Here is a 115,343-nt window from a genome sequence, read left to right on the forward strand (position 1 = left end):
GCCGCCTGATCTCGAATAACCCCAATTCCAATCAGAAAAAATTGAACCGTGATGGCAAAAGGCACCAGTGCAGCCAGCCATCGGGAGGATGGCTCATCAGCAAACAACAACCAGCATAAAACAAAGATTGGACCTGTCCCGGCGTGAATGATTTTACGGCTCAATTGGGAACTTACCCAACCCCGATGGGCAAGGTAATCATTAAACCGTAACCATAGCAAGGCTAAGGCGAAAGTTACAGCCAGGGCTAGCCAGTTATTTCCAAGCATTTTGAACCCCCAGAATGAACGGGGTCAACATTGCCTTATAAATCACGTCCTCGTTCTCTTTCGATTTCTCTGGTCTGATCACGCTTGGCAATCTCATGGCGCTTATCATACAATTTTTTCCCCTTTGCAATGGCAATTTCCACTTTGGCTTTGCCCTCCTTCAAATATACCTGAACCGGAACAATGGTCACGCCCTTCTGACGTACTGCATTCCAGAGCTCTCTTATTTCCCTTTTATGAAGGAGTAACTTGCGTGGCCGGCGGGGGTCATGGTTGAAGCGGTTGGCTTGTTCGTAGGGAGCGATGTGAGCATTAATCAGCCAGGCTTCCTTGCCATCAGTCTGCACATAGGCTTCTGCCAGGCTGATCTGACCTGCTCGAATGGATTTGATTTCACTCCCCTGAAGCGCGATTCCCGCCTCAAAAGTGTCCAGTAAAAAATATTCAAAACGAGCTTTGCGGTTCGTGGCAACAACTTTCACAGACATATCAGCGATTTTAACACATCTACTTCCAGCGGACTATGTTCAACCCCGACCAAAACCGGAAGATCGCAAAAAAGAATAATGCCCAACGAATGCCAATCAGTGAACTCACCCATGGACCAATCAGAGAACCCAAAAGAATACCTGCGTTGGCGAACAAATTAAACCATGCAAGATGCGCAGAGCGTGTCTCGCTGGGAGCTTTTTCCAGAACAAAATTAAACATCGCGCTACTCGCCAAGCCCCAACCCGTCCCACCCAGCAAGTGGGCAGCCAGATAAGGCAAAGCGCCATGCGAAAGGCTCAGAATAAATGGATACCCGGACAAAAAGATTAATCCCAGCCCGGTAATCTTCTGGTTACCCAACCGCCCCACCAGTCTTGACACCTGACTTGAAATCATCAACATGGCAAGGAAAAAGATGGCGTTGGCAACGCTGATCACCTGGTCCGACACCCCCAATACCTTAACCGCAAAAACGGGGAATAAAGGTAGTGGAAGAAATTGAGCAAAATGAAAAGAAAACATCATCCATAAGACCGAACGAAAGGGACTCTTAATAATTTCGATATGCAGGTCTTTTGTTAAGAGAATTTCAAATGGCTTCTTAGGTTGATTTTCCGTGATTTCCGATTCATCTCTTTGCTTTTCAGGTATAAATTTCACTCCATCCTCTTGTTGGATGGGAGGGCGAATCAACCCTAAATGCAAGGTGGAAAGTGCTGCGCTGAAAAATCCAATAGCAAAAACAATCTGATAACCCAGTGGAAAAACAAAATGATTCAAAATATACCCACAGGTTAACGAGGTTACAATCGAAACTATGGCAAAAAAGACATTGCGGACACCTGCAATTTGCGCGCGGTCTTGAATAGGAATTGCTTCGGCAAACAAGGCATTGAACGCCACACCCAAACCGGTTGCAGGAATGTGCATCAGGAAAACCATTGCAAGAATTACAGGAACTTGAATTTCAATCGGTAAACGGGAAGGGATCAGGAAAAGGGGAAAATAAAAAAGCCGCATCAGGAGCGCGGTAATCAAGGTCGCTCTGCGTTTGGATTGCGGCTCAATCCATGCCCCAAAAGGCAGCGAAAACAACAAAGCCATGATGGCAGGCGCAGCATTGATAAGACCAATTTGTTGGGCGTTTGCCCCGATCCGGGTGGCATACACTGCCAGAAATGAAAGCACACTGCCATTCATCACCCCAAACCAGATCACATCAGCATAAAAATGATAAAAATTGCGTTTTGCCTGTGAAGAGGCTTGAGGTGGTAAGATTGAAATTAAACGGAATGCCATAGCGGAGACCAATGGTATGAATGCCCAAACAGATTACTCAAAATCACCTTATCGCTCTTTGTTTTTACTGAGACCGGATATCGTCTTTCTTAATCACGGTTCTTTTGGAGCCACCCCGATTCCCGTTTTTGAACGTTATCAGTACTGGCAGAGAGAACTCGAACGCCAGCCGGTTGAATTTTTGGGGCGCAGGGCCAAAGAGCTTTTATTTCAATCCCGGTCAGCCTTAGCCGAATATCTTCACACCCAACCCGCCAATCTGGTCTATGTGACCAATGCGACAACCGGCTTGAACATCATTGCCCGCAGTTTGAATCTTTCCAGCGAAGACGAGGTACTGAGCACCGATCATGAATACGGCGCACTGGATCGCACATGGCGTTTCCTCTCTCAAAAGCGCGGTTTCAAGTATATCAATCAGCCGATAAACTTGCCAGTACAAAAACGGGAGCAAATTATTGCAGACCTCTGGAAAGGAGTGACCCCTCGCACTAAGGTAATATTCATCAGCCACATCACTTCTCCTACCGCCTTAATTTTTCCGATTCAGGCGATTTGTGAACGGGCACGCCAAAAAGGGATTTTGACGATTGTGGACGGCGCACATGCCCCCGGACAAATTGACCTACATCTGGAAAAAATTGGAGCAGATTTTTACGTCGGCAATCTCCATAAATGGCTATGCGCACCAAAGGGGTCTGCATTTCTCTATGCGCGTTCAGAAGTGCAAGGGCTGATTGAACCCCTGATCGTTTCCTGGGGCTGGCAAAGTGAACCACCGGGCGAGTCTCCGTTTATAGATTATCTGGAATGGAGCGGCACGCGCGATATTTCAGCCTTTTTAGCAGTATCGGATGCCATTAAGTTTCAACACCAACTTGGATGGGATGAATTGCGCATCCGGTGCCATAAACTTGCCTCCGTGGCGCGTCATAGTATCGAAGAGGTCACAGGTCTTCCGGGGTTGTATCCCGATGATTCTCAGTGGTATGTGCAGATGGGCACTGTACCTTTACCTGAGGGGATTAATGCTCTTGAAGTTCAAGAGCGGTTGTATCGGGAATTTCATGTTGAAATACCCATCACCCGCTGGCGTAATTGTCCTTTGCTTCGCTTTTCAGTACAAATTTACAATGACGAATCAGACATCCTTGCACTAAAAAAGGCTCTCTCTGTTATACTTTGCAAGGTTTGATACGGATTTTTCTCAGAGGAGGACATGGATGACCGAGATCGCATTGGCTTTAGGTGGCGGTGGGGTTAAAGGCATCGCCCACATTGGTGTAATTAAGCGATTGGAAAAAGAAGGTTTTAAAATTCGCGCAATAGCCGGCACCAGTGCTGGCGGTATTGTTGGCGCAGTTTATGCTGCCGGTGTGAACCTTGATCACATTATTTCCGAATTGGGAATGGTCAATCATAAGGACTTTTTTGCCCGAAAACCTGAAGATCCACCTTCACTGCTTGGCTTAGCGGGGTTGGTCAACTTTCTAAATTCCTATCTGGAAGATAAAAATTTTACGGATTTATCAATACCGCTGGCATTGACTGCTGTGGATATCCGCTCCAAACAAGAAATCATCCTCAATAAAGGCAATGTCATTCAGGCAGTGCTGGCAACCGTTGCCATTCCGGGTGTCTTTCCCCCGGTCTACATCAATGATTTTGAATTGGTGGATGGAGGTGTGCTTGATCCCGTCCCTGTTGCGGTTGCCCGCTGGTTGGCACCTCATTTACCTGTTGTGGCAGTATGCCTTTCTCCTACGCCGGAGGAGTGGCGTGAAATGCCAGAATTGAGTGTCCCAATTGAACCGCCACTGCCGCGACCCATTCTTCATCAAATTACCCAATCCAGATTTGCCCAATCCTTACGCATCTTTGTCAATTCAATGGATATTACAGCCCGAATGGTTACCGAACTTCGCTTACAGGTTGAAAAACCGGATGTGATCATTCGACCTGAAGTCCATAATGTTGCTCCTTTGGATCGCGTAGATCCAAAGGAATTGTTAGAGGCTGGCGAACAGAGCGTCATCGAGATTCTTCCCCGTTTGCACGAATCGCTGGCCTGGTATTACCAAATTGTCCGCCGTTTTCGCGGGGCTCAACCTCCCGGAAAAGTGCTGGAAGAGGATATTACCGAGTAGGGGGTGCCAAATTTGACCGATGACCTGCGCCGTTACGCCCGGCAAACCACTGTGCGATTAATCGTCGGAGGTATATTATTGATCCTGCTGGTCGGTGGTGGTTTAATTTTGTACTTCTACGGCAGCGGTGCATTGGCTTTAGGAATTCTCTGCTTCATTACCGGTCTAACACCGGTGGTCTTAATTGTATTCATTCTTTCCGTGCTGGAGTGGATCGTCAAACGTGAACGAGGCAACTAACACTGAAATCATTCTTTACCAAAATTGGATTCTTCGCCTTCGGCCGGCTGTCCCAGAATCATCAACCAAAATTCTCTTGATGCTTCATGGCTGGACCGGTGATGAAAACTCAATGCAGATTTTCCAGCGGGATTTACCCCAAGAGTACTGGATTTTCTCTCCACGCGGCCCAATTCAAACCCCAGAAGGCGGTTATGGTTGGATAGGACACCGTCCTGGCAGAGAAGCCACCTTGCAGGCTTTTCTTGAACCAGCCAGCGCATTACACCAACTGATGAACCAGATTCGCCGCGATTACTCCCTCCCCAATCAACCCATTGAATTAATGGGTTTCAGTCAGGGAGCTGCGCTTGCTCTTGCTTATTGCCTTGCCTATCCTGACCAGGTGATAAAAGCGGCAATTCTTTCGGGCTTCTTGCCGTTTTTACCAGCTGACTATCAGCCTCCAGCTGCGCTGGCCAACATCAGCTTTTTTGTTGCCCACGGCAGCGAGGATGAGATTGTTCCGATTGAGCGCGCCTACGAGACGGTTGAGTTTTTGAAAAATGCCAACGCCAAGGTTCACTTTTGTCACTCGCCTGTCAGCCACCGCATCAGTTCGGCCTGTTTCCGGGAACTCACCCGCTTCTTTGCCCGCTAACGGCGCTGGACGAAAGAGAAAATGCCCAAAAGCACCCCAATGGTCAACAATACCACAATGATCAACCCCATCGGTACAGCCGGTACTCCTGCCGCAGAGGGGTTTTGAAATGTGGGAATAGCCAAAGGGGGAGGCGGGGTAAAGGTTGGCAATCGGGTTGGTGCAACAGTAACAATAAACTGTGCTGCCAGCGTTGGATCAATTGTGGCCGTCATATCGCGTGTCGGTGTTGGCGGCGGTTCAACAATGGGCAATTCTCCGGGTGTAATGTTAACAAAAGGGCTATACACCCAGCCAACATTCCCAGGGGCGCCAGGATATTCAATTAAGATCCAATCCCCGCCCGGTGATCTGCCTTTTGCAACAGCAGTCTGACCGATCAACAAAACCCCCACCCGCGGGTACAGAGCGTTCGGGCCGCTGCGCACATTGATGGAAGGTTCATTCGTGCCGGGTCGAACAGAGACGATTGGTCCGCTGGGGGTGCTGGTGACCGTGGCAATATCCACCGTTGGAATTTGGGCCAGAACACGAGTTCCTCCACCCTCAGGCAACCCAAACGGGATAATAATCGTTATAATAAACAGCAATAAAAACCATTTTCGCTTGGTTGAACGCATTCTCTCACCATCACTTTGAAAGTCTGAGCCATGAGTCTACCTGCAGATTATAACCGATCTGATCAACTGCAAAAAATTTATCACGGCGTTATCACGCCATCGGATGTTTCCCACAGTTTGTTTGCTGCCTTTAACCGAGGTAATTACCGCGCCCAGCAAATTGGCACAGGCGAGAGAATTGTCGTCCAAATTGGCACGCGCCCCAACGCCGCTTCCGGAGGACAAACGGCAATCACCGTTTCGATTCAATCCCACGAAGATGGAATTCTCGTTCAGATGGGCAGGCAAAACTGGTTAGGGCTGGCTGCCAGCCTTGGGAAAACGGCTTTGTTTGCCTTGCGCAACCCCCTGAACTTGCTTCACCGTATTGATGATCTGGCTCAGGATATTGAGTCGATTCAATTGATTGACCAGATCTGGCGGGTAATTGATCAAACTGCCCAGTCACTGAACAGTACGCAGGAATTATCCGAGCGATTTCGGCGTTTAGTATGCGAATACTGCAACACGGCAAATCCTGTTGGAGAACCTCGCTGTATTGCCTGCGGTGCGCCATTGGGTAATTTACAGCCCAAAACCTGCCGTTATTGTGGCTTTATTCTCAAGTCAAACGAGCGAAAATGCCCCAATTGCGGCAAATCCAATTGAACTAATCACCAGCAGGATTGCGCCACTGACGGCCATCTTGCTGAATAAAATCATCTATGCCTGGCGGGCCCCATGTACCCGCTTCGTAAACTGGCAAATTGCGCACAGGAAATTGCTGCCATGCTTCCAAAATATTGGAAGTAAACGCCCACTGGCTTAAAACTTCATCTGAACGTGTGAAAAGCGTCGCATCTCCCTGGATGCAATCCAACAACAAACGTTCGTATGCTTCTGGCGGTTCGATGCCAAAAGTTTCCTGGTAATTGAATTCCATGTTGACCGGTGCAATTTGATTAATCGGGCCGGGGGCTTTTGCGCCAAACTCCAAACGAATTCCTTCGTCCGGCTGAAGGCTGAGCACTAGGGTATTGGGAGCATCTCCTGCCAGATTATGCCAGTCGAAAAGCGATAATGGCGCCTGGCGAAAACGAATCACAATTTCCGTCAAGCGGCTGGGCAACCGTTTTCCGGAACGCACATAAAATGGTACCCCCGCCCAACGCCAGTTATCAATATACAGGCGCGCTGCCAGCAGGGTCTCGGTAACTGAGTCCGGCGGTACACCAGCTTCATCTTTATATCCGGGTACACGTTTCCCTTCGATAGTACCAGAAACATACTGTGCCCGATAAGTGTTCTGAATGGCATCTTTCCCCTTGAGTGGACGAAGTGCCTTAAGAACCTTGACCTTCTCATCCCTGACCGCATCAGCGTTGAAACCAACCGGCGCTTCCATCGCAGTCAGTGTCACCAGCTGCAAAAGGTGATTTTGAAACATGTCGCGAATTACGCCTGCATTATCATAATAGCCCGCACGCGTTCCAACACCGACTGTTTCAGAAACAGTAATTTGTACGTGGTCAACATAGCGGCGATCCCACAAAGGCTCAAAGATTGCATTGGCAAAGCGAAAAACCAGGATATTCTGTACGGTTTCCTTGCCAAGATAATGATCAATCCGGTAAACCTGTTTTTCGGAAAACACGCGATGAACTGCCTGCTCCAGCACCGTTGCCGACTCAATGTCACGTCCATAAGGCTTTTCGATCACGATTCTTGTCCAGCCGTTTTCTCTTTTATTGAGACCACTTTTTCCCAATAATTCTACAATGACCAGATATTCCTCCGGTGGTGTTGCCAGATACAGCAAGACATTCTGAATCCGATTACTTTTGATCAATTCCCCTAGCTTTTGATAACCCTGCAACTCCTCAAAAGTTGATTGGACATAATGGGTTCTGGATAAAAGGCGTTCCACTATCTCATCTTCAATTGGTTTGCTTCTGGCATACTCATCAATTCCGCTTTTTAATTTCTCCCGAAGAAATTCGTCGTTCCAGTCTCTGCGGGCAAAACCAATAAGATAAAGCTTTTCCGGCAGTTTTTCTGCTTTCATTAACTCATACAATGCCGGCAACAATTTTCGGCGGGTTAAGTCGCCGGTTACACCAAAAATTACGATGGCAAGTGAAGCGTTTTTGGTTTCAGAAATGAGCGTATTCATATCAATAATTCCTTGTGAAAAGTCCTGCGCAGCGTCATACAATTGCTATCAATTTTACAACCTGCCGGTTAAAATAAATAGAGAAAATCCGTATAAGCATGGAACAAAAAATGAATGTCAAAAGTGAACAAACCACATCTCCAATAACCGCTCGCGATGAATTTCCCAATCCTGAAATTCACTCGCTCATTCAGTCCCGCCGCTCTTCCAGAATTTACGATCCTGAACGGCTGTTAACCTGGGAGCAAATCCTGTTGCTGCTGGAAGCCGCCCGTTCAGCACCCTCCAGCGGCAACCGCCAGCCGTGGGTTTATCTTGTATTTGAACCATCCAAACCGGAACAGTTGGAAAAAGCCCGTTCCTGTCTCAACCCCGACAATCAGGTGTGGGCTAACCGTGCCCCGTTGCTTTTGCTGGCAGTCAGCGAGGATATTCGCCCCGACGGCAGAGAAAATACCAAAGCTCTGCACGATTTAGGCATGGCGAATCAAAATTTACTGCTTCAGGCAACCGCAATGGGGTTGAATTGTCGTCCGATGGCCGGATTTGACGCCGAAAAAGCCCGCAAACTATTCAACATTCCAGAAGGATATACCCCGCGGGTAATGATTGCTGTCGGCTACCCGGGAGATATCGAAGATTTACCCGTAGAAGTTCAGGAAAAAGAGCGCAAAGTCCGCACCCGTAACCCGGTTGATCATTTCGCCTTTCGGGGAAACTGGCAACAATCCCTGTTTGAGGATTAATTCCTGAGGTTTATCATTGTATAATAGCATCACAACCTTGTGGTGCTATTTTTTTCGTTAATTTTGGTAATACCCAAGAGAGGACTCATCATGGTTACAATTGTTGCTGATACAACATCCAGTATCCCCGTCCCCCAGGCGCAGGAACTGGGAATACCGTATATTCCCCAAATCATCGTTTTTGGCAACGAAACCTATCGCGATGACACTGAAATGGATAGTAAAACCTTCCTGAAAAGACTGCGCGAAGCAAACACCCTGCCAAAAACCGCCGCTCCGCCCCCGGCACTGTATCACCCAATTTATGATAAATACACTCAGGACGGCAACACAGTCGTTGTTTTAACTCCTTCAGCAGACGTTTCCGGCACATTCCGCAGCGCCGAAGTAGCAGCAGCAGATTTTCCAGGAAGGGATATCCGCGTTGTGGATACACGCACCATTGGCTCGGGCCTGGCTTCAATTGTTTTAGAAGCGCATCGTTGGGCAAAAGAAGGATTGGACGCCGATACCATCATCGAACGGGTCAAAGATATGAGCCAGCGGGAACGGGTCTACTTTGTTGTAGATACGCTCGAATACCTGTACAAAGGCGGACGAATTGGCGGCGCAAAAATGCTCGTCGGCAGCCTTTTGCAGGTCAAACCAATTCTTCAATTTAAGAATGGCCGCACTGAACCGGTGGAAAGCCAGCGCACCAAACGACGGGCAATGGCACGATTAAAAGAACTGGTCTATTCTGACTGCCCGCACCACGATGGGGCACTGCTCACCATCATGCATGGCGATGCAGAAGAGGAAGCCCAAGCTCTTGCTGAGGAATTTAAGACGCAATTGGGAATCTCAAGCGTTCGTATCTATGATCTGCCGCCAGCAATTCTCGTTCATGCCGGGCCGGGCGTCATTGCGGTGAGTTATTTCACGGAAGCAAAATAGACGCTCATTTTTCAAAACGCTTCTTCCAAAATTTGAAATAGTTCTTCATCCTCCAACTCGATTGGGTTGGCCTTCATACTGCTGGCTTTTCTGGCATTTTCCACCACTCTGGCAAAGTCTTTTTGCCGAATTCCATACTCTCGCAAACGTGGTATATGGAGTTCTTCACATGTTTCTTCCATCCAGCGGATGCCGTCCAGCACATCGGCAGTCAAATCTTCCACCAGCCAGCCGGCCAGCCGATGATAGCGTTCGAGAGCAGGATGGTTTGGTTGGCGCATTTTAAGGGCCTCAATATTGACGCGACACACCACCGGAAGCAAGCGGGCACAAATCGCCCCATGCGGCGCTTCAAACAATCCACCCAGCGGTGCAGCAAATCCATGCACAGCTCCCAATCCCGCATTGGCAAGCGCTAAACCACCCATTAAACTCCCAAAAGCCATCTCCTCCCTCGCCGGGAGATCATTCCCGTGATGATATGCTTTTCGCAACGAACGAGCAATTTTTCGAATCCCCGTCTCACAAAACAAGTCGGTAAAAGCATTTGCCCTGTTCGATACATACGGTTCAATCACCTGAGTGAGAGCATCCATACCGGTGGTGGCAGTGACTGCAGGGGATAGTCCCATCGTGAGGATCGGATCAACCAATGCCAGGGCAGGCAGCATCTTGGGGCTGCGCAGGCTGACTTTGATTCCATGCTGAGGAAGGGAAATCACTGCATTACGGGTAACTTCACTGCCGGTACCGGCGGTTGTTGGAACAGCGACAACCGGCAACGGATTCACCTGCAAAGCTTTCCCCCGGCCCACAACTTCAAGATAATCCAATGGATCACCCGGGTTAACAGCCAGTGCAGCAACCGCTTTGGCGCAATCCATCACACTCCCGCCGCCGGTGGCAATCACCAGATCAGGCTGATACTTTTTAACCCGGTTAACCAATTCAAGAATTTGATCCAGTTTCGGTTCGCCATGAATAACCGTTGTCTGATACTGGATGCCGGCACTGATTAATCCCTTTTCCAACCCTTCATGAAACGCTCGCCGATGGATGGTAATCCAAAACGCCCGCTTGCCCATCCCAGCCGCTAATTGACCAAGTTGATTGGCCGAACCGCTTCCAAAAATAATGCGCTGAGCGGTTTGGAAATCAAAGGATAAATTCTCGGCTACCACGCTTCCTCCTCAGGAAATAAATTGATGTACCGAACCCCCTGGCGAGGTTCTGCCATCATTTCCGCCACCGATTCCCGCCACTTTAAGTAATGTGCCGTCTTGCGGTGTTTTTCTTGATCGGCCTCACCTCGATAGACTTCAATCAGCGTAAAGCGATTGGGGTCTTCTTTGTTCTGCAAGAAATCAAAACGAGCGATACCCTCTTCATGAATGCTGTTTCTGGCATTTTCCAAAGTGGCTTCAATGAAAACCTCTCGAAATTCCGGCTTTACATGAATATGAACAAGCACAATGTGCATGGCAACCCTCCATAAAAATGGTAAGATAATTCTAAGCAAATTATACTCATGCCTGCATGGAGTCTGTCCTTTTCCGGTTCTAAACTTCCATTGGAATAATATGCCTTTGAATAATGATGAGATTTTCCCTCTCCATATGGATAATCACCTGTTGGTAGTCAACAAACCAGCCGGATTGCGAACCATCCCTGATGGTTATCAAAAGGATTTACCGGATTTGCATCATGTTTTGATGGAGCGTTATGGAAGATTATGGGTAGTTCACCGCCTGGATCGTCAAACCAGCGGCGCAGTACTTTTTGCCCGAGACGCCAATACTCACCGTCTTTTAAGCCTGCAATTTCAAAATCGCCAAATTAAGAAGGTTTATCATTTACTGGCAATCGGGTCTCCAGCAACTGCCCCCTTCGAAATCAATTACCCTTTACGAGTAGATGGAGATCGTTCTCACAGAACAGTGATTGATTTCCGCCACGGTAAACCGGCCATTACTCATATCCATTGGATTCAATCATTGATGAATGGCATTTTACTCATTGAAGCGCAGCCCCTCACCGGCTATACCCACCAGATTCGCGCCCATCTCTCTGCCGTCGGTTGCTGGCTGCTGCACGATAACCTTTACTTTCCCTGGAATCGTCCCCCTGACTCTTCGGATGCGCATCCATCCTTACCCGAAGAATATCAGCGCAAGTCTGTTGTTCTGCCAATCCGTCGCCTTGCCTTGCATTGCTGGAGGATGGAATTTCTCCATCCAATTTCTCTGCGTCCTTTTGCAATTACCGCACCCTATCCCGATGATTTCAATGAAACCGTCAACCTCTTAAAAGAAAAGAACGGGGATTAATCCCCGTCCTCTTCTTCGCCTTATCAGACCTAAATGGGTTTATCTACATCGGGAACTGGCCGCTTACTCTGGAAAATCGCCCAAACAAAGCCGGCAAACAGGATCAGCACCACGACAATTCCAACAAAGGAATTCAGCTGGAAGTTTACGATGATCGGTGCAGCCAGCAGAGAAACCAGATTGACCACTTTAATCATTGGGTTGAGGGCCGGGCCGGCAGTGTCTTTCAGGGGGTCGCCAACTGTATCACCAACCACCCCGGCTTTATGACGTTCTGATCCTTTGCCGGTATTCATCTCCAAATTACGTGGTTCATCTTCAATGGCCTTTTTGGCGTTATCCCATGCACCGCCGGAATTGGCCATAAACACGGCCAGCAGTTGACCACTTAAAATAACCCCAGCCAGATAACCACCCAAGGCTTCAACCTGCAATACCAGCCCAACCAGCAGCGGCATGGTGATTGAGATAACCGCCAGCGGAATCAATTCCTTTTGAGCCGACCGAGTTGAAATGGACACCACCCTGGCATAATCCGGTTTGACAGTCCCTTCCATGATCCCCGGTACGCGGAATTGTTTACGCACCTCTTCTACAATCTCGCTGGCAGCCCGTGACACGGCACGGATGGAAAGAGAACTGAATAGCCATGGCAAAGCCCCCCCCAACAGAAAACCAATGAATACGGTGGTATCAGAGATGCGGATGGCTTCCATCACACCGCTTTTTGCACGGTTCACATCGGTAATGTAAGAAGCAAACAGACTCACTGCCGCAATTACAGCCGAGGCAATTGCTATACCTTTGGTAATTGCTTTGGTAGTGTTACCAACCGCATCCAGATCGGCCATAATCTGCCGGGCTTTAAGTGTTTCGGGATCATCCAAATCATGCCAGGCCATTTCAGCAATACCGTTGGCATTATCGGAGATCGGGCCGTAGGAATCCATTGCCACATTATTGCCGGTATGGCTGAGCATCCCAATACCAATCATCGCAACAGCATAAAGCACAAAATTGGCTCCATCAGCCTGATAGATTAACTTAGCCAGTGTAAATGAAATGGCAATCACTACCAGCGCCCACACACTCGATTCCATTCCAACCGAAAGACCGGAAAGAATGGTTGTTGCTGGACCGGTACGGGTAGATTTAACGATTTCTTGCACTGGTGCTTTGCGGGTTGCGGTAAAGTAGGACGTAAGCGGATTGAATGCAACCGCCAACCCAACCCCAATCGTTGTTAACAAACCAAGACGCCAGTCTCCGGCATATAAAATCGCCAGCAAAAAGGAAAATATCACCGTATTGACGCTGGAAACTTCATAAGAGCGGAACATTGCCTCTTCAGCGTCGTGTGCCCGCAGGAATTTGATCGGGAATCGCTCCCAAATCGGAACGGTGAAAGTGCCGATAATTGAGCTGATCACGCCAATTGCCCGGATGACCAGTGGATACACAATATAGTGAATTTGTCCGGTTGCCTGATAGAGCACCAACCCCAAAATCAAAGCAGAGACAATTGTGACTTCATAACTCTCAAAAATATCTGCCGCCATACCGGCGCAGTCACCCACGTTATCTCCAACCAGATCGGCCACGACAGCAGCATTGCGGGGATCATCTTCAGGAATATCTTTTTCGACTTTACCCACCAGGTCCGCTCCGACATCTGCCGCTTTGGTGTAAATACCACCGCCAACCCGCATGAAGAGAGCCAGCAGGGTACCGCCAAAACCAAAGCCGAGTAAAGCGTCTGGTGCTGCCCGCCCAAAGATGATAAAGATCAAAGTGCCCCCCATCAACCCTAAACCATCGGTTAACATGCCGGTGATTGTGCCTGCATAATAGGCAATGGACAATGACTCATTGAAGGACCGTCGTGCAGCAGAGGCAGCCCGTACACTGGCCTGAATCGCCATACGCATTCCCAGTTGCCCAACGATGAGAGAAAAGGAAGCCCCCATAATGAACGCAATCGTTCTTCCAAAAGCCACAATTAGTGTGACATTGGTGGCTCCCAGATGGCCAAACTCTTCTTGGGCTTCAAGGCTTGGTTCAACAACCGCCACACTCAGGAACAAGGCAATGGTTAATAAAGCAATTGCAGGCAGAATGGTCTTCAGCTGTCTTTGAAGGTAACCATCCGCGCCTTGTCGAATGGCCTCCCAAACTTCTTGCATCTTTTCAGTGCCTTTATCCTTTTGTAAAACGTTGTTACGCAGCAACCAGGCATATAACAGGCTAAGCAGCGCAACAACCAGAACGCTGAGCACGGCTATCTGCTCGAATGGTGTCTGCAGACCGTGCCTGGAAAGACCTAAAATATCCATATTGCCTCCAGGTTAGTAAGGGGATTTGGGGTGATTAACCCATGAATGCGTCTGAATTCCATCGAGACGCACTAAATCATTGTATAACAACCAAAATAAATGTCAATCAAAATTAATCATCCGTTTTCAGGACAAACATTAGGTTTTTTTGAAAAATTTTGTATTTTCCTCGGGCTTTTTTGGATTAATGTTTCATTAGAATTTCAAAAACCTATTGAATTTCTTTTCAGTTTGTTATATAGTGTTATGCGGCTGTTTATTGCCACATTCATGGAAACCACCAACTGCGGCGGGCGGGGTAAATTTAACCGCTCGTTTGTTTGTCAGGGTGACAAAGAGTAAAGAATCCAGCAGTTTGATCTGCTGCCCACAGCACCAGGCAATACAAGGTATTGATTTTCCTTAAAAAAGAGTGTATTCTGAATAAATAGAATACACGAGCAGGCAAAATGCTGGATAAAAAGACAAAATTAGAACGAATACTGAGATACTTTTCTCAAAAAAGGAAGTTTGTGAAACGTATGGACAATCCGCTGATTAATGTTGTTGACGAAGAAGAAGACGAATATCCAGCCATTGCTCGCTTAATTGAGTTAGGCCGGCAAAAGTCCTACGTCACGATTGACGACATTCTTCACTTCTTCCCGGAAGCCGAGCAAGATGTCGAGCAACTGGAGGAGGCTTTTGCTGCCTTAATGAGCGCGGGCATTCCTTACATCGAAGATGAATCGCTAATCCCCGAACCTGCGGAAGATGAACTGGCATTGGATGAGGAGATCGAAGAACCGGAAGAAGCCGCGAGCGAAATCATCTTTGATGATCTTCAAAACATTGATACCGACGATACAATTGGTCTGTATCTGAAAGAGGTCAGCCGTGTCCCATTGCTGACCGCAGAAGAAGAAGTCGAACTGGCTCAGCGCATCGAACGAGGCCGACTGGCCCGTGAGGAACTGGCGCGGGGCAATGTCGGCAACCGCCGCCGCCACGAATTGCGCAAGTTAATCGAAGACGGCTGGGCAGCCCGCGAACATCTGATCACCGCCAATTCCCGCCTCGTCATCAGCGTCGCCAAAAAATACATGGGACGTGGTGTACCTTTTCTTGACCTGATTCAGGAAGGTAACATCGGCTTAATCCGCGCAACCAAAAAATTTGACTATCGCCGGGGTCACAAATTCAGCACTTATGCTACCTGGTGGATTCGTCAGGCGGTTACGCGTGCCATTGCCGATCAGGGACGCACCATTCGTGTGCCGGTTCACATGGGTGACCAAATCAACAAATTGTTGCGTATCCAACATCAACTCACTCAGCGTCTTGGCAGAGAACCCTCCGTGGACGAACTGGCCATCGCCCTGGATGTACCGCCAAAGAAAGTAGAAAACATGATTCAGGTGGCGCGCCGCCCCCTTTCTTTGGAAACCCCGACCGACGATGAGGAAGATTCTGTCCTGGGAGATTTCATTGAAGATGATGAAGCACCGCCGCCGGATGATACCGCCACCTACAACTTGTTACGCGAACATCTGGAGGAGGTGCTCAACACTCTCCCACCCCGCGAAGTGCGTATTCTGCAACTCCGCTATGGCTTACTGGATGGACAGGCTTACACCCTGGAAGAGGTTGGCAGAAAAATGGGTGTCACCCGTGAACGGGTCAGACAAATCGAAGCTCAGGCACTCAGCCGCTTGCGCCATCCCACCATTCGACGCAAGTTGCGCGATTATCTGGGCGAATAAAGAATTACCGGCAAGTACAACTGGAAACCGCTGCGGAAATGCCGAGCGGTTTCTTTTATTCCACCTCGTCTTTCAAATGACTTGCATAATCCTAAAACTTGGGGCATACTAACCATTGGGAGGTGGTTTATGGCTAAAATACCTTTACGAGCTTATAACCGTGAAATTGAGGCAATGATCGACCGCGGTGAATCAAACACTGCCATTGCTCATTGTCGTCACATTCTCAAATATTATCCTAAACACATAGACACCTACCGCCTTCTAGGAAAAGCCTATCTTGAGTCGCAGCGCTATGCCGAAGCAGCCGATGTGCTTCAACGAATTCTCTCTGCGGTGCCGGATGACTTCATTTCACAAATCGGGATGAGCATCATCCGCGAGGATGAAGGCAATCTGGATGCTGCGATCTGGCACATGGAAAAAGCCTTTGAAGCCCAACCCTCCAACACAGCCGTTCAGGACGAACTCCGCCGTTTGTACGGACGGCGAGATGGGGTTGAACCTCCCAAAATCCGATTGACCCGCGGCGCCTTGGTGCGCATGTATGCCCGCGGCGAATTGTACCAGCAGGCCATTGCCGAAATCCGTGCTGCGTTAGCGGAAGACCCGTTGCGGGTAGATCTGGAAGTCATTCTTGCGCGCATGTATTTTCTTTCCGGCCAAACCGTTGCAGCCATCGAGGTTTGCAGCCGTCTGATCTCCAAACTTCCCTATTGTTTTGAAGCCAATCGCATTCTGGCAGAAACACTTCTCCAAACCTCACGGGCGGAAGATGCAAAAATCTATCAGCAACGTGTATTTGCAATGGATCCTTATCTGGCGTACCTTCCTCCCAATGCGATCAGCAGCATTGAAGTACCCGACAATGCGGTTACTCTGGATCGATTAGAGATTGAAAACATCGAGGAAGAAACCACCTCGCCAGAGTGGGCTCTAACAGCCGGCGTAGAATTTAAAACCGAATCCGAAGAGCCATTACCGGATTGGTTTTCCGAAATCAAACCGGCTGAAGCAGCACAAGACTCGATTACCTCTTCCCCCCTTACCTCTGAAGCAACAACCTGGGTTGAAGAACAATCGCCTGAATCATCTGCTCCGATCATTACTGATCAGCCCGAAGAAGAAACCATCCCCGAGTGGATGCGAGAAGCCGGCTGGACACCCGCCGATAAGGTAGATGAAACCGTTGAAGCTGGTTTTAATCTGCCCGAAGAAGGTCTGGAGATGGGAGAGATTCCAGAATGGCTGCAAGAGATTGCCCCAGAAGAATCCCTTTCGGAGGAGCAGCCAGCGGATGAAGAAGAAAATGATTGGCTGGAGAAAATTCTTCCCTCTGAAGAAACAAAATTGAGCGAAGGAACTCCTTTAACACCCTTCACCGACGAAATCCAACTTTCCGAAGAACAATCTACTGCCGAGGAAATTGAACAAACCGCAATTGATGAATCGGCCATTTCTTTCTCAACCTCCACCACGGATAAAGAAGAAGTTGGAATTGCTGCAACCTTTGAAGATGAACCTGAGTGGCTCAAAGATTTAACCACCCTTGAAGAAGAACAACTTCCTGCTGAATCCGAACCTTTCCCGGCAGAAATTCCATCCTTCAGTGAAACCGAGTTGGAAACAGCAGCCGAAGAAAAGTTAACTTCGCCAATTGCTCCTGAGCCTGGCACATCACAAACTTTGCCAGACCTTGGAGATTTGGATGCCACCATGGCGTGGCTGGAGAGTTTAGCAGCCCGGCAGGGAGCCGATGAATCTACACTGCTGACTTCACCCGAGGAACGGCAGGATACCCCGCCCGAATGGATTCAATCGCTGGTTGAAGAAACACCTGCCGAAATCGCTCCGGAATTCGAAGAGAAGGGTATACCAACCCCCCAACCAGAAATTCCCCCCTCAGATATGCCTCAAAATGAAGAGGTAGAACAGAGCGGTCAAGCAGCAATCCCTGATTTCATGCAAATTGAACAGGCTGAAAGCCCGGAAACAGCGGAACTTCAGCAGCCTCAAACACCTGAAACGGAAGAACCATTACCCGATTGGCTCATGGAATCATTACAGGAAGGCGAGGCAACCGCCGAAACACCTGAAGAAACAGAAGAATTTACTCTTTCTACAAAAACTGGGGAGGAAGGCGCTGTCATGCCTCCTTTCCTAACCAGCCCTCCGAAGGAATTGGAGGATGAAGATTCAACTTTTGCATGGCTGGAAAGTCTGGCTGCCAAACAAGGTGCCGCTGAAGAAACCCTGTTGACAAAACCTGAAGACCGTCAGGAAGAGCTGCCAGAATGGGTGAAAGAAGAATTGCAATCCGAAGAAAATATTAACACGATTGCAGATAATGAGACGGTTGCGGAAGTGGAAATCACTCAGCCAGGTGTGGAATTTTTTGAGCAACAACCAGAAACCATTGAAGATACCCAACCCGTTTACCACAAAGCAGCTGCTCCTCCGGCAGTTGAAGAGGAAGTTGAATCTTTAGGTATCTCAGGGGAAGAAACGCCCTCTATCGAAGCAGAAACACCGACCTGGCTGAAAGGATTAGAGGAACAGGAACCTGAAACAGAACAGGAAGAGATGCCTTCAGATTGGGTACCGGAGTTTGAATTACCCACCGCTGAGGTACCCTCTCTCGAAATTGAGGAGCCCCAGCCACCGGCTGCAACCATTGAAGCCGGAAGCCATGCTGAACTTTTGACGATTGCCCAATCAGCGCTTCAATCTCACAATCTGGAAAAAGCGTTGCAGGCTTACAATCAATTGATAAAAGATGGGCAATATCTGGAAGAAACAATTCATGATTTGCGGGATGCACTTTACCGTTACCCCATTGACATCACTATCTGGCAAACTTTGGGCGATGCTTACTTACGCAGCAACCGCTTGCAGGAAGCGTTAGAAGCTTATACCAAAGCAGAAGAACTGCTGCGATAAGAATTTATCCCATTTTGGAGGACATTGTGGAACGCACTTTCGTACTTGCCAAACCCGATGCTGTACAGAGAGGTCTAATTGGAGAAATTATCAAGCGCCTTGAACAGCGTGGGTTAAAACTGGTCGCTGCCAAATTCTTACAGGTTTCCACCGAACTGGCTGAACAGCATTATGCCGTACACAAAGGTAAATCTTTTTACGAAGGTCTGATACGGTACATTTGCTCCGCACCGGTTATGGCAATGGTATGGGAAGGCCCGCAGGCGGTAGCCGCAGTACGTCAAACCATGGGAGCCACCCGCCCAACAGAAGCAGCCCCCGGCACCATCCGCCATGATTTTGGTCTGGAAGTCGGGCGCAACCTGACCCATGCTTCAGACAGTGTCGAAAACGCCATTGCAGAGATCAACTTATGGTTCAAACCAGAAGAAATTGTGCAATGGAATCAAAGCAATGGAGACTGGATCTTCGGCAATAACTGAGAGGGAAAAACGGCTTCGAGTAATGGTATAATTCAAATAATCAAGCGATGAGGCTCGCTGGGTTCTGACCAAACCGCCGGAAGGCTGATAGCCTCTGATGATAAACCGCTTATCATCAGAGGTTTTTATTTTGAGGATAAAATGAATACGATTGAAGAAACGCTTGACAATTTGAATTTGAATGAATCGCAAAAAAGGTACCTGACCTCCTCTTTTGTTACCATTGAGAAACTGCTTCGCCATATATTAAATTTATTGCAAAACGAACCACAACCTGGTATCTTTTATCAACCTGTCAACGACGTTCCAGAAGAGACTACTGTTTATATTCAAAAACAGGTGTTGGAACTTTTGAATCGCCTTCATATGTTAAAGGTGCAGTTTAACCTTCAGGCAGTGGAGGAAAAAAACAGTCGAATTTTGGCTTCAGAACTGAGTTTATGTTGGGCCAGTCTGCTGGATACTCGCCCTAAAATATTATCCGGTTATGGCCCATTGACCGAAAATACAGCAAGCAAATTAGAAATGGAGATTAATGCGCTTACCCTATTAACTACCGCGCTCATCCATTCTATCAACAAGCCGAACTCATCCGCCTGAAAATCAACTATAAAAATGCTAACCTTCTACTGTCCCAACTGCTGGCAAATCATTAATGAGAATGAAAAAACCTGCCCTCATTGCGGTTATGAACTGGAGTCATTTTCTCGCCAGGATTATAAAGATAAGTTGCTTGCTGCCCTACACCATACCATCCCAGAACGACGGATGATAGCGGCGCAAATTTTGGGTAATCTTAAAATTCAACAGGCTGTGCCGGAATTCAAAAAGATTCTTGAAGAGGAAAGAGAAAATTATTATTTACTGCGGGCAATCTTAATTGCACTGGCAAAAATTGATCATCCCGAACGAATAGAAATTATAAAAAAAGCGGCCCATCATCCATCTGGACTGGTGAGCTCTTTTGCAAAAATGATGCTTGAAAAAATAAATCACAATGATGGTATTGATGATTGGGATCATTTTACCGGCTAACAACCCGATCGGATTACCTGAAACCGGCCTGCAAAAATTGTCATTTTGCTTGACGCTTTGGGAACTCTATGATAATATTGGCGCGTTCGTGGGGGCGTGGTGTAGTGGTTAACATGCGGCCCTGTCAAGGCCGAGACCGCGGGTTCGAATCCCGTCGCTCCCGCCACGAATACTTTGAAAAGGCCGCCCAGCGGCTTTTTTTTATTACTCCTTCCTGATTCTTATGATCAGGAAGTTAAATTTCCGAAAGGAGAAATGACTTTATGGCCAGCAATTTATCATTGAAATATCAACCAGCACGCACTCGTGCCATGCAATTTATTCTCTTGTTCGGTTTAGTGAGTGCTTTGGGGGATATTACATACGAAACCGGCCGCGGAGTCAGCGGGGCGTATCTGGCTTTTTTAGGTGCCAGCGCAACGGCAATTGGTTTGGTTTCCGGTTTGGGAGAATTTTTAGGATACGCATTGCGGTTGGTTTCCGGCTATCTTGCCTCCCGTACACGGGCATATTGGGTTGCCACCTTTTTAGGCTATGGATTGTTGCTCAGCATTCCTTTACTGGCCTACACCAATCGTTGGGAAATTGCTGCGGTTTTTCTGATATTAGAACGGATTGGTAAAGCTGTCCGATCGCCGGCAAAGGACACTATGCTTTCTCATGCCAGTTATCAAGTGGGACGCGGGTGGGGTTTTGGAATTCATGAGGCACTCGATCAGGTTGGCGCTTTCATCGGTCCTTTGATTTTTGCGGTGGTATTCGCCCAACGCCAGAGCTATCGGGATGGATTCAGCATTCTGTGGATTCCCGCCTTACTCACATTACTGGCATTGTTGCTGGCCAGGTTACGTGTTCCCAATCCAGAAGAATTGGAAAAAAGTTCTTCCTCTGAGGTTACTACCAATTCGAATAAATCCGCCCCTTTGCCTCGCGTTTTCTGGTTTTATTCCGCATTCACCTTCCTGAGTGTGGCAGGTTTTGCAAATTTTCAAATTATCTCTTACCACTGGGTAACCCAAAAAATTGTTCCTGCCGCTCAAATTGCGGTATTTTATGCTGTTGCCATGGGTGTTGATGCCCTGGCAGCGTTGATCATTGGTAAAACCTACGATAAGATTGGGTTGACTTCGCTGATGATTGTGCCGTTGATCTCGCTGCCGCTGCCATTTCTCGCTTTTTCTAACCAGTATAGCATTGCTATCATCGCCGCTGTTTTATGGGGCATCATCATGGCTGTTCATGAAACAATCATGCGCGCTGCCATCGCCGATATTGTGCCGGGCGAAAAACGAGCCTTCGCCTATGGCATCTTCAATACCCTTTATGGTGCTGCCTGGTTTGTCAGCGGAGCTTTATTGGGACTTTTATATGACCAAAGCAGAACTGGTCTCTTTATTGCGGTTGTGATCCTTGAAATCCTTGCTCTGCTTACCTTCCCTTTCATTACAAAACAACGAAATCAGCCGATTCAATCGGCATAGTATGTAAAAACATTAAAACAGGAACGCTCTCGATTTTCCATATTCGAGAGCGTTCTTGGGTTTTAAGATAGGCTTATTTTAGAAGAAAACTTTTGCAACTTTGAGCGCTTTTTGCTTCCAGGGCACCCGGTGAGTAACCCCTGCTTCTCCCTCTTTGAAAGTGTCTTTATTTGCTAAATACCAGCGGTAATTCCGCAACAAAGCTTCCTTATTGGAATATTTTGGATTGAAACCCAATATTTTTTGAGCCTTATCAATCGAAACAAAAGAATCTTTTGAGGCGGTCTCATATATCCAGGGATACAAAGGGGATAGCTTCAAAACTTCCAATACCTTCAATGCCAGCACCACTGGCCCAGCCGGGAAGGGAATGATCCGTTTGCCATATCCGGCTTCATCCAGAACCGCCTGATAATCTTCTTTCATGGTTGTAAATTCGGCTGCACCGATGTTAAAAGTGTCGTTTACCCGTTCTTCTTCCAGAGTCATACAAGCATAAATTGCGTCACACAGGTCTTCAACGTCCAGCAACTGGTAACGGTTATTCCCCGAACCAATCATGGGAAAATTTTTACCCTCACTTGCCCATTCATAGAATATGGCAAACACTCCCAGGCGTTCCGGGCCGATGAAGGACTTGGGACGTAAAATCGGTACACACATCCCTTTTTGACGAAATTCCAGACAGATTTCCTCAGCCTGAATTTTTGCCTTGCCATAAGGTCCTACCCCCACTAAAGGATCGGTTTCATATAAAGGATGATGATCCGGCACCCCATAAACCGCGGTGCTGGATATGTGAATAAAGCGTTTTACCCCAAATTTCTGCGCTTGTTGCAATACAATCCGGGTACCTTCCACATCTGTTGAATAGATTTCTTCTGGGGTATAAAGCGGTAAGGCTGCTGCGGTATGGATGACAACATCCGCACCTTCCATGCTTTTACGCACATCCTCCGGACGGCGAATATCCCCTTGCAGGAATTTGATCTGATCTCTTTCGGGATAGGTAAAATCCACTAAATCAATTCCGGAAATATCCGTGTATCCCCTGTTCAAAAGATAACGCACCAGATTAATACTCAAAAACCCGCTGATTCCGGTGATGTAGATTTTCATCCATTGCTCCTTATTCGCATCCAAATATTATAGCCTGCATTTTACCAGAAATTCCCAACTCGCTCTTCCGCCGATAATGCAGAAATTTCACCATTTGAGTTACAAATGTAATTTTTTTGAGTTGACGAATCTCACTTGAAGAAATCAGATTGTGGGATAAAATAACATTCAAATTATCGAATATATTTTAATACTTTCTATAAGAGCTCGATTTTTCTGAATTGCGTTCCGATCTCACCACATCCTCGGTCAGTAATAAATCGGCTCAAATTTTTTTCAAGACTTCGTCTCGGAGGTTTGAATGGACACAGCATTCTGGATTGTAGGCGGACTGGCAGTTCTTTCTTTGATCAGTGGAATGCTTGGATTGGGTGTTGCATTTGCAGCCCTACCGTATTTTTCCTTTTTTATGAGCGACATTGTCCATCAGGTTCAACCATTAACACTCCTGTTAAATGGGTTGACCGCGCTCTTCTCTGCCTTTGGTTTTGCTCGCAGTGGTCTGATTGACTGGCGCAAAGCCATCATTTTAGGCGCAGTTACCACCGTATCTGCGCCATTGGGTTCTCTCCTTGCCCAGTATATTCAGCAAACCGCAATATTGATATTGTATTTTGCAGCCGTTATTTTCCTGGCTTTCAACCTGTTCCGGCCCATTCAAAAACGCACAGAAGGTGACCAGAACTTCAAACTGGCAGTGATACTTGCCATCCCGATTTCTGTACTTGCTGGCTTTCTTGGTGTAGGGCCTGGGTTTCTGCTTCTTCCAACTTTGATCCTTGTCGGATTTGAACCGAAGAAAGCCGCCGGAATCAATGCTTTTGCTGTCACACCGCCTTCTTTTTCAGCACTCATTCCTCATCTTAAAACCGCCATCTGGGACCCAACCCTCACGGTTGTTCTCCTGGTTGTTGGTGCAGGAATGTCGTTTGTTGGTGCGCGAATCACCAGCACATTTGTGCCGAATGCCCGCCTCAAACGGATGTTCGGGAGTCTGATTGTCGTGATGACTGCGTATAAATTATTTACTCTCTTTGTCCATTAAGTGAAGCAGTACGAATCCGGTTTAGGGAAAATCATCCGGCAAGGAAACGCTAAACCCATTTTCGCTTCCGCACGAATTTCAATATTAAAAGAGGCTGTTTTCTTGCAGAGAATCAGCCTCTTCAGGTATTCTTTCCAATGAACTTACTTTCCTCTCAAGACACAGGAGGAAATACCTGGCAATCATCCAAAAGCATCTTTCACTGGTTGGCTGTGTGTTGATTGGTGCGATAGGTAATCAATGCCGAGATCAACACAATAAACAAGTAAATACTGAGCAGGAGAGTGGCAATCGCTGCCCCATTCACATGGCTTTTCATCAAAATCCAGGAAATTAAAGCCCCGGCAGCCGGCACCGCAACGCACGTTACGGTCAGAACCTTCTTCTGCACTCGTCTCAGCAACCAGCATGCGACACAACCCAATGCCCACAAAGCCACAATCACATAGAACATGGCGCTCTCCCTTCGGTACTGATCTCAAAGACTAACCTGATTTGAGAATTATTGTCAAGTTTATTTGATGAAAAGTACCATATATATTATACAAAAATTACGAATGCCTGAATAGTACCCAATTTCTCAAAGTGGGTATCGGGTTTTGCCTGAAATGAGATAAAAAAACAGGGTGCTTCAGAAAAACTTGAAGCACCCCGCTCTACCCGAAGATCTAAACTACACTGGTTTCGCGTATATCAATGACCCGTTCAACAATTGGAGTTACCGCTTTTTTCAGGTCCTCCAGAGTTACCCCCTTCACCTTGATGGTCACAGTCTGTGTTTCAGCCCGTTCACCAAGCATTGTGCCCAAACCAACGATATTTCCACCCAATTTATAAATCACTCCAGATAGTTCGTGAAGTTTTCCGGGTTGATCCAACAGTTCCACCGTCAAACGAACACCCGCCTTTCGCGCCCCCAGCATCTCCAGCAAAATATTAAACAAATCCGTTTCGGTAATAATCCCTACCAGACTCTCGCCGCGCACAACCGGAAGACCGCCAATCTTATGATCCGCCATGATCCGCGCTGCCTCTTCGATGGGACAATCCTCCTGCGTTGTGATCACATTCTTTGTCATCACTCGCTCAACAGTAATCTTGCTGAGAAGGTAATTGATTTCCCAAACACTCAAAGTGGTAGCTTCCGAAGGGGAAGCGTTCATAAGGTCACTATTGGTAACAATCCCAATCAATTTTCCACGCCTATCTACCACCGGATAGCGCCGCACTTTATCTTTGCGCATGCGCGCCAGTGCATCCTGAACCGGCACATCCGGTTCAATAGTCAATACAGGGGTTGACATTCGCTCGCCGACTAACATTGGGCATCATCTCCTTCGTGATTAGAATTCTATAATCCTATTCTATCAAATGCTGAGACAAGATGAGAGTTTTACAGGTAAATCATTTCTTCGGGATGATCTTCTACGCTACAGCCCCCGTAATACATCACAGTTCTGCACCGCAGTATTTACAAAAGCGGGCATCTCGGTCGTGCCCATAATGGTCACAGTTCGGGCAAACCCGGTTCAATCTCAAGCGGCGAGATTTTTCCTTCCCCAATTCAATCGTCACAATTCCCGAAGGCACCGCTATCAAACCATAACCGAGGATCATCAAAAACGCTGCCAGTGTTTGTCCCGGCGGTGTTAAGGGGGTAATATCTCCATAACCTACGGTAGTCACCGTTACAATGGCCCAGTAAACACTTCGGGGGATGCTGGTATACCCTGCCTCAGGCCCTTCAATCAGATACATCAACGATCCAACAATCAGCACAATCGTCAATACCGTTGTGAGGAATACCAAAATCCTCCGCCAGCTGGATTGAAATGCGTTTCGCAGCACCTCTAATTCTTCTACGTATTCCATCAATTTCAAAATTCTAAAGATACGAATCACTCGTAAAATCCGAATTACGATCAGAAAACGACTTTCTGGGAACATCAGGCTGGCATAAGTAGGTAAGATAGCCATTAAATCAATCAAACCGTAAAAACTACGTGCGTAATAGGCAGGGTTTGGCGAACTGTAAAGCCGCAATAAGTACTCAATCGTGAATAAAATGGTAAACATCCATTCCAGTACAAACAGGTAACGGCCATAGCGCAAAGAGATATCCACCATACTATCAGCCATAACAGCTGCCACGCTGGCCAGAATCAGGACGATTAGAAGAACATCAAACGCCCGCCCTTCCCAGGTATCATGCTCAAAAATAATCTGGTACAGTTTTTTCTGAATGGTATTTCTGGTGGTCATTTTCTCTGCCCTGATTCAAAAGTTCATAATATTGGCTTATAATACCACTTCGTTCATTTCAGGATAAGTCCGTTTCAAAAAGCCAATGGTTCTTGCTCCTCGCAGAAAAATTTTAACCTTTTTTTCTATTATCCTCTTCGTTGGGATCCTTTTTCAGTTAACTTCCGCCTGCAATCAAGCGGTATCCCTTGAAAATTCCCAACAAATTGATTTGTCCTCCCAATTTAATTGCCTGCCTTCACCGCAAGATTCCCAAACAGCCAGGGTTTTGTCTGTGATTGATGGTGATACGATTAAAATTCAACAGGATGATAAAAAAATCAGCGTTCGATATATTGGTATCAATGCCCCCGAATTAGATTCGGAGGAAAGCGAAATCGCCGAGGAAGCCTTGAAATTGAATCAGCAAATGGTTGAAAACCAAACCGTAACACTATACCGCGACACTTCAGAAACCGACCGTTTTGGAAGATTGCTGCGCTATGTGTTCGTTGGAGATATCTTCATCAACTACGAAATGGTGCGTTTGGGTTATGCCCGTCAAAGAGATTATCCCCCGGATAGTGCCTGTAAGCAGCTTTTTATCCAAGCGCAAGAAGAAGCAATCTCCCTGCGCCGCGGAATCTGGAAATCTAAGTAGGTTTCGTCCGATATGACCGAAATTCTCAAAATCAACCCTCAAAAACCAGAATTGTCCCTGATTCAAGAAGCTGCCGAAGTGATCAGGAGCGGGGGACTGGTGGCATTCCCAACCGAAACGGTTTACGGACTGGGCGGAAACGCCCTGGACGCTCAAGCCGTTCAGCGGATTTTCCTGGCCAAGGGACGACCCGCCAACGATCCATTGATTGTTCACATCCTGAATAAATCCTGGCTTGACAGGGTAACTACCACACTCCCTCCAAACACTGAACTGCTCGTCCATCATTTTTGGCCTGGTCCCCTGACCTTAATTTTTCCGCGAAACCCCGCCATTCCTCCCAATGTTACCGCTGGGGGTAATAGTGTTGCTGTGAGAGCGCCTTCTCACCCAATTGCACAGGCATTACTGGCAGTCGCCGAATTACCAATCGCAGCACCTTCCGCAAATCGCTTTGGACATACCAGCCCAACTCAAGCTTCTCATGTTTTTGCCGATCTGGCTGGCAGAATTGATCTGATTCTGGATGGCGGTGAATGCCCCATCGGTTTAGAATCCACGGTGCTGGACTTGACAAAAGACCCTCCCGTAATCCTCAGGCCGGGAGGTATCCCTCGCGAAGAAATCGAACAGTTAATTGGTAAAGTCAATCTGGCAGCCAAAAATAAAAGCGGCGAACCAGAAGGTTACCTGATCTCTCCAGGTATGCTGGATCGTCACTATTCACCGCATTCAACCCTGATTCTCATCGAAAATGTCAGCGGCAATCGAGAAAATGCCATAAAAAAAATCATCGAGTATCTTGGTCAGGTTCAAAAAGAGGATCAAAAGAGAATTGGTATCCTTACTGTTGATGAAGAAGCCTTTTTTTTCAACGCTTACCCCCAAATAGAAATAATCTCACTGGGTTCACGGGAGAATCTGGATCAAATTGGAAGAAATTTATTTGCTGGAATGCGCACCCTTGAACAAGCGGGAGTAGACATCATCCTGACCACCGATTTTGGAGAAAAAGGTCTGGGACTTGCCATTCGTGACCGCCTGCGGCGGGCTGCCAGCCAAATCATTCCTGCCTGATTACCCTCTCCTTAAAACAAAACAAGTCCGGTTGTCCAGGCCAGCCTTGTTTTGCTGAAGGAGGAAAAATTTTCTCTGGAGGATTTTTTCAAACAATATCTTACCCATTCCATGCATTTTCGACCTCAGTCAAAATAACAAAAATATGCCTGCCCGAAAGAATAGTTTTTAAAAAACAGCAGCCAGCAAAAAGCAATTGCTGGCTGCACTTCCGGAATCAATCCGGGTCAGGGACGATCAATTTCAAACCGTGGTGAAGTCCAGGTTTCCCAATGGGCAGGGTTGCTTGGATCTCCCAGGGCTTTTAGGACATAAATTTTCACATAGTAAACCCCATCCGGCACTTCAAACACGCTGGAGCCAGCATAGGTAAATCCATCAAATGGGAAGGCGAAGAAACCAGTAGCAGAGCTGTTCCGCGGCAGGTACGACTCGTCATAAGCGTTGTACCACAAGCGGTCCGGCCCCTTTTCCAGGTCCTGATAAACTTCCATCTTGAACCTGCGGTTTTGATGATCAAAATGGACAAGGAAATAAGGGATATCATCTCCTTCCATCGAGAACCACCACCCCAGGTCTCCCAACTTATAAAAGCTTCCCTTGTATAATACCGACAACCAGGGGAAGTTAAACTGGGTAGGTGCCAAAACCTGGATGGACTGGTAATCACCGATGAATCCGGCATATGGGACTCGGTAAACCTTCCCGTCTTCAGAAGTCAACACGATGTATCCGCCGTATTGACCTTTAAGAGGAGCTGCGGGAGGAGTAATGGTGACGTTCACCCGCACCTTGCTCTTGGGAGCAACTTTTACCTCATTGGCATTGAAAGTTACCGAGGCAAAACTCGCGTTGAAGGCAGGGTTAAACGTGCTCTCGTGTGTGCCCAACGCGGGTTGATGAGAAAGGCTAAAAGCAACAGTGCTGTTTCCTTCATTAGCCACTGTGATGGTCCGGGTGACCGCACCCCCTTCACTTTCACCTAAAGCCAATTTAGAAGGTTCAACTTTGACGGTAGAAAGGATCGCCTGTGGAATATCGAGCATTCCAGCCCCTTGCCGATGGACATTATCCAAAAACCCCAAAGCCGGATTGCCCCACCAGACAGCCGGATCAGCCGTATTCTGGAAGATCGTCCTGACCACACCCGGCGGAAGATTCGGCCGTGCTTGCAGAAGCAACGCTGCCGCTCCGGCCACATGCGGAGAAGACATGGAAGTACCACTCAAGGTTGCGTAACCACCCTGTTCAAGCGGGAAGGTCGAATAAATCAATCCTCCTGGTGCACCGATATCTGGTTTCAAATTCAGATCCGGAGAAAGTCCGTAGGAACTGAACGAGGAAATCAGACCACCAGTTGGGTTGGGGAAACTATCCGATTGAGCGGTCCAGGTCAGATTGACTTCGCCACTCGCCAAACGCGAATCAATCAATGCGCCTTCGGTATTCGAAATGGTCACTACTGGTATGGTAATTTCCGGTGTTCCCTGCACAGTAGCGCTGAATCGCCCGGCCACGTTGTTGTATAGTACCACCGCAACCGCACCAGCATTCATCGCGTTCAATGATTTTGTATGAAAAGTACAACCGCCCCGCCGAATCAGTGCCACTTTACCCGACAGGCTATTCGCCGGCAATGTGCTGCAGGCATCAGCTGTCGAGGTTACTGTTCCGGTGCGAGCTATCGGGTAGGTTCCTGAGGTGGGCGGTTCAGGCGCTGAAGAAGCCACCCCATAACCAACCGGTGTATCATCCGGGCTAACCAGGAAGATCTTCAAAAAGATGTCGGTGTTATCGAAAGATGCTACCCCGATCACCTGGTTACCCAAACCGGGAGCACCCGCAGAATAAACCCCGCTGGCACCGCTGTTACCAATGGATGCCACGACAACCATTCCGTTCTTTACCAGCCTGTCGGCTGCCTGGGCAGTTGGATACTGCGGCCATTGAAAAGCAGACCCAATGCTCATATTGAGAACTTGCATGCCGTCATCTAAGGCGCGTTCCATTGCCATCAGCATGATGTCGGAGGTGGTTGAACCTTCGCAGCCAAACACCCGATAGGCACCAAACATCACGTCCGGTGCAACCCCTTTAATGGCGCCATTGGCACCGATGATGCCAGCCACATGGGTACCATGTCCATTGCAGTCATCCGGGATGGGATCCGGCTGAGGTACTGGATTGTAACTGCTGCTCGTTGGATCGGCATTGAAAGCGTCCCCTACAAAGTCATAACCGGTGAAAATACGGCAGCCCGGGCCAAAACAACCACCCAGATCCGGATGATCAATGTCCACACCGGTATCCATAACGGCCACTTTAATACCTTTGCCCGTGAAACCCAGTTCGCTTTGGGCAATATCCGCTCCCGTCATTGCCAGGGCGCTGACCAGTTCAGGGCTGGGGTTTTCAACCGGTTCTGGTAAGGTATAAGTTTCAACCGGGTACACAGCCTTTACACCGGGAATTCTGAACAATTTGGGCAGCTCGGACGGACTGATCTCAATCGAGATCCCATTCCACAACTTATCATACGCAAACCGCTCAGTGAATTCCAAACCAGCCCTTTCTGCTCTTACCCGAAAGGTTTGTTTCTCGGCACGTACAGTGGTTAACCGCCCGCCATCCGCTGTTGGTGAACCGTTGAATTCCACAAACCAAAGGCGGGGGGTTTCATCAACCATTTGACCGGTGTCATTTGAATAAACGGGATAAAGTGGTTCAATTGGACCACCATCATCTGCCGCAGCAGGTGAAATCATCATTGCAATTAAAACCAGTATCAAAAGACTTGAAAAGAAATATTTTTTGAACATAATCCTCCTCCAGCGAATTTCAAAGTGGAATGAATTGATTGGGTTTACGATTTAGTTCATGGGTTCCTGTTCACCTCCCTGTCTCCTTTCGTAAAAAAAGACTGCGAAAGGAAGTGTTGGTTACCTTCAGCAGTCTGGCAATCTGATTCTCCTCAGACCCATAACTTTGCGACCTCACCTCGCGGTGAGTTTGCCTTTTCAGGTATTTAATTTATCCGATATTGACATCCTTTATTTATTTTACAACATATACCAACAACTTCAAGTATTAATATTGAATGAAATTGTCAACTTTTTTATCAAGAAGAAACTCTGATACTTTTAATGGTTTGGGGTATCAGGCAAAAAACTCTTCGTGGGAAATCTCGATTACCTTTTTTTGCAGCCTCGCTTCTTCGGCCGCGAAGGCCAAAAGATGACTGAATAGCGCTTCGCGGGCTGCTCGTTGGATATTTTCCGGATACCCGCCTTCCCGCACTGCATTTACAAATTCAGCCATCAACTGGATGTCACCGCCGCCATGTCCCTCACCCACTGGTGGGCTGGTATCTATAAATTTTTTCTTTCGGCTGCGATGCTCTTCAACCGTGATCCAGCCTCCGCCATTACCTAAAACACCCATCAATCTGCCCCTGGTACCCTCAATTCTGGTCGAGCGGTGTTCAATGTGGGAATGCCCGTGCATGGTCAAAGTCACGGTAGTCCCCTGCTCAAATTGCATACTCACCACCTGATGATCAACCACATCATTATCACAGTGGTACACGCACCGGCCGTATGGGCCGCTCTGAATGGCTTGAAACACTTTTTCTGGGGTCGGGTCTTGGGTCAACACGGTTAACGGCCAGCCTTTGTATTCGGTCACCTGTTTAAGCGAAGGGAAGAATCGAGCGAGGAAACGAATCAACACCGGTCTTCTCATATACTCCGCAATGATTGCTTTATTCACCGGGTTGGTGCATGTCTGGCTATACGAATGCCAGAATGGCAGCATTTCAACATAAACATGAATTGCGGAATACGGACACTCTTTTTCAATTGGACACCCTTCTACACACCGCTCCGGTGTTTTGACAGGTGCTTTATCCGCTCGAAAGTGAGTCAATTCACCGCTGCTGCTCAATCGAATCGGCCATTGACCCAAAATCCACGGCAGGATATCCAGATCATGGCAGCACTTCGCCAGGATCATTGGACTGGACTGCTCGCTGTTCCGCCAGTTCCCGCGCACATACGAATGTGCCATATGCCAGAAAGAAACATTTTCGCGGTGATCAACATCTATGATTTCCCCCAAAATTCCGGATTGCACAATTTCACGCATTTTTCGCGCGTGGCGTGTATAGCGTAAAACATGACAGATGTGCAATTGCCGTTCATTTTTTTCACTTTCTTCAACCAGTTGCCTGCATTCTTCTGGACGGGTTGCCATCGGTTTTTCCAGTAAAACGTGGTAACCTTTCTTCAATGCGGCAATTGCCGGCCGGGTGTGCAGCCAATCTTGAGTGGCGATGATAGCCGCTTCACCCAGTTGCGGATGTTCCATTAATTCTTCCCAGCTCTCAAAGCAATATTCCCGCGGGATCGCATGAGTAAGCGCAAATCTGCTTCGGCGTTGCTCGTCTGGTTCTGCAACCGCGACAAATTGTAGCTGGTCAGGATATTTCAAAGCATACGGCGCATAAGCTTCTGACCCGCGCTGTCCTGCCCCAATCAACACTGCTCGCACTGGTTTCATGGACGTTTCTCCCTCATGAAACTTTTGAAATGTGGCATACTTGATAGCAACAAAATTCTACCAATTCCAAATTGTATGATCCTAACGATTCTAGAACGAAAATAGAAACCATACATAGTAAAAGGAGTAACTATTATGACCGAACAGTTTGAAACCCCTGTTGCTGAAACAGAAGATTTATACCATCGTCCGCAGCGTATGATTCGCGTGGCAACCTGGGCTAATATTCTTTCCTGGATTATTTTGGTGGTCGTTGGTCTATTTCTGGTGTTTTTTGTCAGCGCAATCGTAATTACCATAACCCAATCCTCCAACAATCTTTTCATTGAACTGGTGCCAACCATCAGCCAGGCATTATTGATCTTGCTGCCGGGATTATTTTTATTTATCTGCCTGCAGGCTATTGCAGAAGGAATTTATCTTCTGATGGATATTGAGGAAAATACCCGCAAAAAATGAAATCCTCCATGAGTAGATTAATTTTTCTTTCTCTTCTGAGTATCTTAATCTACTGGATTAAGGGTGATGTCTATGCTCAAAACGATGCCGAAAACAACACTTTATTTTTGCCATTAATCAGTAAAGGCATCGGTCAACCCACCTTAAAGTTTGCATACGGAGGATGTTATAACAGCTGGTGTGAAACAGGATGGTATTCCTCTCCTGCGGTAATCAACATTGATGACGATCCGCAGGCTGAAATAATTGCCTCCGCTTATTCTTTATGGGCATTGGATGGTGCCAGTGGTCAATTGCAATGGCGTATAGATCCCCGGCATGGCCGAACATGGCCAGGTATTGTCATTGCAGACCTTCAAAACGATGGCATCAAGGAAATAATTATTGGCCAGGGGGATGGATGGCTTAGTTCATTCTCTTTACAGGGTAGTTTACAATGGGAAAAAAGAATCACAACCTCTGAATTACGTGGACTAAGTGTAGTTGATGTTGACGGTAATGGCTCCGCTCTTGAAATCCTTGTAACTGCCGCTATTGGAAGTAAAACCAGCGTTTGGTTATTATCTTCCAATGGTGAGGTGACAAACGGTTGGCCTCAAGTTGTCAATTCCGATACTACAGGATATGCGTATGGCGTTTTTAATGATAATGCTGCCGTTGCCAATCTGGTTGGTGATGCTAAATTGGAAATTATCCTGCCAACAGATGTTCACTATATTCAGGGCTTTTTCCCTAATGGTTCTCCCCTTCCAGCAAACACTGCCGAATATCCCAATCGAAATGTGTGGGGAAAAGTTGGAGTCTGGGAAGATTTAGCGGTTGAGAAAAGAGGTTGGGGTCAATGTAAAAGTGGCTATTCGCGGTCAGAAAATTATCGCCCAAATTTTGCTCACTCTCCAGCAGCCATAGCAGATTTGGATAACAATGGCACAAAAGAAATTGTGGTCGTTGGCAATGTTTATGACTGCTCCCAAAACCCATACCTTTCTCGTTATTACGGGCCATTCATTTTTCATCCTGACAGAACCCGTTTTCACAATGGGCAATATGACTGGCAATCTACCCCCGTTGACACGGGTGCGCCTCTCTCAGAAAATTACAACGTGATCGAAAGCGCAATGCCTAATCCAGTTTTGGCAGATTTAAATGGAGACAATCTTAAAGAAATCCTCTTTGCGTCATACAATGGAAAAATCCATGCTTTTTGGCTGGATAAAAATGAAAAAGGCAACTGGCCTTATTCAGTCAATTATCCATCCGAAGGAATCCTGCGCTTCGCTTCTGAACCAGTTGTTGCCGATCTGGATAACAATGGCTATGCTGAGGTAATTTTCACCTCCTGGACATCAAAAAACTCAAATAAAAGCGGAAAATTACATATCCTCTCGTATTCAGGAAGCCCGATATATGAGATTGAGCTACCTCCTCCAAAAAATGGGAACTGGAATGGAGGGCTACCCGCACCAACCCTGGCAAATATTGACAACGATCCCGATATTGAAATTGTCATCAATACCGCTCACTCCGGAATAGTGGTGTATGACCTGCCCGGCAGTGCTAATGCTCGAATTTTATGGGCAACCGGCCGGGGAAATTACCAGCGAACGGGTGTTCCTCCTATTGAGTAAAAACCCATTTCAAGTGACGGAGAGTAAATCCTTCAACCCTAGATCCTCTAATTTCTCCTGAAGTGGGAATCCGCTCGTCCTATCCCAGCCGCTGAAGCGGTAATATTCCGCCAGCATCGTTTCCATATCGGGGAGATTACCTTCCTGTCCGCCATCTGTAAGAGGCTGGAGGATCAGCTTCGGTAATTTTTCATTTACGGTTTTCCATCCCAATTTCAAATTATAGAGCCGCTTCATATTCCATGCCCGCTCGCCGGCTTTGAGCATGGTCTGCAAATCCCAGTTCCAATCCATTGCTGCGTTCAAGAGATTAAGAATCTCGGTTGGAGAAACCACCGCAAAAAAACAGGTGGTTAGGCTGTTGCACACCGTCCGCCAGTGCTGATGACGGGCAACCTGTTCGCCTTTTCCCATCGGACTGAATCGATCGGTGAACTCAACTCCGATCTCCTCTATGGTTCCTCCCAACCCCACATTGAAGTAATCGCTCTGGTTATGACACGCCCCTCTGGGCGAGGTAACATAAACCAGTGCCTGTCCGGAAAACGCGCGCGGATCGTGCATGGCAACATCCAGCCCGTTCACCTGAACGGCCAAATCTTCGTCACCATACGCGGCTGCCAATGCTTTACTTCCCCTGGCAAGCAGATTTCCAAAACCCTCTCTGGCAGCCATCTGCCGTAACAGGGAAAAACAGGGTTCGGGATCACCCCATCGAAGAGGTAAGCCCCCACTATCCTTGAGAGTAAGCTTGCCTTGTTCGAACAGCAAATACGCCAGAGCAATTGTATTCCCAGCCGTTATGGTATCCATTCCCAACCGGTCGCAAAGATCCCCCAGCGCAGTGATCGCGGCCAGATCATCCACCATCAATTGTGAACCGAAAGAGCAAATCGTTTCATACTCTGGTCCTTTGGCAACTCCATGGGTGGGGTAGTTTCCATCGGTAATCTCGACCTCACGCCCACAAGAGATAACACAACCCTGACAGGCCGTAGTACCTTTCAGGATTGTTTCAGCCATTGTCGCCCCGCTGATCTTTTCGGCGCCTTCAAATTTCGCCGCGGTCCAGTACTTTTGGGGCATATCCCCCAGGTATTGCAAATACTCCGCTCCGCCAGAGGTACCGGTAGCCCGAAGCACGGCGGTCATATTCTGTTCCAGCAGTTTTTTGTTGACCGCCACCCTTAATTTGCGATATTCCTCATCCCGCCCCATTACCAGGCGCTGCGTACCCCGCACGGCTACTGCCTTCAATTTCTTGGAACCCATTAATGCCCCCATGCCGGTGCGTGCTGCAAGCCGACCGTGATCGGAAAGAATGCCGGCAAAGGGGACTAAATTTTCTCCGGCCAAACCAATGCAGGCCACTTTGGCTTGGGGTACTCCAACCTCTCGACGGATGATTTCCTGAGTTTCATAGGTATCCGCTTTTCCCCACAGATGTTGAGCAGAACGAATTTCTATCGCGTCGTTGTAAATCCAGATATACACCGGTTCTTCCGCAGCACCTTCAATCCATAAAACATCAATTCCGGCAAACCGCAATTCCGGTCCGACAAATCCACCAATATTCGATTCACCCCACCAGCCAGTTTGTGGCGAGCGTCCGCACACCGTAAAACGCCCGGTGGTTGGTCCAGCCGTACCCGTGAGAGGGCCGGTAGCAAATAATAATGGACTTGCCGGGTCGAGCGGATGACGATTGGCATCCAATCCATCCCATAATAACCTGGCTGCCAGACCCGACGCGCCGATAAACCCTTCAATGTGTTCCTGGGGTATTTGATCACGGCTGATTTGATGATTGCTAAGGTTGATTCTGACCAATTTTCCAAACATGACTGTCCCTTCTAAAAATCAATCATCTTGCCTTCGTAGGCATAAAGAAATAATCGGCGCAAATCCTCTTCATCTGGTATGCGCGTTGACATGATCGTCTGGGTGTCGTTCATCGCATTTTCAATCAACTGATCTAATTCAGATTCCAGTGCGGAACGCTCAATCCCCGCTTCGGCGATGCAAACCGGCTGTTCGAGGGCTTCTTCCAGCTCACGTATTTTTGCTGCAAGAGCTGCTCCTGCCTGTTTTTCATTTTTCTCCGACAATCCCAAAAACCCCGCCAATTCTGCATAGCGAGTCCCCCCTTCAGGTGAGTTGGCACAATATTCAATCGTGTAGGGAAGGAACAATGCCACTGCTCTGCCGTGCGGAATCTGAAATAGCGCTCCAAAGGCATGTCCCAAACCGTGTGCCAGCGCTGCCATTGAGTTGCCAAAACCCAACCCGGCAATTGTGGCAGCGTAATGCATTTTTTCTTTTGCCAGCAAATCTCCCTGATAGGCTCTGGGTAAGTTTTCGAAGACCAGTCTGGCAGCCAGCAGACAAAGCCCATCTGTAAACTCGTTATGGTAAGTAGAAGTGAAACCCTCGATGGCATGGGTAAGTGCGTCCAGCCCCGTGTCACTTGTAATGCGGGGCGGTAATCCCTTAATCATGATCGGATCAATAATAGCAATATCCGGAACAACCTCGCGGCTTCCCAACCCCAGTTTCCTCTTTGCCTGATGATCGGAAAGAACCACCGCCCACGTCACTTCTGAACCGGTGCCGGAGGTCGTCGGAATCGCGACCATGTGAGCTTTTTGCCTTAAACCATAGCTCTCTAAAGGATTGATGGCATCCGGCTGGACATCCGGTCTGGCGTAGAGCACCCACATCCCTTTGGCAGCGTCAATAACCGAGCCCCCACCTACGGCGACAATCCAGTCGGGTTCAAATGCCATCATCCTTTGCGCGCCGAATTTGACCGTCTCGAGATCCGGCTCAGGCAAGACCTGATCAAAAATCTCCGCTTGCATGCCGGTCAACTTCAATTGCTCAACTACGGAATCAACCACACCCAACCGAATCAGGGTGGCGTCGGTGACGATCATGGCTTTTTTGCCATGCAGCGAAGCAAGGTGGGAGAGTGCATCCTCACCAAAGACGATTAAGGGGGAAGAGAAGTACCACATATTTACAAACCTTTTTGGGAATAGGGGGAATGCCCTTAATGATACTTTTTTTCCTAAAACTTTACCAGAAATTTTTATAAGGAAGTTATAAAACAAAATTTATTGACTATTTAGATATATTTATTCATAATAAATAGAGCGGTGGAATTTTAAAATTAATCAACCAAAAGGAGTATGGTAAATGAAAAATATCTGGAAATCGGTATTGGGCGTTTTCATGACTGCGCTGATCGCAGTCACTTTGTTGCAATTCTCGAACCACTCGGCCACAGCGAGTGGTGGCGATACTTCTGAGGGTGTTGTTTTGGTAAAAAAGACCGCGTCAACCACCTTTGACCGGCAATGGCAATGGAATATCACAAAAACCGGTGATCAATCAACACTGACATTGGCTGCCGGCCAGCTCTTTCCGGTTAACTATACCGTGACCGTTCAGGCCGTGGCAGTGGACAGTAATTGGAAAGTCAGTGGTCAGATTGCCTTTCAAAACCAATCATCCCTACCTGCCACCATTGAAGCCGTTACGGATGTGATCAGCGGCGGCATTGTTGCAAATGTAAATTGTGACACATCCTTTCCATTCACTTTGCCAGCCGGTTTTACCAAAGTATGCTCTTATCAAGCAAATCTGCCGGATGGTAGCAGCCGCACCAACACCGCCACAGTGGTGACCAGCGGCGATGTCCCCGGCAGTTCAATAACCATCCCATTTTCATTCGGCAGTCCCACTGTTGAATTGGACGAGTGCATTACCGTTGAGGATGACCAGTTTGGCTCTTTGGGCACCGTTTGCGCTAATGAAGCTCCGAAAACCTTCACCTATACCCTGAATGTGGGCGGTCAAGAAGTGTGCGGTTTATACCAGTTTGCCAATATTGCTTCGTTCATTACCAATGACACTGGCACAAAAGGCAGCGCAAAATTTGTCGTCAATTATGATGTTCCTTGCGCTGGCGCCTGCACCCTTACCCCCGGCTACTGGAAAACCCATTCCAAATACGGCCCGGCCCCCTACGATTCAGCCTGGGCTTTGCTCGGAGAGGACAATCTTTTCTTCCTGAGCGGTCAAACCAATTATCAGGTCTTCTGGACTTCACCCTCCGGTGGTAATGCTTACTACATTCTCGCGCATGCTTATCTTGCTGCGAAATTGAATATTCTCAATGGCGCTTCCACCACTTCCAGTGTGGATGCAGCTTTGAGCTTTGCTGAATCCTTCTTCAACACCTATACCCCAGCTGCTACTCTTAGCAGGTCTGTGCGGAGTGCGGCTATCGAGCAGGCTGAAGTGCTCGATAACTATAACAATGGCTTAATTGGCCCGGGTCATTGCAGTAAGTAAAAATCCCGCTCTTACCAGACAAAACGAGGTTCCTGCACACAAAGGAACCTCGTTTTAGTTTTTTTACACAGGAAACTTCGTTGGAATCCGGGTACAGGATTCAACCAGCTCCTTAGCGGCGCGTACATTTTTCATCACCATGGCCATGTTGCCGGTAAGTTTCAGCTGGCCGGTCATCATCGCCTGCATTGGATCTAATTGTTTGGTCATGACCTTTTTCCAAACCGTCACTGGCCCTTTCAATTGAAATGCCGGTTTCATTCCATCCACTTTTCCAACCTGAAACGCATCCCGGCACTCTCCATGCCATAAGTCCATGTAAAGAACGACCGTTTCGGTGAGGGTTCCGCCCGGCTCAATGATAAAATAAAAATCTCCCTCCCAGTTTTTAGCCGCTTCTTTGTAAGATTGGCTGCGATTGAGGTCCTGCATCATCGCCTTAATCCACTCGTCAGATGGAAAGGGATACATCTATTCACCTCCAAGAGAAATAATTTACTCTAAAAATTATAATGAATTTTTTACTTCTCTTCCAAAAAATAGGGAGTAAAGGACCAATGACCACTTACCAAACCCTCCATTGGGAAACAAACACAAATACCCTCATCCTGTTAGATCAACGTACTTTGCCCCACGAGATACGTTATGTGACCTGCAAAGATGAACATCAAACTGCCGAAGCAATTCGTAATATGACCATCCGCGGCGCACCGGCAATCGGCGCGGCTGCCGCGTTTGGTCTGGCGTTAGCCGCTTATCGTTGCGCTGCAACCAACCCAAACGAATTTCGTCAAAGGATGGAACAGGCTGCTCAACTCCTAGCCCAATCCAGACCCACTGCTGTCAATCTGCAGTGGGCATTGAAGCGGGTTTTAAAGGTACTCTCCACAACCGCCGAAAACGTGGAAGAATTACGCCATTTGATTCTTCAAGAAGCCATACGCATTTCGGAGGAAGATGTAGAAATCAATAAGAAAATCGGCCTGAACGCCTTGCAAATCCTGCCGCAAGAAATTAACTTCATCCATCATTGCAACACCGGCGCTCTGGCTACCGTTGATTATGGTACGGCGCTGGGGATTATTCGCACCGCCCATGAACATGGGCGCAAGGTGTTTGTCTTTGTGGATGAAACCCGTCCCCGTCTTCAGGGGGCCAGGTTAACCGCATGGGAACTTCAACAGTTGGGCATTCCTTTCAAAGTTATTGTGGACGGCGCAAGCGGATTTGTGATGAAGCGGTTTCGGATTGATGCAGTCGTGGTGGGTTGTGACCGCGTTGCCGCCAATGGAGATACCGCCAATAAAGTGGGCACATACAATCTGGCACTGGCTGCCAGGGCTCATAAGATACCCTTTTATGTTGCCTGCCCGACCTCCACCATTGACCTGAACATTTCTCACGGCGACCTGATTCCCATTGAAGAGCGCACCGCTGAGGAAATTACCCATATTGAAGGAATTCCCATTTGCCCGCCGGAGACATCGGTATTCAATCCGGCCTTTGATGTGACACCAGCGGAGTACATCACCGCAATCATTACCGAAAACGGCATTTGTTACCCGCCTTTCATCCAATCATTGAGCAATGTGGTTCAGGCCAGCGGCTATCCATTCCGGTGATTGGTGCCGTATATTTCAGTCAATAGCGCTCTGAGGTGCATCTCCAAAACCGAATAGGAGTAATGTTTTCGCGCAACCCGGTAATTGATTCTTGCCATTTCCTCAACAAACTCGGGTTCAAGCAAAGCGCGTCGCGCCATCTGAATGGATTGTTCGGTAATAAAACCATCAAATTCAATCACCCGAAAACCCTTGGGTTTTATATCAATTTCGTAAATCGAATATCGGTTGACCACAATCGGACGGCCAAAATAAACCGCTTCAAGGAAGGCATTTCCGAAGCCTTCAATTTCTGACGGATAGGTCACCAGATCAGCATGAGGATAGACATCAAAGAGCGTGTAAATTTTCCTACCATCCGACGTAGTCCCGCGTTTTTCCTGAATGATGTCCGAAACGAACAGAGTCTTCACTCCCATCCGGCGGGCATAATCTCTGACCCTGTGTTCGTATTCTTTGCCTTCATCACCCGCAGCATGAGAAATCACCAGGCAGGCAGGAAGTTCCAAACGAGAGACCAGCTCAATGGCATGTTCAATGCCCTTGCGCTGGACAACCCGGGTTGGTTGTAATATTAATTTTTCGCGCTCCTCAAGCCCTAAATCCTGCCTTAAAGTTCGGGTATATTCATCCATAGGTGGTGGGGGAGTCTCAAAATCCATCACATTCGGCACAACACGGCTGGAAACGCCTGTTCTTAAGCTCAACTGTTGGCCAGCGACGGAGTTAATCATCACATGTTTCACACTGGGGAATGCCGGCGGAAATGCCATCGTCAGGTAATCCCACACACAATTGACCAGAAAACGCTTGCGCTCCCAGTACATATCATGGTGATGAGCAATGACTGGAAAACCCGTTTCGGCAATGAATTCTGAAATGGCCATGCCCAGCGGGATATTCACAGGAATTGACAAAGCATTTTCTGCAACCAGTAAATCAATCTCAAATTGCTTAACAAAACTCTGCAGATGTTCTTTGAAGTAAACTTTGTACTCTTGAATTTGCTGAGTTAATTGAGGGCTGCGTATGGTTTGATTGAAGGCTTCTTCATGAATCGCTTCCATCTCTGGATGATGAAAAAACATGTTGGGCACCACATAACTGACTTCTGCCGGACGGTCGCACAAACCAGCAAAATAAAAACAGGTATGTCCCATTCGCATAAAAACGGCAGCCCATTTTTCGGCTTCCAGACTTACGCCGTCAGTTCCCGCAAATCGTGTTGAAACAAAACCAATTCTTAAAGAAGAATTTTTCGAGTTCATTGTCATAGCGGTTCGTCTCCTCTCAATTTGGTAATTCGACATATCCATCTGTGTTGATAGGGTAAAAGCCGAACTTCTTGTTCCGCAACCTTTTGATCCGGCGAGAGTAAATCCTCCCAGCGACCGCTGGAGTCGGGTAAACGAACGGTAACTTCCTGGTCTGTGAAGTTATGTACACAAAACACATCTCGTTCCGATTGTGGATCGTATCGCATCAGCGCAAAAATCCGTTCATCCTCGACGATGACTTGTTGCAATGCCGAAGGATCAAAAGCGCGGTACTTTCGGCGAACAGCCAGCATTTTCCTTAATTCATTCCAGATTTTTGATCGCCGGTGTTTCGGATTTTTGATCTCGGATAACACTTCATCTGCCGACAATTTCTGGCGATTGATGGTGCGGTTGGCCCCAGTGAGAGATACTCCCTCCTTCCACCCGCGAGAACCAATCATGGAATGCACATAAATGGCCGGCAGACCTCTCAATGTAAGCAACACGGAGTGAGCTGTCAGGAAACGGACAATCATCAAATCTTCATTATCCAATGCATCAGGGCTGCTCATCGCATCCAGATAATTCACATTCAATTCATAGGGGGAGCGACTTCCATCCGGATTGGCTTTATAACTGACCAATCCGCCCAGTTGCTGGACAGTTGCAACCAATTGATCAATCTCCAAGTCAGATAAAATTCCCCGCACGGGATTGACCCCAACGCCATCATGTGAGGCAAGAAAGTTAAAGAAAGCTGTCCCATCTGCAGGAGTTTGCAGATCACTTGCCCAACGGCTCAGGTAGCGTGTATTTTGAGAATGCACCGTGTGGAGGATCAGCGGAGGTAACGCAAAGTTATACACCAGATGGGCTTCATTCGTTCCATCGCCGAAATAGGAGATGTTCTCCTGATGAGGAACATTGGTTTCGGTTATGATTTTCACATAGGGGGCAATTTCACCCAAAAGCAATCGCCAAAATTGAACCACGGCATGAGTCTGGGGTAAATGTATACAGGTGGTTCCAATTTCTTTCCACAGGTAAGCAATGGCATCCAGCCGGATAAATTGAGCACCAAGGCGGACATAGTCCAGCATCGTCTCGGTCATTTTCTGCAAGACTTTTGGGTTGGCATAATTTAAATCCACCTGATCGGCGCTAAATGTCGTCCAGATATGAATTTTTCCCTCTTTCGATTGAAATTCAGTTAACAGGGGCAAAGCCCGGGGACGAACCACCCATTGCAATCGCTCATCATCAGGATTGGCAGTGATGTAAAAATCTTTATAGTCAGGATCACCCGCCAGAAAACGTTGAAACCACTCATGGCTGACCGAAGTGTGATTCACCACCGCATCAAACATCAACCGAAAGTCTTTGGAAAGAGCCTGAATATCCTGCCAATCCCCAAAATCCGGGTGTACCGATAAATAATCGGCAACCGAAAAACCGTCGTCGGAGGTATACGGAAAAAACGGGAGTAAGTGAAGGGAGGAAATATGCGAATTAAACAAACGCAGCGCAACATCCCGTAAAGTTTGAAGTGGTCTTTCGCCATTTCGGCGAAACTGATCCGCGTAGGTAATCAAGACCACATCGGATTGGTCCAGCGGCAAAGGGAATGAGCGCCTCTCCAAAAATCGGTAGGTCTTTTCGGCTTTTTCGAGGATTTGTTCAAAACAAGTCCAATCGGCATTCCGCTCATAAATAAATTCATAAAGAGATTTCAATCTTTGGCGGGCTTCCTCGGTCAGTACGTTCATCGTTGTTCCCTGCCATTCAAATCCGGCGGCCAGAAGATAATTTGCGGGTCGGCATTGTCCGGAATCAGTTCAAACGCCTTTTCAAGAGGATAACCTTTCACAGCAGCAAGCACGGTTGCTATGGCTAACCCGTGAGATACGATTAAGACCCGTTCTCCTGCGAATTGATGAACAATCTCATCTACGCACTCTTTGACTCTTTCGGCAACTTCCTGCAGACTTTCTCCGCCGGGTGGACGGCTTTGAAGAGGGTTTTCTTTACGCTGCGTAAAATAATCAGCATAACGCTGACGAATTACAGAAAACAACTGCCCTTCCCACTCCCCCTGATGGATCTCCCTCAAGCGTGGATCAATCTTTACTTCTTTATCCCCCGCCAAAATTCTGGCAGTTGAACTGGCTCGCTGGAGATCACTGGAAAAAATTGCGGCAAAATTTACATCTCTCAATCGTTCTGCTAAATCGCGGGCTTGTTTAACTCCAATTTCGTTCAGTGGCATATCTGCTTGCCCCTGATAGCGTCCCTCAACATTCCAGTCGGTTTGACCGTGTCGTACCAACCATAATTCCGTTCTCGTTTTTGGCATTAAACCTTTAAACCTTTCCTCTCTCTTATAAATTTATTCATTCGGGTAAAATTTGGCTCGATATTCAGGTAATGTGATCATTGGAGGGCGCTCCTGTTCGATTATTTCTTTGACTTCCAGATAATAATTGCCGCTTTCGTACTGCACTATTTTCATGGAACGATTGATGTCCTCAAACAAGGGTTGTTTGAAACGTCCTTCCAGCTTTTTTAACACCGCCTGAATGATGACAAACGACATTTTACTGAGCGCAGTCAAACTTTGATTATGATGGATACGCTCCAGCAAATCCACCTGAGCAATTGCCGACAACCCATATTTTTCAAACACATCAATCAATAAACCCGTCTCCACCCCATAACCGGTGAAAAAGGTCAGGTTTTCCAGTACTTTGCGTCTGCCCCCATACTCACCGGAAAGCGGTTGAATTACCCCCGAGAGTTCGGGGTAAAACAAGTTAATCAGTGGTCTGGCAGTCAGCTCGGTGACTCTTCCGCCACCGGTGGATTGAACCCGCCTGCCGGTTTTAAGAGGCCTTTGATAAAATCCCTTTACAAAGTGGATGTTCCTGTTCAAAAGCAAAGGTCCAACCACTCCATATACAAACCGCGGGTGAATATTGACGATATCCGAATCGATCCAGATAATGATGTCACCCTTGGTTACATACAGGCTCTTCCACAGAGCTTCCCCCTTACCCTCTCTGGCTCCGTACTGAGGCAATGTCTGTTGATGAATATAAACCGGTATTCCGAAGGACTCGGCAATTTCTCGGGTTCTGTCAGTGGAATTTGAATCCATTAATACAATTTCATCCAGTAAGCGATGTTTCTCGATAAGTGTTTTTTGAATTGTGCCGATTACATTTCCAACCGTTTCTTCTTCATTCAAAGCAGGCAAAGCAAGACTAATGGCTAAACCCTGTTCTTCCTTCAGGCGAACGAGATTGTCAATATTGTCGAATTCACTGGCGTGAAAGGTGTTTTCAGCAAACCATTTATCCACCAGAATGGAAATGGCTTTTGAACCGATGGTTTCTTTCTTCCAATCCTCCTCTCGGCGGGGTATTTCCTGTTGGGTTTTGACCACCACAACTTCCTGTTCTGTCTCTTCTAACAATTGATCAGCCACTTTTCCAAGGCTGGCTTGCCGTTCTGCACTGGCCTCGGCAATTCCCAAAATGGTAACATCTGATTTTCGAGAAAGTTCAAGGATTTCCGCCAACGGATTGCTGGAAGCCTTGCGTTGATAGTTCACCTCAGGCAGACTGGGTAAAATTCTGGAAATACCTAACAGCGGCGCTTCGACAACCTCGGCACTGGTTTCAGGAAGGAAGAGATGAATGGCGTTTAACTCCGAACGCCGCATTGCCAGAGCCAATCTTAATGATAACTGCGCATGCGGACCTCCACGTAGTGGAATACCAATTTTCGGATGGCGTTTTGAAAAATTACCGCGAATGATCGCAACATTAGCGTTGATTCGTTTGATTCCTTCTATGAAATTGGGCTGATTTTTGGGTAAAGACGACCAATCCAAAATCACCAAATCGGTTCGATGATCTTGCAGATAGGAATTGATGCCATCCCATGGATCGTATGCCACGCTGACGGCAATTTGAGCGTCAAGATGGCGGGAGCGGATGAAATCGTAAAGAGATTTCCGCAATTTTCTGGCGCTTGCATTTCCTGCCGAAAGCGAAGAGGAAGAATCAACTTCGACCACACCCAAAAAAGTCAGGGAGGTTTCTTCAAGCAAATTGCAGAAATTAATCAAATTTTTTTGGACAGTTTCGTTGAAAACTGGCACAACCAGACGCCTGAAAGGTCGAAAAATCCGTTGAGAGTACATCACCACACCTCACCCTGTTTGAAGAACATCCCTGATTAAAGGGGCAATTTTATTCTTGTATATAGCCTCCCACGTGAATTCTCTTTTCACTCTGGCTCTGAAAGAATAAATCGGGTCATGGGTCAATTTTTCAATCATCTTTTCAGCCACAATTTCAGGGGAATCCTTTAATGAAAACAGTGTTGCAGAACCATCAGCCAATGCCCGCAGCGGTGGGATATCACTGCAAAAAATTATTAAGCGGCCCAAACCAGCTTCCAATATGGGAATGCCAAAACCTTCTTCTTTACTGGTCAATAAAAGCACATCCGCCATTCTATAAAAAGAGCCTATCCAATCCTCCGAAATGCCGTTCGGAAAATATTCGGCAAGAAAAATTACCTGATTTTCCAGATCAAGCTTTCTTCTGAGTTCCACCAATTCTTTCAAATATTGTTCATTGGTGGGATTATGCGCGCCAATCGGACCGGTCACCACCAGTTTTAATGCCGAAAGCCTGTGTTTGAGATGAGCGGTAATATGTAACGCCATCTCAAGGTTTTTTCTACGGGTAACGCGGATAGGCATCAATATCAATGGATCAGCAGACAAAAAATGATGCTGGGTTGCCAACCGGTATAGTTCATCGGTTAAACCGATCAAACTTTTTTGATTGATTCCGGCTGGAATTACCCGAACTTTGCCATCATCAATGCCTGTCAATTGCACCATTTCCTTCTTCCGGGCTTCCGAAACAACAACGTGCGTTACACCCTCCCACGCGATTTTACCCAAAATCCATGGATAGGATGGATATAACTCCGCCGAATACTGGTTCGCTGTCCATGCAAAATCATGGTGCCATAAAATGACGGAAAGCTTCTCCTGTCTTGAAGAAACCAGCCGTTTAAGTGCAGCCGTCAAAGCCAGATTTTTATGCTGAGAGGCTACATTATGGGCAATCAATAACCTGGTATCGGTAAGTGCATCTTTCAGCCAGTTGAAAATTTGGTCAACGGTTTGGTCGAAATCCTCCCTGACTTCACCTCGGTCAAGGCTTTTCTTCAATTCAAGGATTTGTGGATTCCGGGAATCTAACAGGGGATAATTTATTACCTCAATGCGCGGATGCCACTGGCTTCCCCTGCCGCAGATAATTTCAACATCATACCCAAAGTTATTTAAACATTCGGCCTGACTGGCCATCACATTCTCTACTCCCCCTACCACCGGCGGAGCAGAGTAATGTAAAAAAGCAACCTTCATTCCTTTCTCCTATCATTTTTTACTTCTTCGTCAAAATATTCCTCAAAGGATTGTAACACATCCAATTTTGGTTTTTTCCGCAAATTATTAGACAAATCAAAGGATTTCTACGGAAGGTTAATGTACAATCAATTGTGGATATTTTTGATAAAAGAGGCGAAAAATGAACTTCGAATGGACACAGGAACAGGAAGACCTGTATCATCAGGCAATAGAATTTGCTCAGAAAAAAATGAATCACAACCTGATTGAGGAAGACCGCAATCAGCACTTCTCCAAAGAAAAGTGGCAAGCCTGCGCAGACCTTGGATTGTTGGGAATGATCATCCCCGAAAAATACGGTGGGTTAGGGTTGGATGCTCTCACCGTCACGCGCGTTCTGGAAGGTTTTGGTTATGGGAGTAAAGACACCAGCATCTTCCTCTCGATTGGTGCTCACATCTGGGCGGTTGAAATGCCTTTACTTCTCTTTGGCAATGAAGAAATCAAGCAAAAATACCTGCCAAAACTGATCTCCGGTGAATGGGTTGGTGCACATGCCATTTCTGAGCCGGCCGCCGGGTCGGATGCCATGTCTATGTCCACAACGGCAGTAAAAGACGGAGACAATTTCATCCTTAACGGAAGTAAAACCTTCGTCACCAATGCACCGGTAGCGGATTTCTTTATCACTTTTGCTACTATCAATAAAAAATACGGTTTCGCCGGCATTACCTGTTTCGCAGTCGAAGGTTCCACCCCGGGGGTCTCGGTAGAATCACACATGGAGAAGATGGGATCAAGGACTTCACCGATGGCAGATGTCATTTTTCGCGATGCCCGCATCCCCGCCTCCAACGTTATTGGAAGCCCAAGCAGCGGTTCCAGGGTATTCTCAAGAATCATGTTTTGGGAACGCGCGCTCATCCTTGCGCCTTTTTTGGGGGCAATGCAGCGTCAAATTGAAGAATGTGTGCGTTATGCTAACGAAAGAGTACAGTTTGGAAAACCCATCTCTGCTTATCAAGCCATTTCAGGAAAAATTGTGGACATGCAGGTGCGTCTTGAATCGGCACGCCTGCTGATTTACAAAGCCGCATGGGAACTAGAACATGGAGATCCAACCATGCCGGCATCCATTGCCAAACTGGTTACCAGCGAAGCCGCCATTCAAACTTTCCTGGACGCCATTCAAGTATTTGGCGGTTATGGCTACACGACAGATTTTGAAATCGAGCGTTACTTAAGGGATGCAATTGGCACCAAGATTTATTCCGGCACCTCCGAAATGCAAAAAATGATCATCGCTACCACCCTTGGCCTGAAAACACAGGGGTAAAATTCATTCAACCGATCACTGCTGTAAAGATTCAAAACAACTGGCGAGGAGCAATGTCAAAAATTGAACTTCTCTACTTTCATGACTGCCCCAATTGGGAGAATGCGCTCGAACTCTTCGAACGGGTTTTGAAGGATTTGAACATCAACGAGGAAATTCATCTCTACAAAGTTGAGTCTGACGAAGAAGCGACCAAGCGAAAATTTACCGGTTCACCCTCGTTTTATATTGATGGACAAGACTTGTTCCCAAGCGAGCAGGAAAACTATTTTCTGGGCTGCCGGGTTTACCCAACCTCTAAAGGTTTCCGCGGAATGCCAGAGTACGAAGTGCTCCGCACGGCTGTACAAAAAGCACTCAAATTATGAAGAGGTTACCACCTCTCTAATCACCTTGAGAGCTTTGTCCACCAACTCCATGCTTGCCTGACTGCCCATGTGACCGAGCCGGAAGATTTTACCCGCCAGAGGACCATAGGAACCGCCTGTAGCCAGCCCTTTTTCGCGAAACCGGCGATCCAGTTCAGACCAGCTAAATTTTTCCGGCACATAAACCGCTGTCACGGTCGGTGAAGGTTGCGCATCTCTTGCCGGGAACAATTTTAATCCCATCGACTCTAATTCACTGCGGCAGTGGCTGGCAACCGTTTCATGCCGCTGGAAAACTACATCCAAACCCTCATCGAAGATCATTTTTACAGCCTGATGAATCGCTGCAACGCCATGCCAGTTCGGAGTGTATGGAAAGTAAAACTTCTCCTGGGCATCATAAAAAGGCAAAAGAGCATCATAACCGACATATCCAACTTGTTTGATAACGTCCCAGGCGCCAGGGCTAACGGCAACAAATGCGGCTAGCGGCGGAGCAGAAAGCACTTTTTGCGAACCGCCCAAACACAGGTCAATCGCCCATTCATCTGTCTTAACCGGTGTACCGCCCAAACTGGCAACTGCATCCACATAAAATAACGGGACTTCGTATTTTTGTTTTAATAAACCCACCATTTCCAGCGGATTCAGGGTTCCTGAAGGCGTTTCGCAGTGCACGGCGGTGATCATCTTCGGCCGAAAGGCTTGAATCGCCTTCTCAACCTCATCCCAATCTTTCAGAGTTTGGTCATATTCGACCCCATAAATTTTGACTTCTGCGCCGATGGAAGCGGCCATTTCGGCTATGCCGTAACCGAACACACCACTGGCCAATGCCAGAACCCGATCACCCGGCCTGATCGCGCTTTTTAAAGCCCCCCACAATGCCATCATCCCTTCACCGGTATGAATGACAACCCGGTTATTTGTTTCATACAGACGCTTCAACATTTCTTCGGTTTGATTGTATAAATCCAGAAATTCCATCTCCAGGTCTGGTGATGGGTAATCTTTGCTCATCGCCTCCAGGATGATTTGTGGAACGGTGGTTGGTCCGGGCACCATAGGAATGGCATATTCTTTCATTTCGTAAAACCTTTCTTGCACAAAAATTCTTAAGTTGTAAACGATACACTTTACCCTTATTGCATCCACTTCACTCTGACCGAATTTTCACTTTTATTATCTCACAAACCAAAACGAACCAAATCCATCTGTAGTGTTTTGTTGGGGTATAATCAACCCGATTAACCTGCTCAGGAGTTGACCCTTGAAAACCTCTGTTGTTGATCGTTTTATCCGCTATGCAAAAATTTTCACCGAATCCGATCCGGCTTCGGACACTTTTCCCAGCACCAGCCGGCAATTAGACCTGGCAAGACTGCTGGTTGAAGAACTGAAACAAATTGGCCTGGTGGACATTTCGCTGGATGAAAACGGTTATGTGATGGCAACCTTGCCCGCTAATGTAGAGAATGCGCCTACCATCGGTTTTATCGCCCATCTGGATACCAACCCGGATATGACCGGTGAAAACGTCAACCCGCAAATCGTTTCCTATAAAGGTGGCGATATTCTACTCAATACCGAGAAAAATATTGTTCTCTCTCCGCAGGACTTCCCCATCCTGAATAAATATGTGGGCCAAACCCTGATTACAACGGATGGCAATACCCTGCTCGGTGCAGATGATAAAGCTGGAATCGCGGAAATAATGGCAGCCGTCGAATATCTCGCTCAGCACCCGGAAATACCCCATGCAGCCATTCGGGTCGGCTTTACCCCGGATGAAGAAATTGGGCGGGGAGCTGACCGATTTGATGTTAAAAAGTTCAACGCTGATTTTGCCTACACCATGGATGGCGGTGAAATTGGTGAATTGCAGTATGAAAACTTTAACGCCGCCAATGCAAAAATTTTCATTCAGGGGCGCAACGTACACCCCGGCACTGCCAAAAACCAGATGATTAACGCTCTACAAATCGCCATCAATCTTCATCAGATGTTACCGCCTCACCTCCGCCCCGAACATACCGATCACTATGAAGGATTTTTCCACCTGACTAATATTTATGGTAATGTGGACGCTGCTGAGATGCGCTACATCATCCGCGAACATGACCGCCAGAAATTTGAAGAAATGAAGGCAATTCTTATTCGCGCCATCCAGTATCAAAATGAATACTATGGGTCAGAACGAATCAAAGTGGATCTGCGTGACAGCTATTACAACATGAAAGAAAAAATCCTGCCGGTCATGCACATCATTGACCTGGCGAAACAGGCCATGCTGGATGTGGGGGTTAGCCCCATTATTCGGCCGGTGCGTGGTGGCACAGACGGAGCAAGGTTGTCTTACATGGGATTACCCTGCCCCAATATCTTCAATGGCGGGCACAATTACCATGGACGGTATGAATTTATCCCCGTTGAATCGATGGAAAAGGCCGTTCAGGTCATTGTGCGCATTGCAGAACTTGCTGTCCAATCCTGATCAGGAATCGACCTTTAACCAAACAAACTGGTAGGGTTCCAGCATTAAATCATTGATTGTTGAATACGGTTGACCGCTGACCAGATCAACAAAGTGATATCCCAACCCATGCAGACGGATTTCATTTCCGTCAATGATTTGCGGCTGCTCACTGAAATTGCAAATTGCCAGTACTCGCTCGTTTTGAAGTTGACGCACATACGAGAAAAGGTGTTTGGATCGAAGGGTAAGGATTTCCGTTTGGGCGCCACCAAACGCCATAATTTCCTTTCTCAATTGAATTAATCTTCTCAACCGGCTGTATAGTTTACCCTCCATTGTAGTTTCATCATGACGCCGCTTGTATTTCTCCCAATCTGCGAAAGGGCGGTGTACCCAGCGAGAATCCCTTACTTTTGCCGGATCCTCACGGTAGCGGTAATCATTCAAAGTTGCAATTTCATCCCCCAAATAAATTAAGGGGATTCCTCCAATGGAAAGGATGACGCTGTGAATCAGCAAAATCCTCCGCAGCGCCAGTTCCACTTCGCGTTCGGTTTCCTGGTAAATTGCCTTTTCCAAACCTGCTAACGAAGCGCAGGTACCCGAAATCCTGGCATCGCCCGTGCGCGGATTTTCCTGAAATGGCAATCCCCTTGCAAAACTGCCCGGGAACTTACCCGTATAAAACTCGTTCAAAAAACGACGATGATCAAACCCATTTATCCCCAATTGAGCTGCATCTTCGTCTGAAAAAGTCCATCCGATATCATCGTGACAACGCACATAATTGACCCATGCACATCGTGGGTGAATTTTAAAACGCTCCTGCATCGAAAAGGTGAGCAAATCGGTCTGGCGGGTTGCCAGTGTATTCCACAATAAAGCCATTAACAGCGGATTATAGGAAATTTGACATTCTTTTGGGTGAATATAGCGCACCACCTCATCCGGGTGAACTATTGCTTCCGACTTAAAAATCAACGCCGGGGCAGATATTCGCGCAATTGAATTGAAGGCTTGAATGAGCATGTGGGCTTCTGGCAGGTTTTCACAATTGGTGCCCATTTGCTTCCAAAGGAACGCAACCGCATCCAGACGCAATACTTCCACACCGGCATTGGCGAGAAAAAGCATTTCCTCTGCCATACGATTGAAGACCACCGGATTCGAATAATTCAAATCCCATTGATTGGAGTGGAATGTTGTCCACACCCACTTGCCAATCTCAGGGAAATAAGTAAAAGCACCGGGGTGTTCTTCCGGGAAAATTTCACGTAACGTACGTTCATACGCATCTGGCATTAAGCGATCGTCAAACATGTAATAAAAGGATTGATAATCCGGGTCTCCCGCCCGTGCTTTGAGCGCCCATTCATGTTCATTTGAGGTGTGATTGAACACAAAATCCAACACCAGACTGATTCCTTGCCCACGTAACAAACGGGCCAGATTGGATAACTCCTGCATGCTTCCCAGGGCAGGGTTCACCTCCCGGTAACTGGAAATGGCATAACCGCCGTCATTTTCCCCTTCCGGGCAGCGGAATAGCGGCATCAGGTGCAAATAGGTCAATCCCAACTCTTTGAAATAAGGGATTTTTTCCTGAACTCCCTTCAAATTACCGGCAAACAAATCTACATAACAGACACCCCCCAACATTTGATTGGATTGGAACCAGTCCGGATTGTTTTCTCGCTCTGCATCCAATGTTTTTAATTCAACGCTTCGTTGAGCCCAGTAACTAGCGAGCACACCCAGTAATTCTTCGATGTGATAAAAGAAATCGTAATGTTCACCGTAAAGATGATGAAGAATTCGAAAAAGATCTTCAAAATGCCGGTTTAGACGAGCTTCAAAAACTTGCCATTCTTCCGGATGTTTGGAGATGTAATCGGCAAACCGCGTCTCAAGACGCGGTTCTAGCCGATCCAGGGTCCTTTTCGACTCTCTGGAAAGATCCATAAACCTGATTCCTTTCTGCTTTATCCTTTGACAGAACCTGCCATCAAACCGCGCACGAAGTAACGTTGTAAGGCAAAGAATACCGTCAAGGGTAAAATCATGCTGACAAATGCGCCCGAAGTGAGCAAATGCCAGTCCTGTCCTTTTTCACCCACCATCGCCGCCAGCGCACTGGTAACAACCCGGTTTTGATCGCCCAGGAACACCAGCGCAACCAGATAATCATTCCACACCCATAAAAACTGGAAAATGGCAAAAGACGCCAGTGCCGGAATGGATAGCGGTAAAATCAGCCGGGTGAAAATGGTAAAGTGCGAAGCCCCATCAATGAAAGCTGACTCTAAAATATCGCGCGGTAGAGAGCCAATGTAATTAAACAACAGGTAGACTGCCAGTGGCAATCCAAAACCGGTATGAGCCAGCCACATGGCAAGGTATGTACCGTTCAAATTCAATTGGGTGTAATCCCTCAGGATCGGCACGAGCGCAATTTGCAGCGGAACCACCAGTAAGGCTACCACCAGCGTAAACAACAATTTTCTACCCGGAAAATTGAGCCAAGCAAAGCCATACGCCGCAAAAGCTGCAATCAAGATTGGAATGATGGTGGAAGGAACCGCCACGGCTATGGAGTTAAGGAAAGCACCTCCAAGGTTGTTTCCCTTGCGGGTAATTTCATTTCCCGAAGCATCACGAAAACGAATTTCTTTTCCACTCAAAGTATCCCGATAATTATCCAGGGTTAACCGCGCTGAAAACCCAACCCACTTCCTTTCTTCCACAATCACCAGCCGCGACCTTTTATTACCGATCCAGGTGATTTTGCGACCATCCGGTGTTACAACTCCTTGACGCAACGTGGCAAAATCGGCAGTTATTCCGGCTACTTCAAACGGTTGATCCACATCAATGGTCTCAGGTACACGGACTTCTTCGACCTTTACCCAGCCACGATGCGGAAACACTGTCCACCAGCCGCTGCTGTAAATATCTTCACTGTTCCGGAAAGAGGTGATGAATACTCCAATGGTTGGAATTAACCAGATCAGGCAGATCAAGATCAGCACGCCATTGACGAAAAGGCTGCCCAACCGTTTTTGACCCTTTTGACTGGCTTGTTTTGTAGCCATTAGAAAGCCCTCCTTTCGCGGAACTGGCGGAGATTGTAGATCATTACCGGAATGACCGCTATCAATAGCACAATCGCAATCGCTGATGCCCTTCCGGAGTGATTATAGGTAAATTGCTGAAGATAAAATTCGTTGGCAATGACATTTGTTCCGTAATTCCCCCCTGTCATGACCCGTACAATATCAAATAGTTTCAAACTAAATATGACAATGGTTGTAGTGACTGTCAAAAGCGTGCTTTGAATGGTCGGCACCATGATTTGAAAGAATACCTGAAATTCGTTGGCACCATCCACCCTCGCCGCTTCTAACAATTCCGAAGGTATACCTTTGATTGCAGATGATAAGATGACCATCGCATAACCGGTTTGCAGCCATACCATGATCACAATGAGAAAAAGGTTATTGATGGGTGGATTCAACAACCACGGCTGAGCTTTACCTCCCAAGCCGATCACAATGGCATTCAATAAACCTATCTCCTGTATACCAACACCTTCACCCCGGTATGCGTATACAAATTTCCAGATCACACCTGCGCCGACAAAGGATATCGCCATTGGCATGAAAATGATGGCTTTATAGACTTTTTCCAAAGGGGTGCGATCGGCAAGCACGGCGATCAGCAAACCCAAACCGACACTGAAGCCGGTGCCCAGAATCATCCACAACAAATTATTGCGGAATGCCTCCAGCATGACCCGGTCAGTAAAGGCAAAAATATAATTTTCAATCCCAACAAAATTTCTAGCCAACCCATCCTGAAAACTCAAAATTAGGGTTCGAATGGTTGGCAGAAAAAGGTACCAGAATAAAATCGCGACGGCTGGGCCAATAAAGATAAACGGTTGAAGCCGCCGTACCCACTCGCCGGAGAGCTTCTCCACCAGCCAGTTGGACACACCATACAGGAGCGCTACCCCTCCCACTCCCCACACGACAGCGACCAATACGATGATGAATTGAGGGGCATTACTGTCTCGTAGAAAGATAAAACCACGCCACAGTACCAGAAAAGTGACCAGAGGGACAAAAATCGAAACAAGTATTCTCCCCACCCCGGTGGTCAACCAATGGATAATTTGGTTACCCGCATTTACTCTTGGCTGGTTCTGCATCATGCGCTCCTTTCTTTACAAAAGGACCTTTGAAAAAGATTATATATTCATCCGGGGATGAGAGGGGCAGGTTATCCCCTATCAGCATCACCTGCCCCTCCAATTTACTCGAGCCTCAAACTCCTCTCAGACAGATAGACTGATTGAGTTATTTCGGCCAGGAGGCATCAATGTCCCTCAACGCGGTATCCAGATCAATCGCACCAGATACATATGAGGTCATGCTCTTCCAGAAGGAGCCTGCACCTACTGCGCCGGGCATCAAGTCTGAGCCATCAAAGCGCACCGAGGTAGCGTTGAGGATGATTTCGGCAACGCCGCGATCCACTTCGTTTGAATACCAGTCAAGGCTGGAATCGAGATGCGGTGAAATTGCGCCGCCAGCGCGCACCCAGCCTTCAACCGAAGCACCCGTGGTGAAGTATTCCATTACGGCGCGAACTTCCGGACGATCATTGAACATGGCGTAAATATCGCCAGCCACCAGCACGGGCTTTCCGTAGGCGGGGTCAATCGGCGGAAAGTAGAAGAAGTCATAATCCACACCGGCGGTCAGACCTTCGGGGAAGAAGGTGGTGATGAAGTTGCCCTGTTTGTGCAGCCAGCACTTGGGTGGATTATCAAACATCGGTTTCGGGGCGTCACCAAAGAAGGTTGTAGCAATTGCCTGCCGGCCACCGTAAACATAACCATCGGTGAACCAGATTTCGGCAACTTTTTCAATGGCGTTGCGCACTTCAGGTGAATCGAACTTCAATTCACCTTTCACCCACTTGTCGTAATTTTCAAGCGAAGTGGTGCGCAGCATGGTTTCCTCAATCCAGTCGGTCATCGGCCAGCCGGTAGCAGCACCGGATTCGATACCAACACACCACGGGGCATCACCGTCATTTTTGATTTCTTCGCTCAACGCCAGCAATTCATCCCATGTGGTCGGGATCTTATAACCCGCTTCCTCAAAAGCTTTCTTGGGATACCACACCAGCGACTTGCCATTGACGCGGCCCCACACCCCGGCCATGATCTTGCCACTGGGGCTGTCCATCATAGCCATATCCAGCCAGGATTGGTTGTAATTCTTCTTCAACTTCTCCATGTCCAGGAAGGTGCTGACATCAATTGCCTTACCTTTGGCAGCAAAGGTCGCAAGCAGCCCCGGCTGTGGAAAGTCTACGATATCGGGGGGATTGCCGCCATCAATACGAATGGATATGGAAGCTTCAAATTCCTTTGAGCCTTCGTATTGAATGTCAATTCCGGTTTTATCCTCAAAATCCTTTACCGATTGTTCAAACTTGACCGCATCGTTGTCGGTGAAGGGGCCGGCCATTGTGACCACCGTACCCTTGAACTCACCCGCAAAAGCCCGGTCGAGGAAGGAACCACCTGCGCTGGCAGGCGGCTGGGTAGGTGCAGCAGTCGGTTGTGCGCAGGCAGCCAGCACCAGCGCAGCAACCATCAGAATTGTTATTATTTGCCAGAAACGGTTTTTCATTTTCTCCTCCAAGAATCAATTTTTGGACAGAACGACATGCCAAATTGGCCATATCTACAAAATTTTTCGGCGGTTTTCTGGATTAATCACCTCCTTTCAATTTCGGTAGCATCCAGTATCACGTCGTCCCACGCTCAATCAAAGACAACGGTAAACGAATATGTTGAATCGGTCGGGTGGAGTCGAGCATTCTCGAAAACAGCAGTTCCGCGGCTACCCGACCGGATTCATCAAGAGGTTGGCGGACGGTTGAAAGCTCCATGTAGTCTGCAATATCCAAATCATCAAAACCCAAAATGGCAACATCCTCCGGAATGCGGTATCCAAGTTGTCTGGCGGCTTTGATTACCCCTATGGCTTGAAGATCAGTTGCCGAAAATATGGCAAGCGGTAATTTTGCCGTTTTCAACCTTTCTAACGCAACAAAACGGGTTGCATCCACATGATAAGGGGTTTCCCATACCTGAGCCTCAGAAAATTGTATGTCCGACTCCTTTAATACCTCTTGAAAACCCTTCAACCGTGAACTGATGGGATTGATCCCATACTTGGGAAAATTGGTTTCACCTACAAAAGCAAATTCAGTATATCCCTTGCCTAACAGATATCGGGCAGCTATTTTTCCACCTTCCTCATCATCAATCTCCACACTGCTGAAAACCTTCAGAGGATACTCAATCAAAACCGTTTCCAATTTGTGTTGAACGATTCGATCGGCCGTTTTCTCATCTATCCTGACCGAGATGAGAATTAACCCATCTAAATTATGGGTCAGTGGAATAGTATCCAGATAATGCTGCAGGCGTTCCAGTGTATCTACCGTGAAAATCACCAGCTCGTAATTCGATTCTGTCAGAACAGAAGCCACACCTCTTAGTCGTTGAACAAAAGAAGGTGCGGTAAAAAAAGGGGTGATGACACCCACTCTACCGGAGGAACGCAAAGCCCTCGCCCGTGCCTCGGCTTTGGGCACAAAACCCAATTCGTCAATAGTTGCCAGTACATGCAAGCGGGTAGATTCGTTAACTCTCTCCGGATTATTCAAGACGCGCGAAACTGTAGAAATGCTCACACCCGCGGAGCGGGCAACATCGTAAATAGTGGGGGAATTTTTACGAGAGAGCATTTTTTCAGGGGAAATCTCGCTATACTGAAAGTACTTTTATGAAAGCACTTTCAGTATAGCAAAAATTAAATCCCCTTGTCAATACAAGGGGATAATTTTTAAGGTTTCTTAAGTTTTACGATCCATTCACCGGTTCAACCAGGATGCCCTCGGCGACACTTTTTTCAAAGGCAAGTTCCATCTGCTCAACTTGAATGATGGTCACTGGATTTTGTGATATGACCCGAATACATCGCCCGGGAAGCAATCCGTAAGCCTGTAAATGACCCCGATAGGGGGATTGCAACCCTTTCATCTCGCGGATTTTAACCTCGCGCCCCGGGGCAACCTGACACAACATCATGCAATGCTCGTTCGCTTCAAAGCCTCGCGCACATCGTTGCCTTCTTCTATGATGAAACACGTTTGCCTCCCGAAAATAGTCTTTTTGTGAAGTTAACCAACCTGGATTGGTGAACATTGATGTTCGAACTTCCGCATTGCGGGCAACAGGTCATTGAACAGCCGCGGTGCAATGGACAAGTTCCACAGGATGGATTTTCAACCGGATCATACTCCATTCCGCAAACCGCACATTTGATCAAAAGCGGCTCATTGGAATTATTTTTGACTGAATGAATTTTCACAGATGCTCCTGCCATTTTACATTCCCCAACCCAAGCCGCTTAGCAGACGCATTAACAACCCACCAACCAAAATCGAAAATGGGAAGATAAAAGCAACCATTCCTAACGCCACCCTCAAACCGCGTTCTTTTACCATCATAAAGACCGATGCAATGCACGGAATGAAGAGCGTAATGGTTGTAATCGAGACAAGTGCCTGCAAATCACTCAAATGACCCTGCGATTGCATCACAAAAAATCCGGTTGCCGCAAAATCTCGCCGTAAGAAGCCCATGATGAGCGCAGTAGCCGCTTCAGAAGGGAGGCCCAACCATCCAGTCACAACTGGCCTCAGGAATTCAATCAAAGCCGGCAATACATGAATTGTATCCAGCACGAACAAAAGCACTGTTCCCAGTAAAAAGAGGGGTACAGCTTCTTTGATGTACCATTCCACCCGGGCCAGTGTCTTAAAGATAACATTGGTGAACACCGGCATCCTTAAGGGCGGCAGCTCGACAATCAGGGGAGATCTTTCACCGGGAATCACTCTTGCAGCCAGCCACCCTACCAGCAACAACACCAGCAAAATGACTCCTACCCAAATCAAAGCCGCACTGAACGATATGGCTGCTAGCATTCCCATGACGACACCCAATTGCGCCGAACAGGGAATCGCCAATGCCAGCAAAAGGGTTACGAGAATTCTGTCGCGCGGACGGTTTAAAATCCGCGTTGTCATGGTTGCCATGGTTACACACCCCAACCCCAACACCATCGGTAAAACCGCCTGACCATTTAGACCGATTGAGGAGAATAAGCGGTTGCTCAAGACCGCCACTCGCGGTAAATAACCAGAATCCTCCAAAATACCAAAAGCAATAAAAAAGGTCACAATTATCGGCAGGAGAAGCGCCAGGGCATAGGTCACCCCCATTGTCCACAACCCATACTCCCCCACCAGAAAGCTGCGTACTATCTCCCACGGAATGATCTTTTCACTCATCCCAATCAGCCATGGATTGATGATTTCCCCAAACAGATTCTCTTCCAGCAGACCAACCAGCGTACCTGCACCAAAAACCCCTACAAACCAGTACATGGCGTATAAAACACTCAACAGAATTGGGACGCCCCACAATGGGTGAGTGGTCAGATAACCCAATCGTATTCCGCTGGTTTTTGCACTGTTCGTTTCCTCAAATGATTGACGAACCAGTTTTTCAATGAAACTTTCCCGAGATTTTTGGATGACATATTCCACCCCTTCGGAAAATATTTCAGACAGTTCGCTGCGAATTTTTACCATTTGATCCTGTACTGCAGCGGTTGTGTTTTCTTGGATCCATTTTTCACAAACACTATCTTTCGCCAACCACAACAGTGAAAGCGCTCGTTTGGAGATAGGCGCTTGAAATTCCAATTCTTCCATCCGGGAAAGAGCTTGCTCAATTTCCTGCGGGTATTCAATCTTCAGATTGACAGGTCGGGCGGCGTGAATCGCAGCCTCGACCTCTGCAATTCCTCTACCGCGTGTTGCTACGGTCTGGATGATGGGAATACCAAACGCCTGCTCCATGACTTCCGTGCGAATCTCCAAACCGCGCATGCGGGCTTCATCCATCATATTCAACGCCAGCACCAACGGTAAACCCATTTCTGCCAGCTGGATGGTCAAATGCAATGTTCGACGCAGATTTTTGGCATCTCCCACCTGAATAACCGTGCGTAAATTATCATTGAACAACACTCTCTCGGTAACTTGCTCATCCTCGCTCCGCGAAGGGAATCCTATTACGCCTGGAGTGTCAATTAGAGTAACCCCCTCCATCCTGCGTAGTTTTCCTTGCGAAACTTCAACTGTAGTACCAGGATAATTCGAAACGATGACATACTGGCCGGTCAGCCGATGAAATAAAACGGACTTACCCACATTGGGGTTACCGACCAGGGCAACACAGCTTCCATTACCAAACTCTTTGATTGGGTGCGCTACGTGACAGGCTGCCATCAATACAATACCTCAAAAAGGTTAAGATTTTTTAAAACATTCCGAACACAAACCATATAAAACCAGTGTGGCATTTTCAATCTCGCCACCAAAACAATCCACGAACTGCGCCTTGACCACATTGATCAGCGGTGTATCAAATTCGGTGATTTGGTTGCAGTTCCTGCACCGAAAGTGAAAGTGATCCTCCCCATGTTCAATAACCGGATCAAATCGTTCCAGGCGCGGTTCATCGTCAAAACGACGGATGTTGACCAACCCATGTTGCTCAAGCCATCGTAAAGTCCGGTAAACCGTTGAAAGATTTAAAGCCGGATTCTTTTCTCTGACTTTTTGATATATTTCTTCTGCGGTGGGATGATCGGCACATTCAATGAGAGCCTGTAAAATCATCCGCCGCTGATTGGTCATCCTGCCGCCCAACGCATGAATTTGAGATTCCGCCGCATTGACTAAATCAAATTCCATTGTTCTTTCCTCGGTGTTCTTATTGCAAATTATTTGCAATAACCACTTGAATTGTATCGAATCCCAAAAGATCCGTTTAGTGCTATTAATCACTAACCCGATGGTTGTTTGTCATCAAAGATTAAAAAACTCAACTGAAAAGAATACTTCGTTCTAATTTCAATAGAAATAACTTCCTTTCGATTCCACCCCCATAACCAATTAATTTTCCGTTTGACCCAATCACCCGATGGCAAGGCACAATAATTGGAATTGGGTTTTGCCCATTGGCTCTGCCCACTGCCCGAATGGACTTTACATCCCCTACCCGCTCGGCCAATTGTCTGTAAGAGATCGTCGTTCCATAGGGAATCTTAAGCAATTCCTGCCACACCCTTAACTGAAACGGGCTTCCTTCAAGGCGAATCGGGAGGTCGAAAGTTGTTAATTTCCCGGCGAAATAAGCGTTTAGTTGCTTTGCAGTTTCCTCGAAGAGAGGCAACTTCAACCTGTTTAGGACAGGATATTCAAATGGCGAGAAAAACAGTCCCCGCAAATTTTCCCCATCCGAAGACAACAGAATTTTTCCCAATTGACTTTCAATTTCCCAATAAACCATTGGGACAACTCCACACCATCAATTTTAACACCCATATTAGTATATCTTCATTTTACTGGAACGGCCGTAATGAACAGTCGTCCCCACACAGGGTCACCATCCTTAGCAATGCAAGTCTGAAGGGTTAAATGTTTTTCGCCCATATAAAATTTTGCAAATAACTGGGCAGTATCTAATACTTGATATTCGTTGATATCCAAATACTTTACAACACCATCAATTTTTGTAACCTGATACGAATCAATCTCAACAACCTGGTACTCAGCAACCCCGCCGTAACCATCAATGATAAAAATACTGTCTCCAATTTTAATATCGAAAAACGACTTACCGGCTAAATAGTTATGGGCCAGCAAACCAATTACTTCCGGCGTTGTCAGCATGAATTGGGTAATGGTATTCGGATCGTTGGAGATATACTCGTAATTACCTTGTGGCTGCTGAGTCACCGGATTGGCCATCAATTTTTCAACATACACCCCAGTGATTTGACCATTTCCGTTCTTTACGGTGGACACGAACTGGGTCAGACTGGGAAAGGTGGTTTCCGGCTCAGAATTTGAATTGTTTGCATTTCCACTTAGCAAAACCGGTAGAAACACATGGTAATCATCCGCATCAGCAGAAACAGGTTGAGTCTGCGATAGACATGTTTGCCCCACAAACCAGATAATAGTTATCAACAGAGCAAAAATAAGTGAGCGCCTCATGTCCAACCCTTTCTGACAAAGGCGCCCGGTGCAAACCGACCACAGCCAATTTAAATAAATACGGCAGGATTCCCCTGCCTGTAATTGGATGCATGGAATCGCGTTTTCGGCGGCCTGGCAGTCATAGGCATTTAGCCCTTAGACCCATAGCTTTGCGTCGCCGGCTTTCACCGGGTTTGCCTTTGTCGTTACGGATTTAAATACGGTTTTTCTTTTCTGCCTGAATTAGAATGACCCTGACCGCTTGATAATTAATCCAGGAACTCTTATATTATTTATAGGCAGAATTTATTAAAACTTTATAGACAAAAACTTACAAACGCCTTACAGGTAAAAATTATATAAAAACACTACTCCGCTGCGCGCAGGGTGAACCAGAAGCGGCTTCCTTCTCCAGGTCTTCCCCGGCTGTCAACTCCCACTCTCCCGCCTAATTTTTCAACAATTCGGGCAACGATCGAAAGCCCCAACCCATGTCCTTCAGCACGACCTCGATCAACCCGGCTGAAATCCTGAAACAACTTTGCCTGATCCTCGGGGTTGATTCCATCTCCGTTGTCCTGAATCCAGAAACGGACAAATCCATCCCCTTCGGCAATTGCGCCTAATTGTACATGCGGTGGTAAACCGCCGTATTTGATGGCATTCGTGATGTAATTAGCCCAAATTTCCTCAACCCAGGGAGCATATCCCATTGCAACTGGCCATTGAGCAGGGAGGCTGATCTGCGCCCCATGATCCTCAATCACAAAATTCAACCGATTCAAGACTTCTTGAATCACTTTTTCCATATCCAGTGGCACCAACACAATTTCCTGGCTGCGTAGACTGGCCAGCGTCAATAATTCCTGAATAATTTCGGCTTGTTTTTGAACAATTCGCTGTAACTGGCTATTTAATTCTAGAATTTCTTTAGGTGCATTGATTGCTTTCAGTTTTAATTCCAATATGTGGGTCAAGATGGCCTGATTCTGAAGCGGTGCTTTCAAGTCATGAGCCACCATCCGCGCAAAGGCATTCAAATCGCCTATCAACTGCTCCCGGATGGCAATCTCTTTTTGCAATTGTTCATTTGCGGATTGCAAAGCGCGCTGAGCCTGAATACGTTCCTGTATTTCTTGCTCGAGTGCGATGTTTTTTAACTGTTCCCTTTCCGCTTCCCTCCTGGCTTCTTCAACCTGATAGACAACTTCTAAATTTTTGAGCTTGGTCTCGGATTCATCGTTGAAAACCTGTTCTTTTATTTCATGAAAACGCTCATAATGAGCCAGTGCCCGCTGGAATTGAACGGCCTGACGATAAACCGAGGAAAGTAACTGATGGCACTGCACCTGCTGACCGCGTGATTGAATCTTCTCGCTGACCTGCAACGCTTCATGGAGCGGCTCCAAAGCCTGTCCGGGAAGTTCTTGTTCTGCATAGACCTGCCCAATCCGAATGAGTGACACCACACTTTCATAAGGCGAGGATATTTGTCGGGTAATTCGGAGGGCGTCCTCAAAACATTCCAACGCCTTCGGGTAATCCTTCATGCTGTAATAGGCCCGTCCTAAGGAATTGAGCGTTTTCGCCTCTCCCCATTTTTCTTTTAAGTCCACAAATAAATTCAGGCTCTTTATGCCGGCACTCAGCGCCATTCCCGCATTTCCAAGGCCGCTATAAACCACACAGGATTTTTCTAAAGCCTCAGCCTGAAATTGCAAATCTTGACTGATCTCGGCATCCTTTGTTGCCCGAAGAACATATGGAAGCGCACGGGCATATTCCTCTCGTTCAATATAAACGCTCGCCAGGTTTATTAATAGCCGACCCTCAACTGTCCGATCATCAATTTCCTGAGCCAGTTCCAGTCCGCTGAGCGTGTATTGCAGGGCATTTACAAAACTGGATAGATGCAGGTAGGCCTGCCCCAGCAGGGTGTAAACGGCGGCTAATTGTTTTTTATGATCAACTTTTTCATAGATGGATTGGGCCTGCTGCAGAACCGCAATTGCCTGATCAAACTTTCCAATCTGTAAGTAAAGTTTACCCTGCCCTTGTTGACAGTCCCCAATTCTTTTCAGTTCATCATCTGATACTGGTGTGTACTTTTCCAGCTGTTTGCAGGTTAATTCTAAAATTTCCACGGCTTGAGCCGGATCCTGATAACGCAACGCAAAAGCACGCTGTAAGGCAGAGGAGATCAATTCCTCTACTTTACCTGCTCCATCTAGCAGAATTTCCTGATCCACAGGGTCGGACATGATCAGATTCACAACAAAAAATCTCTTTCTTACAATGTTAGCATAGAATACCCAACCATGGTTCTGGTGGTTTGTGGAGAATCTTATAAACCTGAATCACTGGTGCAGGTTCTACGCCATATTTTCACTAACTTGGGGGCTATTTTTCGGCCAATACAATAATTCTATCCTGTTCGGTAAAAACCACTTCTTCGCGCTTTTCGGGATTAATCACCACCCCAAATGACCGTTTGGCATCTTCTGAAAGCGAAGAAAGACGGTAGCCGATTGCCGTTTCGTTCTTTCGGGCAGCCGCTTCCAAAATAGTGTAAAAATTAACCGCAACACCGGTCTTGATATACTCGCAAGCGGGCTTTAAGTAAATTTCCGAGCCTTGCGGGTTGAATAAGTCCTCATAAACGGCATTCCTGCGACGGTCTGAAACAATTTGAGCCATCATCAAACTGATGAGTCGATCGCTGACAATGAAATCATCCGCCTTGGCAACTTCGGCGAGACGGCTGTTTCTACCGTCCAAAATTTCAGTCGCAATCGAAAGTTTTGCTTTTCCTTGTTCCACAATGTTGCGTATATGTAACAGGGTAAACAATGTATTTGAATCGATCTGCTGGATGCTTAAAGTTCGATCATCGTTGCTGAGCAAAATGACATGATCATATTTTTGCAGCTTGAGCGATTCTAATTCATTCCGATCGAGAATTGATTTTTTCTCAAAACTGACTTTTAGATTCTTAAGACTGGATGATACGTCTTCTAATTCCTGACGTAAATCAAATTTATCCGTGACAATACAAACCTTTGATTTCGGTGGAAAATAATTGTTCAATTCCACCAACAATTCATTTCCGCGTTCGCTCCAGCCCAGAATAATTACACTCTCACTTGCTTTCGAAACAGCATGATTGGATGCAATCCATTCATCCCGAACCGCTCCCCGCTCCCCCTGAATTAAACCTTGCTCATCACTGGCAATAACAACCAGTTGATCACCCGGGCGAAGGATGGTTTCCATCCCCGGATTGAGGGTGACTTTTTCGGCTTTTTGTAGCCCAATCACTACACCCTTTTGAAAACTACTTAAAGCCTCACGGTAGGTTCGACCTATCAATTTTGAGTCCTCAATGAAGTAAATTTCGTCACCGGTAAAATCCAGCAGTTCGGAATAGACAACGGAAAGCCCGGGTTGATTACAACTTTGTGCCAGCAATCGGGCAATTACCTGCCCTGAAAAAATCCATTCAACTTCTCCATTACCAACAATTTTGCCTAATTCACGGTTTTGGTTTTCTTTCAATGCGGCGATAATTTTGTAAGGATCACTCTTTCGCTGATGGTTTTTGGTAATGGCAAGTACAGTTTTGACCACTTCTGCATCCGGATTATCCCCTTCCGGTGTAAGCACCAGGATTCCACTTGCCTCATTGAGGTTGGTCAGTTCCAGATCGCTCATTTCAATCGGACTGCCGCTCCTGCAAACCACTCTGCGTAATGCGTCAGATCCAATTCGATTGCGAATTTGATCTTCCATTTCAACCTTATCGCGATCTCCTAATAGAACAATTTTCTTGTTTTTCAAGCCATTTTCAGCAATAAACAATTGAGGGATGATTGTAAAAACTTGTTCGGACCACCCTAAAACGACAATATGACCATTTTCAATGACCGCCGATTTTCCGCGCCGCAAGTTTTCAATCTTCTGAGTGATCGCATTGGAAATAATACCGATCAGGTTTGATACAATAAAGATACTCGCCAGTGTCAATCCCAATGTCAAAAAGCGGAAGGTCCATACCGATTCCCTTCCAGCCACAGAACCTTCTCCCAAATTGGCAAGAAAACTGAACCACAACCCTTCAATGAAATCAAACGGTGGTTCCCCGCCGGGCGATAAACGACTTACCACCAGAATTAGTGCAGTTATTAGGGACAGAAGCATCGTAAACAAGGCCAATGCGGCAATTAACACCCCCGGACCAAGCGAAAACAAATAATCAAAATAATACTGGAGTCTTTTACCCCAACTTTTCTTCATCTTACGTCTCCAAATCAGAATTATTTTTATATATATTACTATATTACCAAGATTTATCAACAAGTAAGATTCGATAGGTTATAATTTTCTTATACAATAGTTTGACAAGAGAAATTTTCAACATAAAATAAAAAATATTGGAAATTCCATTATGAACCTAAATGACCATTCTCCTTTAAAAGCGGAATCGGTATGGGACTACCCCCGACCTCCGTCAGTTGAATTAACCACCCTGCACCTGTTGGTTTATTTTGATGGGATCAAACTGGCTGAAACCAGACAGGCCTACCGCGTACTGGAAACAAGTCACCCGCCGGTATACTACTTCCCACCGGAAGATGTGTTGATGGAATTTCTTATTCCCTCCTCGCGCCGTTCTTATTGTGAATGGAAAGGCCAGGCCTCCTATTACACAATCAAAACGCCTGGAAAAGTAGCCAGCAATGCAGCCTGGTACTATCCCAATCCGACACCTCCTTACGCCGCCATAATGAACCACATTGCTTTTTACCCGCAATGGATGGATCAATGTTTTGTTGAAGGGGAACTGGTAAAACCACAGCCCGGTAATTTTTATGGTGGTTGGATTACTTCGAACCTGATTGGTCCCTTCAAAGGCGAGGCAGGTAGCGAACTTTGGTAGAAACGCTCATTCAAACTTTATTGCAAAGTTATATTTATTTTTTCAACCGCCAGTCAGAATTTTGGGCGGCGGTCAAAGATCATCTCCTTCTCGCTGGTATCGCGATTGGAATTGCCGTGGTGATTTGTGTTCCCCTCGGCATCTGGACAGCCAGATCACGCTTTGCGTCGCTCACCCTCTTGAATCTGGTTAATGGCTTACGCGTCATCCCCAGCCTGGCAGTGTTGTTTCTGATTATTCCCTATCTCGGATTGACCTCAACCTCCGCAATCGTAGCCCTGACAATACTGGCCATGCCGCCGGTCTTGATTAACACTGACGCCGCTTTCCGCACCCTTGAGCCAGCCATTATTGAAGCGGCCAGAGGTATGGGTATGTCGTCTTTTCAAAGGTTATTCAAGGTTGAATTTCCGCTTGCCGTTCCGGTAATTTTGACGGGCATTCGCATTTCGGCAGTGGATGTGATTGCCAGCGCAACCCTTGCTGCTTTTGTGGGCAGCGGTGGTTTGGGTATCTACATTACACGCGGCTTTGCCCTCTATGATTACAGCATCCTCTTCGTTGGTGCAATTCCTGTCGCCCTGATCACTTTACTGGTAGAGGGCATGCTTGCCCTGCTTCAAAAAACACTCCAACCTATCAAAACTTGAAAGAATAACAAAAAGAGGTGTCCAATGAAAATGAAAAAAGTTTTACAAATCCTGCTTGGTATGTTCTTCATACTTGTCATTCTGGTATCCTGCTCCCCTGCCGGCAACACTTCCACCCAGCCTGTCATTCGCGTAGCATCAAAAGATTTCACCGAACAATTCATTCTGGGCGAGATGTACGCCCAACTTTTAGAAGCAAACGGCTTCAAAGTTGAACGGAAGTTGAACCTCGGCGGCACCCCAATCGCTCAAAAAGCGTTGGAGTCCAACGAAATTGATCTTTATCCGGAATATACCGGAACCGGCTTACTGACCGTGCTCAAACTGCCCGTCAATACCGATCCTGCCGCCGTGTACAATACCGTCAAAAGCGAATACGCCAATCGCTTCAATTTGGTCTGGTTGGATCCGGCACCAATGAACAATACTCAGGCGGTAGCTATGAAACGCAGCAAAGCCCAGGAATTGGGCATCGAAACCATATCGGATTTAGTTGCCCAGGCATCCAATCTGGTTATGGTAGGACCACCCGAATTCCAAGAACGCGAAGACGGCTTACCCGGAATGCGTCAGGTATATGGCGATTTCAGTTTCAAGGAGTATAAATCCGTTGATCCCGGTCTTCGCTATCAGGCTATTAACGAAGGTCAAGCAGATGTAACCGTTGCCTTTGGAACTGACGGGGAAATAGCCGCCTTTGATTTGGTTATTCTGCGGGATGACAAGGGTCTCTGGCCGCCTTATCAGGTAGCACCCGTAATTCGCAAAGAGGTGTTGGACGCCAATCCAAAAATTGCTGAAATTTTGAACGGATTAGCGCCGCTTTTGACCGATGAAGTCATGCAGAAGTTGAATTATGAAGTGTCTGGCAAACAGCGCGAACCAGCCGACGTTGCAAAGGAATTCTTACAGCAGCAAGGTCTATTGAAGTAAACAGAAATGTCAGCCATAAAATTTGTCAATGTCAGCAAACAATATCCCGGCACACCTGCACCTGCTGTTGACAACATTACGTTGGAAATCCCGGAAGGATCCATTGTAGTTCTATTGGGTCCTTCCGGCTGCGGTAAGACCACCCTGCTTAAGATGGTTAACCGCCTGCACGAGCCCACCGCTGGAAAGATTTTACTGGATGGAGTTGATATTCAGTCCATACCGGTTAACCAGTTACGCCGCAACATCGGTTATGTAATCCAACAGGTTGGCCTTTTCCCCCACCTGACCATTGCCAAAAATATCGCTGTTGTGCCGGAGTTATTGGGCTGGGAGCGGCAGCGAATTAACCAGCGGGTTGATGAGTTGCTTGATCTGATTCACCTGCCGCTTGACTATCGCAATCGTTATCCGGCGCAACTATCTGGTGGCCAGCAGCAGCGGGTTGGGCTGGCGCGCGCTCTCGCCGCTGACCCTCAGGTCATGCTCATGGACGAACCGTTTGGGGCGATTGATGCGATTACGCGGGCCAGTTTACAGGATCAACTGCTTGAATTACAGCGCCGACTGAAAAAAACCATTCTATTTGTAACCCATGATGTGGAAGAAGCCCTGAAAATTGCTGATGAAATCATTGTGCTGGACAAAGGCAGACTGGTGCAGAAAGATACCCCCTGTAACTTGTTGGCAAATCCAGCCAGTGATTTTGTCCGTCAGTTGCTCAATTCTGATGACCGCATTCGTCAGCTTTCTCTGGTACGGGTCGAAACGGTTATGCAGCCCCTTGATCCCACTATCCAGCCCAATCAACTACCCCGTGTGCCGATTGGAACAGACCTGAAGCAAGTGCTTTCCATTATGCTCGCCCCAAAAGCAGATGTAGTTGTGGTCACACACGATGAAAAACCGGTTGGGTTGATTACATTTGAGGAATTGAGAAAAGTGGGCTGCCTCTCGAATTAGGACTATGACATATCTGCTCAATAACTTCGATTACATCCTGCAGCTGACTTTCCGACATTTTCAGCTGGCAATCATTCCGGTGGGTATTGCCTTTTTAATAGCATTGCCATTGGGGTGGTTAAGCTTTCGTTTTCCACGCCTTTCCAGCTTCTTAATTCCGCTCAACAACATCCTTTACACCGTTCCCAGCATTGCCATGATGATTTTCCTCATCCCATTTTTAGGATTGAATGCCCGCTCGGTCATGGCTGCGCTGGTAATTTACAGCCAGATTATTTTGCTGAGAAATATCATTGCCGGCTTCAAGAGTATAGACCCCTCAATTCTGGAGGCTGCCCGCGGGATGGGCATGAGCCGATTACAAATCGCCACCAGAATCCAGCTTCCTATTGCCCTGCCGATAATTCTAGCGGGAGTGCGGTTGGCATCCGTCATATCGGTAGCTATTGCCACAATCGGAGCTAAATTCGGAGCTGGAGGTTTGGGCGTTTTACTTTTCGAGGGAATTGCTCAGGCAGGAAGAATGGACAAAATCTGGATTGGGGCAATTTTTGTCGGCTTGTTGGCTCTTTTCTTCAACCGGGGGATTTTATGGATTGAAAAAACGATCAGCGGGCGGTGGATGCAGGCCCGCCAGGCATAAATATGCCGTTATCTTCTACCCAGGCTCACTTACAACAGGTAAATAACCCGATCTTGTGCGCTGAGGTGAGCATAAATTGCGTCCAGCTGCTCGCGCGACTCGGCAACGAAAGAAACTTTGACCGCCAGGTACTTCCCACCGTTGCTTGGTCTGGCCTCAATTCCATCCTCGGTCAGATCAGGGACATGCTTGCGCACCTCAACCATCACAAATGTGGCAAAATCATCTTGATTGGCTCCAATGACTCTCAGCCGAAAAACAGTTGGAAAATCCATATGAGGGCGTTCGTATTCCATGCTGTGATTATAATGCAGAAGAAACCTCATACAAGCACTGGTAACAATTCTTAATTGGCTTTAAAGTTACATAAGAAAGCCATCATCCATTATGCGTGAACTTTGTTTATTTCCTCTCCACACCGTTTTATTTCCAGGTATGCCGCTGCCGTTACACATCTTTGAAGCTCGGTATCGGTTGATGATTCAGCGTTGTATCTCAGAAAATCAGCCCTTCGGCGTGGTACTGATCCGGCAGGGGTTGGAAGCATTAGGCCCCTTAGCCAAGCCTTACACCATTGGCTGCACGGCAAATATTGTTCAGGCGGAGAGACTGGAAGACGGCCGCATGAATATCCTGACCATCGGTGAGGAACGATTTAAGATTCATTCTCTAAATTATGATCTGCCCTATCTGACCGCTACCGTAGAAATATATCCGATGGAAGAACCCCATACCATAGCTGTAGCGCGGGGTGTGCGCCATTTTCAACCTTGGATCTTCCGCTATTTGCAGATGCTCAACTCGCTCTCAGATGAAGAATTGCATGTTGAAATCCATCATCTCGACCTTCCAGAAGATCCTCTCGTCAAACTGTACATGGCCGCATCCTTGCTTCAAATTCCTCTGCACGAAAAACAAGATTTGCTCGAATCTGAGACAACCGCTCATTTACTCTATAAACTAACCCGCCTATACCGGCGGGAAATTTCCGTAATAAATCACCTCAAGAACACAACCTCCAATCAGGCCAATATCTCGGCATGGTTGAATTGAGAAATCACTCGGATATCATCTGAAAATCACCACCAGCATCAGCAAGGCAACTTTCTGCGGTGGGGTATAATGATTTTACAATATCTATCTTCATTACCCAAAATTCCTTCTTCTGTGAGGCACAGGCATGAATGACAGGACTTTTGACATTGCAATCATTGGCGGGGGAATCGTTGGCATGGCAACCGCACTGGCTCTCTCAAATCAAACCTCAGCCAGAATCGTTGTGCTGGAAGCCGAGAAAAAACTGGCCGCGCATCAAACCGGTAACAACAGCGGCGTCATCCATTCCGGTATTTACTACAAACCAGGCTCACTTAAAGCCCGTAATTGTGTCGAAGGCCGAGAAGCGTTGTATCAGTTCTGTCAGGAGCATCACATTCGCCACGAAAATTGCGGTAAGGTCATTGTGGCAACCACCGAAGATGAATTACCACGTTTGGAGGCACTGCTTGAACGCGGTCAGGCCAATGGATTAACCGGTTTACGCCGCCTGACCCGCGAAGAAATTAAAGAGTACGAACCCCACGCCACCGGTTTAGCAGGGATATTCGTTCCTCAAACCGGAATTGTGGACTATGTGCAGGTTGTAGAAAAGTACGCGGAACTTTTCCGCAGCCAGGGCGGGGAAATATTCACCAACAGCGCTTTTCAATCCGTTACCCGCAAAAAGGATGAACTCATCCTGCATACCAGCAGTGGTGAAGTAAAATCTCGCTTTCTCATCAACTGCGGCGGTTTGTATTCGGATCGCATTGCCAAAAAGTGCGGTGTCAACCCCGGTTTGCAGATCATCCCATTCCGCGGGGAATACTATGACATCATCCCGCAAAAACATTATCTTGTAAAGAACCTGATTTACCCCGTACCCGATCCCCGTTTTCCGTTTTTAGGGGTGCATTTCACCCGTCGGGTAACCGGTGGCATAGAGGCCGGGCCGAATGCCGTGCTGGCATTCAAGAGAGAAGGCTACAAAATGACCGACATTTCTATTACGGACATGTTGAATTATGCAACCTTTATCGGCTTCTGGCGCATGGGGCTGAAATACTGGCGCATGGGTTTTGACGAATTTTATCGCTCCCTTTCCAAGCGGGCGTTTGTTTCCGCCCTGCAGCGATTAATCCCGGACCTGGGAATGGATGACGTCCACCGCAGCGGAGCTGGTGTCCGCGCCCAGGCTCTTGAACCCAACGGCGCACTGGTAGATGATTTCCGCATTGTTGAAGCCCCTGGCATGATCCATGTCCTGAACGCTCCCTCACCAGCAGCCACGGCCTCGCTGAGCATCGGTAAAACCATAGCCTCTATGGCTATCCGCAATTTCAACCTGGAAACAAAGCCATCCGCCGTTCAAACCAAAGGGTGAAGCGAGTCGTTTCCGCGCATTGTGATCACCTGACCGTTTTCGGAATACTCATAAATCGGTGTAAAAACGAAATACGCATCTTCCCCAGAATCCAAAGCCATGCTTTTCAGCCTGGTCAGTGCATTCTTAATGATCAGCCCTTGATCCACACCAAAGCGATAGGTGAAGAAACCCGGGTTATCCTTTTCGAGATAATTCAGCATTGCCAGAACGGCCAATTCAACATCGCGCACAGGTACTGGTTGCCCAAAATTTTGAAGGCAGCCCACCGGCAGCCCCAAATTGCGTTTCAACGTGTTCAATAACACCGGATAATGAAACAGTATTCCCAGGCCGTTTCTGGTTATCAGGTCAAGCTCTAACAGCGCGTGCGAAGCGTACCCATTTTTTTGAACAAAAACCTCTACATCAAAATTTTCCTGGCTTTTCCGAAGCCCGTTTTTTTCTTCCGCCGGCAGTAATTCAGTGATTCGCTCCATGACCAGCGAGGAGAATCGCTCAAGTTCCTCTTTATCCAGAGCGCTTTCTTTTCCCTTGCTGGAAATTTGCACGGGTTTGCCTACCTGCATGGTCAACCGCGGACGCTGAAAGCACGTTATTTTGGCCAACGCTCCTCTCAACCCTCCGAAACCAATCGGGTACACCGGCGCACCAGAAAAATGACTGAGCAACCCAACCCCGCTCCGTCCGCTCTTCACATCCGCCCCCCAAATTCCTCCCTGCGGGAAGATACCAATTACCCCGCCAGCCTTAAGGACATCCAGCGCTGTATAAATTGCCGTCCGATCCACATTTCCCCGCTTTATGGGAATAAATTGATATAACTTTGCCAGCCATGCAAACCTTGCATCTATGGGAACATCTCCGGTACCGATAAATTCCACCAAAGCAGGAGAATATACAGCCATCAGCACGACTTCAATAATATTCTCATGGTTTCCCGCCAGTATGGCAGGCCCTTGTTTGGGCAGGAGATGCAACCCTCTGGTTTCAATTCTGGCCAATAATGGCAGTATCAGCCTGCCAAGGCTAACCAATAGTTTCCGTACAATGACGTTTCTTGGATAGCGAATCTGGGTATTCATACAAAAACAGGCAGAGCCAGACAAACTGGCTCTGCCTTTCTTTTTGATTGAACTTAAACCAGCACTTCGTCCGGTACCCGCATGACCTCATTGGCTTTGATCACTTCTTCGGGCACATCAAACACCAGCTCAGTGCCGGTCATCTGGCGGACGTAGTCTTTGACTACTTTATCCCAGTACTTCTTGGTTACGTAATAGACGCGCGCACCGCCAAGTTCATGCTGATATTCCGGCCACGGGTAGCTGGGCTGTGCCATACCAATCCCCCATCGCATCCAGCCATTGTAACTTTCGTATGTAGCCCACCATTCTTTATTACCCAAAATCTCAAAACCGTAATAGGCTTTTGCGTAATACATGACGGCGCCAATCCGGCCGCCGCGCACCAACGCCATGGTGTGCAGGCTGATATTGATATCTTCGTTCAACAAACGACCGTTCGCAAAACCTGCCCACAAGCCGTCAATCAAGCCAACCAGGGTGTAGGGGTCTTTCAGGCGTTTGCGATACCAGCCTAAAATTTCTGCGTAAACCCGCGCGCCCACAATATCGTAGAAGTCATGATCCACTTCCATGACCTTTTTCATGTATTCCAGCATCATAGGGGCTTCTTCGAGTCTGGCTTCACGGATGTACATGACCCGCCCGTCCTTCAGGGTCACCATCGCACCCGGCCATGGTTTCAAATCCATCGCTGGGGCCTGTAAAATGGGTTCGATCTCCTCAACATCGAAGGTGATCTTTTGCTCGCTGACTTTTTCGGGGGTTGGTAATCTCATCGTTTTCCTCCAGAAATTAGAAATGAAATGAAATTAAGATAGATTGGCTTTAGAAATCGCGTTGATGCTCTCAATATGGGCGGGATTGTAAGCATCACCGAATTTCGTCTTGGGAAGTTCCGCTTTCTTCTTCATCAATTCTTCGTATTCGTCATCACTGACCATTGCAACACAGCGGCCAATGCTGGCTTCCCCATCCACAAACCGCCACGGGAAGAAACCAACGGTTACGCGCCGGTTGAGTAACAGGTCAATATCGCCGCCAATACATTCAGCATGGATGATCCCATACGGGAACATTTCAAGGTGCATCAACTGGTACTTGCTGTCATCAAAGAACTCAGCCAGTCCCATGCCGTATTTCTTGCGAAAGACCTTTTCAGCCTGACGGGTCTGACGCGGCATCCAATCGCGGATTATGGTGTTCATCGGGTGATCGGCGCTGCCGCAATCAACGCCAATCCAGCGCAATTTTTTGGCTTTTGCCCAGTCGGCAAATTCGCGGTCAGGGCCAGGGTGCATCACCATATAACGCACTTCGTTGGCATACGGTTGATCCCAGCCAAAATGATGATAGCCGGTGTGGATAATCAAAATGTCGCCTTCCTTGACCTCCACCCTCTCTTCCACCATCTTGCTGGTGTAAACGTCGTAATCCCCGCACACATCCGAAAGATCAACAATCGCCGCTTCATGCACCAGAAAGTCCATATCCAGGGAAGCCATGTCTTTGCCGGGAGTGTGGAAATGGATTTCGCCATCCAGGTGGGTGCCGAGGTGATTGGAATGAGTCAGCACCTGACCATTGGCGCCGTTTGGGGCAAGCCTCTTGAAATACTTGACCTGTAAAGGTTCATAGGTCGGCCAGGGAGGTGTGCCAATGCCGAGAGGAATGGTTAAATCAATTAATTTCATGTTCTTTTCTCCTTTACAAGTGATTTTGAACTAGCAGGCTGAGTGAAACCGGGGAATAAAAATCTCCCTGAACGGGACATTCAGAGAGATTGGTTTGGTGTTGATTACGGGCATAGAAATCCCTTGGTGATTCATCTGCCAGCTTTTTTGCATGAACATTCCGCAACACCGGAACCTGATCATCGCCATATCGGTTTTCTTTATACCCTGTAATTGAGATTCGAGGTTAAAATTTGCTGGTAAAAGAAGGAACAACTATCAAAATTATCATATAAAAACATTCCTGTGTCAACTGACATTCCTCATAAAAATGTCTGACATCCTTGCAAAGGTGGATTTGTGAACTATTTTTCAGCCATTCAAATCGGAATTTGCGCTTATGAAAGTCTTGAAAAAAACCGCTCCGGTGAGGTGGTTGGAATTACCTCCAAAGGAGTTTTTCTGAAATTAGCCGACCAATCAATCCTCTTCCTGTCACAGGAAAAATTCGGCAATCCGCTCACCATCAACCTTCAGCCAGTTCTCCAAACTCCATCTCTTAATGTGGGTGAATCGTTCAAGATTGCCAAAGGATTAATTCAGTTTGAGCATTCTCCGGTTGTCATCCAAACCCAGTCAGCAGCCATCTGGTCATCAAAAAGGCTGGCAAATCCGCTAATCTTCCATCCTGATCCCAAGGATGCCATCGCACTTTTACTCAGCATGCGTTCTTTGCTGGCTCAGCCGGTTTTGATGCTGGATGAAGTCCTTACCCTTTCGGGATTGTTCCCCGAATTCCATCCTTCCGATACCGAAATCCAATCCATGCTTCACGGTCTGAAGAATAATGGGCTCTCATCACCTGCTGAATGTTTTGCACCCATCCAGTTTTTCGCCGGTCGCGGACGGGGTCTGACTCCTTCTGGCGATGATTTACTGCTCGGCTGGATTTACACCCTGGGCTGCTGGAAGGAAAAACCGGAACTTGATTTTCCTCAACTTCAGCAAGTCCTGAGGCAGGCTGTGGAGAACCGGACCACAGCCATCAGCCGAAATCTGATTGAAGCGGCTATGCAAGGTGAAATTGACCAACGGCTCTTGCAGGCTTTTGAAATGATGGTCGGCGTTCGACCCATGGATTTTTCTAAAATTCAAAATGTACTGGAATGGGGAAGCTCGTCAGGAATCGAAGTATGCGCCGGGATGGGATTGGGACTACTCACCCTCAGCAATCTCCCCGGATAGGGATTATGGCATCGCAGCAAAAAACGATTGGGTTACTTTTTCAATTTCCGCTTTTGACATTTCAAAAGCATTGAAAAAATCAATCGGTGTGGCAATCTTGCCGCTATTCTCACCATAATAGCGTTTCAAGCCATCAAAAAACTGCTCATCCCCAAGCGCTTTTCTAAGTTCTTCCAGAAATAATGCGCCGCGCAAATAGACCGCATCTCGATAAGCCAGATAACCGCCATAATCATAAACCGGTAAATCAATCACCCCTTGCGGCTGGTAGAAATTGACCCGGTAAAACCACCACCAATCCATCAGTTCAGGGAAAAACCGTTCGTAGTACAACCGCTCAGCATAGGTACAAAGAGCCTCATCCAGCCATGGGTGGCGGGCCTGATCATTGGCAACCACTCCATACCACCATTGATGAGCAGTTTCATGCACCGTGATGAGGGTTAAGTATCCTTTATCTGTTCCATCGTAAAGGTCATAAAATCCTTTACTCAGAAAAAATAAACCGTCAAATTCCATCCCGTCCAAAAAATCGGCCTGTACCGCGCTGATAGATTGACGAGGGAGTTCACCAAACAATTGTGAATACAACTGATATGCTCGAACAGTGTGCTGTAATACCACTTCACCCTGCCGGCGGTAAAGCGGAAAGTAATAATGGCTGATTTTCACCCCATCCACTTGCGCTTCTTCGATCAGAAAATCCGGGCTAATCGAAATCGCAAAGTTTCTGGCGCTATCAAAACGGTACTCCCAGCGGTTTTGACTTTGCTGAACCGGACTGGTACTTGCTGCAACCACAACCTCTCGCGGGGAGTTGATCACCTCAAAGCGCACTTCAAAATCCGCCAGAGGGTAAACCGTGTATTCGCCAAAAAAAGATGGCGGATGGACAATCCAGCCTGTTTCGTCATCATAGGGTGGCAACCACAAATACCAATCCACAAGGTTGGTCTGCCGCTGGGTATATCCGTAAATTTGAGGTTTGCTGGTGTCGGATGGCGGTGGTATTGGCGGTAATTGCAGGACATATTCAGCCAAAATCGCGATGGGTTCCTGAAAGGATAAGGGTTCCTTCAAGGTAACTTGCAGCAGATTGCGCTGCAATTCCCAATCCAATGCCTCCCCAGTTATTTGATTTTCCAGACGATTCAGATTAAACCCGTTTGCAAAACGATTGGGTTCGGTGACGAGCATAATTTCGCTGAGCGGTTGGGTAGAGGGATTGGTAAATTGGATAAGTTGAGTGACCTCAACCTTTTTCTGGCCAGCATCATAAACGGCATCAATGGTATAAGCCAGCAATTGAATAGGCAAAGACGGACTCTCGGTTACTTCTGGCGTTGGGGTGAAAAGGGTTAGGGTTGGGGTTGACTCGGCTGCCGTGTGGGTAACAGCAATCAATGGCGCAGGCGTAACATCGGATGGAAGGACCGTTGGGCTGGCACAACTGACAAGCCCAACCGCAAAAAACAGCGCTAACAGCCACCCCACCCCGAATTTATCCAGCCTCATATAATTCTTTAGCCCGCTTTGTCTGCTTGCCGCGTTCCTCAGTATCCAAAATCTTCTTGCGAATCCGAAAACTTTTAGGCGTTACTTCCAGCAGTTCATCCTCGGCAAGGTACTCAATTGCCTCGTCTAAACTCATAGTTCGCGGAGTAGTCAAGCGCACTTCTATATCCTTATTGGAGGAGCGCATATTCGTCAGGTGTTTCTTTTTACACACATTCACCACCAGATCGCTCGACCGCAAGGTTTCTCCCACAACCATGCCCTCATAAACTTCAACACCCGGTCCGTAAAATAAGATACCGCGTTCTTCAGCGTTTTTGAGACCATAATTGGTGGTGGTTCCTGCTTCCCACGCCACAATTGAACTGCTGTTCCGTGTGGGAATCGGACCGGCAAAGGGTGCATACCCATGAAACAGGGTGTGCATGACCCCCATACCGCGCGTCGCCGTGAGAAATTGATAACGAAATCCCAGCAGACCGCGGGTCGGAACAACATATACCAGGGTGACTGTGTTGTCCGGGTTGTTGGTAAGGTTGATCATTTGACCTTTACGGGCGCCAAGCATTTCAACGACTGCACCAACCGTATCGGCACTGGTTTCAATGTGAACCTCTTCATAGGGTTCTAAAAGCTCGCCACCCTCGCCTTCCTTCAAAATTGCCTCGGGGCGGGACACCTGGAACTCATATCCCTCACGACGCATTGTCTCAATCAAGATGGCTAAATGCAATTCCCCTCTTCCAGAAACCAGAAAAGTATCTGCGTTTTCCGTTTCCTCCACCCGTAAGGCAACGTTATTGCGCAATTCGGCAAACAAGCGCTCGCGCAGTTTGCGGGATGTGCTCCACTTACCTTCTCTCCCGGCAAACGGCGAGGTATTGACTCCAAAGGTCATGCGCACCGTTGGCTCTTCGACACGAATGGGTGGTAATGCTATGGGCTGCTCCGGGTCAGCCAGCGTTTCACCGATTTCCACACCTTCCAGACCGGCAATCACACCAATATCGCCTGCCAGAACTTCATCCACTTCCACTTTTTCAAGCCCTTGAAATACAAACAGATATCTGGCTCTTTCCGGCAATATTTCTCCCTGTAAGGTAATCCGCGCGATGGATTGACCATTGATAACCTTTCCAGCGCTCACCCGTCCAATCGCAGTTACGCCGCGATATTCATCGTAACCCAAATTGGTGACCAGCATCTGAAAGGGAGCATCCAAATCCACTTCAGGACAGGGAATATGATTTAAAATTGCCTCAAATAACGGCTGAAGGTCGGGGGATAACTCCGGTGTCAGCCCGGCCTGTTGGGTAATTGCGTTCGTATACACTACCGGGAAGTTTGCCTGGCTCTCGCTGGCACCCAGTTCGATGAACAAATCAAAAGTGTCGTTCAAAACCCGGTCAGGCTCAGCATCACGGCGGTCCATCTTGTTGATGACCACAATTGCCTGATGACCCATTTCCAGGGCTTTCTTAAGTACAAATCGGGTCTGCGGCATGGGTCCTTCAGCGGCATCCACCAGCAGCAGGACACCATCAACCATATTCATCACCCGTTCAACCTCGCCGCCAAAATCAGCGTGACCGGGTGTATCCACAATATTGATTTTGACCATTTCACCCGTTCTCGAGTCGGGAATCAGAACGGCCGTGTTTTTTGCCAGAATAGTAATGCCGCGCTCCCGCTCCAAGTCGTTCGAGTCCATCACCCTTTCTTGAACTTGTTGATTTTCTCGAAAAACTCTGGCTTGTCGAAGCAAACCATCTACCAGCGTTGTCTTTCCATGATCAACATGGGCAATGATCGCCACGTTGCGAATATTTTTTCTCTGAACTTTCATTTACAAACAACCTTTCAAACCCTTAAAAATATCAGACCTGTAATCTTATCAAATAATAGAGGTATTGAACAGGCACAATTTTGTGAAAAATTTAATGATGAATACTTTTTCTCAGGAGAAGAAGGTACAAACCGAAAATAATCAAACCAATCGAACCCGTATTGGCAATAAAAGACGGAGCATTACCGGGGTCGCCTCCAATATACAAACCCCAGCCAACCACAGCCATCACTCCACCTGGGATTAATGGCCACCAGATGAATTTGGTCGTCACAACCCGTGAAAAAAGGATGATAAACCCCCAACCTAGAGCAAAAATGGCGATCATCATACCCGTTTTAGAAAGCGCATTAACCGCCTGTTCTGTACCCCATGCAAAATAAATTCCCGGTCCAATTGTGATCAGCAAACTCCCCGGAATGATCAAACCAAAAATGCGCCAGAAAACCCCCCAGATTAACAAAACGACCCCCACACCACCGGCAATGAAAAGAACAAAGTCAACCCATCGAAGGGGGGTGACCAGAAAACATAATCCAATAAAAAACAAAATTCCACCCGGAATCATCGGCCACCAGACCCGCTGCGGGACAACCCAGCTAGAACCTGCGGTAATCAACGCCCAGCCAGCTGAAAATGCGATGATCAGCCATCCGATTCGCTGTTGGAAGCCGATCGGGAATGCTGAACTAAAATACAAAAAGCTTCCCACGCCTGCCCCAAAGATCAGGCCGCCAGCGATCAATAAACCCAACTTTTTAGCACGAGTAGACTCAACCAAAAAAACCGCCCCGCTGATTGGAAGAATAACCAGAACCAACCAGCCGGTTTTCAAAAACTGTTCTAATAAGATGGCTAAACCCACGGAAATGAAACCTATTCCAAGAATGTAGGGAAATTCCCTTTGAGGATTTGTTCGAACGGGCGGGATCTCGTTCACCATTTCCTCCTGTATTGAGTCAAATCTTACCCTGAAGTGATTCTAAGCACATCAAACACTGGTCACATTTCTGGTCACAATCCAGGCGGTTCAAATCAGACCTAACTCACGTGCCTTGAGGACCGCCTGCATGCGGTCGCGCGCTTCTAGCTTGCCAAGGATATTGGTCAGGTGATTTTTAACCGTTCCTTCCGCAATCACCAGAGTATCGGCAATTTCTTTGTTGCTCGCACCCTGAGCAACCAGTTTCAACACTTCCAGTTCACGCGAAGAAAGCTTTACCCCAATTTCATCTACATTGGTTTTTTGGGGTCTGACCATTCGGGAAAATTCTGCCATAACCTTCGCAGTAATGGACGGAAGCAGGAAGTATTCCCCACGGGCAGCTGAGCGGATCGCTTCGTACAGTTTTTCGGATGATACATCTTTCAACAGGTAACCCACCGCTCCGGCGCGCAGCCCTTCAAACACATCTTCATCGTCATCAAAAGTTGTCAGAACAATCACCTTGCATTGCGGCAGGCTGTCTTTGATCCGCCGGGTTGCCATGACGCCGTCCATCACCGGCATTCTCAGATCCATCAAAATCACATTCGGGCTCAAACTAACCGCCATGCGCAGCGCTTCTTCGCCCTGTGAGGCTTCACCGACTACTTCAAAATCAGGCTGCAAATCCAGCAATGTGCGCAGCCCTTCACGAAAGAGCGCCTGATCATCTACAAGAAGAATTTTAATTTTGGGATTCATGCCGGCACCTTAATCCTGAAACCAAACCCCTGTGGTTGATTTTCTAACAGGGTAAATTCCCCACCCACAATTTGAACACGCTCTCTTAAACCCATCAATCCAAATCCTTCCTTCAAATTATCAACCCCAACTCCATTATCTTGTACCGTCAAGATGACCCAATCCGGTGAAGAATAATCCAGATAAATGGACAGGTTACGCGCTTGTGAATGTTTACAGGCATTGGAAATGCCTTCCTGAACAGCCCGATAAAGAGTCCAGTATGTTGTAGCGCTTAGTTCTCTACCCGTACCGATGATTTGAAGATTGGGTTCGATTCCAAAAGATTTGGCACTTTCGAATAATTGTGGAATGATTTTCTCTAGAGGAAGATCCTGGTTGGGTTGACTGCGCAAAGTGCCCACGGATTGGCGGACATCTGCCAACGCTTCCTGTGTGAGGGAAGTTGCCTTTTGTAAATGCTCGGCGGATTTTTGCGGGTCATTCTTCAGCAGCGCATTGGCCGCTTTGATCTGCATGTGAATACTGGTCAGGTAATGACCCAATCCGTCATGAATTTCTCGTGCCAGCCGGTTACGTTCTTTGATAATGGCAAGATCCTCAATTTGAGCGGCATAATCGCGCAATTGTTGATTTGCCTGGGTCAGTTCACGCACCAGCCTTTCCACCTCTCGACGCGAAGCTTCCTCATTCAACGCCATTTGGGTAAAAACTACAATGAAAATCAGACCGGCAAAAAAGATGGGCAATCCTTCCCAAACGACCTGTAAGTTTTTAGAAAAGGCATAAACTGCTCCAACGTATCCCAACAAAATCCCAAATTGGATGAAGTAACTGATTCTTCTTGGAAGCAAAATGACCGCATGCCCGGCAAGGGGAAGCAATACCATGGCATTAAAACCCGCCCCCTTACTGAGGTACACGATCCAGGCTCCCAGGAATATTTGAATCACAAAATAACCAATACTTAGAATTGAATTTTGTAACTTTACACAATAGGCAAATCCATAAATCCCAACCGCCAGATAACTGGTTCCCAGGACAATCATCAACACAATTTCCAGAGGTGTGGCTGCCTTCATTGAACTGAAAGTAGCGAAAAAGGAGGCCAAAACCACTACCGCGAAGGCCAAATCGGCATCACTGCTGGTGCGTATCCGCGAGTCGGATGGTTGGTTCATCACCAAAATTATAACCCTGCCGCGATGATTAATAACTGAAAAACTTGAAGTCCAAAAATGTTGAGATTATAATCCCACAATATCCAATTCACTCGTCAAGAGAGAGGCAGCCATGACCATATATCATTCCCCTCGCGCAACTCTGAAAGTTAATGACAAAGAATATTCTTTCTTCCCTCTGGTAAATATCAACGGCATAACCATCGAACAATTGAACCGCCTGCCTTTTTCGATCCGTATTCTCCTGGAAGGGGTGCTTCGTAAAGCCGATGATGGGCAAACTAACCCTACAGACATCACAAATCTCCTCAACTGGCAGCCCCTCCAGGAGAATCGTCCCACCATCCCCATCTTCCCCGGACGGGTAGTGCTTCAGGACTTTACCGGTGTGCCAGTGATGAATGATTTAGCCGCTATGCGCTCTGCACTCGCAAAAATGAAAGACGACCCCCGCAAAGTTAACCCGGTCGTCCAGGTTGATCTGGTGATTGATCATTCCATTCAGGTTGATTACTACGCAAATCCCGATGCTTACCGCCTCAATGCCGAGTTGGAGTTTCAACGCAACCGTGAACGCTACGAATTTCTCCACTGGGCACAAAAAGCCTTCAAGAATCTTCGCATCGTTCCACCAGCTTCGGGAATTGTCCATCAGGTCAATCTGGAATACCTTGCCAGTGTTGTTTTAACGCGGGAAGAAAATGGCTCTATTCTCGCCTACCCGGACACCCTGGTTGGCACCGATTCACATACCACCATGATCAATGGTCTGGGCGTAGTGGGTTGGGGTGTTGGCGGAATTGAGGCGGTTGCGGCAATGCTGGGAGAACCGATTGAAATGGTTTCCCCGGATGTGATCGGCGTCCGGCTGAGTGGCAAGCTGCGCGAAGGTGTAACCCCAACCGACCTGACTCTCTTTATCATCCAATCTTTACGCAAAATGGGGGTCGTAGATAAATTCGTCGAATTCTTTGGTCCTGGTCTTGACCATCTGGCAGTCGCTGACCGCGCCATGATTGCCAATATGGCTCCGGAAAGTGGTGCAACGATGCTCTATTTTCCGGTAGATCATCTCACGCTCGATTATTTGCGATTAACCAATCGGCCGGATTCGCTGGTTGAACTGGTGGAAACTTATTATCAGGCTCAACTCCTCTTCCGCACTTCTTCAACGCCTGACCCGGAATACACTCAGGTGCTGGACATTGACCTTTCATCCATTGAATCATCCATCGCCGGGCCTCGCCGTCCACAAGACCGAATCCCCCTCGGCGCTGTTCGCTCCGTATTTCAACGCTCCCTGACCGCCCCAAAAACTGAAAACGGCTTCGGTGTCCCTCCGGAAGAACTTGGCCGAAGTGCACTCATCCCCGATAATGGCAAAACCAGCGAGTTGAAGCATGGATCGGTGGTAATTGCTGCAATTACCTCCTGTACCAATACTTCCAACCCGTTTGTGATGATGAGTGCCGGGCTGCTTGCCAAGAAAGCCGTTGAAAAAGGACTGAAGGTCAAACCCTTTGTAAAAACTTCGCTTGCACCGGGTTCTCGTGTAGTTACCGATTACTTGAAAGACGCAGGCCTGATGGACGACCTGGAGGCATTAGGCTTTTATCTGGTCGGTTATGGCTGCACGACCTGTATCGGAAATGCCGGCCCACTGCCCGAGAAAATAGTGCAGGCTATTAAAGAAAACAATCTGGTCGTTGGAGCAGTACTCTCTGGTAACCGCAATTTTGAAGGACGGATCAGCCCTCACACCCGCGCCAACTTTCTGGCTTCACCGCCGCTGGTTGTAGCGTACGCGCTGGCCGGAACGGTGGATATTGACTTATTGAATGAACCGCTCGGCATTGGAAAAGACGGCCAGCCAGTTTTTCTGAAAGATATCTGGCCCTCCTCGCAGGAAGTTGAAGAACACATCCATCGTCATATCCGCCCAGAAATGTATGCGGATGCCTACGCCGCCATTTTCCAGATGAGCGAATTATGGAATCAGATCCAAAGCGGCGAGGACTTACTTTACCGCTGGAACGAAAACTCGACCTACTTGCAGGAACCACCCTTCTTTGATCTTCAACCATCCGGCGGTAAGGACATCTTGAACGCACGCGTATTGGCACTTCTCGGCGATTCGATTACCACCGACCACATTTCACCGGCTGGCAGCATTGCGGTCAACAGCCCGGCCGGGCAATACCTGATCAGTAAAGGCGTACCGCCCTCTGAATTTAATTCCTACGGCTCAAGACGCGGCAATGACCGCGTCATGACCCGCGGTACTTTTGCCAACATTCGACTGAAAAACCTGCTTGTACCCGGAGTTGAAGGCGGTTTTACCCGTCACTTTCCCAGTGGAGAGCAGATGACCATTTACGATGCTGCAATGCGCTACCAATCTGAAGGTGTCCCGCTCATCATTCTGGCTGGCAAAGAATATGGTACCGGCTCAAGCCGGGACTGGGCGGCTAAAGGAGTTCTGTTACTGGGTGTTAAAGCCATCATCGCCGAATCGTATGAGCGTATTCACCGTTCCAATCTGGCTGGTATGGGCGTCCTGCCTCTGCAATTCAAACCCCATGAAAACGCTCAGACTCTCGGCTTGAAAGGTGATGAAATTTATAGCATAAAAAACATCGGGCAGGATTTGTACCCCGGCAAAGAGGTCATTATTGAAGCGCGCTCTCAGGATAACTCCATCAAAACCTTCTCAGCATTCGTTCGGCTGGATACCCCCAAAGAAATCCAGTATTACCTCAATGGCGGAATCATGAACACCATCCTTGCCCAACTCAAAGGCAGGAAGATTGAAACTTTGCAAAATTGATTCTTGACAAAACTCAGAAACCTGCGTATTATCATGAACAACAATAAGGTTGCCCGAAATGAAAAATCTCTCTGCTGAACTCCGCTTCCGTCGTCTGCTGACAAACCCGTATTTCCACGGGGTGGTCGGCATTCATGGAGTTAAACAGTAAGAAAAAATTTTCCTCATCTGTAATCCAATGCCCTCCCAGCCGTGGAGGGCATTTTTTATTCCAACAGATCATAAGGAGCTTAATCATGAAAAAGAACGGAAAATCGAAAATCAAAAAAGTTGTTTTGGCTTATTCAGGCGGGTTGGACACCTCAGTGATTGTTCCATGGCTGATCGAGAACTACGGCTGTGAAGTCATTTGTTACACCGCCGATATCGGTCAGGGTGAAGAACTCTCCGGGTTGCCGGCCAAAGCCAAAGCCAGCGGTGCATCCAAAATCTATATTGAAGATTTGAAAGAGGAATTTGCCCGCGATTACCTGATGCCTCTCTTAAAATCCGGGGCAATATATGAACGCAAGTACCTGTTAGGCACCTCTGTTGCCCGCCCGCTGATCGCTTACCATCTGGTAAAAACCGCCCACAAAGAAGGCGCAGATGCAATTGCGCACGGCTGTACCGGCAAAGGCAATGATCAGGTGCGCTTTGAGCTGACCGCCATGGCGCTTGACCCGCGCTTAAAAGTAATCGCCCCATGGCGCGAATGGAACATACGTTCACGCGAAGATGCTCTGGCATATGCACAATCGCGCAACATTCCGGTTTCCTCAACGCTCAAATCCATTTACAGCCGCGATAGAAATCTTTGGCATTTATCGCACGAAGGCGGATTACTGGAAGATCCGTGGAATGAACCGGAAGAGAGCATGTATCAAATGAGCGTTTCACCTGAGAACGCCCCCGACCAACCCGAAATGATAAGCCTGGAGTTTGAAAAAGGCATTCCGGTAAAACTTAACGATACTTCGTTGCCACCTCATGAATTGATTGCCACCCTGAACGAGATTGGTGGACGACACGCAATCGGCAGAGTAGACCTGGTAGAGAACCGGCTGGTGGGAATGAAATCTCACGGCGTTTACGAAACACCCGGCGGGACTATTCTTATGGCTGCCCACCAGGAACTGGAAGCCCTGTGCCTGGATCGGGATACGCTCCACTTCAAGGAAATCATTGCTCACCGCTACGCCGAACTGGTGTATTACGGGCAATGGTTCACCCCCCTGCGCGAAGCGCTTGATCAATTCATTAACAAAACCCAGGAACCGGTATCCGGCATTGTAAAACTCAAATTGTACAAAGGCAATATCATCATCGCCGGACGCAAAAGCCCGGAAAGTTTGTACCGCGAGGATTTTGCCACCTTTGGGCAGGACGATGTTTACAATCAAAAAGATGCTCAGGGCTTTATCACCCTGTTTGGATTGCCGATGAAAGTTCAGGCAATGCGCAAAATACACAAAAAGACCCCGGCTCAGTACGACCAACCCGATTACACCAAATTCAAACGCGATTAACGGAGGATGTGACTGTGACCAAATTGTGGGGAGGACGCTTTTCATCTCAAACCGACTCGCTCGCCGCTCAGTTGAACGCATCCATTGCGTTCGACTGGCGGCTTGCGCCGTATGATATTCACGCTTCCAGCGCGTGGGCTGAAGAGCTGGCTGAAATTGGCATCTTGACGGCTGAAGAGCATGAAAAAATCCAGATTGGATTAGAACAAATCATGGTAGAAGTGGAAAAGGGAACTTTTCGTCTTCAGTCAGATGATGAAGATGTTCACACTGCCATCGAACGGCGCTTGTTTGAATTGATCGGCGACCCTGCCGGTAAACTTCATACCGGTCGCAGCCGCAACGATCAGGTCATGACCGATTTTTTACTCTGGCTTAGAGATGCTGCCGATGAGGTTGACGCCAGCATCCAAAATCTGCAAGCTGCTCTGATTTACCGTGCCGAAGCGGATTTAGGCGTTATTGTTTCTGGCTACACGCACTTACAACGCGCTCAACCCATTCTTCTCTCTCACTGGTGGCTGTCCCATTTTCATCCGCTTTACCGTGACAGGCAGCACCTCGCTTTTATCCTCGAACAAGCCAATCAGATGCCCCTCGGTTCTTCGGCCTTAGCCGGCTGTCCCTACCCGATCAACCGCTTCAGGCTTGCCCAAAAATTGGGCTTTGCAGCACCCTCCCCCAACAGTCTGGATGCAGTTTCCAATCGCGATGCGGCAGCCTCGTTTCTTTTCTTTGCCTCTCTTCTCACCATTCACCTGTCGCGTTTAGCCGAATCGCTGATTTTATATTCCACCTCCGAATTCGGCTTTATTGAACTACCCGACGCCTATACCACCGGTTCTTCCATAATGCCGCAAAAGAAAAATCCGGATATGCTTGAATTGACCCGCGCCAAAGCCGGAAGCACCATCGGCTTATTAACCGGTTTCCTGAGTGTTTTAAAAAACCTTCCTTCCGCCTATGATAAGGATTTGCAGGAGGATAAACCGGCCGTATTTTCAGCGTTCGATATCCTCACCGTCTTGCTTCCGGTTATGACTGGAATCCTCCAAAACCTGAAAGTCCATTCGCAAAGAGCGGCAGCAAGCATTGATGCCACCATGCTGGCAACCGAAATTGCCGATTTTCTGGTTTTACAGGGCATCCCCTTCCGAAAAGCTCACCGGCTGGTTGGTGAGCTGGTGCGCGAATGCCTCGATCAGGGCATTTCTTTAGTGCAGGTTTCCTCTTCTCGTTTGGCTGAAATCCATCCCCAACTGCCAGGAACTATTTCTGCTTTGCTTGACCCGCGCAATGCCATCGAACGACGCTCCCAATTTGGCGGGACTTCAACCGATTCGGTTAAGTTTCAAATTCAACAAGCCCGGGAATTTCTGGTCAGAAGAACCTGAACAGCCACCTGAAAAACATCCTTGACTGCGACCCCAATGCCTGTTAGGATAAAAACATCAAAAGTTATGGAGGTAAATTCATGAAAGCGATTAATGAAAACGAAATCAAGCCTGGCGAAAGCATCGAAGAAACTCATACTGCGCCCGTCTTTCCAATTCTTCTCGACCTGGATGAGGAAACGATTCAAATTTTGCTGGATGACCAGATAGCCACTGGCGGTTAAGACCATATCCTCTCATTTGCAGTTTCGACGGGCGCGGAGAAGATGAACACTATCCCTCCGCGTTTTTGATTAATCAGATTAATTCACGAATTCAACCCTCTTTCAATCACAATGCATTCATCCTCACTCCCTTTGCAAAAAATCTTTCTGGTCATTCTGATCTTGATAGCAGCATGTACGCATTCTCCCCTGCCAGTAAATGAAACCTCGATTCCCCAACTTACTGTTTCTCCATCCTCGTCTTTTGTCACTTTAGGCCCAACTACTACCCCTCAACCCTCTTCAACACCAACAGCCACCTTACAGCCTTTGCTTACCCCCACCTCCTGGCCGTTCCCTGAACCAGCAGGCTGCCAAAAGCCGGAAGAAGATTACACCATCATCTCGGTAAACGGGGTTTTGCTGAATCAACGCACCTACTCCATGCTTGTTCACGCAGCCGAAATTTACCAGGGTGAAATTGATATTCTTGGTTATGCGATTACTCAGGGATCATATACCCATCAGGTAGAGGCCAGCTTTGGTACCCACGCCGGTGGCGGAGCGGTTGATCTTTCCGTAATGCGAAAAGGCACCTACACCATTCTTTGGCAAGAAATACCCCCGCTCATTGATGCTTTACGGGTTGCCGGTTTTGCAGCCTGGCTGCGAGATTTAGATGAACTGTATCCCGGCTCTCCCATTCATATTCATGCAGTTGCAATTGGGGATCGGGATTTATCCCCCGCTGCGGTTCAGCAACTAACTGGCGACTATGGATACTTCCGGGGATTTTCCGGCTTGCCGCCAGGTTACGGGGGTCCCAGTCTGGATCGCCATGGCGGTCCAATCCTATGTCAATGGATGATCGAAGCCGGCTACCGCGACCTGCAGCCTACCCCCACCCCCGATCCAGTTGGCGATCAATTGGATTGTCACAAATGTCAGGTCAAGTAACTTTAGTGATATCAGCCAGGGCTGCCCGAACTGCCAGTTCAACATACAAAGCTGCAGCCCAGCCATATATCGGTGCATGTAAAACCTTTTGTTCATTTGAAAAACGACTGGCAAGCAAATTTAACAATTGCGCACAAAGAAGGTTGCCAGCTTCTGCCAGGCCGCATCTTTCCAAACCTTCCAGCAGCAAATAGTATATACTCAACCATTCCGGGCTGCGCCATAATTTTTGGCTTTCGATTTCCGTACTTTCGAGAAGAATAGTCGGTAATGGAAAATTCCTCCAAACGCCATCTTCATCGGATAAGTGCCCTATCATTTTGCGGGTTGTATCCGCTTCGCAATCCCCACATAGTAGCCCAATCAGGCTGAGCGGGGTTGGCACACATACCGGTCTTCCCTGTTGTTGCATCCAGAAAAGTCCACCCTGAGCAGTTTCATCATCGCTCTGAATTTGGGAAAGCAGCCGCTCGGATTGTAATTTCCAGAATTCTGAATCCGCAAATTCGCCAAGTGCCTGCGAGATTTTTGCCATGCAATCCATTTGAAGATACAAAAAAACGCTCAATTCGGGAGAAATGTTGCCCGGCATCTCTTCCAGAATTACCGGGTCATCCATGTCTTCCGCAAAGAGGGAGTGGCCTGACGACGAAGAAAGGCTCAACCCTTGATCGATCAAATTGAGCCACCATTTTAACCAGCGGGATAAACCATCATAAATCTCATTCAGAAATTCGATGTCCCCATCGCGTTCGAACAGTTTCCAGACAGTCCACGCCAGTAAAGGTGGACGCGACCAGTCTGCCTCGGAAGGTTGATCGCGCTTGATGATTACCCCGCTCTCGTAAATGCCATCCGGAATCATTCCATTCGGGGCCTGATGATCAAAAAATATTCGTAATTGATCTTGAGCCAGTTTTCGGTCAATGTGACGATACGCCATCGCATAAAAACAGGCGTCCCATTGCCAGATGGTGGTTGTGTGCTTTTTGGAAGAAACCAATACTTCCCGACTCAGGTAAAACCGGGTTGAAACCAAACCAGCCCGTAGTATCCACCACGCAACTTGATACCGGGCATCCATCCCGGCAATCTTGGGTACCCTTGCAAACCAATCCTGCCAAATTTGGGCGGAGCGGTTCAAAACGATTTTCGGGTCGTTGATATAACGCGCAAGACCAAGCCGGGTTGAAACATGCAGTAAGATGCCGCCGCAATTTCCACCTTCCACAACCAGACTGAACTTCCACCCTGAACCCGGCAATTTTTCCACAGCATGGTGGAGGATCTTTCGATTGGTCGAATAAACCAAGCGGGTGCGATCCTCCCCCTGCGCAACAGCCACTCCACCCCGTCGGTCAGTCACTACTTCGCTCAGGTTGATTTTACCGCTCAAACCACACGCCTGATCTGGAGGAGAGATCAAGATATTCTCTCCATCCTCAAAAGTCAGGTAATACTTTCCAATTTTAGTTTCAAAAATCAGGCAATGCGGATAGGTTTCCACAGAAAATTCGAGGGAATTTCCCTCACCATCTAAAAAATTAATCTCTTCAATCAGTGCGGGCAGATTTTGCCCGAATCTCGTGGCAATATCCTGAGAACGCAACCGGTCGGTTAACCGCAGGCTGATTCCGTTCTTTTCTGCAGTTATACTTAACCTCGATCCGCGAGATGTAAATGGAATATGACGGATATCAAGAATATTGTGAAAATCACTCAAAATGGGAAAATCCATATCCAATTCCTTGTGCATTCAATAAGAAGATTCTAACACCATTCACGTCAACTCATCCTCAAAGGGCATAAATCGCCTGGTACTCACAAGCATTTTTACAAAACTGGCAGCCGATACACAAACCTGGGTGAGTAAGAAATGGACGGTTTTCTAATCCTTCCCCTGCATTGGTAATTTGAATACATTTTACCGGACAAGAGGAAACACATTGACCGCAACCGTTGCAGCGCAAATAATCCCAGGCCGGTCTGAACCACTCCCGGATGGGAATTCTGCTGGTAACCCTTCCTGCATCGTCAAGAATTACTCCATAACCACAAACACGACCACACACCCCACAGGAAATGCAATGTGGTTCAATAATATGCCGTTTTTTCTTGTATCCTCGGATCGCCTTCACCGGGCACCATGACCGGCACATCCCACATCCAGCACAATCCTCAGTAATTTGATACAATCATCCCTCCACATAATTATCTTACTGCAAATTGTGAAAAATTTCCTTATTTCAGGTGAACCTTGAATTCACAGCCATCCTTTTTTGTTGGAAACATTCCGGTTTTTGGCAATCTCATTCTTTCACCAATGGATGGTCTTTCAGAGCGGCCGTTTCGCTCCCTTGTCCGCAAACTGGGTTCTGCTATGTCTTACACAGAGTTTATCAATGCATTGGATATTCTTGCGAATATCCAGCGCATCCAAAAGAAAATTGCCTTTTACGAGGTTGAAAGACCGGTGGTGTTTCAGATTTTCGATGATGACCCTGCCCGTATTCTTAACGCAGCCCAACAATTGATTCCTTTTCAACCCGATATCATTGACCTGAACCTTGGGTGTTCGGCCCGGCACGTTTCCAGCCGCGGAGCCGGAGCAGGGCTTTTACCTCATCCGTTCAAAGTTGCCGAAATCATTCGCAATCTGGTAAAACATCTGCCCGTACCGGTTACCGCCAAAATACGGCTGGGTTGGGATGAACAAAACCGGAACTATTTAGAAATTGCCAGAATTGTTGAAGACAACGGCGCTCAGCTGATTGCCGTTCATGGTCGCACCAGGGCACAGGGATATACTGGCCGTGCAGATTGGGATGCCATCGCTGAGGTCAAAGCATCTCTGCACATCCCGGTAATTGCAAACGGGGATGTCCAAAATGTTGCAGATATCCAACGCATACTCTCCCATACCCATTGTGACGGTGTCATGATCGGCCGGGCAGCTTTGCAAAATCCATGGATTTTCTGCCAGAAAGACCGCTGGCAAGTTTCCCCTCAAGAAGTAAAAAGCTGGATCATGTTACACCTCAATGAAATGGTCGAGTTCCACGGCGCTGATCGGGGTGTAATATTATTCCGAAAATATCTCAAACGGCTTCTAATTCCCTACCAGCTTTCCGATGAATTCCTGCTGCCTCTGTTGACAACAACCGATTTAGACTTGTTTAAAGGTCATCTTGGTGATTTGTTCCATTTTCTCATCGAACAAAAATCTTAAAATTTCAAATTTCATGACAAATACAATTTGGAAATCAAGACATTTTTTGCTATACTGTTTTTTATAAAAAGTTGTATGACATCTACCCATCCTTAACCCGCCCTCAGGAAAGGGTTACCCCCTCAATGCCATCCAAAAGTGAATATTCCCGACTACTCAATCGTACCATTGAGGCCCTCCTTCCTCTTCTGGCTGTCCCGGTGGCTTTGATCATCGGCGCAGTGTTAATTTACGCATTAGGTGTAAATCCTTTTCAAGCTTACGGAACTCTCTTTCAGGGTGCCTTCGGCAATGTTTCCGGTTTCACTCAGTCACTGGTAAAAGCAACCCCCTTACTCTTAGTGGGACTGGGGGTCACCATTGCCTTCCGCGGCGGGGTGATTAATATCGGAGGCGAAGGGCAGTTGATTGTCGGTGCGCTGGCAGCAACTGCCTTTTCAATTGGATTTTCGGAGTTGCCCCGAATAATTCTACTACCCCTGACTTTATTAGTCGCCGCCCTGAGCGGTGCGGTCTGGGGGGGAGTACCGGGTGTACTCAAAGCCCGTTTGGGGGTTAATGAAATCTTAAGCACCGTAATGATGAATGCCATTGCGCTTCAACTTTCCAACTACTTGTTGCGCGGCCCGATGATTGACCCGGCCGAAATTGAACGCGGCACTCAGATTGCTCAGTCGGATTTACTTCCTCAGGCAGCATGGCTGAGCCGCCTGATGCCGCGCACCTTACTCCACAGCGGTGCAATTTTGGCTGTGGTCATGGCAGTATTGGTGTACATCTTCCTGTGGCGCACCACCATCGGTTACCGCATCCGGGCAGTTGGCTTGAACCCGGATGCGGCTCGTTATGCGGGTATTCCGGTTCAGTTTTATCAAGCCCTTTCATTGATCCTCGGCGGCGCTTTTGCCGGTCTGGCAGGCGGTGTTGAAGTTAGCGGGGTTCATCACCGGATGATGGAAGGACTCTCAGGAGGTTATGGCTTTTCAGGTATTGTGGCTGCTCTCTTCGGCAAATTGCACCCGTTGGGTGCAATACCCGCTTCGGTTCTTTTTGGTGGTTTGCTGGTCGGTGCCGACCGGATGCAGCGCGCAACCCAGGTGCCCTCGGCCCTGATAACCGTTTTATTAGGTTTGGTGGTCCTTTTTGTGGTCAGCAGTGAAATCTGGGCTCGACGCCGCGCGCGGAGGAGGGAAACTCGTGGCTGAACTCTTCACCCTGCCCGTTTTATTAGGCATCATCTACTCCGGTATCCGCCTGGCAACCCCTTACCTTTATGCTGCCATCGGTGAAACCTTCGCCCAACGCTCAGGGGTGCTTAACCTCGGGGTGGATGGCATCATGCTGATGGGTGCATATACCGGCTTCTACGTTGCGATGAAAACCGGGAACTTGTTTTTAGGTTTGATGGGTGCGGCCATTGCAGGGCTTCTGATGGGATTGCTCATGTCGGTTGTCAGTGTTTCTCTGCAGGCCGAACAGGGTATTAGCGGCATTGGTCTCAATTTATTCGGTTTGGGTCTTTCCACCCTGCTCTTTAAAGTAACCCTCGGCGGGGTTGAGTCAATCCGCGGTTTTCAGCCCATCCGAATTCCATTATTGGGTCAAATTCCTTACCTCGGCGATATCTTCTTCAATCACAATTTATTGGTTTATGGCGCATTTTTACTGGTTCCGCTTGCCAACTTTGTATTGAATAAAACCACCTTTGGGTTAAAAGTCCGCGCTGTGGGTCAAAACCCACAAGCTGCCGACACATTGGGTGTCAACATTGTTCTGATTCGATACACTACCGTCTGTCTGGGCGGGATTCTTGCCGGTATTGCTGGCGCGTCCCTTTCGCTTGCCTTGATCAACCTGTTTCAGGAAAACATGACCAGCGGGATGGGTTTCATTGCCGTTGCTTTGGTTTACTTTGGCGGCTGGCGGCCGTGGGGTGTGATGGGCGGTGCGTTACTCTTCAGTTTTGTCAACGCCTTACAGCTTTGGGTACAAGTCAAGGGTATCAATATTCCATCCGATATTGCGGTGATGATGCCTTATATTCTCACCATTGTTGCCCTCACCCTATCAGGCAGACGCGCCCGTCAACCGCAGGCATTGACCAAACCTTTCGAGAGAGGTGAGAATTAACGTGTGGACTGGAGAAATGATTCTTTCCGACAGGAGGTGATCCGGGAACGCACACACCAATCAATTATAAAAACGGCTATTCCATCTGTTATCCACCCATTTCCCTGTTTTTTGGAGGAGTAAAAAATGAAAATGTCAATTGTTCGGATTGCACTGCTGGTTGCCCTTGTATCACTCTTGGTGAGCGCATGTGCCCAGCCCGCGACCCCCACTCAGCCCGCACAGGAAGAAAAACCCTTCCGTGTGGCAGTGGTGATGCCCAGTACAATCACCGACCTTGCCTTCAGCCAATCTTTCTTTGAAGCCTTGAAGAAAGTTCAGGAAGAGGAAGGTGGACCATCCAAATTTGAAATTGCCTACTCAGAAGGCATGTTCAACGTTCCCGATGCTGCCGCTGCCATCCGCGATTATGCCGCCCAAGGTTATGACCTGGTGATTGCACATGGTTCCCAATACGGCACTTCACTTTCTCAAATTGCCCCAGACTTCCCTGAAACAGCTTTTGCCTGGGGAACATCCCTCGACACATTTCAGAAGCAGGGCATAAACAATGTTTATGCCTATCAGGCTGAATCTCAGGAAGGCGGTTATGTACTCGGAACCATTGCCGCGTTAATGAGCAAAACCGGTGTGTTGGGTGTCTGCGGGCCGGTCAATGCTGGCGATGCCAAACTGTTTGTGGATGGCTTTGTTGCCGGTGCGAAAAATGCGAAACCCGACATTCAGGTTAACGTCACCTTCACCGGTTCCTTCTCGGATGTTTCGCTGATGGCCTCCGCAGCCGAAACCCACATCGCCGCCGGCGCCGATATGCTGACCGGTTCCTCGCAATCGGTGGTAGGCGCAATCGGCGTTGCCAAAGACAAAAGAGCGTACTGGTTCGGAACCCAGTGGGAACAAACCCCGGTTGGTCCGGAAACCGTCGTCGCCACACAGGTTTTTGACTGGACGATTGTGATTCGCGACATGGTCAAATCGGTGCGTGCCGGCGTGTTGGGCGGTAAAGCCTACACCCTCACCTTCAAAAACGGCGGATTGAAACTGGTCTACAACGACAAAGTCCCCGTGCCGGATGACATCAAAGCCAAAGCTCAGGAAACCATTGATGGCATCATGAACGGCACTATTGATCCGCTCAGCGGACCGAAACAATAACCTTTTTTATCAAAAGGGGGTGGCTTGCTTCCATTCAAGCCACCCCTTCTCTGCGGAAGTGAAAAATGAGTGATTTGCTCCCGACGGGTCACAAAAAGATTGAAGAAATGCGCATGGAGGGCATTGTCAAACGCTTTCCTGGCGTTCTGGCAAATGACCATGTCAATTTTGATGTCAAAGCCGGTGAAATTCATGCACTGCTCGGTGAAAATGGCGCAGGCAAAAGCACATTGGTTCGACAGCTTTATGGCCTTTACCGCCCCGATGAAGGCAAAATTTTTATCAATGGTGAGGAAGTCAACTTTCATTCCCCCAAGGAATCGATTGCTGCCGGCATCGGCATGATTCATCAGCATTTCATGCTGGTACCCGACCTGACGGTAGTGGAAAATGTTGCGCTTGGATTGCCTTCCTCCCGCGGAGTAATTTTGGACCTTGACCGCGTCCGAAAACGGATTGACATGCTTTGCCAGCAATACAATCTTAAAGTTGACCCGGATGCCTACATCTGGCAGCTTTCGGTTGGTGAACAGCAACGGGTGGAAATCCTCAAAGCACTTTATCGCGGTGCTGCACTGTTAGTGCTGGACGAACCAACTGCCGTGCTCACTCCACAAGAAGTGGATGATTTATTCATAACCCTCCGCCGCATGGCAACCGAGGGACATGCACTGATTTTCATCTCCCACAAACTTCACGAAGTCCTTGCCATCAGTCAGCGTGTTACTGTATTGCGTGACGGCAAGGTGGTGGGTACCCGTCCAACGGCGGGCGCCACAAAAACCGAACTGGCGCAAATGATGGTTGGCAGGCCGGTCATTCTTCAATACGAGAAGTCACCCCTTAAGATGGGGGACATTCTGTTGAAAATTGAAAATCTGGTTGTGCGTGGCGACCGCGGTACAGACGCACTCAAAGGTGTATCGCTGGAAGTTCATAGTGGCGAAATTCTGGGTCTGGCAGGCGTTTCGGGCAACGGGCAAAGGGAACTTGCGGAGGCTCTGGCTGGTTTACGACCGGTTAAAGCCGGGCGGATCATTCTCAACGGTGTGGATGTGACTCATGCCTCTCCTTCGGTACGGATAGCGACCGGCCAATCCTACATCCCGGAAGAACGCATGAAAGACGGTGCCATCAAAGATTTCAGTGTTGCGGATAATTTCATCCTTGAAGATCACACAAAATCGCCGTTTTCTTCGCGAACTTTTCTCAACTTTCGCAGCATCCGGCAGGTATCTGAACGCCTCGTCCAGGAATTCAATGTAAAAACCCCCTCTATTGATACACCCATAAAAAACCTTTCCGGCGGGAATATCCAGAAAATGATCCTTGCCCGTGAACTTTCCCGCAAACCAAAAGTGCTCATCGCTTCACAGCCAACCCGCGGGGTTGACATTGGCGCATCCGAGTACATCCATCAACGGCTGCTCGAACAACGCGAAGCCGGAACTGCCACACTCTTAATCTCCGAGGACCTGGATGAAATTCGCGCCCTTTCGGATCGTATTGCTGTCATCTACGAAGGAGAAATTGTTGGAATTGTGGACGGTAAAAGCGCCACAACCGAGGAATTGGGTCTGATGATGGCCGGCATCCGTGAAAGAACCCAGGTTTGACTTGCTTAATTCTTGAACTGAGAAGAATTGAGCCAGAAGTACTGTAATTTTGACGAAAAATATCGTAAAATAGTATAAAGAATCGGTGGTCGGAATCCGGCAGAAAGCCGGACCGGCGTCGGACCGGGATGAGTCCGTCGAAAAGTGCCGCCTTCCTAAAGGAGTCCACCGATCCGATGAATATCTGGCAAAAATATGTCATTCCCCAAAGCATTGAAGAAGCAATCTACTATCTGACTTCTGCTCCCGGCCCAGCCCGTCCAATCGGCGGCGGGACCGACCTCTTACTGGAAATCCAACAGGGACATCATCAACCGGTACACACGCTTGTGGATGTTACCCGCATTCCCGAATTACTTCGTCTGGAAGAAGTTGGGAATCAATTATTCATCGGCGCTGCCGTTCCCGTCAAAGTTATCACCGAATCTTCGCTTGTACGATACCATGCTAGCGCCGTTGCCGAAGCGTGCGGTTTAATTGGCGGCCCTCAGGTTCGAAATACGGCCACCCTTGGCGGCAATGTGGCTCATGCTCTGCCGGCAGCGGATGGGATGATTTCGCTGTTTGCATTTGATGCACAGGTAGAAATCGCCAGTCCGGCCGGCCGCCGCTTTCAGTCCATCCAGACACTTTTCAAAGGGCCCGGGCAGTCAACCCTCGACCTGAGTTCAGAAATTATTGTGGGTTTTTACCTGCCCTTGCGCCAGGCCGGTCAATCTTCTGCCTTCAGTCGGGTAATGCGTCCCCAGGGGGTAGCCCTGCCCATTTTGAACATGGCCGTCTGGATGGAACGAGACGTGCAAGTCATCCGTGACATCCACATTGCGATCGGCCCCTCCGGACCGGTGCCTCTTCGCGCCGTTCTGGTGGAACAGGAATTAATCGGTAAAACCCCTGATTTGGACACTTTGAAGAAAGCAAAGGAAGCCATTCACCAGTCCATCAAATTCCGCAGCAGCGCAATGCGCGCCAGTGCCGCATATCGGCATCACCTCAGTGAAGTTCTGCTGGAAGAAGTTATTGGTAAAGCCTGGCAACGGGCGTTTGAATTGGAGGCGGTATGAACGACCAAAATCAACTGACTGTCACAGTCAACGGAAAAACTTATCACTTGCCGGAAATCCCCGGCGAAATGCTGTCGGATTTACTGCGCTATCGTCTCAAACTGACCGGCACCAAAGTTGCCTGTGGTGAAGCCGAATGCGGCGCCTGCACGGTAATTCTCAACGGTGAACCGGTATTGTCCTGTTCTTTTCCGGCCGCCAAAGCCAACGGAGCAAACATCCTCACTATTGAGGGGCTTTCTGAAATTCATTCGACCCCTGCCCCAGATGGTGGGCAGATACCTCTTCACCCGTTGCAGCAATCCTTTATTGAATATGGTGCAGTTCAATGCGGTTTTTGCATCCCCGGTCAGATCATGACCTCTTATGCTTTACTGCAGCACAACCCGCAGCCCAGCGAAGAGGAAATAAAATACGCCCTCAAAGACACACTTTGTCGTTGCGCCGGATACCCCACCATCATCAACGCCATCAAAGCCGCCGCGAAGACATTACAAACCGGTCAGCCCATCCCCCCTCCATCGGTAGAACCTTCCAGCCACGCGGGGCAGTTTGTGGGAACGGTGCAGTCTCGCCCGGACGCCATCGCCAAAGTCACCGGCAAAGCAGTTTACACGGATGACATTATCTTCGAAAACATGCTTCACGCCCGCGTTAAGCGAGCCGGCATTCCATCCGGAATTTTACGCAAACTGGATGTTGAAAAAGCCCGCCGATTGCCGGGGGTGGCCGCCGTCCTCACCGCCGAAGACATCCCCGGTGAGCATTATCATGGGCTGGTCATTCCCGATTGGCCAATCCTGGTTGGAGTGGGGGAGCAAATCCGCACCGTTGGTGATGCGCTGGCAATTGTAGCCGCCGAAACCCGTCAAATTGCCACTCAGGCGCTGGAACTGATTGAAGCAGAGATTGAACCCCTGCCGGTAATTGATAATCCGGTCAAAGCCATTCAGGAAGATGCCCTGCGCATTCACAAAAACGGCAACCTCCTCAAACACATCAAAGTACGCAAGGGGGATGTTGAAGAAGGCTTTGCACAGGCCGATGTTATATTGGAACACACTTACCACACTCCCATGCATGACCATGCCTTCATGGAACCCGAGTGCAGTATTGCCCGCTTGACGCCGGAAGGACGCATGGAAATTTATGTCGGCTCGCAAATACCTTATTCGGACCGCAATCAGGTCGCGCGGGCGCTGGGGGTGCCCGAAGATCAGGTACGGATTATCGGTCAACTGATTGGGGGCGGTTTTGGCGGCAAGGAAGATATTGCCGGTCAAATCCATGCTGCCCTTCTGGCAAAAGCCACCGGTCGCCCGGTCAAACTGCTCTTTGATCGTCAGGAAAGCCTGATCGTCCATCCCAAACGTCACGCCACCCAGATCCGTGTCAAAGTTGGCGCAAAGCGAGATGGAAGGCTGACAGCAGTCGAAACTGAACTTTTTGGGGATACGGGTGCTTATGCTTCCCTGGGTGAAAAAGTTCTGACCCGCGCCACCACCCATTCCTCCGGCCCGTATGAGGTTCCGCACGTCAAAGCCGATTGTTACGCCATGTACACCAACAACCCGCCTGCTGGTGCTTTTCGTGGTTTTGGCGTGATGCAATCCGCCTTTGCCATCGAATCGATGATGGATACTCTTGCTGAAACCCTCAACATCCATCCGGTAGAATTGCGCAAGAAGAACGCCTTGAGGGTTGGCAGTGTTACCAACACCGGGCAGGTGCTGCGCGAAAGCGTTGGTTTAATGGAATGCATTGAAAGGGTCGAAGCCGAAATGAACCGTTTGAGCGGCGGTGATCCCTTTACACCAAAGCGGGTGGAGGGTGCCCCTCATCTGGTACGTGCCTGGGGTTTTGCGGTTGGATACAAGAACACCGGTTTGGGCGGCGGCGCTCCCGACAAGGCTGGTGCGGAGGTCGAACTGCGCCGCGACGGTACTTTTCAAGTGCGTTCGTCTTCCGCTGAATTGGGACAGGGTTTGCCCACCGTCCTGCAGGTAATTGCTGCGGAAGAGCTCAACCAGCACCCACGTCAGATTGATGTACTGCTCATGGATACCGACCTGACCCCGGATGGCGGGCCGACCACCGCCTCGCGTCAGACTTTTGTCACCGGCAATGCGGTTCGCCACGCCGCCCGCGCACTGCGCCAGTTGTTAACCAGTGAGCTGGCTGAGCGCTACGATGTCCCCCCTCAGGAAATCCGCTTCATTGAAGGTCTGGCTCAAGTGAATGGAAAACAAGTCAGTCTTTCCCATCTGGCAGAGCAAATGATCGAATCCGGCCGGCAGCCGCTCGCCTCCTACACCTATTGGGCGCCCGCCACCCGACCCTTGGGACAGGGAGGGGATATGCACTTTGCTTTTTCCTTCGCCGCACAGGCTGCGGAGGTGGAGGTCAACACGCGCACAGGCGAAGTAAAGGTTTTACGGCTGATCATTGCCAACGATGTTGGAACTGCGATCAACCCGCTTGGCTTGCGCGGTCAAATTGAGGGTGGGGCCATCATGGGCATTGGTCATGCCCTGACCGAAAACTTCATCGTGGAACAGGGCCGCGTAATCACCGACCGATTGGCACGCTACAGGATGCCTTCAATCACCCTCACGCCCGAAATCATCCCGATTGTGGTAGAACACCCGGTATCCGAAGGGCCTTTCGGGGCCAAAGGAGTCGGGGAAATCGTTCTCATCCCGACCATTCCGGCAATTACCAATGCGGTTTATCATGCCGTAGGCGTGCGCTTCGACCATATCCCTATAGATCAGGAAAAAATCTTGCTGGCGCTGAAGGAAAAGACTGCATCGGTCTGATATTGTACAAAGGTTATACAAACAACCAAAAAGGCTGACTTTCCTCCTCTCACTCGCTAAAATGAACGTATAGAAACGTTCGTTTTAGACGTGAGAGGAATTTTTATGGAACTCAACCGTTCAGCCAGAGGTTATCAAAGCAATCCCCTGCCCACACCGTTGATTGGGACATCGGATAGCACATTTCGTTTTCACCGCCATCAACTTTTCACCCTTGAACGGGCAAAAAATCTTAACCATTGGCTATGTCTTCCGGTTTCAGGTGAAAATCTGCTCCAGGAGTGGTTGAATCTGGAAAGGTTGTGGAGTGTTAAGAAAGTCACTTCAACCGAAATTGAACATACCCTCGCGATTGTTTCAAACGAATTCCACCGTTCCGCCATTCTGCGAGGCTTGCTCCGCAATCCTTCGGTCAATTTGACCGTTCAAATGCTGGATTGGATCAGCGATCATTCATTAAACAACTCACTGATTGTTCAGATGTTCAAACAAAACTTGCATACGCTTTCTGATCTCCATCCTCTTGCCAATCGCCTGATCTCCTTATTAGAAAACCCACAAACTTCTCCTCAGCGCACAACTGCCTTTCTGACACTGGCATCCCTCCACCCCGAACTGGCACTGCCCGATTCTCTGGTTGATTCTCTTTTGAATCGTTATCATGCTTTTCCATCGGTTGCATTTGGATTTTTGGAATATCTCGCTTCGCATCACAACTCCAATGTCCTGGCGCAATGGGTAGAAAAAACTCTCCAGCAGACCGAATTCCCCTATCCGCTCAATGTGGCGGTCTGGCTTTCAATGCGCCAAATACAGCCCTCCCTATTCGACCTGTACTTTCAGGTTCTTAATGAACTTCAACCAGAAAAGACGAGTTCAGTCAGCCGTCTCAAAACCTTTCTGAATGAATTAATCCTTATCAATCAAAAATTGACTTACTCATATAAAGATAACCCGGGCATAACCATCGCTCAATTCATGTTTCACGGCTCCATTGATCAACCGGGAGTTGGCGATAGCGGCGGTTTGTCTACTTTCCTCAGTCAACTCGGTAATGCCCTTGCAGAAAATGAGAATATCGAACGCATCATCACCTTCGTCACCGTGCCGGGTTCTTGCGATTCTGGAATACCATTGGTCAGCGGGGATCAAAGCCATCTGCGGGTTAATCTCCCGATTCATGACAACCAGTGGATTGCCAGAGACGATTTCCTGAGCCATCCCTTGCAGATAAAAACCCTCCTCCGCCTCATTCTACGGGAAATCCATCTTTTACCGGATGCCTTTCATTTGCGCTTCAACGATATTCAAACCCGCACTGTGGCTGAAATTGCCCTGGAGATGAATATCAAGACCATATTAACCCTCACTGCCGACCCTCACCGCGCCCTTGAAAAGCGCTTGGAAATCCATTCCCCCATGCAGCAGGAAGATTATCAATCCTTAAATGCCGCGCTTTTCCGTGTGCTGATTGCTGATCAACTTCTTCACCTGGCTTCTTCGGTCGTAATTCTGCCATCTCGAATGGGAATTGCCGATTTGCTCCCCTATTTTCCGCAACTTCCTCAACTGATTCGCCAAAAAACTTTTGCTCTCATCCCCGAAGGAATTGAAATTGCCCCCCCTGCCATGGTTGCTCAAGAGGAAATTCAACTCCTATTGACCAAAATCGGACGTTCAAAAGAGGATTTGTCCCACAGTCGCCGTCGCCTGATTTTAAATGTCGGTCGCCTAAGTCCGATTAAACAGCAAGACTTGCTGGTTGAAGCATGGCTGAATTCCGGGTTATGGAAAAGCGTTGACCTGATTCTAATCGGCGGGTCTCCGGTCAATCCAACCCCCACAGAAGAAAAAATGCTTCGGTCGATTAACCACTTATTGGAAAAATATCCCCATGCCCGCTCCAACTTTTTTCTTCTCCCCGCCCTTCCCAACCATCAAATCCGGGCTTTGGAAACACATCTGGCAGATGATTATCCTTTGAACCAGCCGCCTCTGTATGTCTGTTCAAGTCTCAAAGAGGAGTTCGGCATTGCCATACTGGAAGCCATGTCAGCCGGCTGGCTGGCAGTGGGACCTCAGGCAGGCGGACTTTCCAGTTACATTCGGGATGGAGAAAACGGCTTCCTGATGGATACTTCCGAATCTGCTTCTATTGAACAGAAACTGATGGAGATCCTGGCTGTGGAGGAAGAAAAATTAAAAACTATTGCTGCACGAGGACAGCAAACCATACGCCAGAATTATGATATCCGCTCGATTGCACGGTTACTGGCTGATCTTTATCTCAAAACGGTATCTTTTGCCATTCCCAAAACGCACCATGAAAACCATACTGATTATCAGCCCGCCGTTTTACTCACACTTTAACCCGCTGCTAACGATTGCCAAAGCCCTGAAATCCTCCGGCCGCGTTCAGGTCATATTCGCAACTGCGCCATCCTTTGAAACTCAAGTGACTTCCGCCGGGTTGAACTTTACACCATTAGAAATCAGTCCAAATGCCAATACCGGCATCGCAGAACAAACCCGCCAGAACCACCGTGAGGCTCAACGCTTGCAGCAATTTTTCAGAGCAACCCAGCGCGGGGCAATACCCACACTGTTGATTCAGACAAAACACCGCCGTTTAGACATGCTGCCCGATCCTCTGCCGATATATAACCAGATTCAACAACTTCAGCGTATCTGGCAGCCTTCGCTCTATCTGGTAGACCAGTTAAACTATGCTGTCACGCTCTCCCTATACGCTTTGGGATACCCTTTCCTTACCTTTTGTCCCGGACATCCCACCTATATTCCTATCGAAGACCAGACTTTTGGCGTTCCGTATGCTTTCCCATCTGCCATTCAACCGAGCAGCCGCGCTATCCACAGGTTGAAGTTGCTGGCGCAACAGACTGAGCAGGAATTTACGGCCATTTTTAACCGGTTTTTAGAAGAACACGCCCCCAACCAGGCGCAGGTTGAGAATGCTTTTGGTTTGGCTTCCTCACAGGCAATTCTGTTCAATTACCCTGATTTCGGTCACCTGCACCTCCAGCGCATACAGCCGAAAAAATGGTTCGCCGGGCACTGTTTTTCTCCAAATTCCTCCCTCGATCCGGAGTGGCGGGAGATCATCCATAATAACCGCCATGCCTCACCCAAAATCCTGATCAGCTTTGGCACCTTTCTGTCAGCACGCATGGATGTGCTCAAGAAGGTTTTGCAAACGGTGATAGCAGCATTTCCCCACGCATTATTGATCGCCGCCATTGGATCTCACTCCTCAGAATACACTGAATTCAACGATCCCCGCGTCATTTTGCGCGAATTTCTCCCTCAAACTGCTCTTCTCCCTTACATAGACCTGGTCATTCACCACGGCGGGAACAACACATTTACCGAAACACTCTACCACGCCAAGCCGATGATCATTTTTCCCTTTTCCAGTGATCAGTTCGCTATCGCCCACGACGCTGAGCGGTTTTCACTGGGTAAGGTTGTTGACCCCAATAACTTTCTTCCTGAAGATTTAGCGAGTAAAATTACATTGTCACTATCCGGGGAGTTCAATTCCTCCTTGAAAATCTGGTCAGAATTCAGTCAAAACCGCGGAGCATTTTATTTAGCTGAAGCAATTTTATCCCTGCTCTAACCAATTCGTATTTCCGCACCAACCCAAATCCCAGTAAAGGAGCAGCCAAATGGCAAAGCGTTACATCACCGCTGAAGATCTCTATCAATTTCAGGTGCCATCCGGCACAACCATCTCTCCGGATGGCAAAAACATCATTCTCTCCCTGCAGCGAGTAGAGAAGAAAAGTGAAAAGAAATATTCCAACCTATGGCTGGTTCCGGTGGAGGGCGGTCAACCGCGTCAATTTACCTTTGGCGATCAAAGCGATCATCATCCCGTCTGGTCGCCGGATGGGTCGCAAATTGCCTTTCTCTCCAACCGCCAGAACAAGGACAAACCCCCTGTACTGTACTTAATTCCTTTTCATGGCGGTGAAGCCCGTCCGCTCACCCAACTGGAAGGTGAAATTGGAGAAATCCTCTGGTCACCGAATGGCAAAAAAATCCTTTGTACGGTAAGGAAAATTGACAAAGAAGTCCTCCAACGGCAAAAAGATCCCGCCCTAAAGGATCTCAGCACCCCTGCCCGTCATTACGACCGCTTGTTCTACAAGCTGGACGGTTATGGTTATCTCCCGCATGAGCGCTGGCATTTATGGGTAGTGGATGCAGCCACCGGCAAGGCCACTCAATTGACCGATCACCCGGTTTGGGATGAGAACTTTCCCGACTGGTCTCCAGACGGAAAATGGATTGCGTTTATCTCCAACCGGAGCGATGATCCGGACTCAAACCCGGACCTGGATGACATTTTTCTGATGCCGGCCAACGGCGGCGAAGCCCGCCGGCTGCAAACACCGCCCGGCAACAAGTTTTCCTTGCGGTTTTCACCGGATGGTAAATGGCTGGCATACTACGGTCAGGAAGGGATCGGCAAGGGGTTCAAGAACATCGGCTTGTGGGTAATACCCACCGACGAATCACATCCCGCTAAAAACTTGACCGAATCCTATGACCTAAACGTCAGTGCCTGGACGATTAATGACATTGGCGGTGCAGTAACCAACCCGCCCCTTTGGAGCCCGGACAGCCAAACATTGTACTTTCCCGTAACCCTGCATGGTTCGAGTATTCTGATGAAAATTGGCCGCGATGGCGGCGGTTTGGAAACCATCCTCGGTGAGGGCGGGGTATTTCATACGCATAGTCTGGACCGCGCCGGTTCTCGCATCGCCGGTTTATGGGGCACTTTTCAGGATCCCGCTCAGGTTATGCTCTTGGACCTTTCCAGCGGCAGCCAGCGCGTCCTGACCCGCTTTAACCGGGATTTACTGGATAAAGTTGATCTTGGAGAAATCGAAGAAGTCTGGTTCAAAGGACCCGACCATAACGACCTGCAAGGCTGGATCCTCAAGCCACCCCAGTTTGATCCTCAAAAAAAATACCCCTCGATCATGGAAATTCACGGTGGTCCGCTGACCCAGTACGGAAAACTTTTCATGCACGAATTTTACTATCTGGCAGCTCAGGGCTTCGTCGTCTATTTTTGCAATCCACGTGGCGGACGCGGTTATGGTGAACAACACGCCGCCGCTATTCACGGCAATTGGGGTGACCGCGACTACGCCGACCTGATGGCGTGGGCTGATTTCATCGCCCAAAAACCGTACATTGATACAACCCGCATGGGTGTAACCGGCGGCAGTTACGGTGGCTACATGACTGTCTGGATTATCGGTCACACCCAACGTTTTCGCGCTGCGGTCACTCAACGTTGTGTCAGCAATTTTATCTCCATGTGGGGGTCCAGTGACTTCAATTGGGTATTCCAGCGTGAACTAAACGATAAACCACCTTTTGAAGCCTTAGACTACTACTGGCAGCGTTCACCAATCGCCCACATTGGAAATGCCAAAACCCCCACGCTGGTGATTCACAACGAAATGGACTTACGCTGCCCAATCGAACAGGGCGAACAGGTATATGTAGCCCTCAAACGCTTGGGTGTGGACACCGAAATGGTGCGTTTTCCAGAAGAATTTCATGGCCTCTCGCGCGGTGGTCGAACCGACCGGCGTATACTCCGCTTGAATCACATTGCTCGATGGTTTAAAAAATATCTGCTCGATGAACAACAATCTCATTGATCCTCATTATCCGCTGATTGATCTTCATCGTCACCTGGATGGCAGTGTCCGCCTGGAAACGATACTGGAATTAAGCCATACCCACGGTTTGCCCCTTCCTGCTCAGGACGTTGAAGGTTTACGCCCTTATGTGCAGGTGACAGATGCCCAACCGGGCGTGATGGAATTCATTGCCCGCTTTGAATGGATGACGAAAATCCTTGTCAATGAGGATGCCTGCCGCCGAGTGGCTTATGAATGCGTTGAGGATTTGGTAAAAGAAGGCATTGATTATGCCGAACTCCGTTTTTCGCCCTGGTTTATGGCAGAAACCCATCGCCTGAACCCGGTTGCGGTTATTGACGCGGTGGTGGACGGCGTGCGCGCCGCCAGCCGGGACACAGGTACGCCAGTCAACCTGATTGGCATTCTCAGCCGAACCTACGGTCCAGACATTTGTCATCATGAACTGGCAGCCATCCTCTCCCGCCGTGAGGAATTTGTGGCGGTGGACCTGGCCGGTGATGAAGCTCACTTCCCCGCCGAGTGGTTCGATTCTCATTTTTCCCTTGTCCGCGATGCTGGCTTACACGTTACAGTTCATGCCGGCGAAGCCGACGGCCCGCAAAGCATCTGGCAGGCCATTCAACGACTAGGTGCGGAGAGGATTGGTCATGCCGTTCAGGCAGTCAAAGATGAACGATTGCTGGATTACATGGCAAACCAGCGCATTGCGGTTGAAGTCAACCTGACCAGCAATGTGCAGACCTCAACGGTAAAAAATTACGCAGAGCATCCCGTGCGCCTCTTTTTGGATCGGGGAATTTGCACAACTCTGAATACCGATGATCCCGGCATCAGCGCCATCACGCTGCCATACGAATACAATGTCGCTGCTCCGCAGGCCGGCCTGAACAAAGAGCAGATTCGTCAATTACAAAAGAACGCACTCCAAGCATCTTTCCTTTCAGCTCAGGAAAAATCCAAACTTCTTTTAAAGAAAGGCGCGTTGCCTTCGTATGGGGATTTATGACTTTATCCTGGCTGGCGGCGGTGCAGCCGGCTTGAGTCTGGCGCTTCGTCTGGCGCAAGCCTTTCCCGACCGTAAAATTTTGATTCTCGACCGCGAGCCAAAACGCACCAATGACCGCACATGGTGTTTTTGGTCAGTTCATCCCAGCCCGTATCCAACGGCAACATTCCGCACCTGGGATAGACTGGCATTTTATGGGTTAAATTTTTCAAAGACTTATGTCCTTTCACCCTACTGTTACTACCTGATTCGAGGGATTGATTTTTACCGTCATGCCTATGACCGGCTGAGTAGCTTTCCAAATGTTCGATTTGAATATGGAGAAGTAGACCGGATCCAAGAAGACCAGGAGCATGCCTCGGTTTCGCTAAACGGCATGGCTTTTGAAGGCAAATGGGTATTCAGCAGCCTTTATGATCCCAAAAAAATTACCAAACAACCCCGTCGCTATCATTATCTGAAGCAACATTTTCGCGGTTGGGAAATAGAAACCAGTACTCGCTGCTTCGACCCACAAATGCCAACCCTTTTCGACTTTCGCATCCCCCAGGACGGGCAAATGCGCTTTATGTACATTCTGCCATTTTCGGAACGGGAAGCAATGGTTGAATATACCCTCTTTTCACCTGAACTGTTGACCGATGAAGAATATGATAGCGCTCTTCAAAATTACATAGCAGACACTTTGAAGATAAAAGAATTCCGGATCAAAGCCGTGGAAAACGGCGTGATTCCCATGTCCGATCAACCTCTACCCCGCAAACTGGGTGAGCGCATTTTAGCCGTCGGCACATTGGGCGGGCGGGTTAAACCTTCCAGCGGTTATGCTTTCTTACGTATTCAGAAAGATAGTGAAGCCATCGTGCGTTCCTTGCTTCAGCAAGGTCATCCTTTTGACCTTCCCGATTCACCATCGCGCTATCACCTTTTTGACAGCATCATGCTTCAGGTAATGCAGCGTCATGGCGGAGAAATGCACCACATTTTTACCCAACTGTTCCGAAACAACCCCATTCAACGGGTATTTGCATTTTTGGATGAAAACCAGAGTTTTCCTGAAGATCTGAAAATTCTGGCATCCCTGCCGCCATTGCCCTTTATTCGAGCGTTGCTGCGTTTGAAAGTTCTTCGCAGGGTGTAATCCGGCTAAGGAACGCTCAAAAGATCTCTCAAAGAATACACCACAATTCCAAGGTATTCTTTCAGACTGCTGGTGGTCATCGAGAGATATCCGGCATTCGGTAAAATATTGATTAATTGAGCTGCCGGGTTGTTTCGCCACAACTTTTGCCATTCCAAATCGGTTATCGAATAATCTGCTGGTGAAGGAATCACCTCAATTCCTTCTGCCCGGAAGAGGGCAACCGATCGCGGCATATGTTGTGCTGAGGTAACCAGGACAACCCTCTCAAGCTGCTTTTCTTTCAAAATTCGGGCGGAAAACTGCACATCCTCTGAAGTATTTTGAGATTGATCCTGCAATATCAGTGCCGCCTCTGGCACGCCCATAAAAACCATCAATTCCTTCATCTCAAATGCCGGCGTGGTTGTGCGCGCAGAAAGCCAATCAATATTCCCGCCGCTTAATAAAATGTAAGGGGCAATTCCCTGACGATAGAGCCGCACAGCATGAATTACCCGGTCACCGGCGCCATTGACTTCCACACCGCTGCGCGGCGAGTCGAATGACTCGGTTCCCCCACCCAGAACCACGATAACGTCTGCCTGAGGTAATACATCGGGAGCAACTATCTGCCTTTCCAGCCAGTAGGTCAAACTGAAAGCCACCCAGCGATTTCCGCCCAACCATAATAAAACAAGCGCAAGAATTACCAATCTCTTTCGCCAGGATTGCGGTATTCGGTTGATCAGACTGACCAAAAGCAGCATACAGGCCAGACCAAGTGGATAGATCAACAAGGGTAGAAACTTGGATAGAAAAACGAACATGATACGTCACTCCCTTAATTTCATTCCCAACTCATCTTAAACATTAACAAATCAACCCATGGGAATATCTTTTATGATACTCTTAAATTGAAATTACCAAAGGAGTTACAAAAGCATGAAAATCATCCGCTGGCTCAATTTGATTACACTTGTATTCACGGTAACGGTCAATTCTCTGGCGAATGCCTTGCCGATCAACAACCGTACCACCGGTGAGATTTCTGACTCATTTCCGGTTTTATTTACCCCGGCAGGTTATGTATTCGCCATTTGGGGATTGATCTACCTCTCATTAATTGGGTTTGCAATTTATCAGATTCTCCCCTCACAGCAGAATAATCCTCACATTAATCGCATCGGCTTTGGGTTCATTGCCGCCAACCTGTTCAACGCCGCCTGGATTTTTGCCTGGCATTACGGTATCATCCCCCTTTCCATGTTCTTGATGATTGGATTGTTAATCTCACTACTGGTCACTTACACCCGTTTGGGAATTGGCATTCAACCGGTACCACCTGTGGAACGCACCTTGATTCATTTTCCTCTCAGCCTGTATCTGGGCTGGATTTCTGTGGCGACCATAGCCAATGCAAGTGTCCTGCTCTACACTTGGAATTGGGACGGGTTTGGATTATCCGCAGAGCTATGGACTGCCCTGGTAATTATTGTTGGTGGATTGCTGGCCATTGCCATGATTCACTTTCGAAATGCAATCACCTATCCGCTGGTCGTTGTTTGGGCATTTTCAGGAATTCTCTTCAAAGCGGGCGGATCCGAAATGATTGCAAACATTGCTGGCGCAGTTGCGGTACTCATCCTGATCTTCCTGTTGTACTCCATGCTGCGCGCCCGTCAGTTGAAATTGATTTCCAATCGGGTTAATCGTGAAAATTTGCGCTAAACGATCAATTCTCGGTTATAATCTTTCTTGATGTTTCCGAAACAAATTCGAAATTGATCAGGAGTAAGCCATGAAAGAGAACCTTGTCCTTGTGCGCCATGGGCAAAGCCTGTGGAATTTGGAGAATCGCTTTACCGGCTGGACAGATGTTGACCTGACTGATATTGGCAAAGAGGAAGCCCGCCTTGCAGGTCAGCAGATGCTGGCGGAAAAATTCACTTTTGATTATGTGTTCACCTCTGTCCTCAAACGAGCCATCCGCACCCTTTGGATCATTCTGGACGAGATGGACCTGATGTGGCTGCCCGTGGAACGAGCCTGGCAACTCAACGAACGACATTATGGCGCGTTACAAGGCCTGAACAAAGCAGAAACCGCCGCAAAATACGGAAATGAGCAGGTGCATATCTGGAGACGAAGTTACGCCACTCCGCCGCCGGCCCTTAGCCTCGACGATCCCCGCCATCCTCGTTTTGACCCTCGCTACGCCAAGGTTGATCCGGCTCTGCTCCCCTCCACCGAGTCTTTGAAAATGACTTTGGAAAGAGTGATGCCCTTTTGGAACGAAAAGATCGTTCCGCGCCTGAAAGCCGGTGAAAAAATCCTGATTGTTGCGCATGGCAACAGCCTGCGGGCATTGGTCAAATACCTGGATAACATTTCCGATGAAGACATTACCGAGTTGAACATCCCCACCGGTATTCCGCTCGCCTATCAACTGGATGATCAACTGAACGTCCTTTCCCGCCGCTATCTGGCTGACGAAGAAGCAGTCAAAGCCGCTGCTGAAGCGGTTGCCCGCCAGGGTCTAGCCAAAAAAGAATAATAAGTGCCTGAGAACAATAAAAAATGGCTGCCTCTATCTAACCGGCAGCCATTTTCGTTTTCCTTTGCAGTTTAGTCGCCTCTCGTTCCAAAAATATAATCCCACAATGGCGAGGATACTCCAAAACGTTGATTGGGGGTCTTGTAATGATGGCGCATATGGTGACGTTTCAATGCCTTGAGAATCCCGCTGCGCATCGGCCAGTGATGCGTGGCATAATGGGTGATATCGTAAATCAAATAGCCAATAATAAACCCCGAGAAGACCATTGCCGTCATAAAAGGTGCCTGAAGCAAAACCCCAAACAGAACATGGTATAAACCATAGAAAACCAGCGCGAGGGGGATGCTGACCACCGGCGGCATGACCAAACGGGTCTTACATTGGGGTTGTTCATGGTGAACCCCATGGAAGAGATAAAAAATCTTTTCTTGCTGAGGAGTTTTGGGCTTGTAATGGAACAGAAAACGATGCAACAAATATTCGGCAAGGCTCCAAAAAAACAATCCCAACAGGAAACCAAACGGTAAAAAGAAAGCGGAAAGCGGTTGAGGTTTAATCCATACACCTCTGATAAAGAAAAACCCGGCAACCGGCAGCCAGAGAATTACCACCACGACCGGGGAAATATGCGTAAAAAATTCCAGAAAGTCAGACTTAAACAAGCGAATTGGCTCATCGCTATGGTTGATTTTGATGGTATCCATAACCTCACCTTATGAACTGGAATTATTCGATAATTTTAGGGAGAATTCAATTGGAGTATATCACAAGACAAATCAGAATATAATACGTTTGGCACAATTGAAAGGGATCACTGCCTGTGAATAAGCAACCCATCCGAAAGAAAAGTCCGGTCAGGCGGCTGCTTGCCGAACGATATTTGCTGATTTCGCTGATTAGCTTTGCTGCCAGCGTACTGGTGGTACGCTTATTTCTTGAATTAACCAATTACCCTCGCGTGGAGTTTGGCAATCTTCACATCGCCCACGTAATTTGGGGTGGTTTGTTTTTATTTGCTGCCGCCCTTTTGCCAATCATGTACGCCAACCGGTGGGCATTATTCTGGTCAGCCTTATTTAGCGGGGTTGGCTTCGGCCTTTTCATTGATGAAATTGGGAAGTTCATCACCCAAACCAATGATTACTTCTATCCCCCAGCCGCACCGTTGATTTACGCCTGTTTTCTTCTCACCGTGTTGATCTATGCGCAATTTCGCCGTCCACGCCCCACCACAACCCGCGAGGATTTGTATCATATTTTCAGCATGATGGAGGAGCTTTTAGATGAAGACCTCGATGAAGAGGAAAAATCCTTTCTGATCCAGCGATTGAATCATATCATCAACACGTCAAGCGATACGAAGCTGGTGCGATTAGCACAATCATTGCTGAGTTTCATGCAAAGCGAAATTCTCGCCAGCCCGGTAACGCCACCAAACAATTTACAAAAACTCTGGCAGCAACTGGTAACTGCAATGGAAGGCTTTTTTACCCGCCAGCGGATGTTCCTGTTATTGATTGGTGGCATGATCTGGCACGGTTTCATTTCCATTATGGGGTTATTTAACCTAACCCTTTTATCCATCCAGACCATCAACGGTCAACCAGAAAGATTCATTCAAATCATCCAAACCCTTCCTGGAAATATCCCACCTGATTGGTTGATTGTCAAAGCAGCCAGTCAGGCAGCCATCGGAATTTTTTCATTTGCTGCCGCCATCCTTCTTTTACTCAGACGCGAAGCATCTGCAATTCGCATTGGGATACTTGTGTTGACAACTTCCCTTACGGTGGTCAACCTGTTGGTCTTTTATTTGGATCAGTTTTCTGCTTCGATCAATGCCATCTTTGAATTCGCTCTGCTGCTTGGTTTGATCAACTATCGCCGCCGTTTCATGCAAGAGTCGAGTCTGGCCGATGCTGATGATCATGCGATCAATTTCAAGCCGGACGAAGAACAAAAACTAGCGGTTTGACCACAGTAATGCTGGCTGTACCATGCGTTAAATCTAGCAGGGCTCGCTCGACTTCTTTTTGTTCGGTAATTGGAATCTGAAAATGCAAGGCCACTTGATCGGTGAAAATTTCTTCCAACACCACACCTGAAAAATTTTCGATCAAACGCCTGACTTTTTGATAATCCGAATAACCTACATCACACACCAACTCACAAGCCTTAATCTGAATCGCAAGTGGCAGTTCAGCCAGAACCGCTTTGGCTGCCTGCTGATAAGCCTTGACCAGCCCACCAGTCCCCAGTTTTGTACCACCAAAATAGCGCACCACCACCATAACGATATTCCCAATCCCACTCCCTTTTAACACGCTCAGGACTGGTTTGCCAGCCGTGCCGGCAGGTTCACCATCATCATTGCAATGCTCAATTGTGGTTGTCCCGTGACCAATCAGGTATGCCGGCACATGATGGGAAGCATCCGGAAATTCAGCGCGTATTCCCTGGATTACATGGCGAGCTTCATCTACCGAAAAGGCAGGCGCAGCAATGGCAATGAAGCGGGAATTAAGAACCGTTATTTCT

General features: G+C 48.0%; 101 protein-coding genes, 1 tRNA gene and 3 riboswitches (2 of these 105 cut by a window edge). Of the genes, 53 read left to right on the plus strand and 49 right to left on the minus strand.

All coding sequences use genetic code 11. From position 1 onward, the window contains the following. The 3 genes in view from ACWIZX_RS02150 to ACWIZX_RS02160 are tightly spaced (at most 35 nt apart) and all read right to left on the minus strand, a layout consistent with a single transcriptional unit that may run on beyond the window. Window positions 1–269, minus strand: the 5' portion of a protein-coding gene (locus ACWIZX_RS02150; RefSeq protein ID WP_322792668.1) for a diacylglycerol/polyprenol kinase family protein. Its footprint begins 439 nt before the window's first position; the window shows 269 of its 708 coding nt (coding positions 1–269); the start codon lies at window positions 267–269; its stop codon lies off the left edge, out of view. Between the two features lie 35 nt (window positions 270–304). Continuing rightward, complete coding sequence (smpB, locus tag ACWIZX_RS02155) at window positions 305–757, minus strand: SsrA-binding protein SmpB (protein ID WP_322792667.1); 453 nt, start codon at window positions 755–757, stop codon at window positions 305–307. A 19-nt stretch (window positions 758–776) separates the two neighbouring features. After that, window positions 777–2,060, minus strand: a complete 1,284-nt coding sequence (locus ACWIZX_RS02160) for an MFS transporter (RefSeq protein ID WP_322792666.1) — start codon at window positions 2,058–2,060, stop codon at window positions 777–779. 16 nt (window positions 2,061–2,076) lie between these two features. Here ACWIZX_RS02160 and ACWIZX_RS02165 point away from each other — a divergent pair, with 16 nt between their 5' ends. From ACWIZX_RS02165 to ACWIZX_RS02180, 4 genes are read left to right on the plus strand one after another with little or no spacing between them, the layout of a single operon-like run. Next, window positions 2,077–3,255 (plus strand): aminotransferase class V-fold PLP-dependent enzyme, encoded by a 1,179-nt coding sequence (locus ACWIZX_RS02165; protein ID WP_322792665.1) that lies wholly within the window; start codon window positions 2,077–2,079, stop codon window positions 3,253–3,255. A gap of 28 nt (window positions 3,256–3,283) precedes the next feature. Next, window positions 3,284–4,207: a patatin-like phospholipase family protein gene (locus tag ACWIZX_RS02170; protein ID WP_448334679.1), complete on the plus strand. Its 924-nt coding sequence runs from the start codon at window positions 3,284–3,286 to the stop codon at window positions 4,205–4,207. A 3-nt stretch (window positions 4,208–4,210) separates the two neighbouring features. Continuing rightward, window positions 4,211–4,447, plus strand: a complete 237-nt coding sequence (locus ACWIZX_RS02175) for a hypothetical protein (RefSeq protein ID WP_448334680.1) — start codon at window positions 4,211–4,213, stop codon at window positions 4,445–4,447. Continuing rightward, complete coding sequence (locus tag ACWIZX_RS02180; protein WP_448334681.1) at window positions 4,431–5,087, plus strand: alpha/beta hydrolase; 657 nt, start codon at window positions 4,431–4,433, stop codon at window positions 5,085–5,087. Before ACWIZX_RS02175 ends, ACWIZX_RS02180 begins: the two co-directional genes overlap by 17 nt. Here the strand turns inward: ACWIZX_RS02180 and ACWIZX_RS02185 are convergent. After that, window positions 5,084–5,707: an SH3 domain-containing protein gene (locus ACWIZX_RS02185; RefSeq protein WP_322792661.1), complete on the minus strand. Its 624-nt coding sequence runs from the start codon at window positions 5,705–5,707 to the stop codon at window positions 5,084–5,086. The genes ACWIZX_RS02180 and ACWIZX_RS02185 overlap by 4 nt on opposite strands. A 30-nt stretch (window positions 5,708–5,737) precedes the next feature. On the opposite strand from ACWIZX_RS02185, the gene ACWIZX_RS02190 reads away from it, so the two are divergent. Then, entirely contained in the window at window positions 5,738–6,355 is a 618-nt protein-coding gene (locus ACWIZX_RS02190) for a double zinc ribbon domain-containing protein (protein ID WP_448334682.1), read from the plus strand. A gap of 1 nt (window position 6,356) precedes the next feature. On the opposite strand, the gene zwf is transcribed toward ACWIZX_RS02190, so the two are convergent. Continuing rightward, window positions 6,357–7,859 (minus strand): glucose-6-phosphate dehydrogenase, encoded by a 1,503-nt coding sequence (gene zwf / locus ACWIZX_RS02195; protein WP_448334683.1) that lies wholly within the window; start codon window positions 7,857–7,859, stop codon window positions 6,357–6,359. Window positions 7,860–7,969: 110 nt separating this feature from the next. On the opposite strand from zwf, the gene ACWIZX_RS02200 reads away from it, so the two are divergent. Both ACWIZX_RS02200 and ACWIZX_RS02205 read left to right on the plus strand, forming a co-directional pair. Continuing rightward, entirely contained in the window at window positions 7,970–8,605 is a 636-nt protein-coding gene (locus ACWIZX_RS02200; protein WP_322792658.1) for a nitroreductase family protein, read from the plus strand. 90 nt (window positions 8,606–8,695) lie between these two features. Then, window positions 8,696–9,541, plus strand: a complete 846-nt coding sequence (locus tag ACWIZX_RS02205; protein ID WP_322792657.1) for a DegV family protein — start codon at window positions 8,696–8,698, stop codon at window positions 9,539–9,541. Between the two features lie 11 nt (window positions 9,542–9,552). On the opposite strand, the gene ACWIZX_RS02210 is transcribed toward ACWIZX_RS02205, so the two are convergent. Beyond that, the gene (locus ACWIZX_RS02210; RefSeq protein WP_448334684.1) at window positions 9,553–10,722 is read right to left on the minus strand and encodes an iron-containing alcohol dehydrogenase; all 1,170 of its coding nucleotides are present in this window, start codon (window positions 10,720–10,722) and stop codon (window positions 9,553–9,555) included. Beyond that, the gene (locus ACWIZX_RS02215; protein ID WP_322792833.1) at window positions 10,716–11,021 is read right to left on the minus strand and encodes a putative quinol monooxygenase; all 306 of its coding nucleotides are present in this window, start codon (window positions 11,019–11,021) and stop codon (window positions 10,716–10,718) included. Before ACWIZX_RS02215 ends, ACWIZX_RS02210 begins: the two co-directional genes overlap by 7 nt. A gap of 136 nt (window positions 11,022–11,157) precedes the next feature. Here ACWIZX_RS02215 and ACWIZX_RS02220 point away from each other — a divergent pair, with 136 nt between their 5' ends. Further along, the gene (locus tag ACWIZX_RS02220; protein ID WP_448334685.1) at window positions 11,158–11,868 is read left to right on the plus strand and encodes an RluA family pseudouridine synthase; all 711 of its coding nucleotides are present in this window, start codon (window positions 11,158–11,160) and stop codon (window positions 11,866–11,868) included. 29 nt (window positions 11,869–11,897) lie between these two features. Here the strand turns inward: ACWIZX_RS02220 and ACWIZX_RS02225 are convergent, their stop codons facing one another. Beyond that, window positions 11,898–14,201, minus strand: a complete 2,304-nt coding sequence (locus tag ACWIZX_RS02225; protein WP_322792835.1) for a sodium-translocating pyrophosphatase — start codon at window positions 14,199–14,201, stop codon at window positions 11,898–11,900. Window positions 14,202–14,722: 521 nt separating this feature from the next. On the opposite strand from ACWIZX_RS02225, the gene ACWIZX_RS02230 reads away from it, so the two are divergent. The 7 genes from ACWIZX_RS02230 (at window position 14,723) to ACWIZX_RS02260 (ending at window position 21,881) form a co-directional block, all read left to right on the plus strand. Continuing rightward, entirely contained in the window at window positions 14,723–15,943 is a 1,221-nt protein-coding gene (locus ACWIZX_RS02230; protein ID WP_322792836.1) for a sigma-70 family RNA polymerase sigma factor, read from the plus strand. A gap of 129 nt (window positions 15,944–16,072) precedes the next feature. Beyond that, window positions 16,073–18,883, plus strand: a complete 2,811-nt coding sequence (locus tag ACWIZX_RS02235) for a tetratricopeptide repeat protein (protein ID WP_448334686.1) — start codon at window positions 16,073–16,075, stop codon at window positions 18,881–18,883. Window positions 18,884–18,909: 26 nt separating this feature from the next. Continuing rightward, complete coding sequence (gene ndk, locus ACWIZX_RS02240) at window positions 18,910–19,365, plus strand: nucleoside-diphosphate kinase (RefSeq protein ID WP_322792838.1); 456 nt, start codon at window positions 18,910–18,912, stop codon at window positions 19,363–19,365. Window positions 19,366–19,399: 34 nt separating this feature from the next. Then, window positions 19,400–19,469, plus strand: a riboswitch (Fluoride riboswitch). A 37-nt stretch (window positions 19,470–19,506) separates the two neighbouring features. Next, on the plus strand, window positions 19,507–19,965 hold the full coding sequence (locus ACWIZX_RS02245) for a hypothetical protein (protein WP_322792839.1): 459 nt from the start codon (window positions 19,507–19,509) through the stop codon (window positions 19,963–19,965). Window positions 19,966–19,980: 15 nt separating this feature from the next. Next, a complete protein-coding gene (locus tag ACWIZX_RS02250) occupies window positions 19,981–20,400 on the plus strand; it encodes a HEAT repeat domain-containing protein (RefSeq protein WP_448334687.1) in 420 nt (139 codons plus the stop codon). A gap of 90 nt (window positions 20,401–20,490) precedes the next feature. Continuing rightward, a tRNA-Asp gene (locus ACWIZX_RS02255) sits at window positions 20,491–20,566 on the plus strand. 97 nt (window positions 20,567–20,663) lie between these two features. Next, the gene (locus tag ACWIZX_RS02260) at window positions 20,664–21,881 is read left to right on the plus strand and encodes an MFS transporter (protein WP_322792841.1); all 1,218 of its coding nucleotides are present in this window, start codon (window positions 20,664–20,666) and stop codon (window positions 21,879–21,881) included. Window positions 21,882–21,959: 78 nt separating this feature from the next. Here ACWIZX_RS02260 and ACWIZX_RS02265 read toward each other — a convergent pair whose 3' ends face one another. Then, complete coding sequence (locus tag ACWIZX_RS02265; protein WP_322792842.1) at window positions 21,960–23,000, minus strand: NAD-dependent epimerase/dehydratase family protein; 1,041 nt, start codon at window positions 22,998–23,000, stop codon at window positions 21,960–21,962. A gap of 301 nt (window positions 23,001–23,301) precedes the next feature. Here ACWIZX_RS02265 and ACWIZX_RS02270 point away from each other — a divergent pair, with 301 nt between their 5' ends. After that, the gene (locus ACWIZX_RS02270; RefSeq protein ID WP_322792843.1) at window positions 23,302–24,045 is read left to right on the plus strand and encodes a sulfite exporter TauE/SafE family protein; all 744 of its coding nucleotides are present in this window, start codon (window positions 23,302–23,304) and stop codon (window positions 24,043–24,045) included. Between the two features lie 199 nt (window positions 24,046–24,244). Here ACWIZX_RS02270 and ACWIZX_RS02275 read toward each other — a convergent pair whose 3' ends face one another. From ACWIZX_RS02275 to ACWIZX_RS02285, 3 genes are all read right to left on the minus strand, one after another. Continuing rightward, complete coding sequence (locus tag ACWIZX_RS02275) at window positions 24,245–24,499, minus strand: hypothetical protein (RefSeq protein WP_322792844.1); 255 nt, start codon at window positions 24,497–24,499, stop codon at window positions 24,245–24,247. Between the two features lie 214 nt (window positions 24,500–24,713). Beyond that, window positions 24,714–25,367 carry a CBS and ACT domain-containing protein gene (locus tag ACWIZX_RS02280; RefSeq protein WP_322792845.1) on the minus strand — a complete coding sequence of 218 codons (654 nt, stop codon included), beginning with the start codon at window positions 25,365–25,367 and terminating at the stop codon, window positions 24,714–24,716. A 127-nt stretch (window positions 25,368–25,494) separates the two neighbouring features. Further along, entirely contained in the window at window positions 25,495–26,307 is an 813-nt protein-coding gene (locus ACWIZX_RS02285; RefSeq protein WP_448334688.1) for an ion transporter, read from the minus strand. A gap of 274 nt (window positions 26,308–26,581) precedes the next feature. On the opposite strand from ACWIZX_RS02285, the gene ACWIZX_RS02290 reads away from it, so the two are divergent. Beyond that, entirely contained in the window at window positions 26,582–26,947 is a 366-nt protein-coding gene (locus ACWIZX_RS02290; protein WP_322792848.1) for a thermonuclease family protein, read from the plus strand. Between the two features lie 12 nt (window positions 26,948–26,959). Further along, the gene (locus tag ACWIZX_RS02295) at window positions 26,960–28,024 is read left to right on the plus strand and encodes an L-threonylcarbamoyladenylate synthase (RefSeq protein ID WP_448334689.1); all 1,065 of its coding nucleotides are present in this window, start codon (window positions 26,960–26,962) and stop codon (window positions 28,022–28,024) included. Between the two features lie 227 nt (window positions 28,025–28,251). Here the strand turns inward: ACWIZX_RS02295 and ACWIZX_RS02300 are convergent, their stop codons facing one another. Together ACWIZX_RS02300 and ACWIZX_RS02305 are read right to left on the minus strand one after the other, a co-directional pair. Next, a complete protein-coding gene (locus tag ACWIZX_RS02300) occupies window positions 28,252–30,843 on the minus strand; it encodes a S8 family serine peptidase (protein ID WP_448334690.1) in 2,592 nt (863 codons plus the stop codon). A 125-nt stretch (window positions 30,844–30,968) separates the two neighbouring features. Beyond that, a riboswitch (cyclic di-GMP riboswitch) is annotated at window positions 30,969–31,048 on the minus strand. Between the two features lie 132 nt (window positions 31,049–31,180). Beyond that, window positions 31,181–32,581, minus strand: a complete 1,401-nt coding sequence (locus ACWIZX_RS02305; protein WP_322793152.1) for a Gfo/Idh/MocA family protein — start codon at window positions 32,579–32,581, stop codon at window positions 31,181–31,183. A 135-nt stretch (window positions 32,582–32,716) separates the two neighbouring features. On the opposite strand from ACWIZX_RS02305, the gene ACWIZX_RS02310 reads away from it, so the two are divergent. Then, the gene (locus ACWIZX_RS02310) at window positions 32,717–33,040 is read left to right on the plus strand and encodes a hypothetical protein (protein ID WP_322793151.1); all 324 of its coding nucleotides are present in this window, start codon (window positions 32,717–32,719) and stop codon (window positions 33,038–33,040) included. A gap of 8 nt (window positions 33,041–33,048) precedes the next feature. After that, window positions 33,049–34,668, plus strand: coding sequence for an FG-GAP-like repeat-containing protein (locus ACWIZX_RS02315; protein WP_448334691.1), 1,620 nt, complete (start codon window positions 33,049–33,051; stop codon window positions 34,666–34,668). A 9-nt stretch (window positions 34,669–34,677) separates the two neighbouring features. On the opposite strand, the gene ACWIZX_RS02320 is transcribed toward ACWIZX_RS02315, so the two are convergent. Continuing rightward, window positions 34,678–36,510, minus strand: a complete 1,833-nt coding sequence (locus ACWIZX_RS02320; RefSeq protein ID WP_448334692.1) for an aldehyde ferredoxin oxidoreductase family protein — start codon at window positions 36,508–36,510, stop codon at window positions 34,678–34,680. Between the two features lie 11 nt (window positions 36,511–36,521). Beyond that, entirely contained in the window at window positions 36,522–37,685 is a 1,164-nt protein-coding gene (locus tag ACWIZX_RS02325) for an iron-containing alcohol dehydrogenase (RefSeq protein WP_448334693.1), read from the minus strand. Between the two features lie 181 nt (window positions 37,686–37,866). Here ACWIZX_RS02325 and ACWIZX_RS02330 point away from each other — a divergent pair, with 181 nt between their 5' ends. Continuing rightward, on the plus strand, window positions 37,867–39,027 hold the full coding sequence (locus ACWIZX_RS02330) for a hypothetical protein (protein ID WP_448334694.1): 1,161 nt from the start codon (window positions 37,867–37,869) through the stop codon (window positions 39,025–39,027). A gap of 63 nt (window positions 39,028–39,090) precedes the next feature. Here the strand turns inward: ACWIZX_RS02330 and ACWIZX_RS02335 are convergent, their stop codons facing one another. Beyond that, entirely contained in the window at window positions 39,091–39,498 is a 408-nt protein-coding gene (locus ACWIZX_RS02335; RefSeq protein WP_322792030.1) for an SCP2 sterol-binding domain-containing protein, read from the minus strand. An 86-nt stretch (window positions 39,499–39,584) separates the two neighbouring features. On the opposite strand from ACWIZX_RS02335, the gene mtnA reads away from it, so the two are divergent. After that, the gene (gene mtnA / locus ACWIZX_RS02340) at window positions 39,585–40,649 is read left to right on the plus strand and encodes an S-methyl-5-thioribose-1-phosphate isomerase (RefSeq protein WP_448334695.1); all 1,065 of its coding nucleotides are present in this window, start codon (window positions 39,585–39,587) and stop codon (window positions 40,647–40,649) included. On the opposite strand, the gene ACWIZX_RS02345 is transcribed toward mtnA, so the two are convergent. Genes ACWIZX_RS02345 through ACWIZX_RS02365 form a run of 5 tightly spaced genes read right to left on the minus strand, consistent with a single transcriptional unit; the run spans window position 40,634 to window position 47,357 of the window. Continuing rightward, on the minus strand, window positions 40,634–41,923 hold the full coding sequence (locus ACWIZX_RS02345; RefSeq protein WP_448334696.1) for a glycosyltransferase: 1,290 nt from the start codon (window positions 41,921–41,923) through the stop codon (window positions 40,634–40,636). The genes mtnA and ACWIZX_RS02345 overlap by 16 nt on opposite strands. Further along, window positions 41,920–43,674, minus strand: coding sequence for an alpha-amylase family glycosyl hydrolase (locus tag ACWIZX_RS02350; protein ID WP_448334697.1), 1,755 nt, complete (start codon window positions 43,672–43,674; stop codon window positions 41,920–41,922). Before ACWIZX_RS02350 ends, ACWIZX_RS02345 begins: the two co-directional genes overlap by 4 nt. Continuing rightward, complete coding sequence (locus ACWIZX_RS02355) at window positions 43,671–44,261, minus strand: histidine phosphatase family protein (RefSeq protein WP_322792026.1); 591 nt, start codon at window positions 44,259–44,261, stop codon at window positions 43,671–43,673. The genes ACWIZX_RS02350 and ACWIZX_RS02355 overlap by 4 nt, the downstream gene beginning before the upstream one ends. A 33-nt stretch (window positions 44,262–44,294) precedes the next feature. Further along, window positions 44,295–46,112 (minus strand): glucosyl-3-phosphoglycerate synthase, encoded by a 1,818-nt coding sequence (locus tag ACWIZX_RS02360; protein WP_448334698.1) that lies wholly within the window; start codon window positions 46,110–46,112, stop codon window positions 44,295–44,297. Window positions 46,113–46,121: 9 nt separating this feature from the next. Continuing rightward, window positions 46,122–47,357, minus strand: a complete 1,236-nt coding sequence (locus tag ACWIZX_RS02365; protein WP_448334699.1) for a glycosyltransferase family 4 protein — start codon at window positions 47,355–47,357, stop codon at window positions 46,122–46,124. A 163-nt stretch (window positions 47,358–47,520) separates the two neighbouring features. Between ACWIZX_RS02365 and ACWIZX_RS02370 the strand changes: the two genes are divergently transcribed. Both ACWIZX_RS02370 and ACWIZX_RS02375 read left to right on the plus strand, forming a co-directional pair. Continuing rightward, window positions 47,521–48,675, plus strand: a complete 1,155-nt coding sequence (locus tag ACWIZX_RS02370) for an acyl-CoA dehydrogenase family protein (protein ID WP_322792023.1) — start codon at window positions 47,521–47,523, stop codon at window positions 48,673–48,675. 53 nt (window positions 48,676–48,728) lie between these two features. Next, the gene (locus tag ACWIZX_RS02375) at window positions 48,729–49,043 is read left to right on the plus strand and encodes a DF family (seleno)protein (RefSeq protein WP_322792022.1); all 315 of its coding nucleotides are present in this window, start codon (window positions 48,729–48,731) and stop codon (window positions 49,041–49,043) included. Here the strand turns inward: ACWIZX_RS02375 and ACWIZX_RS02380 are convergent. After that, window positions 49,038–50,129, minus strand: a complete 1,092-nt coding sequence (locus ACWIZX_RS02380) for a pyridoxal-phosphate-dependent aminotransferase family protein (RefSeq protein WP_322792021.1) — start codon at window positions 50,127–50,129, stop codon at window positions 49,038–49,040. The genes ACWIZX_RS02375 and ACWIZX_RS02380 overlap by 6 nt on opposite strands. A 184-nt stretch (window positions 50,130–50,313) precedes the next feature. On the opposite strand from ACWIZX_RS02380, the gene pepT reads away from it, so the two are divergent. Then, the gene (gene pepT / locus ACWIZX_RS02385) at window positions 50,314–51,537 is read left to right on the plus strand and encodes a peptidase T (RefSeq protein ID WP_448334700.1); all 1,224 of its coding nucleotides are present in this window, start codon (window positions 50,314–50,316) and stop codon (window positions 51,535–51,537) included. Here pepT and ACWIZX_RS02390 read toward each other — a convergent pair whose 3' ends face one another. The 12 genes from ACWIZX_RS02390 to ACWIZX_RS02445 form a co-directional block, all read right to left on the minus strand. Further along, the gene (locus tag ACWIZX_RS02390) at window positions 51,538–53,481 is read right to left on the minus strand and encodes an alpha-amylase family glycosyl hydrolase (RefSeq protein ID WP_448334701.1); all 1,944 of its coding nucleotides are present in this window, start codon (window positions 53,479–53,481) and stop codon (window positions 51,538–51,540) included. 20 nt (window positions 53,482–53,501) lie between these two features. After that, window positions 53,502–54,611 carry a carbohydrate ABC transporter permease gene (locus ACWIZX_RS02395; protein ID WP_322792331.1) on the minus strand — a complete coding sequence of 370 codons (1,110 nt, stop codon included), beginning with the start codon at window positions 54,609–54,611 and terminating at the stop codon, window positions 53,502–53,504. Continuing rightward, entirely contained in the window at window positions 54,611–55,729 is a 1,119-nt protein-coding gene (locus ACWIZX_RS02400) for a carbohydrate ABC transporter permease (protein WP_448334744.1), read from the minus strand. The genes ACWIZX_RS02395 and ACWIZX_RS02400 overlap by 1 nt, the downstream gene beginning before the upstream one ends. Window positions 55,730–55,877: 148 nt before the next feature. Further along, a complete protein-coding gene (locus ACWIZX_RS02405; RefSeq protein ID WP_448334702.1) occupies window positions 55,878–57,224 on the minus strand; it encodes an ABC transporter substrate-binding protein in 1,347 nt (448 codons plus the stop codon). A gap of 118 nt (window positions 57,225–57,342) precedes the next feature. Next, entirely contained in the window at window positions 57,343–58,350 is a 1,008-nt protein-coding gene (locus tag ACWIZX_RS02410; protein WP_322792334.1) for a LacI family DNA-binding transcriptional regulator, read from the minus strand. Window positions 58,351–58,465: 115 nt separating this feature from the next. Beyond that, window positions 58,466–58,693, minus strand: coding sequence for a FeoA family protein (locus tag ACWIZX_RS02415; RefSeq protein WP_448334703.1), 228 nt, complete (start codon window positions 58,691–58,693; stop codon window positions 58,466–58,468). 299 nt (window positions 58,694–58,992) lie between these two features. Beyond that, the gene (feoB, locus tag ACWIZX_RS02420) at window positions 58,993–60,966 is read right to left on the minus strand and encodes a ferrous iron transport protein B (RefSeq protein ID WP_322793217.1); all 1,974 of its coding nucleotides are present in this window, start codon (window positions 60,964–60,966) and stop codon (window positions 58,993–58,995) included. Between the two features lie 21 nt (window positions 60,967–60,987). Then, on the minus strand, window positions 60,988–61,434 hold the full coding sequence (locus ACWIZX_RS02425) for a Fur family transcriptional regulator (RefSeq protein WP_322793218.1): 447 nt from the start codon (window positions 61,432–61,434) through the stop codon (window positions 60,988–60,990). 130 nt (window positions 61,435–61,564) lie between these two features. Then, window positions 61,565–62,032 (minus strand): methylated-DNA--[protein]-cysteine S-methyltransferase, encoded by a 468-nt coding sequence (locus ACWIZX_RS02430; protein WP_448334704.1) that lies wholly within the window; start codon window positions 62,030–62,032, stop codon window positions 61,565–61,567. Between the two features lie 47 nt (window positions 62,033–62,079). Next, window positions 62,080–62,742, minus strand: coding sequence for a hypothetical protein (locus tag ACWIZX_RS02435; protein ID WP_448334705.1), 663 nt, complete (start codon window positions 62,740–62,742; stop codon window positions 62,080–62,082). Window positions 62,743–62,847: 105 nt separating this feature from the next. Beyond that, window positions 62,848–62,933, minus strand: a riboswitch (cyclic di-GMP riboswitch). A 159-nt stretch (window positions 62,934–63,092) separates the two neighbouring features. Beyond that, the gene (locus tag ACWIZX_RS02440; protein WP_322793079.1) at window positions 63,093–64,985 is read right to left on the minus strand and encodes a tetratricopeptide repeat-containing sensor histidine kinase; all 1,893 of its coding nucleotides are present in this window, start codon (window positions 64,983–64,985) and stop codon (window positions 63,093–63,095) included. A 139-nt stretch (window positions 64,986–65,124) separates the two neighbouring features. Then, window positions 65,125–67,080: a CASTOR/POLLUX-related putative ion channel gene (locus ACWIZX_RS02445; RefSeq protein WP_448334706.1), complete on the minus strand. Its 1,956-nt coding sequence runs from the start codon at window positions 67,078–67,080 to the stop codon at window positions 65,125–65,127. Window positions 67,081–67,168: 88 nt separating this feature from the next. Here ACWIZX_RS02445 and ACWIZX_RS02450 point away from each other — a divergent pair, with 88 nt between their 5' ends. The 5 genes from ACWIZX_RS02450 to ACWIZX_RS02470 are packed head-to-tail and all read left to right on the plus strand — an operon-like array spanning window position 67,169 to window position 70,849. Next, entirely contained in the window at window positions 67,169–67,660 is a 492-nt protein-coding gene (locus tag ACWIZX_RS02450) for a DUF427 domain-containing protein (RefSeq protein WP_322793081.1), read from the plus strand. After that, window positions 67,654–68,310 carry an ABC transporter permease gene (locus ACWIZX_RS02455; RefSeq protein WP_322793082.1) on the plus strand — a complete coding sequence of 219 codons (657 nt, stop codon included), beginning with the start codon at window positions 67,654–67,656 and terminating at the stop codon, window positions 68,308–68,310. The genes ACWIZX_RS02450 and ACWIZX_RS02455 overlap by 7 nt, the downstream gene beginning before the upstream one ends. 30 nt (window positions 68,311–68,340) lie before the next feature. Beyond that, window positions 68,341–69,243, plus strand: coding sequence for a glycine betaine ABC transporter substrate-binding protein (locus ACWIZX_RS02460; RefSeq protein WP_448334745.1), 903 nt, complete (start codon window positions 68,341–68,343; stop codon window positions 69,241–69,243). A 6-nt stretch (window positions 69,244–69,249) separates the two neighbouring features. Further along, on the plus strand, window positions 69,250–70,206 hold the full coding sequence (locus ACWIZX_RS02465; RefSeq protein ID WP_448334707.1) for an ABC transporter ATP-binding protein: 957 nt from the start codon (window positions 69,250–69,252) through the stop codon (window positions 70,204–70,206). Between the two features lie 4 nt (window positions 70,207–70,210). Continuing rightward, a complete protein-coding gene (locus ACWIZX_RS02470) occupies window positions 70,211–70,849 on the plus strand; it encodes an ABC transporter permease (RefSeq protein WP_448334708.1) in 639 nt (212 codons plus the stop codon). 29 nt (window positions 70,850–70,878) lie between these two features. On the opposite strand, the gene ACWIZX_RS02475 is transcribed toward ACWIZX_RS02470, so the two are convergent. Then, window positions 70,879–71,124 (minus strand): YbeD family protein, encoded by a 246-nt coding sequence (locus ACWIZX_RS02475; RefSeq protein WP_322793086.1) that lies wholly within the window; start codon window positions 71,122–71,124, stop codon window positions 70,879–70,881. A 112-nt stretch (window positions 71,125–71,236) separates the two neighbouring features. Here ACWIZX_RS02475 and ACWIZX_RS02480 point away from each other — a divergent pair, with 112 nt between their 5' ends. Further along, window positions 71,237–71,902 (plus strand): LON peptidase substrate-binding domain-containing protein, encoded by a 666-nt coding sequence (locus tag ACWIZX_RS02480; protein WP_322793087.1) that lies wholly within the window; start codon window positions 71,237–71,239, stop codon window positions 71,900–71,902. 127 nt (window positions 71,903–72,029) lie between these two features. Then, complete coding sequence (gene lhgO / locus ACWIZX_RS02485) at window positions 72,030–73,271, plus strand: L-2-hydroxyglutarate oxidase (protein WP_322793088.1); 1,242 nt, start codon at window positions 72,030–72,032, stop codon at window positions 73,269–73,271. Here lhgO and ACWIZX_RS02490 read toward each other — a convergent pair. The 3 genes from ACWIZX_RS02490 to ACWIZX_RS02500 are packed head-to-tail and all read right to left on the minus strand — an operon-like array spanning window position 73,256 to window position 76,050. Continuing rightward, window positions 73,256–74,356: a lysophospholipid acyltransferase family protein gene (locus ACWIZX_RS02490; RefSeq protein WP_322793089.1), complete on the minus strand. Its 1,101-nt coding sequence runs from the start codon at window positions 74,354–74,356 to the stop codon at window positions 73,256–73,258. The two genes, lhgO and ACWIZX_RS02490, sit on opposite strands and share 16 nt — an antisense overlap. A 53-nt stretch (window positions 74,357–74,409) precedes the next feature. Then, the gene (locus ACWIZX_RS02495; protein ID WP_322793090.1) at window positions 74,410–75,135 is read right to left on the minus strand and encodes a hypothetical protein; all 726 of its coding nucleotides are present in this window, start codon (window positions 75,133–75,135) and stop codon (window positions 74,410–74,412) included. A 33-nt stretch (window positions 75,136–75,168) separates the two neighbouring features. Then, window positions 75,169–76,050: a cyclase family protein gene (locus ACWIZX_RS02500; RefSeq protein ID WP_322793091.1), complete on the minus strand. Its 882-nt coding sequence runs from the start codon at window positions 76,048–76,050 to the stop codon at window positions 75,169–75,171. A 339-nt stretch (window positions 76,051–76,389) separates the two neighbouring features. Between ACWIZX_RS02500 and ACWIZX_RS02505 the strand changes: the two genes are divergently transcribed. Further along, window positions 76,390–77,274 carry a DUF2877 domain-containing protein gene (locus ACWIZX_RS02505; protein ID WP_448334709.1) on the plus strand — a complete coding sequence of 295 codons (885 nt, stop codon included), beginning with the start codon at window positions 76,390–76,392 and terminating at the stop codon, window positions 77,272–77,274. Window positions 77,275–77,277: 3 nt separating this feature from the next. Here the strand turns inward: ACWIZX_RS02505 and ACWIZX_RS02510 are convergent, their stop codons facing one another. The 5 genes from ACWIZX_RS02510 to ACWIZX_RS02530 all read right to left on the minus strand — a co-directional run bounded on the left by ACWIZX_RS02510 (window position 77,278) and on the right by ACWIZX_RS02530 (window position 83,503). After that, window positions 77,278–78,789 (minus strand): M1 family metallopeptidase, encoded by a 1,512-nt coding sequence (locus ACWIZX_RS02510; protein WP_448334710.1) that lies wholly within the window; start codon window positions 78,787–78,789, stop codon window positions 77,278–77,280. Continuing rightward, window positions 78,776–80,635, minus strand: coding sequence for a translational GTPase TypA (gene typA, locus ACWIZX_RS02515; RefSeq protein ID WP_448334711.1), 1,860 nt, complete (start codon window positions 80,633–80,635; stop codon window positions 78,776–78,778). The genes ACWIZX_RS02510 and typA overlap by 14 nt, the downstream gene beginning before the upstream one ends. A gap of 91 nt (window positions 80,636–80,726) precedes the next feature. After that, the gene (locus ACWIZX_RS02520; RefSeq protein ID WP_322791376.1) at window positions 80,727–81,578 is read right to left on the minus strand and encodes a hypothetical protein; all 852 of its coding nucleotides are present in this window, start codon (window positions 81,576–81,578) and stop codon (window positions 80,727–80,729) included. 87 nt (window positions 81,579–81,665) lie between these two features. Beyond that, window positions 81,666–82,322: a response regulator transcription factor gene (locus ACWIZX_RS02525; protein ID WP_322791375.1), complete on the minus strand. Its 657-nt coding sequence runs from the start codon at window positions 82,320–82,322 to the stop codon at window positions 81,666–81,668. Then, a complete protein-coding gene (locus ACWIZX_RS02530; RefSeq protein WP_322791374.1) occupies window positions 82,319–83,503 on the minus strand; it encodes a sensor histidine kinase in 1,185 nt (394 codons plus the stop codon). The genes ACWIZX_RS02525 and ACWIZX_RS02530 overlap by 4 nt, the downstream gene beginning before the upstream one ends. A 112-nt stretch (window positions 83,504–83,615) precedes the next feature. Between ACWIZX_RS02530 and acnA the strand changes: the two genes are divergently transcribed. The 5 genes from acnA (at window position 83,616) to ACWIZX_RS02555 (ending at window position 90,392) form a co-directional block, all read left to right on the plus strand. Further along, on the plus strand, window positions 83,616–86,330 hold the full coding sequence (gene acnA / locus ACWIZX_RS02535; RefSeq protein ID WP_448334712.1) for an aconitate hydratase AcnA: 2,715 nt from the start codon (window positions 83,616–83,618) through the stop codon (window positions 86,328–86,330). A 236-nt stretch (window positions 86,331–86,566) separates the two neighbouring features. Continuing rightward, on the plus strand, window positions 86,567–87,838 hold the full coding sequence (locus ACWIZX_RS02540) for an argininosuccinate synthase (RefSeq protein ID WP_322791372.1): 1,272 nt from the start codon (window positions 86,567–86,569) through the stop codon (window positions 87,836–87,838). Window positions 87,839–87,846: 8 nt separating this feature from the next. Further along, a complete protein-coding gene (gene argH, locus ACWIZX_RS02545; RefSeq protein ID WP_448334713.1) occupies window positions 87,847–89,232 on the plus strand; it encodes an argininosuccinate lyase in 1,386 nt (461 codons plus the stop codon). Window positions 89,233–89,312: 80 nt separating this feature from the next. After that, window positions 89,313–89,456: a hypothetical protein gene (locus ACWIZX_RS02550; RefSeq protein ID WP_448334714.1), complete on the plus strand. Its 144-nt coding sequence runs from the start codon at window positions 89,313–89,315 to the stop codon at window positions 89,454–89,456. A 132-nt stretch (window positions 89,457–89,588) separates the two neighbouring features. Next, window positions 89,589–90,392, plus strand: coding sequence for a hypothetical protein (locus ACWIZX_RS02555; protein WP_448334715.1), 804 nt, complete (start codon window positions 89,589–89,591; stop codon window positions 90,390–90,392). On the opposite strand, the gene ACWIZX_RS02560 is transcribed toward ACWIZX_RS02555, so the two are convergent. Beyond that, window positions 90,385–92,130 (minus strand): MGH1-like glycoside hydrolase domain-containing protein, encoded by a 1,746-nt coding sequence (locus ACWIZX_RS02560; protein WP_448334716.1) that lies wholly within the window; start codon window positions 92,128–92,130, stop codon window positions 90,385–90,387. The genes ACWIZX_RS02555 and ACWIZX_RS02560 overlap by 8 nt on opposite strands. A 58-nt stretch (window positions 92,131–92,188) precedes the next feature. Next, the gene (locus ACWIZX_RS02565; RefSeq protein WP_416181002.1) at window positions 92,189–92,587 is read right to left on the minus strand and encodes a 4Fe-4S binding protein; all 399 of its coding nucleotides are present in this window, start codon (window positions 92,585–92,587) and stop codon (window positions 92,189–92,191) included. A gap of 128 nt (window positions 92,588–92,715) precedes the next feature. On the opposite strand from ACWIZX_RS02565, the gene ACWIZX_RS02570 reads away from it, so the two are divergent. From ACWIZX_RS02570 to ACWIZX_RS02625, 12 genes are all read left to right on the plus strand, one after another. Then, a complete protein-coding gene (locus tag ACWIZX_RS02570; RefSeq protein ID WP_448334746.1) occupies window positions 92,716–93,621 on the plus strand; it encodes a tRNA dihydrouridine synthase in 906 nt (301 codons plus the stop codon). A gap of 125 nt (window positions 93,622–93,746) precedes the next feature. After that, the gene (locus tag ACWIZX_RS02575) at window positions 93,747–94,826 is read left to right on the plus strand and encodes an ABC transporter permease (RefSeq protein ID WP_322791366.1); all 1,080 of its coding nucleotides are present in this window, start codon (window positions 93,747–93,749) and stop codon (window positions 94,824–94,826) included. Then, window positions 94,819–95,751 (plus strand): ABC transporter permease, encoded by a 933-nt coding sequence (locus ACWIZX_RS02580; RefSeq protein WP_448334717.1) that lies wholly within the window; start codon window positions 94,819–94,821, stop codon window positions 95,749–95,751. Before ACWIZX_RS02575 ends, ACWIZX_RS02580 begins: the two co-directional genes overlap by 8 nt. Before the next feature lie 126 nt (window positions 95,752–95,877). Next, window positions 95,878–96,906, plus strand: a complete 1,029-nt coding sequence (locus tag ACWIZX_RS02585) for a BMP family protein (protein ID WP_322791364.1) — start codon at window positions 95,878–95,880, stop codon at window positions 96,904–96,906. Window positions 96,907–96,971: 65 nt separating this feature from the next. Beyond that, entirely contained in the window at window positions 96,972–98,522 is a 1,551-nt protein-coding gene (locus ACWIZX_RS02590; protein ID WP_448334718.1) for an ABC transporter ATP-binding protein, read from the plus strand. A gap of 176 nt (window positions 98,523–98,698) precedes the next feature. Continuing rightward, entirely contained in the window at window positions 98,699–99,586 is an 888-nt protein-coding gene (locus ACWIZX_RS02595; protein WP_448334719.1) for an FAD binding domain-containing protein, read from the plus strand. Then, the gene (locus tag ACWIZX_RS02600) at window positions 99,583–102,405 is read left to right on the plus strand and encodes a molybdopterin-dependent oxidoreductase (RefSeq protein ID WP_322792619.1); all 2,823 of its coding nucleotides are present in this window, start codon (window positions 99,583–99,585) and stop codon (window positions 102,403–102,405) included. Before ACWIZX_RS02595 ends, ACWIZX_RS02600 begins: the two co-directional genes overlap by 4 nt. 105 nt (window positions 102,406–102,510) lie before the next feature. Beyond that, window positions 102,511–104,775 carry a glycosyltransferase family 4 protein gene (locus ACWIZX_RS02605; protein WP_448334720.1) on the plus strand — a complete coding sequence of 755 codons (2,265 nt, stop codon included), beginning with the start codon at window positions 102,511–102,513 and terminating at the stop codon, window positions 104,773–104,775. Further along, window positions 104,729–106,045: a glycosyltransferase gene (locus tag ACWIZX_RS02610; RefSeq protein WP_448334721.1), complete on the plus strand. Its 1,317-nt coding sequence runs from the start codon at window positions 104,729–104,731 to the stop codon at window positions 106,043–106,045. The genes ACWIZX_RS02605 and ACWIZX_RS02610 overlap by 47 nt, the downstream gene beginning before the upstream one ends. A 49-nt stretch (window positions 106,046–106,094) precedes the next feature. Next, a complete protein-coding gene (locus tag ACWIZX_RS02615) occupies window positions 106,095–108,113 on the plus strand; it encodes a S9 family peptidase (protein WP_322792622.1) in 2,019 nt (672 codons plus the stop codon). After that, complete coding sequence (gene add, locus ACWIZX_RS02620) at window positions 108,094–109,125, plus strand: adenosine deaminase (protein WP_322792623.1); 1,032 nt, start codon at window positions 108,094–108,096, stop codon at window positions 109,123–109,125. The genes ACWIZX_RS02615 and add overlap by 20 nt, the downstream gene beginning before the upstream one ends. Then, entirely contained in the window at window positions 109,112–110,266 is a 1,155-nt protein-coding gene (locus ACWIZX_RS02625) for a lycopene cyclase family protein (RefSeq protein ID WP_322792624.1), read from the plus strand. The genes add and ACWIZX_RS02625 overlap by 14 nt, the downstream gene beginning before the upstream one ends. 5 nt (window positions 110,267–110,271) lie before the next feature. Here ACWIZX_RS02625 and ACWIZX_RS02630 read toward each other — a convergent pair whose 3' ends face one another. Next, complete coding sequence (locus ACWIZX_RS02630; RefSeq protein WP_322792625.1) at window positions 110,272–111,075, minus strand: YdcF family protein; 804 nt, start codon at window positions 111,073–111,075, stop codon at window positions 110,272–110,274. A gap of 115 nt (window positions 111,076–111,190) precedes the next feature. Between ACWIZX_RS02630 and ACWIZX_RS02635 the strand changes: the two genes are divergently transcribed. Next, complete coding sequence (locus ACWIZX_RS02635) at window positions 111,191–111,976, plus strand: tryptophan-rich sensory protein (RefSeq protein ID WP_448334722.1); 786 nt, start codon at window positions 111,191–111,193, stop codon at window positions 111,974–111,976. A 70-nt stretch (window positions 111,977–112,046) separates the two neighbouring features. After that, window positions 112,047–112,802, plus strand: a complete 756-nt coding sequence (gene gpmA, locus ACWIZX_RS02640) for a 2,3-diphosphoglycerate-dependent phosphoglycerate mutase (RefSeq protein ID WP_322792627.1) — start codon at window positions 112,047–112,049, stop codon at window positions 112,800–112,802. A gap of 71 nt (window positions 112,803–112,873) precedes the next feature. Here the strand turns inward: gpmA and ACWIZX_RS02645 are convergent, their stop codons facing one another. After that, window positions 112,874–113,509 (minus strand): sterol desaturase family protein, encoded by a 636-nt coding sequence (locus ACWIZX_RS02645; protein ID WP_322792628.1) that lies wholly within the window; start codon window positions 113,507–113,509, stop codon window positions 112,874–112,876. Window positions 113,510–113,625: 116 nt separating this feature from the next. On the opposite strand from ACWIZX_RS02645, the gene ACWIZX_RS02650 reads away from it, so the two are divergent. Further along, window positions 113,626–114,780: a hypothetical protein gene (locus ACWIZX_RS02650; RefSeq protein ID WP_322792629.1), complete on the plus strand. Its 1,155-nt coding sequence runs from the start codon at window positions 113,626–113,628 to the stop codon at window positions 114,778–114,780. On the opposite strand, the gene ACWIZX_RS02655 is transcribed toward ACWIZX_RS02650, so the two are convergent. Beyond that, window positions 114,746–115,343: the 3' portion of an IMPACT family protein gene (locus ACWIZX_RS02655; protein ID WP_448334723.1), read on the minus strand. It continues 74 nt past the right edge of the window; 598 of the gene's 672 nt are visible here — the last part of the coding sequence; its start codon lies beyond the right edge, outside the window — the gene reads right to left on this strand; it ends in the stop codon at window positions 114,746–114,748. The two genes, ACWIZX_RS02650 and ACWIZX_RS02655, sit on opposite strands and share 35 nt — an antisense overlap.

It is taken from the genome of Bellilinea sp. (assembly GCF_053501535.1).

What these genes read in the sequence shown, in the direction of transcription:
- ACWIZX_RS02370 (WP_322792023.1), top strand. Translation starts at nt 47,521, where the DNA reads ATGAACTTCGAATGGACACAGGAACAGGAAGACCTGTATCATCAGGCA.
- ACWIZX_RS02200 (WP_322792658.1), top strand. Translation starts at nt 7,970, where the DNA reads ATGAATGTCAAAAGTGAACAAACCACATCTCCAATAACCGCTCGCGAT.
- ACWIZX_RS02220 (WP_448334685.1), top strand. Translation starts at nt 11,158, where the DNA reads ATGGATAATCACCTGTTGGTAGTCAACAAACCAGCCGGATTGCGAACC.
- ACWIZX_RS02320 (WP_448334692.1), bottom strand. Translation starts at nt 36,510, where the DNA reads ATGTTTGGAAAATTGGTCAGAATCAACCTTAGCAATCATCAAATCAGC.
- ACWIZX_RS02625 (WP_322792624.1), top strand. Translation starts at nt 109,112, where the DNA reads ATGGGGATTTATGACTTTATCCTGGCTGGCGGCGGTGCAGCCGGCTTG.
- ACWIZX_RS02225 (WP_322792835.1), bottom strand. Translation starts at nt 14,201, where the DNA reads ATGGATATTTTAGGTCTTTCCAGGCACGGTCTGCAGACACCATTCGAG.
- ACWIZX_RS02605 (WP_448334720.1), top strand. Translation starts at nt 102,511, where the DNA reads ATGGAACTCAACCGTTCAGCCAGAGGTTATCAAAGCAATCCCCTGCCC.
- feoB (WP_322793217.1), bottom strand. Translation starts at nt 60,966, where the DNA reads ATGGCAGCCTGTCACGTAGCGCACCCAATCAAAGAGTTTGGTAATGGA.
- ACWIZX_RS02585 (WP_322791364.1), top strand. Translation starts at nt 95,878, where the DNA reads ATGAAAATGTCAATTGTTCGGATTGCACTGCTGGTTGCCCTTGTATCA.
- ACWIZX_RS02315 (WP_448334691.1), top strand. Translation starts at nt 33,049, where the DNA reads ATGAGTAGATTAATTTTTCTTTCTCTTCTGAGTATCTTAATCTACTGG.
- ACWIZX_RS02570 (WP_448334746.1), top strand. Translation starts at nt 92,716, where the DNA reads ATGGATGGTCTTTCAGAGCGGCCGTTTCGCTCCCTTGTCCGCAAACTG.
- ACWIZX_RS02450 (WP_322793081.1), top strand. Translation starts at nt 67,169, where the DNA reads ATGAACCTAAATGACCATTCTCCTTTAAAAGCGGAATCGGTATGGGAC.
- ACWIZX_RS02575 (WP_322791366.1), top strand. Translation starts at nt 93,747, where the DNA reads ATGCCATCCAAAAGTGAATATTCCCGACTACTCAATCGTACCATTGAG.
- ACWIZX_RS02405 (WP_448334702.1), bottom strand. Translation starts at nt 57,224, where the DNA reads ATGAAAAACCGTTTCTGGCAAATAATAACAATTCTGATGGTTGCTGCG.
- ACWIZX_RS02295 (WP_448334689.1), top strand. Translation starts at nt 26,960, where the DNA reads ATGACCGAAATTCTCAAAATCAACCCTCAAAAACCAGAATTGTCCCTG.
- ACWIZX_RS02415 (WP_448334703.1), bottom strand. Translation starts at nt 58,693, where the DNA reads ATGATGTTGTGTCAGGTTGCCCCGGGGCGCGAGGTTAAAATCCGCGAG.
- ACWIZX_RS02260 (WP_322792841.1), top strand. Translation starts at nt 20,664, where the DNA reads ATGGCCAGCAATTTATCATTGAAATATCAACCAGCACGCACTCGTGCC.
- ACWIZX_RS02500 (WP_322793091.1), bottom strand. Translation starts at nt 76,050, where the DNA reads ATGAAATTAATTGATTTAACCATTCCTCTCGGCATTGGCACACCTCCC.
- ACWIZX_RS02440 (WP_322793079.1), bottom strand. Translation starts at nt 64,985, where the DNA reads ATGTCCGACCCTGTGGATCAGGAAATTCTGCTAGATGGAGCAGGTAAA.
- ACWIZX_RS02335 (WP_322792030.1), bottom strand. Translation starts at nt 39,498, where the DNA reads ATGTATCCCTTTCCATCTGACGAGTGGATTAAGGCGATGATGCAGGAC.
- ACWIZX_RS02560 (WP_448334716.1), bottom strand. Translation starts at nt 92,130, where the DNA reads ATGGATTTTCCCATTTTGAGTGATTTTCACAATATTCTTGATATCCGT.
- ACWIZX_RS02160 (WP_322792666.1), bottom strand. Translation starts at nt 2,060, where the DNA reads ATGGCATTCCGTTTAATTTCAATCTTACCACCTCAAGCCTCTTCACAG.
- ACWIZX_RS02280 (WP_322792845.1), bottom strand. Translation starts at nt 25,367, where the DNA reads ATGTTAGTCGGCGAGCGAATGTCAACCCCTGTATTGACTATTGAACCG.
- ACWIZX_RS02375 (WP_322792022.1), top strand. Translation starts at nt 48,729, where the DNA reads ATGTCAAAAATTGAACTTCTCTACTTTCATGACTGCCCCAATTGGGAG.
- ACWIZX_RS02360 (WP_448334698.1), bottom strand. Translation starts at nt 46,112, where the DNA reads ATGTACTCTCAACGGATTTTTCGACCTTTCAGGCGTCTGGTTGTGCCA.
- zwf (WP_448334683.1), bottom strand. Translation starts at nt 7,859, where the DNA reads ATGAATACGCTCATTTCTGAAACCAAAAACGCTTCACTTGCCATCGTA.
- mtnA (WP_448334695.1), top strand. Translation starts at nt 39,585, where the DNA reads ATGACCACTTACCAAACCCTCCATTGGGAAACAAACACAAATACCCTC.
- ACWIZX_RS02285 (WP_448334688.1), bottom strand. Translation starts at nt 26,307, where the DNA reads ATGACCACCAGAAATACCATTCAGAAAAAACTGTACCAGATTATTTTT.
- ACWIZX_RS02215 (WP_322792833.1), bottom strand. Translation starts at nt 11,021, where the DNA reads ATGCACATTGTGCTTGTTCATATTCATGTAAAGCCGGAATTTCGAGAG.
- ACWIZX_RS02590 (WP_448334718.1), top strand. Translation starts at nt 96,972, where the DNA reads ATGAGTGATTTGCTCCCGACGGGTCACAAAAAGATTGAAGAAATGCGC.
- smpB (WP_322792667.1), bottom strand. Translation starts at nt 757, where the DNA reads ATGTCTGTGAAAGTTGTTGCCACGAACCGCAAAGCTCGTTTTGAATAT.
- ACWIZX_RS02165 (WP_322792665.1), top strand. Translation starts at nt 2,077, where the DNA reads ATGAATGCCCAAACAGATTACTCAAAATCACCTTATCGCTCTTTGTTT.
- ACWIZX_RS02525 (WP_322791375.1), bottom strand. Translation starts at nt 82,322, where the DNA reads ATGAATCCCAAAATTAAAATTCTTCTTGTAGATGATCAGGCGCTCTTT.
- ACWIZX_RS02400 (WP_448334744.1), bottom strand. Translation starts at nt 55,729, where the DNA reads ATGCAGAACCAGCCAAGAGTAAATGCGGGTAACCAAATTATCCATTGG.
- ACWIZX_RS02480 (WP_322793087.1), top strand. Translation starts at nt 71,237, where the DNA reads ATGCGTGAACTTTGTTTATTTCCTCTCCACACCGTTTTATTTCCAGGT.
- ACWIZX_RS02265 (WP_322792842.1), bottom strand. Translation starts at nt 23,000, where the DNA reads ATGAAAATCTACATCACCGGAATCAGCGGGTTTTTGAGTATTAATCTG.
- ACWIZX_RS02435 (WP_448334705.1), bottom strand. Translation starts at nt 62,742, where the DNA reads ATGAGGCGCTCACTTATTTTTGCTCTGTTGATAACTATTATCTGGTTT.
- ACWIZX_RS02330 (WP_448334694.1), top strand. Translation starts at nt 37,867, where the DNA reads ATGAAAAATATCTGGAAATCGGTATTGGGCGTTTTCATGACTGCGCTG.
- ACWIZX_RS02380 (WP_322792021.1), bottom strand. Translation starts at nt 50,129, where the DNA reads ATGAAAGAATATGCCATTCCTATGGTGCCCGGACCAACCACCGTTCCA.
- ACWIZX_RS02245 (WP_322792839.1), top strand. Translation starts at nt 19,507, where the DNA reads ATGAATACGATTGAAGAAACGCTTGACAATTTGAATTTGAATGAATCG.
- ACWIZX_RS02530 (WP_322791374.1), bottom strand. Translation starts at nt 83,503, where the DNA reads ATGAACCAACCATCCGACTCGCGGATACGCACCAGCAGTGATGCCGAT.
- ACWIZX_RS02170 (WP_448334679.1), top strand. Translation starts at nt 3,284, where the DNA reads ATGACCGAGATCGCATTGGCTTTAGGTGGCGGTGGGGTTAAAGGCATC.
- typA (WP_448334711.1), bottom strand. Translation starts at nt 80,635, where the DNA reads ATGAAAGTTCAGAGAAAAAATATTCGCAACGTGGCGATCATTGCCCAT.
- ACWIZX_RS02300 (WP_448334690.1), bottom strand. Translation starts at nt 30,843, where the DNA reads ATGTTCAAAAAATATTTCTTTTCAAGTCTTTTGATACTGGTTTTAATT.
- ACWIZX_RS02635 (WP_448334722.1), top strand. Translation starts at nt 111,191, where the DNA reads ATGAAAATCATCCGCTGGCTCAATTTGATTACACTTGTATTCACGGTA.
- ACWIZX_RS02355 (WP_322792026.1), bottom strand. Translation starts at nt 44,261, where the DNA reads ATGCCAAAAACGAGAACGGAATTATGGTTGGTACGACACGGTCAAACC.
- ACWIZX_RS02495 (WP_322793090.1), bottom strand. Translation starts at nt 75,135, where the DNA reads ATGAGATTACCAACCCCCGAAAAAGTCAGCGAGCAAAAGATCACCTTC.
- ACWIZX_RS02305 (WP_322793152.1), bottom strand. Translation starts at nt 32,581, where the DNA reads ATGAAACCAGTGCGAGCAGTGTTGATTGGGGCAGGACAGCGCGGGTCA.
- ACWIZX_RS02465 (WP_448334707.1), top strand. Translation starts at nt 69,250, where the DNA reads ATGTCAGCCATAAAATTTGTCAATGTCAGCAAACAATATCCCGGCACA.
- gpmA (WP_322792627.1), top strand. Translation starts at nt 112,047, where the DNA reads ATGAAAGAGAACCTTGTCCTTGTGCGCCATGGGCAAAGCCTGTGGAAT.
- ACWIZX_RS02600 (WP_322792619.1), top strand. Translation starts at nt 99,583, where the DNA reads ATGAACGACCAAAATCAACTGACTGTCACAGTCAACGGAAAAACTTAT.
- add (WP_322792623.1), top strand. Translation starts at nt 108,094, where the DNA reads ATGAACAACAATCTCATTGATCCTCATTATCCGCTGATTGATCTTCAT.
- ACWIZX_RS02460 (WP_448334745.1), top strand. Translation starts at nt 68,341, where the DNA reads ATGAAAAAAGTTTTACAAATCCTGCTTGGTATGTTCTTCATACTTGTC.
- ACWIZX_RS02630 (WP_322792625.1), bottom strand. Translation starts at nt 111,075, where the DNA reads ATGTTCGTTTTTCTATCCAAGTTTCTACCCTTGTTGATCTATCCACTT.
- ACWIZX_RS02430 (WP_448334704.1), bottom strand. Translation starts at nt 62,032, where the DNA reads ATGGTTTATTGGGAAATTGAAAGTCAATTGGGAAAAATTCTGTTGTCT.
- ACWIZX_RS02645 (WP_322792628.1), bottom strand. Translation starts at nt 113,509, where the DNA reads ATGGATACCATCAAAATCAACCATAGCGATGAGCCAATTCGCTTGTTT.
- ACWIZX_RS02235 (WP_448334686.1), top strand. Translation starts at nt 16,073, where the DNA reads ATGGCTAAAATACCTTTACGAGCTTATAACCGTGAAATTGAGGCAATG.
- ACWIZX_RS02365 (WP_448334699.1), bottom strand. Translation starts at nt 47,357, where the DNA reads ATGAAGGTTGCTTTTTTACATTACTCTGCTCCGCCGGTGGTAGGGGGA.
- ACWIZX_RS02230 (WP_322792836.1), top strand. Translation starts at nt 14,723, where the DNA reads ATGGACAATCCGCTGATTAATGTTGTTGACGAAGAAGAAGACGAATAT.
- acnA (WP_448334712.1), top strand. Translation starts at nt 83,616, where the DNA reads ATGACCATATATCATTCCCCTCGCGCAACTCTGAAAGTTAATGACAAA.
- ACWIZX_RS02550 (WP_448334714.1), top strand. Translation starts at nt 89,313, where the DNA reads ATGAAAGCGATTAATGAAAACGAAATCAAGCCTGGCGAAAGCATCGAA.
- ACWIZX_RS02275 (WP_322792844.1), bottom strand. Translation starts at nt 24,499, where the DNA reads ATGTTCTATGTGATTGTGGCTTTGTGGGCATTGGGTTGTGTCGCATGC.
- ACWIZX_RS02350 (WP_448334697.1), bottom strand. Translation starts at nt 43,674, where the DNA reads ATGAACGTACTGACCGAGGAAGCCCGCCAAAGATTGAAATCTCTTTAT.
- ACWIZX_RS02390 (WP_448334701.1), bottom strand. Translation starts at nt 53,481, where the DNA reads ATGGATCTTTCCAGAGAGTCGAAAAGGACCCTGGATCGGCTAGAACCG.
- ACWIZX_RS02610 (WP_448334721.1), top strand. Translation starts at nt 104,729, where the DNA reads ATGAAAACCATACTGATTATCAGCCCGCCGTTTTACTCACACTTTAAC.
- ACWIZX_RS02425 (WP_322793218.1), bottom strand. Translation starts at nt 61,434, where the DNA reads ATGGAATTTGATTTAGTCAATGCGGCGGAATCTCAAATTCATGCGTTG.
- ACWIZX_RS02205 (WP_322792657.1), top strand. Translation starts at nt 8,696, where the DNA reads ATGGTTACAATTGTTGCTGATACAACATCCAGTATCCCCGTCCCCCAG.
- ACWIZX_RS02250 (WP_448334687.1), top strand. Translation starts at nt 19,981, where the DNA reads ATGCTAACCTTCTACTGTCCCAACTGCTGGCAAATCATTAATGAGAAT.
- ACWIZX_RS02395 (WP_322792331.1), bottom strand. Translation starts at nt 54,611, where the DNA reads ATGGCTACAAAACAAGCCAGTCAAAAGGGTCAAAAACGGTTGGGCAGC.
- ACWIZX_RS02595 (WP_448334719.1), top strand. Translation starts at nt 98,699, where the DNA reads ATGAATATCTGGCAAAAATATGTCATTCCCCAAAGCATTGAAGAAGCA.
- ACWIZX_RS02410 (WP_322792334.1), bottom strand. Translation starts at nt 58,350, where the DNA reads ATGCTCTCTCGTAAAAATTCCCCCACTATTTACGATGTTGCCCGCTCC.
- ACWIZX_RS02190 (WP_448334682.1), top strand. Translation starts at nt 5,738, where the DNA reads ATGAGTCTACCTGCAGATTATAACCGATCTGATCAACTGCAAAAAATT.
- ACWIZX_RS02540 (WP_322791372.1), top strand. Translation starts at nt 86,567, where the DNA reads ATGAAAAAGAACGGAAAATCGAAAATCAAAAAAGTTGTTTTGGCTTAT.
- ACWIZX_RS02510 (WP_448334710.1), bottom strand. Translation starts at nt 78,789, where the DNA reads ATGAGGCTGGATAAATTCGGGGTGGGGTGGCTGTTAGCGCTGTTTTTT.
- ACWIZX_RS02490 (WP_322793089.1), bottom strand. Translation starts at nt 74,356, where the DNA reads ATGAATACCCAGATTCGCTATCCAAGAAACGTCATTGTACGGAAACTA.
- ACWIZX_RS02520 (WP_322791376.1), bottom strand. Translation starts at nt 81,578, where the DNA reads ATGGTGAACGAGATCCCGCCCGTTCGAACAAATCCTCAAAGGGAATTT.
- ACWIZX_RS02325 (WP_448334693.1), bottom strand. Translation starts at nt 37,685, where the DNA reads ATGTGGTACTTCTCTTCCCCCTTAATCGTCTTTGGTGAGGATGCACTC.
- ACWIZX_RS02310 (WP_322793151.1), top strand. Translation starts at nt 32,717, where the DNA reads ATGACCGAACAGTTTGAAACCCCTGTTGCTGAAACAGAAGATTTATAC.
- lhgO (WP_322793088.1), top strand. Translation starts at nt 72,030, where the DNA reads ATGAATGACAGGACTTTTGACATTGCAATCATTGGCGGGGGAATCGTT.
- ACWIZX_RS02615 (WP_322792622.1), top strand. Translation starts at nt 106,095, where the DNA reads ATGGCAAAGCGTTACATCACCGCTGAAGATCTCTATCAATTTCAGGTG.
- ACWIZX_RS02345 (WP_448334696.1), bottom strand. Translation starts at nt 41,923, where the DNA reads ATGACAATGAACTCGAAAAATTCTTCTTTAAGAATTGGTTTTGTTTCA.
- ACWIZX_RS02475 (WP_322793086.1), bottom strand. Translation starts at nt 71,124, where the DNA reads ATGGATTTTCCAACTGTTTTTCGGCTGAGAGTCATTGGAGCCAATCAA.
- ACWIZX_RS02470 (WP_448334708.1), top strand. Translation starts at nt 70,211, where the DNA reads ATGACATATCTGCTCAATAACTTCGATTACATCCTGCAGCTGACTTTC.
- ACWIZX_RS02185 (WP_322792661.1), bottom strand. Translation starts at nt 5,707, where the DNA reads ATGCGTTCAACCAAGCGAAAATGGTTTTTATTGCTGTTTATTATAACG.
- ACWIZX_RS02270 (WP_322792843.1), top strand. Translation starts at nt 23,302, where the DNA reads ATGGACACAGCATTCTGGATTGTAGGCGGACTGGCAGTTCTTTCTTTG.